The 114,823-nt window shown below is 65.6% G+C and carries 97 protein-coding genes and 4 pseudogenes (2 of these 101 only partly in view); 78 read left to right on the top strand and 23 right to left on the bottom strand.

Translation table 11 applies throughout. From position 1 onward, the window contains the following. The 18 genes and pseudogenes from BMZ19_RS11305 to cheZ form a co-directional block, all read left to right on the top strand. Positions 1–217: the 3' portion of an EscU/YscU/HrcU family type III secretion system export apparatus switch protein gene (locus tag BMZ19_RS11305; RefSeq protein WP_090310938.1), read on the top strand. Its footprint begins 56 nt before the window's first position; 217 of the gene's 273 nt are visible here — the last part of the coding sequence; the start codon falls outside the window, past its left edge; its stop codon occupies positions 215–217. A gap of 369 nt (positions 218–586) precedes the next feature. After that, entirely contained in the window at positions 587–910 is a 324-nt protein-coding gene (gene flhD / locus BMZ19_RS11310; RefSeq protein ID WP_090310939.1) for a flagellar transcriptional regulator FlhD, read from the top strand. Continuing rightward, positions 907–1,521: a flagellar transcriptional regulator FlhC gene (flhC, locus tag BMZ19_RS11315; RefSeq protein ID WP_244517177.1), complete on the top strand. Its 615-nt coding sequence runs from the start codon at positions 907–909 to the stop codon at positions 1,519–1,521. Before flhD ends, flhC begins: the two co-directional genes overlap by 4 nt. A 186-nt stretch (positions 1,522–1,707) precedes the next feature. Beyond that, positions 1,708–2,595 carry a flagellar motor stator protein MotA gene (motA, locus tag BMZ19_RS11320; protein ID WP_090310943.1) on the top strand — a complete coding sequence of 296 codons (888 nt, stop codon included), beginning with the start codon at positions 1,708–1,710 and terminating at the stop codon, positions 2,593–2,595. Beyond that, the gene (motB, locus tag BMZ19_RS11325) at positions 2,592–3,530 is read left to right on the top strand and encodes a flagellar motor protein MotB (RefSeq protein WP_090310946.1); all 939 of its coding nucleotides are present in this window, start codon (positions 2,592–2,594) and stop codon (positions 3,528–3,530) included. The genes motA and motB overlap by 4 nt, the downstream gene beginning before the upstream one ends. Before the next feature lie 8 nt (positions 3,531–3,538). Continuing rightward, complete coding sequence (cheA, locus tag BMZ19_RS11330; protein WP_090310948.1) at positions 3,539–5,647, top strand: chemotaxis protein CheA; 2,109 nt, start codon at positions 3,539–3,541, stop codon at positions 5,645–5,647. Then, positions 5,648–6,142, top strand: coding sequence for a chemotaxis protein CheW (locus BMZ19_RS11335; protein ID WP_090310950.1), 495 nt, complete (start codon positions 5,648–5,650; stop codon positions 6,140–6,142). It abuts the gene before it with no gap. 169 nt (positions 6,143–6,311) lie between these two features. Further along, the gene (locus tag BMZ19_RS11340; RefSeq protein ID WP_090310952.1) at positions 6,312–7,958 is read left to right on the top strand and encodes a methyl-accepting chemotaxis protein; all 1,647 of its coding nucleotides are present in this window, start codon (positions 6,312–6,314) and stop codon (positions 7,956–7,958) included. A gap of 314 nt (positions 7,959–8,272) precedes the next feature. Further along, a pseudogene (locus BMZ19_RS11345) lies at positions 8,273–9,184 on the top strand (methyl-accepting chemotaxis protein); the annotation flags it as partial. A gap of 219 nt (positions 9,185–9,403) precedes the next feature. Continuing rightward, positions 9,404–9,751 (top strand): annotated as a pseudogene (locus BMZ19_RS22895) (PAS domain-containing protein); the annotation flags it as partial. Positions 9,752–10,195: 444 nt separating this feature from the next. Further along, positions 10,196–10,924: pseudogene (locus BMZ19_RS22900) on the top strand (methyl-accepting chemotaxis protein); the annotation flags it as partial. 323 nt (positions 10,925–11,247) lie between these two features. Next, positions 11,248–11,577, top strand: a pseudogene (locus tag BMZ19_RS22950) (PAS domain-containing protein); the annotation flags it as partial. Between the two features lie 174 nt (positions 11,578–11,751). Further along, a complete protein-coding gene (locus tag BMZ19_RS22805) occupies positions 11,752–12,963 on the top strand; it encodes a methyl-accepting chemotaxis protein (protein WP_483153913.1) in 1,212 nt (403 codons plus the stop codon). Positions 12,964–12,994: 31 nt separating this feature from the next. After that, complete coding sequence (locus BMZ19_RS11360) at positions 12,995–13,858, top strand: CheR family methyltransferase (RefSeq protein ID WP_090310957.1); 864 nt, start codon at positions 12,995–12,997, stop codon at positions 13,856–13,858. A 144-nt stretch (positions 13,859–14,002) separates the two neighbouring features. After that, entirely contained in the window at positions 14,003–15,064 is a 1,062-nt protein-coding gene (locus BMZ19_RS11365) for a protein-glutamate methylesterase/protein-glutamine glutaminase (protein WP_090310959.1), read from the top strand. 31 nt (positions 15,065–15,095) lie between these two features. Then, complete coding sequence (locus BMZ19_RS11370; protein WP_090310961.1) at positions 15,096–16,799, top strand: methyl-accepting chemotaxis protein; 1,704 nt, start codon at positions 15,096–15,098, stop codon at positions 16,797–16,799. Positions 16,800–16,914: 115 nt separating this feature from the next. Continuing rightward, on the top strand, positions 16,915–17,304 hold the full coding sequence (cheY, locus tag BMZ19_RS11375) for a chemotaxis response regulator CheY (RefSeq protein WP_090310963.1): 390 nt from the start codon (positions 16,915–16,917) through the stop codon (positions 17,302–17,304). 24 nt (positions 17,305–17,328) lie between these two features. Then, the gene (cheZ, locus tag BMZ19_RS11380) at positions 17,329–18,012 is read left to right on the top strand and encodes a protein phosphatase CheZ (RefSeq protein ID WP_090310966.1); all 684 of its coding nucleotides are present in this window, start codon (positions 17,329–17,331) and stop codon (positions 18,010–18,012) included. A 131-nt stretch (positions 18,013–18,143) separates the two neighbouring features. On the opposite strand, the gene BMZ19_RS11385 is transcribed toward cheZ, so the two are convergent. Then, positions 18,144–20,555 carry a sensor domain-containing diguanylate cyclase gene (locus BMZ19_RS11385; RefSeq protein ID WP_090310968.1) on the bottom strand — a complete coding sequence of 804 codons (2,412 nt, stop codon included), beginning with the start codon at positions 20,553–20,555 and terminating at the stop codon, positions 18,144–18,146. A 306-nt stretch (positions 20,556–20,861) separates the two neighbouring features. On the opposite strand from BMZ19_RS11385, the gene flhB reads away from it, so the two are divergent. From flhB to BMZ19_RS11415, 6 genes are all read left to right on the top strand, one after another. Beyond that, positions 20,862–22,028 (top strand): flagellar biosynthesis protein FlhB, encoded by a 1,167-nt coding sequence (flhB, locus tag BMZ19_RS11390; protein ID WP_090310969.1) that lies wholly within the window; start codon positions 20,862–20,864, stop codon positions 22,026–22,028. Beyond that, positions 22,025–24,109, top strand: a complete 2,085-nt coding sequence (gene flhA / locus BMZ19_RS11395; protein WP_090310971.1) for a flagellar biosynthesis protein FlhA — start codon at positions 22,025–22,027, stop codon at positions 24,107–24,109. Before flhB ends, flhA begins: the two co-directional genes overlap by 4 nt. Next, positions 24,109–26,469: a flagellar biosynthesis GTPase FlhF gene (gene flhF, locus BMZ19_RS11400; RefSeq protein WP_090310972.1), complete on the top strand. Its 2,361-nt coding sequence runs from the start codon at positions 24,109–24,111 to the stop codon at positions 26,467–26,469. The genes flhA and flhF overlap by 1 nt, the downstream gene beginning before the upstream one ends. Further along, a complete protein-coding gene (locus tag BMZ19_RS11405; protein ID WP_090310974.1) occupies positions 26,469–26,984 on the top strand; it encodes a hypothetical protein in 516 nt (171 codons plus the stop codon). Before flhF ends, BMZ19_RS11405 begins: the two co-directional genes overlap by 1 nt. Further along, entirely contained in the window at positions 26,978–27,403 is a 426-nt protein-coding gene (locus BMZ19_RS11410) for a flagellar protein FlhE (protein ID WP_170847745.1), read from the top strand. The genes BMZ19_RS11405 and BMZ19_RS11410 overlap by 7 nt, the downstream gene beginning before the upstream one ends. Before the next feature lie 226 nt (positions 27,404–27,629). Beyond that, a complete protein-coding gene (locus BMZ19_RS11415; RefSeq protein ID WP_090310978.1) occupies positions 27,630–28,325 on the top strand; it encodes an RNA polymerase sigma factor FliA in 696 nt (231 codons plus the stop codon). A gap of 82 nt (positions 28,326–28,407) precedes the next feature. On the opposite strand, the gene BMZ19_RS11420 is transcribed toward BMZ19_RS11415, so the two are convergent. Beyond that, the gene (locus BMZ19_RS11420; RefSeq protein WP_244517178.1) at positions 28,408–29,760 is read right to left on the bottom strand and encodes a sensor domain-containing diguanylate cyclase; all 1,353 of its coding nucleotides are present in this window, start codon (positions 29,758–29,760) and stop codon (positions 28,408–28,410) included. 290 nt (positions 29,761–30,050) lie between these two features. On the opposite strand from BMZ19_RS11420, the gene BMZ19_RS11425 reads away from it, so the two are divergent. From BMZ19_RS11425 to BMZ19_RS11435, 3 genes are read left to right on the top strand one after another with little or no spacing between them, the layout of a single operon-like run. After that, a complete protein-coding gene (locus BMZ19_RS11425) occupies positions 30,051–31,736 on the top strand; it encodes a PilZ domain-containing protein (RefSeq protein WP_090310982.1) in 1,686 nt (561 codons plus the stop codon). Positions 31,737–31,739: 3 nt separating this feature from the next. Beyond that, positions 31,740–34,073 carry a PAS domain-containing hybrid sensor histidine kinase/response regulator gene (locus tag BMZ19_RS11430; RefSeq protein WP_090310985.1) on the top strand — a complete coding sequence of 778 codons (2,334 nt, stop codon included), beginning with the start codon at positions 31,740–31,742 and terminating at the stop codon, positions 34,071–34,073. Then, a complete protein-coding gene (locus BMZ19_RS11435; protein ID WP_090310987.1) occupies positions 34,070–35,092 on the top strand; it encodes a response regulator in 1,023 nt (340 codons plus the stop codon). The genes BMZ19_RS11430 and BMZ19_RS11435 overlap by 4 nt, the downstream gene beginning before the upstream one ends. Here the strand turns inward: BMZ19_RS11435 and BMZ19_RS11440 are convergent. The 5 genes from BMZ19_RS11440 to BMZ19_RS11460 all read right to left on the bottom strand — a co-directional run bounded on the left by BMZ19_RS11440 (position 35,073) and on the right by BMZ19_RS11460 (position 39,988). After that, positions 35,073–35,582, bottom strand: coding sequence for a hypothetical protein (locus BMZ19_RS11440; RefSeq protein WP_090310989.1), 510 nt, complete (start codon positions 35,580–35,582; stop codon positions 35,073–35,075). The two genes, BMZ19_RS11435 and BMZ19_RS11440, sit on opposite strands and share 20 nt — an antisense overlap. A 165-nt stretch (positions 35,583–35,747) precedes the next feature. Continuing rightward, entirely contained in the window at positions 35,748–36,029 is a 282-nt protein-coding gene (locus tag BMZ19_RS11445) for a hypothetical protein (protein ID WP_139214662.1), read from the bottom strand. Continuing rightward, on the bottom strand, positions 36,026–36,229 hold the full coding sequence (locus BMZ19_RS11450; RefSeq protein WP_090310994.1) for a hypothetical protein: 204 nt from the start codon (positions 36,227–36,229) through the stop codon (positions 36,026–36,028). The genes BMZ19_RS11445 and BMZ19_RS11450 overlap by 4 nt, the downstream gene beginning before the upstream one ends. Before the next feature lie 108 nt (positions 36,230–36,337). Then, positions 36,338–37,963, bottom strand: coding sequence for a flagellin N-terminal helical domain-containing protein (locus BMZ19_RS11455; protein WP_090310996.1), 1,626 nt, complete (start codon positions 37,961–37,963; stop codon positions 36,338–36,340). Positions 37,964–38,227: 264 nt separating this feature from the next. Then, on the bottom strand, positions 38,228–39,988 hold the full coding sequence (locus BMZ19_RS11460) for a GGDEF/EAL domain-containing response regulator (RefSeq protein ID WP_090310998.1): 1,761 nt from the start codon (positions 39,986–39,988) through the stop codon (positions 38,228–38,230). Positions 39,989–40,348: 360 nt separating this feature from the next. On the opposite strand from BMZ19_RS11460, the gene BMZ19_RS11465 reads away from it, so the two are divergent. The 3 genes from BMZ19_RS11465 to BMZ19_RS11475 all read left to right on the top strand — a co-directional run bounded on the left by BMZ19_RS11465 (position 40,349) and on the right by BMZ19_RS11475 (position 44,279). Beyond that, positions 40,349–41,158: a motility protein A gene (locus tag BMZ19_RS11465; RefSeq protein ID WP_090311001.1), complete on the top strand. Its 810-nt coding sequence runs from the start codon at positions 40,349–40,351 to the stop codon at positions 41,156–41,158. After that, positions 41,112–42,005, top strand: coding sequence for an OmpA/MotB family protein (locus tag BMZ19_RS11470; protein WP_212633219.1), 894 nt, complete (start codon positions 41,112–41,114; stop codon positions 42,003–42,005). The genes BMZ19_RS11465 and BMZ19_RS11470 overlap by 47 nt, the downstream gene beginning before the upstream one ends. Positions 42,006–42,152: 147 nt before the next feature. After that, positions 42,153–44,279 carry a methyl-accepting chemotaxis protein gene (locus tag BMZ19_RS11475; protein WP_090311003.1) on the top strand — a complete coding sequence of 709 codons (2,127 nt, stop codon included), beginning with the start codon at positions 42,153–42,155 and terminating at the stop codon, positions 44,277–44,279. Positions 44,280–44,323: 44 nt separating this feature from the next. Here BMZ19_RS11475 and BMZ19_RS11480 read toward each other — a convergent pair whose 3' ends face one another. Next, positions 44,324–45,154: an HDOD domain-containing protein gene (locus BMZ19_RS11480; RefSeq protein ID WP_090311005.1), complete on the bottom strand. Its 831-nt coding sequence runs from the start codon at positions 45,152–45,154 to the stop codon at positions 44,324–44,326. Between the two features lie 416 nt (positions 45,155–45,570). Between BMZ19_RS11480 and dusA the strand changes: the two genes are divergently transcribed. From dusA to umuC, 7 genes are all read left to right on the top strand, one after another. After that, a complete protein-coding gene (gene dusA, locus BMZ19_RS11485; protein WP_280142156.1) occupies positions 45,571–46,566 on the top strand; it encodes a tRNA dihydrouridine(20/20a) synthase DusA in 996 nt (331 codons plus the stop codon). A 69-nt stretch (positions 46,567–46,635) separates the two neighbouring features. Next, positions 46,636–47,562, top strand: coding sequence for a transaldolase (tal, locus tag BMZ19_RS11490; protein WP_090311008.1), 927 nt, complete (start codon positions 46,636–46,638; stop codon positions 47,560–47,562). Positions 47,563–47,691: 129 nt separating this feature from the next. Then, positions 47,692–49,560 (top strand): DUF262 domain-containing protein, encoded by a 1,869-nt coding sequence (locus tag BMZ19_RS11495; RefSeq protein ID WP_090311010.1) that lies wholly within the window; start codon positions 47,692–47,694, stop codon positions 49,558–49,560. 10 nt (positions 49,561–49,570) lie between these two features. Then, positions 49,571–49,717, top strand: a complete 147-nt coding sequence (locus tag BMZ19_RS22390; protein ID WP_170847746.1) for a hypothetical protein — start codon at positions 49,571–49,573, stop codon at positions 49,715–49,717. 29 nt (positions 49,718–49,746) lie between these two features. Then, positions 49,747–50,226 (top strand): SixA phosphatase family protein, encoded by a 480-nt coding sequence (locus BMZ19_RS11500; RefSeq protein ID WP_090311012.1) that lies wholly within the window; start codon positions 49,747–49,749, stop codon positions 50,224–50,226. A gap of 111 nt (positions 50,227–50,337) precedes the next feature. Then, entirely contained in the window at positions 50,338–50,769 is a 432-nt protein-coding gene (locus tag BMZ19_RS11505) for a LexA family protein (RefSeq protein ID WP_090311014.1), read from the top strand. Next, positions 50,756–52,066, top strand: coding sequence for a translesion error-prone DNA polymerase V subunit UmuC (gene umuC, locus BMZ19_RS11510; RefSeq protein ID WP_090311016.1), 1,311 nt, complete (start codon positions 50,756–50,758; stop codon positions 52,064–52,066). The genes BMZ19_RS11505 and umuC overlap by 14 nt, the downstream gene beginning before the upstream one ends. Here umuC and BMZ19_RS11515 read toward each other — a convergent pair. Beyond that, positions 52,063–53,280, bottom strand: a complete 1,218-nt coding sequence (locus BMZ19_RS11515; RefSeq protein ID WP_090311018.1) for a hypothetical protein — start codon at positions 53,278–53,280, stop codon at positions 52,063–52,065. The two genes, umuC and BMZ19_RS11515, sit on opposite strands and share 4 nt — an antisense overlap. A 261-nt stretch (positions 53,281–53,541) precedes the next feature. Between BMZ19_RS11515 and BMZ19_RS11520 the strand changes: the two genes are divergently transcribed. Further along, on the top strand, positions 53,542–53,883 hold the full coding sequence (locus tag BMZ19_RS11520) for an FKBP-type peptidyl-prolyl cis-trans isomerase (RefSeq protein ID WP_090311020.1): 342 nt from the start codon (positions 53,542–53,544) through the stop codon (positions 53,881–53,883). Between the two features lie 99 nt (positions 53,884–53,982). Here the strand turns inward: BMZ19_RS11520 and BMZ19_RS11525 are convergent, their stop codons facing one another. After that, complete coding sequence (locus BMZ19_RS11525) at positions 53,983–54,327, bottom strand: hypothetical protein (protein WP_090311021.1); 345 nt, start codon at positions 54,325–54,327, stop codon at positions 53,983–53,985. Positions 54,328–54,507: 180 nt separating this feature from the next. On the opposite strand from BMZ19_RS11525, the gene BMZ19_RS11530 reads away from it, so the two are divergent. Beyond that, positions 54,508–55,233, top strand: coding sequence for a transglutaminase-like cysteine peptidase (locus tag BMZ19_RS11530; protein ID WP_170847747.1), 726 nt, complete (start codon positions 54,508–54,510; stop codon positions 55,231–55,233). Between the two features lie 143 nt (positions 55,234–55,376). On the opposite strand, the gene BMZ19_RS11535 is transcribed toward BMZ19_RS11530, so the two are convergent. Genes BMZ19_RS11535 through uraD form a run of 5 tightly spaced genes read right to left on the bottom strand, consistent with a single transcriptional unit; the run spans position 55,377 to position 59,672 of the window. Then, the gene (locus BMZ19_RS11535; protein ID WP_090311024.1) at positions 55,377–55,877 is read right to left on the bottom strand and encodes an ureidoglycolate lyase; all 501 of its coding nucleotides are present in this window, start codon (positions 55,875–55,877) and stop codon (positions 55,377–55,379) included. Next, complete coding sequence (alc, locus tag BMZ19_RS11540) at positions 55,874–56,908, bottom strand: allantoicase (RefSeq protein WP_090311026.1); 1,035 nt, start codon at positions 56,906–56,908, stop codon at positions 55,874–55,876. The genes BMZ19_RS11535 and alc overlap by 4 nt, the downstream gene beginning before the upstream one ends. Before the next feature lie 17 nt (positions 56,909–56,925). Continuing rightward, positions 56,926–57,864 (bottom strand): allantoinase PuuE, encoded by a 939-nt coding sequence (gene puuE, locus BMZ19_RS11545; protein WP_090311027.1) that lies wholly within the window; start codon positions 57,862–57,864, stop codon positions 56,926–56,928. Positions 57,865–57,894: 30 nt separating this feature from the next. Continuing rightward, positions 57,895–59,097 carry a urate hydroxylase PuuD gene (locus BMZ19_RS11550; protein ID WP_090311029.1) on the bottom strand — a complete coding sequence of 401 codons (1,203 nt, stop codon included), beginning with the start codon at positions 59,095–59,097 and terminating at the stop codon, positions 57,895–57,897. Positions 59,098–59,156: 59 nt separating this feature from the next. After that, positions 59,157–59,672: a 2-oxo-4-hydroxy-4-carboxy-5-ureidoimidazoline decarboxylase gene (uraD, locus tag BMZ19_RS11555; RefSeq protein WP_090311031.1), complete on the bottom strand. Its 516-nt coding sequence runs from the start codon at positions 59,670–59,672 to the stop codon at positions 59,157–59,159. 205 nt (positions 59,673–59,877) lie between these two features. On the opposite strand from uraD, the gene uraH reads away from it, so the two are divergent. Next, complete coding sequence (gene uraH / locus BMZ19_RS11560) at positions 59,878–60,228, top strand: hydroxyisourate hydrolase (protein ID WP_090311033.1); 351 nt, start codon at positions 59,878–59,880, stop codon at positions 60,226–60,228. A 111-nt stretch (positions 60,229–60,339) separates the two neighbouring features. Here the strand turns inward: uraH and BMZ19_RS11565 are convergent, their stop codons facing one another. Beyond that, the gene (locus BMZ19_RS11565; protein WP_090311034.1) at positions 60,340–60,915 is read right to left on the bottom strand and encodes a TetR/AcrR family transcriptional regulator; all 576 of its coding nucleotides are present in this window, start codon (positions 60,913–60,915) and stop codon (positions 60,340–60,342) included. Positions 60,916–61,295: 380 nt separating this feature from the next. Here BMZ19_RS11565 and BMZ19_RS11570 point away from each other — a divergent pair, with 380 nt between their 5' ends. The 24 genes from BMZ19_RS11570 (at position 61,296) to BMZ19_RS11685 (ending at position 86,410) form a co-directional block, all read left to right on the top strand. Then, positions 61,296–61,592, top strand: coding sequence for an extradiol ring-cleavage dioxygenase (locus tag BMZ19_RS11570; RefSeq protein ID WP_090311215.1), 297 nt, complete (start codon positions 61,296–61,298; stop codon positions 61,590–61,592). Between the two features lie 3 nt (positions 61,593–61,595). Next, the gene (locus BMZ19_RS11575) at positions 61,596–62,438 is read left to right on the top strand and encodes a DODA-type extradiol aromatic ring-opening family dioxygenase (protein WP_090311036.1); all 843 of its coding nucleotides are present in this window, start codon (positions 61,596–61,598) and stop codon (positions 62,436–62,438) included. Between the two features lie 142 nt (positions 62,439–62,580). Then, positions 62,581–63,849 carry an aromatic ring-hydroxylating dioxygenase subunit alpha gene (locus tag BMZ19_RS11580; RefSeq protein ID WP_244517180.1) on the top strand — a complete coding sequence of 423 codons (1,269 nt, stop codon included), beginning with the start codon at positions 62,581–62,583 and terminating at the stop codon, positions 63,847–63,849. 10 nt (positions 63,850–63,859) lie between these two features. Further along, positions 63,860–64,381 carry a 3-phenylpropionate/cinnamic acid dioxygenase subunit beta gene (locus tag BMZ19_RS11585; RefSeq protein WP_090311041.1) on the top strand — a complete coding sequence of 174 codons (522 nt, stop codon included), beginning with the start codon at positions 63,860–63,862 and terminating at the stop codon, positions 64,379–64,381. A 325-nt stretch (positions 64,382–64,706) separates the two neighbouring features. Next, positions 64,707–65,522 carry an alpha/beta fold hydrolase gene (locus tag BMZ19_RS11590; protein WP_090311044.1) on the top strand — a complete coding sequence of 272 codons (816 nt, stop codon included), beginning with the start codon at positions 64,707–64,709 and terminating at the stop codon, positions 65,520–65,522. A gap of 6 nt (positions 65,523–65,528) precedes the next feature. After that, the gene (locus BMZ19_RS11595; protein ID WP_090311046.1) at positions 65,529–65,825 is read left to right on the top strand and encodes an extradiol ring-cleavage dioxygenase; all 297 of its coding nucleotides are present in this window, start codon (positions 65,529–65,531) and stop codon (positions 65,823–65,825) included. Between the two features lie 3 nt (positions 65,826–65,828). Then, positions 65,829–66,683 carry a DODA-type extradiol aromatic ring-opening family dioxygenase gene (locus tag BMZ19_RS11600; RefSeq protein ID WP_090311049.1) on the top strand — a complete coding sequence of 285 codons (855 nt, stop codon included), beginning with the start codon at positions 65,829–65,831 and terminating at the stop codon, positions 66,681–66,683. Next, positions 66,680–67,030, top strand: a complete 351-nt coding sequence (locus BMZ19_RS11605) for a non-heme iron oxygenase ferredoxin subunit (RefSeq protein ID WP_090311052.1) — start codon at positions 66,680–66,682, stop codon at positions 67,028–67,030. Before BMZ19_RS11600 ends, BMZ19_RS11605 begins: the two co-directional genes overlap by 4 nt. A 40-nt stretch (positions 67,031–67,070) precedes the next feature. Then, complete coding sequence (locus BMZ19_RS11610; RefSeq protein WP_090311055.1) at positions 67,071–68,414, top strand: aromatic ring-hydroxylating dioxygenase subunit alpha; 1,344 nt, start codon at positions 67,071–67,073, stop codon at positions 68,412–68,414. 13 nt (positions 68,415–68,427) lie between these two features. Further along, entirely contained in the window at positions 68,428–68,955 is a 528-nt protein-coding gene (locus tag BMZ19_RS11615; protein WP_244517181.1) for a 3-phenylpropionate/cinnamic acid dioxygenase subunit beta, read from the top strand. A gap of 12 nt (positions 68,956–68,967) precedes the next feature. Then, positions 68,968–69,780 carry a 3-(cis-5,6-dihydroxycyclohexa-1,3-dien-1-yl)propanoate dehydrogenase gene (gene hcaB / locus BMZ19_RS11620; protein ID WP_090311057.1) on the top strand — a complete coding sequence of 271 codons (813 nt, stop codon included), beginning with the start codon at positions 68,968–68,970 and terminating at the stop codon, positions 69,778–69,780. A gap of 45 nt (positions 69,781–69,825) precedes the next feature. Then, the gene (locus BMZ19_RS11625; protein WP_090311059.1) at positions 69,826–70,800 is read left to right on the top strand and encodes an NAD(P)H-dependent flavin oxidoreductase; all 975 of its coding nucleotides are present in this window, start codon (positions 69,826–69,828) and stop codon (positions 70,798–70,800) included. Positions 70,801–70,835: 35 nt separating this feature from the next. Next, positions 70,836–71,621, top strand: coding sequence for a 2-keto-4-pentenoate hydratase (locus BMZ19_RS11630; protein ID WP_090311060.1), 786 nt, complete (start codon positions 70,836–70,838; stop codon positions 71,619–71,621). A 138-nt stretch (positions 71,622–71,759) separates the two neighbouring features. Further along, the gene (locus BMZ19_RS11635; RefSeq protein ID WP_090311062.1) at positions 71,760–73,631 is read left to right on the top strand and encodes a feruloyl-CoA synthase; all 1,872 of its coding nucleotides are present in this window, start codon (positions 71,760–71,762) and stop codon (positions 73,629–73,631) included. Next, positions 73,628–74,575 (top strand): acetaldehyde dehydrogenase (acetylating), encoded by a 948-nt coding sequence (locus BMZ19_RS11640; protein ID WP_090311064.1) that lies wholly within the window; start codon positions 73,628–73,630, stop codon positions 74,573–74,575. The genes BMZ19_RS11635 and BMZ19_RS11640 overlap by 4 nt, the downstream gene beginning before the upstream one ends. 11 nt (positions 74,576–74,586) lie before the next feature. Next, complete coding sequence (gene dmpG, locus BMZ19_RS11645; RefSeq protein ID WP_090311068.1) at positions 74,587–75,618, top strand: 4-hydroxy-2-oxovalerate aldolase; 1,032 nt, start codon at positions 74,587–74,589, stop codon at positions 75,616–75,618. A gap of 12 nt (positions 75,619–75,630) precedes the next feature. After that, positions 75,631–76,638, top strand: a complete 1,008-nt coding sequence (locus tag BMZ19_RS11650; RefSeq protein WP_090311070.1) for a CDP-6-deoxy-delta-3,4-glucoseen reductase — start codon at positions 75,631–75,633, stop codon at positions 76,636–76,638. A gap of 598 nt (positions 76,639–77,236) precedes the next feature. Then, positions 77,237–78,274 carry a branched-chain amino acid ABC transporter permease gene (locus BMZ19_RS11655; protein ID WP_090311072.1) on the top strand — a complete coding sequence of 346 codons (1,038 nt, stop codon included), beginning with the start codon at positions 77,237–77,239 and terminating at the stop codon, positions 78,272–78,274. After that, the gene (locus BMZ19_RS11660) at positions 78,274–80,052 is read left to right on the top strand and encodes a branched-chain amino acid ABC transporter ATP-binding protein/permease (protein ID WP_090311074.1); all 1,779 of its coding nucleotides are present in this window, start codon (positions 78,274–78,276) and stop codon (positions 80,050–80,052) included. The genes BMZ19_RS11655 and BMZ19_RS11660 overlap by 1 nt, the downstream gene beginning before the upstream one ends. Then, on the top strand, positions 80,049–80,819 hold the full coding sequence (locus BMZ19_RS11665) for an ABC transporter ATP-binding protein (RefSeq protein WP_090311076.1): 771 nt from the start codon (positions 80,049–80,051) through the stop codon (positions 80,817–80,819). Before BMZ19_RS11660 ends, BMZ19_RS11665 begins: the two co-directional genes overlap by 4 nt. A 65-nt stretch (positions 80,820–80,884) precedes the next feature. Further along, positions 80,885–82,021, top strand: a complete 1,137-nt coding sequence (locus tag BMZ19_RS11670) for an ABC transporter substrate-binding protein (RefSeq protein ID WP_090311078.1) — start codon at positions 80,885–80,887, stop codon at positions 82,019–82,021. Positions 82,022–82,122: 101 nt separating this feature from the next. Further along, entirely contained in the window at positions 82,123–83,409 is a 1,287-nt protein-coding gene (locus BMZ19_RS11675) for an OprD family porin (protein WP_090311081.1), read from the top strand. Between the two features lie 124 nt (positions 83,410–83,533). Next, positions 83,534–84,271, top strand: coding sequence for a dienelactone hydrolase family protein (locus BMZ19_RS11680; RefSeq protein WP_090311083.1), 738 nt, complete (start codon positions 83,534–83,536; stop codon positions 84,269–84,271). 138 nt (positions 84,272–84,409) lie between these two features. Next, positions 84,410–86,410, top strand: coding sequence for a DEAD/DEAH box helicase (locus BMZ19_RS11685; RefSeq protein ID WP_090311085.1), 2,001 nt, complete (start codon positions 84,410–84,412; stop codon positions 86,408–86,410). Between the two features lie 52 nt (positions 86,411–86,462). Here the strand turns inward: BMZ19_RS11685 and glgA are convergent, their stop codons facing one another. Genes glgA through glgC form a run of 5 tightly spaced genes read right to left on the bottom strand, consistent with a single transcriptional unit; the run spans position 86,463 to position 95,485 of the window. Further along, positions 86,463–87,932 carry a glycogen synthase GlgA gene (glgA, locus tag BMZ19_RS11690; protein ID WP_090311087.1) on the bottom strand — a complete coding sequence of 490 codons (1,470 nt, stop codon included), beginning with the start codon at positions 87,930–87,932 and terminating at the stop codon, positions 86,463–86,465. Then, on the bottom strand, positions 87,929–90,490 hold the full coding sequence (gene glgP, locus BMZ19_RS11695) for an alpha-glucan family phosphorylase (RefSeq protein ID WP_212633220.1): 2,562 nt from the start codon (positions 90,488–90,490) through the stop codon (positions 87,929–87,931). The genes glgA and glgP overlap by 4 nt, the downstream gene beginning before the upstream one ends. Continuing rightward, positions 90,487–92,466 carry an alpha-amylase/4-alpha-glucanotransferase domain-containing protein gene (locus tag BMZ19_RS11700; RefSeq protein ID WP_090311092.1) on the bottom strand — a complete coding sequence of 660 codons (1,980 nt, stop codon included), beginning with the start codon at positions 92,464–92,466 and terminating at the stop codon, positions 90,487–90,489. Before BMZ19_RS11700 ends, glgP begins: the two co-directional genes overlap by 4 nt. After that, positions 92,463–94,151, bottom strand: coding sequence for a glycoside hydrolase family 57 protein (locus tag BMZ19_RS11705; protein WP_090311094.1), 1,689 nt, complete (start codon positions 94,149–94,151; stop codon positions 92,463–92,465). The genes BMZ19_RS11700 and BMZ19_RS11705 overlap by 4 nt, the downstream gene beginning before the upstream one ends. Positions 94,152–94,156: 5 nt before the next feature. Next, entirely contained in the window at positions 94,157–95,485 is a 1,329-nt protein-coding gene (gene glgC, locus BMZ19_RS11710) for a glucose-1-phosphate adenylyltransferase (RefSeq protein WP_090311096.1), read from the bottom strand. A gap of 75 nt (positions 95,486–95,560) precedes the next feature. Here glgC and glgB point away from each other — a divergent pair, with 75 nt between their 5' ends. After that, positions 95,561–97,432 carry a 1,4-alpha-glucan branching protein GlgB gene (gene glgB, locus BMZ19_RS11715; RefSeq protein WP_090311098.1) on the top strand — a complete coding sequence of 624 codons (1,872 nt, stop codon included), beginning with the start codon at positions 95,561–95,563 and terminating at the stop codon, positions 97,430–97,432. Positions 97,433–97,454: 22 nt separating this feature from the next. On the opposite strand, the gene BMZ19_RS11720 is transcribed toward glgB, so the two are convergent. Further along, positions 97,455–98,363, bottom strand: coding sequence for a LysR family transcriptional regulator (locus tag BMZ19_RS11720; protein ID WP_090311099.1), 909 nt, complete (start codon positions 98,361–98,363; stop codon positions 97,455–97,457). Positions 98,364–98,870: 507 nt separating this feature from the next. Here BMZ19_RS11720 and BMZ19_RS11725 point away from each other — a divergent pair. From BMZ19_RS11725 to BMZ19_RS11750, 6 genes are all read left to right on the top strand, one after another. Next, positions 98,871–100,226, top strand: coding sequence for a DUF1329 domain-containing protein (locus tag BMZ19_RS11725; RefSeq protein ID WP_090311100.1), 1,356 nt, complete (start codon positions 98,871–98,873; stop codon positions 100,224–100,226). A gap of 265 nt (positions 100,227–100,491) precedes the next feature. After that, positions 100,492–102,153: a DUF1302 domain-containing protein gene (locus tag BMZ19_RS11730; RefSeq protein WP_090311102.1), complete on the top strand. Its 1,662-nt coding sequence runs from the start codon at positions 100,492–100,494 to the stop codon at positions 102,151–102,153. Between the two features lie 30 nt (positions 102,154–102,183). Continuing rightward, on the top strand, positions 102,184–103,539 hold the full coding sequence (locus BMZ19_RS11735; protein ID WP_090311104.1) for a DUF1329 domain-containing protein: 1,356 nt from the start codon (positions 102,184–102,186) through the stop codon (positions 103,537–103,539). A gap of 162 nt (positions 103,540–103,701) precedes the next feature. Then, a complete protein-coding gene (locus tag BMZ19_RS11740) occupies positions 103,702–104,847 on the top strand; it encodes a WD40/YVTN/BNR-like repeat-containing protein (RefSeq protein ID WP_090311106.1) in 1,146 nt (381 codons plus the stop codon). Beyond that, positions 104,847–107,270 (top strand): efflux RND transporter permease subunit, encoded by a 2,424-nt coding sequence (locus BMZ19_RS11745; RefSeq protein ID WP_090311108.1) that lies wholly within the window; start codon positions 104,847–104,849, stop codon positions 107,268–107,270. Before BMZ19_RS11740 ends, BMZ19_RS11745 begins: the two co-directional genes overlap by 1 nt. 202 nt (positions 107,271–107,472) lie before the next feature. Beyond that, positions 107,473–109,173, top strand: a complete 1,701-nt coding sequence (locus BMZ19_RS11750; RefSeq protein WP_090311110.1) for a sigma-54-dependent Fis family transcriptional regulator — start codon at positions 107,473–107,475, stop codon at positions 109,171–109,173. Between the two features lie 45 nt (positions 109,174–109,218). Here the strand turns inward: BMZ19_RS11750 and BMZ19_RS11755 are convergent, their stop codons facing one another. After that, positions 109,219–109,629, bottom strand: a complete 411-nt coding sequence (locus tag BMZ19_RS11755; protein ID WP_090311114.1) for a PaaI family thioesterase — start codon at positions 109,627–109,629, stop codon at positions 109,219–109,221. A 546-nt stretch (positions 109,630–110,175) separates the two neighbouring features. Here BMZ19_RS11755 and BMZ19_RS11760 point away from each other — a divergent pair. The 7 genes from BMZ19_RS11760 to BMZ19_RS11790 form a co-directional block, all read left to right on the top strand. Beyond that, complete coding sequence (locus BMZ19_RS11760) at positions 110,176–111,105, top strand: catechol 2,3-dioxygenase (protein WP_090311117.1); 930 nt, start codon at positions 110,176–110,178, stop codon at positions 111,103–111,105. 11 nt (positions 111,106–111,116) lie between these two features. Beyond that, positions 111,117–111,407, top strand: a complete 291-nt coding sequence (locus tag BMZ19_RS11765) for a phenol hydroxylase subunit (RefSeq protein WP_170847748.1) — start codon at positions 111,117–111,119, stop codon at positions 111,405–111,407. 64 nt (positions 111,408–111,471) lie between these two features. Next, the gene (locus BMZ19_RS11770; protein ID WP_090311119.1) at positions 111,472–112,464 is read left to right on the top strand and encodes an aromatic/alkene monooxygenase hydroxylase subunit beta; all 993 of its coding nucleotides are present in this window, start codon (positions 111,472–111,474) and stop codon (positions 112,462–112,464) included. 11 nt (positions 112,465–112,475) lie between these two features. After that, positions 112,476–112,745, top strand: coding sequence for an MmoB/DmpM family protein (locus BMZ19_RS11775; RefSeq protein ID WP_090311120.1), 270 nt, complete (start codon positions 112,476–112,478; stop codon positions 112,743–112,745). Positions 112,746–112,759: 14 nt separating this feature from the next. After that, on the top strand, positions 112,760–114,283 hold the full coding sequence (locus BMZ19_RS11780) for a YHS domain-containing protein (RefSeq protein WP_090311122.1): 1,524 nt from the start codon (positions 112,760–112,762) through the stop codon (positions 114,281–114,283). Positions 114,284–114,372: 89 nt separating this feature from the next. Next, on the top strand, positions 114,373–114,729 hold the full coding sequence (locus BMZ19_RS11785) for a phenol hydroxylase subunit P4 (protein ID WP_090311124.1): 357 nt from the start codon (positions 114,373–114,375) through the stop codon (positions 114,727–114,729). A gap of 14 nt (positions 114,730–114,743) precedes the next feature. Continuing rightward, a protein-coding gene (locus BMZ19_RS11790) for an NADH:ubiquinone reductase (Na(+)-transporting) subunit F (RefSeq protein ID WP_090311125.1) crosses the window boundary here: on the top strand, positions 114,744–114,823 show its 5' portion. 982 nt of this gene lie beyond the right edge of the window; the window shows 80 of its 1,062 coding nt (coding positions 1–80); the start codon lies at positions 114,744–114,746; its stop codon lies off the right edge, out of view.

Below are 114,823 nucleotides of genomic sequence, written 5' to 3' on the forward strand. Positions count from 1 at the left end.
TGATGGCGCGCCGCGCCTGGTGGCCAAGGGCTATGGCGAGGTGGCCGAGCGGATCATCGCCGAGGCGCAGCGCCACGGGGTGCGCATCCACGACTCGCCGGAGTTGGTCGGTTTGCTGATGCAGCTCGACCTCGATGCGCAGATCCCGCCGCAGTTGTATCAGGTCGTGGCCGAGTTGCTCGCCTGGGTGGCGCGGTTGGAGTCGAGCGAGGAGTGACGTCAATTTGTTGATGTAGATCAGGGTCTTGCTGGCTAGGAAGTAAAAAAACCCTGTGTTGTATAGGTTTTTAGTTCGCCAGATTGGCGCCAAATAGTCGTTTTTCGCAGAATTTAGCGCATTATTGCGATTGTGTCGCATTTGTGCAGCTTGGGTGATGGCTTTTTTGTGCTACCTGGTTCACATTTTTGCATGTTAATCTTGCTCGGTGGCGAAACTTTAGCGTCAAGCGAGTGTCGTCCTGCCTGCGCAACATACTCCAAAAATAACTACCGCTGTCGGCGTCACAGACGCTGTCACGGATGTGTATAACTAAAAATCGCTAGGCGGCGTGCAGCCTAGATCTCGCCAGATCTGCAAGGAATATCCATGAGTGTCGATAGTCTGCTGGACGATATCCAGGAGCTGAATCTTTCCTATCTGCTGCTTGCGCAGAAGCTGCTGCGTGAGGATTCGGTGGCGGCGATGTTCCGGCTGAAACTCAATCAGAAAACAGCTGATCTGGTGGCTGCGCTGTCGCCCAAGCAGCTTGTGCAGTTGTCGCGTACTCGTCAGTTGCTGTGCCGCATGGTGCTGGATGACGCCGAGCAGCTGGCGCGCCTGACCCAGGGGCAGCGCGAGCAGGGGCTGGGTCAGATCCATGCTGCCCTGCTGATGTCTGCCGTCGCTCCTGCGGGTGTTTCGGCTGGTTGAACGGGCTTGTCATGACAGAAAAGAGTCTGCTGAATGAAATGCTGCAGGTGCAGCTAGCGATAGATCTGATCGAGCTGGGCGCGCGATTGCAGGTTCTCGAAACGGAAACCGACCTCAGTCGTGGTCGGCTCATCCGTCTGTACAAGGAAGTGCGCGGTGTATCACCGCCGAAAGGAATGCTGCCGTTTTCCACCGACTGGTTCATCACCTGGTTGCCGAACATCCATTCCTCGTTGTTCTACAACATCTACGAGAATCTGCTGAACAGCCACGGCTGCGAACGCATGGAAGCCTTCGTCAAGGCCTATCGCCTCTATCTCGAGCAGATCGGTCTTGCCGATGATGACGAGCTGGTGCTGGGTCTGACGCGCGCCTGGACCCTGGTGCGTTTCTTCGAGAGCGAGATGCTCGAGTTGGTGCGCTGCACCTGCTGCAGTGGCCGTTTTGTGGCTCATGCCCACGCGCCCAAGCGCGGCTATGTCTGTGGCATCTGCCAGCCACCGTCACGCGCCGGCAAGACCCGCAAGCAGCGCGAGGCCAGCCTGGAGGCGGCCGCGAGCGTGGGCGATGCATCCTTCGATGTGGGGCCCATGGCGGTCGGCCACTGCTGACTGCCTGTCCGGGGCGCCTCTCCGCGGCGCCCCGGATGCCTGGCTATGTGCACTCCGGTGCAATCCTCGCTATGCAGCTGGTCAGTACGACTTTCTGCCTGCGGCTGCACAAAAAACCTCAAGTATCACCAGCGCTTGCCGATAGCACTCAGGTCATCTCCTGATCTGAGCCAAGGAAGTGTTGTCGTGCTGATCGTGATCGGATTCGCCGTGGTCCTCATCTCCGTGTTCGGCGGCTACATGCTGTCCGGTGGTAGTCTCGGTCCGCTGTACCAGCCTACCGAGGTGTTGATCATCTGCGGTGCGGCACTGGGCGCATTCCTGGCCGCCAACCACGGCAAGGCGATCAAGGGCACCTTCAAGACTGCCTCCACCCTCAAGCGCAGCCTCAAGTACGACAAGGCGATGTACATGGAGGTGCTGGCCCTGCAGTACAAGCTGCTGGCCAAAGCGCGCCGCGACGGCATGCTGGCCATCGAGCGGGACATCGACAATCCGGCCGAAAGCGCGGTGTTCGCCGAGCACCCTCAGTTGCTCGACGATCCGATGATCATGAATTTCCTCACCGACTACCTGCGCCTGATGATCAGCGGCAACATGAGCGCCCACGAGCTCGACGAGCTGATGCTCCACGAGATCGAGTCGTTCGAGCACGAGGCGCACATGCCGGCCGATGCCCTGACCAAGGTCAGCGACGGCCTGCCGGCCTTCGGCATCGTCGCCGCCGTGATGGGCGTGGTGAAGACCTTGAGCATGGCCGCCGACGCGCCGCCGGATCAGATGGGCATGATGATCGCTCACGCGCTGGTCGGCACCTTCCTCGGCATCCTGCTGGCCTACGGGTTCGTTGCGCCGCTGGCCAGTCGCATCGGTCGCCAAGTGGCCGAGGCGGTGAAGATGCTGCAATGCCTGCGGGTGACCCTGCTGGCCAGCGTCAACGGCTATGCGCCGCAGATTGCCGTGGAGTTCGGGCGCAAGGCGCTGGATACCGTCGAGCGTCCCACGGCGGTCGAGCTTGAAGAGCACGTGCGCAACCAGAAACCGGCGGCGGCCACCAATGCGGAGGCCGCATGAGCGGCGACCGTCCGATCATCATAATCCGCCGCAAGAAGGCAGCGCATGGTCATCATGGCGGTGCATGGAAGATCGCCTTTGCCGACTTCATGACCGCGATGATGGCGTTCTTCCTGGTCATGTGGATTCTTGCCTCTTCCAGCAAGGAGACTCGCGTGGCGATCGGCGAATACTTCAGTACGCCGCTGCTGGTGGCGATGGCCGGCGGCGACAAGTCCAGTGCCAGCGACAGTGCGATCCCTGGTGGCGGCGACGACCCAAGCCATGTCGAGGGCGCCAAGGCGCGCATCGATGTGCGCGAAAGAACCCGTCCGAGCGACGAACAGGCTCGTCTGAAAAACCTGGAAAAGCGCATCGAGTCGGTGATCGAGGCCGATCCGGTGCTGCGCGAACTGCGCGCGCAGATCCGCATGGATCTGACCCCGGAGGGCCTGCGCATCCAGCTGGTGGATACCGAACAGCGGCCGATGTTCGAGGTCGGCAGCGCGCGGGTTGCCCCCTACATGCGCAGCCTGCTGCAGACCATCGCGCCACTGCTCAACGAGCTGCCCAACAGCATCCAGATTGTCGGCCATACCGACAGTCGCCCCTATCCTGGCGGCGCGGCCGGCTATGGCAACTGGGAGCTATCCAGCGAGCGCGCCAATGCCTCGCGCCGCGAGCTGGTCACTGCCGGCCTGGCGCTGGACAAGCTGCTGCGCGTGGCCGGCATGGCCGATCGCATCCCGTTCGACGGCGTCGGTCCGGGTGATCCGATGAACCGGCGCATCGCCGTGATCGTCCTCGACAAGCGCACCGCCGCGGCAATCATGCAGCAGAGCTCTTTTGCCCTCGATCCGGAAGAGGCTGTCGAGACCCTGCCTGCGGCAGCCGAACCTGCTGACGGTGCCTCGCCCGTGTCGCCCGCAATCGAACCCACCCTGAACCCTGAGTGAGTGCCCGCATGGATATCACCGATTTCTACGACACCTTCTTCGAAGAGGCCGCAGAACTGCTGGGCGACATGGAGCGTCACCTGCTGGAGCTGGATATCGAGGCTCCCGACAGTGAGCAGCTCAACGCCATCTTTCGCGCGGCGCACTCGATCAAGGGTGGGGCCGGCACCTTCGGCTTCGATGTGTTGCAGAAGACCACCCACATCTTCGAGAACCTGCTCGATCACCTGCGTCGCGGCGAATTGAAGCTGCGACGCGATATCGTCGACCTCTTTCTGGAAACCAAGGACATGCTGCAAGATCAGCTGGACGCCTACCGCAACAGCGCCGAGCCTGATGCCGAGGCCTTTGCGCGTATCTGTCAAACCCTGCAGCAACTGGCCCTGGAGGAGATCGGTCACTCGGCAGCCGCCCCGGCAGTACCGCCTGCTGCGCCGATGGTCGAGCCCGCACCGCAACCTGTCGTCGCTGCACCCGTCGAGAGCGCAGACACCGGAGAGGCGCGCCTGAGCGTGGCCCTGCTCGGTGTCAGCGAGAAGGACCGGCTGCTGCTGGTCGAGGAACTCAAGCAATTCGGTAGCATCCGCAGTCAGGGCGGCGATGTGCAGCGCTACGAGGTGGAGCTGCTGAGCAGTGAGGACGCCGACGACATCGAAGCGGTGATGTGCTTCATCGTCGAGCCCGAGCAGCTGGAAATCCGCGTGCTTGGCATTGCCGACAGCCCGGTTGCGGCCAGTGCAGCCGCGGAGCCGATCGCGCAGCCGCTGGCGGCAAGCGCTGTCCCGCAAGCCGCGGTTGCCGCCGCTATCCAGGCGGTGGCGACAGCCGCGCCGGCAGTGCCTGCCAGGGCGCCGTCAAGCAACCCGAGCCCGGCCAAGCCGGCTGCAGCGGCCAGTGCCGAAACCAGCAGCCTGCGCGTGCCGGTGGACAAGGTCGACCAGATCATCAACCTGGTCGGCGAGCTGGTCATTACCCAGTCGATGCTCGAGCAGACTGCCGGTCAGCTGGACGGCGCCGTACACAGCGAGCTGATCAACAGCATGAGCCTGCTCAAGCGCAATGCGCGCGACCTGCAGGAAGCGGTGATGTCGATCCGCATGGTGCAGATGGACTACGTGTTCAGCCGCTTCCCGCGTCAGGTGCGCGACTTGGCCGCCAAGCTGGGCAAGGATGTCGAGCTGGTCACCGAGGGCAAGTCCACTGAGCTGGACAAGAGTCTGGTCGAGCGGATCATCGATCCGCTGACCCACCTGGTACGCAACAGCCTCGATCACGGCATCGAATCGCCCGAGCAGCGCGAGGCTGCCGGCAAGTCGCGCACCGGCCGGCTGACCCTGTCCGCCCAGCATCAGGGCGGCAACATCCTGATCGAGGTCAGCGACGACGGTGCCGGTCTCAACCGCGACAAACTGCTGGCCAAGGCACGCAGTCAGGGCCTGGCTGTGACCGACAACATGCCGGACGACGAGGTCTGGCAGCTGATCTTCGCTCCCGGCTTCTCCACCGCCGAGCAGGTCAGCGACGTGTCCGGGCGCGGTGTGGGCATGGACGTGGTACGCCGCAACATCCAGTCCATGGGCGGCCATGTGCAGATCGTCTCGCGCTTCGGCCAGGGTACCCGCATCCGCATCGTCCTGCCGCTGACCCTGGCGATCCTCGACGGCATGTCGGTTCGCGTCGGCAAGGAAATCTTCATCCTGCCGCTCAGTGCGGTGATCGAATCGCTGCAACCGCGCAGCGAGGATCTCTACTCGATGGCCGGTACCGACCTACTGCTCAAGGTGCGCGACGAGTACCTGCCGGTGGTGGCACTGCATCAGGTGATGGATGTGGCCGCTGCGCGCACCGAGCCGACCGAATCGATCAGCGTGATCGTGCAGGGCGAGGGTCGCCGCTATGCGCTGCAGGTGGACGACCTGATCGGCCAGCAGCAGGTGGTGGTGAAGAACCTGGAAACCAACTACCGCCGGGTGCCGGGGATCTCCGCGGCAACCATTCTCGGCGATGGCAGCGTGGCGCTGATTCTCGATGTCGGCGACCTGCAACGCCTCAACCGTAGTCAATCCGCCGCGCGCGACCCGCGCAGCGCCGTTGCTCCCCTTCAGGAGGTTATCTAAATGTCCTTCAGCCATCCGTCCGACAGCACTGCCCTCGAGGCCCAGACCCGCGAATTCCTGGTGTTCTCGCTGGGTGACGAGGAATACGCCATCGACATCCTCAAGGCCCAGGAGATTCGCGGCTACGAGAACGTCACCCGGATCGCCAGTGCGCCGCCGTTCATCAAGGGCGTCACCAACTTGCGCGGCGTGATCGTTCCGATCGTCGACCTGCGCATCAAGTTCAACCTCGACCGCGTCGAGTACGACGGCCAGACCGTGGTCATTGTGGTCAACGTCTCCGGGCGAGTGGTCGGTGTGGTGGTCGACGGGGTGTCCGACGTGCTCAGCCTGACCCCGGAGCAGATCAAGCCGGCGCCGGAGTTCGGCTTGTCGCTGTCCTCCGACTACCTCAGCGGCCTGGCCAGTCTGGAGGATCGCATGCTGGTGCTGGTCGACATCGACCGCATGCTCACCAGCGAGGAAATGGCGCTGGTGGAGAAGACCGCCGCCTGAGTGGTGCGGTGAAGAAAGTGGTTGCCTCCCGTCTGCGATGCCTGTCGCTGTGGCGGGGCAGCCAAAGTTCAACCCCGGATTGCCGATAGAGGAAGTAGCGGTGGGGACGGTTAGTGACCGCTCGTCGGCAAGCCATAAGCGTAAATTATAAATTACGGGGTTTCATGGGATGCGAAATTTGACGACAAGCCAAAAACTGTGGGCAACCCTGATAGCGGCCTGGCTGGCCATGCTGGTGTTGATGTTCTGGAGCGCCTGGCTGACCCGCAGTGTTCTGTTCGAAGAACGCAAGGCCAAGGTGGAGAGCCAGATCGAGATCGCCCGCTCGGTGATCCGTGACGTAGCGGCCCAGGTCCAGCGCGGCGGCATGAGTCTGGAGGGCGGCCAGCTGTATGCCAGCGAACTGATCAAGAGCATGCGCTACGACGACGGCCGCGGCTATTTCTTCGTCTTCGACGACAGCTTTGTCGTCGCCCACCCGACGATCCCGGCCAGTACACCGGTTGAAGACTTCAAGGATGCCGACGGTCGCCAGCTGTTCGTCGAGATGGCCGAGGCGGTCAAGAAGGCCGGCGATCGTGCCTTCGTCGACTACCGTTGGGCGCATTCCAGTGGTGCCGAGTTGGAGAACAAGCGCTCCTACGTGCGCGCTTTCGAACCCTGGGGTTGGTACATCGGCACCGGCACCTACATTGCCGACATCAACCAGATGTTCATGAAACGACTGCTGCAGTCCGGTTTCGGCCTGCTGCTGGTCGGCCTGCCGCTGACCCTGCTGATGGGCTGGGTGATCCGCGACCTGCTGCGGCGCCTGGGCGGCGATCCGCGCTACGCAGTGGCCGTGGCCCGGCAGATTGCCGAGGGCGAGCTGAACCAGGCGCCGATACTGCAGCCGGGCGATACGCAGAGCTTGCTGGCCGAGATGAACCGGATGCGCGAGTCGCTCGCACGCACCATCGGCGACATCAGTCAGAGCGCCCATGAGGTGCAGGACGAGGCCCATGCGATCAGCTCCAGCAATGCCGAGCTGGCCGCGCGCACCGAGCAGCAGGCCGCGGCGCTGGCGGAAACTGCCTCGACCATGGAGCAACTGACCGCCACCGTGCGGCAAAACGCCGAGAGCGCCGACCAGGCTCGCCGTCTGGCCTCCAACTGTGCCGAAAATGCGCGCAAGGGCGGCACGGCCATGGAGCAGGTGGTAGACGCCATGCTGGCGATCCAGTCCAGCGCCAGTCAGATGTCGAGCATCGTCGACACCATCGACTCGATCGCTTTCCAGACCAACATCCTCGCCCTCAACGCCTCGGTCGAGGCGGCGCGGGCCGGCGAGCAGGGTCGCGGGTTTGCCGTCGTGGCTGGCGAGGTACGCAAGCTGGCCAGTCGCTCGGCCTCGGCGGCCCACGAGATCAAGGGGCTGATCGACGGCTCCGGCGGTCAGGTGCGCACCGGCAACGAACGGGTACGCCAGACCGGCGAAGTCATTCGCAGCATGGTGACCGACATGGGTCGCCTCAACACCCTGATCGGCGAGATCTCCTCTGCCTCGGCCGAGCAGAGCAGCGGCATCGAACAGATCAGCGTTGCGGTGGCGCAGATGGATCAGATGACCCAGCGCAACGCCGGCATGGTGCAGGACGGCGCGCATGCCGCGCAGCGTCTGAGCCAGCAGAGCGTGCGCCTGAATCAGCACGTGGTGCGCTTCGTGATCGACGATAGCAGTGGCGGCGAACGTTCACGTGTGCCGGCCAGTGAGCGCGGCAGCGCGTCGTTCGAGCGCCCGGCGCATGCCGAGCAGAGCGAGGCTGCCTGGGTTTGACGGGTTGATGGCGAGGCCTGCCCGCATGCGGCTGGCACCTGGGAAAGGAGAGCAAGGTGAAACTACTGAACAACATGACGGTTCGACTGAGCTGGAATCTGGTACTGGGGCTGTTTGCCGTACTGGTGTGCGTCCTGAGTGTCCTGGGGCTGTACAGCATGGGTTTCGCCGAGCAGACCATCGCGGGGCTCCAGCAGGGTGGCCAGTCGCAGGCTTTCGCCGATTTCGCCCTGGCGGTGCGCTGGGTGATCGCCCTGGTCCTATTGGTGTCGGCGTTGAGTATCGTCGCGGTGGTCTGGGGCGTGAACCGTAACGTGATCCGTCCGCTGCATCGGGTCGTGGCGCATTGCGAGCAGATCGCCTCCGGCAACCTCGCCGAGTCCATCGAATCCGGCAGCACCAACGAGATCGGTCAGTTGTTCACCTCGCTGGCCCATATCCAGCAGCGCCTGGCGGCCACCGTCGGCACCGTGCGCGACAGCAGCCAGCTGATCCACGACGGTGCCCAGGAAATTGCCGAGGGCAACCGCAACTTGTCCTCGCGCACCATCGAGCAGGCCGCCTCACTGGAGGACACTGCCTCGAGCATGGAGCAACTGACCGCCACCGTCGGCCAGAACGCCGACAACGCGCGCCAGGCAAGCCAACTGGCGGCTACCGCCGCACGCGCCGCACAGCGCGGCGGTGAGGTGGTCAACGAGGTGGTCAGCACCATGGGCGAGATCAGCAGCAGCTCGCACAAGGTTGCCGAAATCATCAAGTTGATCGACTCGATCGCCTTCCAGACCAACATCCTTGCCCTCAACGCCTCGGTCGAAGCGGCTCGGGCCGGCGAGCAGGGGCGCGGTTTCGCGGTGGTGGCCGGTGAGGTGCGCAGCCTGGCCAGCCGTAGCGCCGACGCAGCCAAGGACATCCGCACGCTGATCGGCGAGTCGGTGGCGCGGGTCGAGACCGGCAGCAGCCTGGTCGGCCAGGCCGGCAGCGCCATGGAGGAAATCGTCGAGGCGGTGCAGAAGGTCGCCGACATCATGGACGAGATCGCCGCCGCCTCGCAGGAGCAGAGCAACGGCATCGGCCTGGTCAATCGGGCGGTGACGCAGATGGATCAGGTGACCCAGCAGAACGCCGGCCTGGTGCAGGACTCCGCCCGTTCGGCGGGCGAACTGGTAGTCGAGGCCCAGCGCCTGCGCGAGGCGGTGGAGGCGTTCCACATCGCCCATGAGCAGGCACATCGCCCGGCAGCGCGACTGCCGGTAGCCGATTCCTGGGCCAGGCAACAGTACGAGAGTGCCGAGCGTGAAGTGAGCGTGAAGGTTCGTCCTGCCGCGCCGCAAGCCGCAGCCAAACCGTCGAATGCGGATGATGACTGGCAGACGTTCTAACCCGAAAACAGCCTTGACAGCCCCACAAGAATAAAAAGCCTGTCACACCCATGGAGAATCAGTATGCGCAACAACCAGCCGGTCACGCAGCGCGAGTATGAGTTGGCGGATGACACCTTCCTGATTTCGCGTACCGATCTCCAGGGCAGGATCACCTACGCCAACCCGACCTTTATCCGGGTCAGTGGATACTCCTGGGAGGAGTTGCGTGGCGCCAACCACAATCTGGTGCGCCATCCTGACATGCCGCCGGTAGCCTTCGCCAACCTGTGGGAGACCATCAAGGACGGCCATTCCTGGAACGGTCTGGTGATGAACCGGCGCAAGAACGGCGACCATTATTGGGTGCGCGCCAACGTCACGCCGACCATGGAGGATGGTCAGGTGGTCGGCTATACCTCGATTCGCCGCAAGGCCACCCGCAGCGAGGTAGAAACGGCCAGCGAGGCCTACCGGCTGATTCGCGAAGGGCGCGGCAATCAGTTCGGGCTCAATCGCGGCAGCCTGGTGCGCCGCGGTCCGGGTGGCTGGCTGTCACGCCTGCAGACTTCCTCCATGCGCTTTCGCTTCACCGTGATCCAGCTGATTGCCGTGCTGATGGTGGCCGGCAATAGCGTGTCCGGGGTGACCAAGTATCTCGAGGGTGGCGCCGGCCTGGAGATGATGGCGGAAGCGGTGATGGCCGTGCTCGGTGTGCTGTTGCTGGTCATGACCCACCGCGCAGGACGGGTATTGCTGCGTGGTCTCGAGGCATCGGCCGACTACATGGCGCAATTGGCCGCGGGCAATCTCGATGTCCACCTGAGTCACAGCCGGATCAGCGAGATCGGCCTGCTGATGCGCTTTCAGGAGGCCCTGCGCAGAAGCGTGCGCGGTATCTCGATCGACGTGAACAACAGTGTTGCCTCGTTGGCGGTTGCGGTGGAGGACATCTCCCGCGGCAACGAGGAGTTGTCCTCGCGTACCGAGCAGCAGGCCGCCTCGCTGCAGCAGACCGCGGCGAGCATGGAAGAGCTGACCGCCACCGTACAGCAGAACGCCGGCAATGCTCGGCATGCCAGCCAACTGGCCGGCGATGCGTCGAGCACGGTGCGCGAGAGTGGCGAGGTGATGGGGCAGGTTGTCGGCACCATGGGTCAGATCACCGCGACCTCGCGCAAGATGACCGAGATCATCAACGTGATCGATTCGATTGCCTTCCAGACCAACATCCTCGCCCTCAATGCCTCGGTCGAGGCGGCGCGCGCCGGCGAACAGGGTCGAGGCTTTGCCGTGGTGGCCAGCGAGGTGCGCAACCTGGCCAGCCGTTCGGCCGAGGCCTCGAAGGAAATTCGCGAACTGATCGTCAGCTCCTCGCGACAGATCGACGAGGGCGCCCAGTTGGTCCTGCGCGCCGAGCAGAGCATCGAAGGTGTAGTCGCAGCGGTGACCAAGGTCAACGACATCATGGGTGAGATCGCCGCTGCCTCGGACGAGCAGAGCGGCGGCATCGCCCAGGTCAACCAGGCCGTGGCGCAGATGGACGACGTGACCCAGCGCAATGCCGGCTTGGTGCAGCGTGCGGCACAGGCGTCGGCCGATCTCGAAGGTCACCTGGCCGATGCTCTGCGCACCATGGGGGTATTCAAGATGGATGGTCAGCAGGTGGCCTTGGCTCCGGCGCAGCGCTCGGTGTCGGCAACAACTCCACCCCAACCGCACAACAACAAGGCGGCGAAGCGTCCAGACGCTCGTCCGGTCGAGGAGTGGAGTGATTTCTAAGATTTTGATCTAAAGAGAGATTTTCACATGGAAAGTCTTTGCTTGCGATTTACTGCAGACCGCTACGGGGTCTCGCCACCCCGGTCTGTCGATACATAACAACGCCGGCAAGAAGCCGGTCTGCCTGATGTGCGGAGCAAGTCTGTATGCGTAACAACCAGCCGGTAACCCAGCGCGAGTACGAACTGAAGGAAGACGATTTCCTGATTTCGCGTACCGACCTCAAGGGTCGCATCGTGTATGCCAACCCGGCCTTCATCACTGTCAGCGGCTACTCGTGGGAAGAACTGCATGGCGCCAACCACAACCTGGTGCGCCACCCGGACATGCCGCCGGTGGCCTTTGCCAATCTGTGGGAAACCATCCAGCAGGGCCATGCCTGGAACGGCCTGGTGATGAACCGGCGCAAGAGCGGCGATCATTACTGGGTTCTCGCCAACGTCACGCCGACCATCGAGGAGGGACGCGTGGTCGGCTATACCTCGGTGCGCTCGAAGCCGTCTCGAGCCGAGGTCGATGCGGCTACTCTGGCCTACAGGAGCATCCGCGAGGGGCGCGGCAAGCATCTGGGCCTCGACCGCGGTCGCTTGGTCCGCCGTGGGCCGCGCGGCTGGCTGCAACGCCTGCGGCCGGACTCCCTGCGGGCGCGAGTGTGGCTGCTCATGCTCGCCTCGGTGCTCCTGCTGATCGACAACGGCTTCGAACTGGCCGTGGCGCTGATGAGCGGCGCGAGCCTGGGCGTCACCCTCGAAGCCGGCGTCTTGACCCTGATCTGCCTGTCGATGATGGTCATGATGCTGCGCACCTGCGGTAGCCTGCAGCGCTCCCTGCACCGTTCTGTCGACTACATGGCGCAGCTGGCCGCTGGCAACCTGGATGCCCAGCCGGCCCAGGGGCATCTCACCGAGATGGCCGAGCTGATCCGCTTCCAGGGCGCGATTCGCAACAGCGTGACCAGCATCGCTCGCGACGTGAATCAGAGCGTCAACTCGCTGTCGCTCGCGGTGGAGGGGATTAGCCATGGCAACACCGAGCTGTCTGCCCGCACCGAGCAGCAGGCCGCCTCGCTGCAGCAAACCGCGGCGAGCATGGATGAGCTGACCGCCACCGTGCAGCAAAACGCCGGCAATGCCCGACATGCCAGCCAGCTGGCCGGCGATGCATCCGGCACCGTGCGTGAAAGTGGTGAGGTGATGGGGCAGGTGGTCGGCACCATGGGCCAGATCACTGCCACCTCGCGCAAGATGACCGAGATCATCAACGTCATCGATTCGATTGCCTTCCAGACCAACATCCTCGCCCTCAATGCCTCGGTCGAGGCGGCGCGCGCCGGCGATCAGGGCCGCGGCTTTGCCGTGGTGGCCAGCGAGGTGCGCAACCTGGCCAGCCGTTCGGCCGAGGCCTCGAAGGAGATCCGCGGGCTGATCGTCAGCTCCTCGCGACAGATCGACGAGGGTGCTCAACTGGTGCAGCGCGCCGAGCAAAGCATCGAGGGCGTGGTCGCGGCGGTGACCAAGGTCAACGACATCATGGGTGAAATCGCGGCTGCCTCGGATGAGCAGAGCGGTGGCATCGCCCAGGTCAACCAGGCCGTGGCGCAGATGGATGACGTCACCCAGCGCAATGCCGGTCTGGTGCAGACGGCGGCGCGTGCGTCGGCCGATCTCGAAGGTCACCTGGCCGATGCCCTGCGCACCATGGGGGTGTTCCGGCTGCGCAATACGCAGGCAGCTGGGCACTCCACCGCTCCGCGCCGCGAGCGCGGCGTCGAGTTGCGCAGTCCGGCGGCTGCCACTCCAGTATCCAGCAATCCGTCAGCGCGTCGCGAAGCCCGCGCTGTCGAGGAGTGGAGCGAGTTTTGACCACTACAGGGAATAGGTCTGGAGCATACCGATGAACGCCGACGTCGCTGCGGGAATTGCCTTTGGACATGATCTGAACCTGACCGATGCGGATTTTCGCCGCATCTGCCAGCTGATCTACGAACGAGCTGGCATCGTTCTGACCGACAACAAGCGCGAGATGGTCTACAGCCGTCTGGCCAAGCGACTACGCCTGCACGGCATGAGTGATTTCGGTGAGTACCTCGAGCGTCTCGCGCGCCAGCCCGGCGCGCGGGAGTGGGAGGCGTTCACCAATGCGCTGACCACCAACCTGACTGCGTTCTTCCGCGAGGCGCATCACTTCCCGCTGCTGGCCGCCCATGTCGCCGGCCGGCGCGAGCCGGTGCGCGTCTGGTGTGCCGCAGCTTCTACTGGCGAGGAGCCGTACTCGATTGCCATGACCCTGTGCGAGGCACTCGGTCCGCAACTGGCCAGTCAGTCGCGGGTCATCGCCACGGATATCGACACCGATGCCCTGGCCAAGGCCAGGACCGGTGTCTATCCGCTCAAGCAGGTGCTGGAAATGGGCGAGGAGCGGGCGCGCCGCTTCTTCCTGCGCGGCAGTGGCGAGCGCGTCGGCCTGGCGCGGGCACGCCAGGAGTTGATGGGCATGGTCGAGTTTCATCAGCTGAACCTGCATGACGCCCAGTGGAAGATCAGTGGGCCGTTCGACGCGATCTTCTGCCGAAACATCATGATTTATTTCGACAAGCCGAGTCAGGCGAAGATCCTCAAGCACTTCGTCTCCTATCTGAAGCCGGATGGCCTGCTGATCACCGGGCATTCGGAAAGTTTTTCCTATATCAGCGACGACTTCGTGCTGCGCGGGCAGACGGTGTACACCCTGAGCAGCGCTGCCAGGCCTAAAGACTGAAGCGGTGCGGCCGATAAGACCTGATATGCCGATGAAAAATACATCGCGGCTGCCTGCCGAGGGCAGCTTTGCCCTCTCACACATGGCTGGGCGAGGGGAGCAGTCCCCGGGCTGGCCAGTGAACAGAACGCGAAGGAGAGCAGCTTGAGTGTTCCCAAGATCAAGGTCCTGTGTGTCGACGATTCGGCGCTGATACGTGACCTGCTGCGCGAGATCGTCAACTCGCAGCCGGACATGGAGGTGGTGGCGGTGGCCGCCGATCCGCTGGTGGCGCGCGATCTGATCAAGCAGCACAACCCCGACGTGCTGACCCTGGACGTGGAAATGCCGCGTATGGACGGCCTCGACTTCCTTGACCGCCTGATGCGCCTGCGGCCGATGCCGGTACTGATGGTGTCGTCGCTGACCCAGGCCGGCTCGGAAGTCACCCTGCGCGCGCTGGAACTGGGTGCGCTGGATTTCATCGCCAAGCCGCAGATGGGGATCCGCCACGGCATGCTCGACTACAGCGAGCTGATCGCCGACAAGATCCGCGCCGCCGCCCGCTCGCGCCCCCGTCAGGCTGCGCCCTCCAGTGCGCCGCGTCCGGCGGTGCTCACGGCGCCGCTGATCTCCAGCGAGAAGTTGGTGATCATCGGCGCTTCCACCGGCGGCACCGAGGCGATTCGCGCGGTACTCGAGCCGCTGCCGGCCAACAGCCCGGCGATCCTCATCGCCCAGCACATGCCGGGTGGCTTCACCAAGTCTTTCGCCGAGCGGCTGGACCGGTTGTGCAATATCGCCGTCAAGGAGGCCGAGGACGGCGAACGCATCCTGCCGGGGCATGCCTACATCGCCCCGGGCACTGCACACCTCAAGCTGGTACGCAGCGGTGCCAACTATGTCGCCCGCCTGGATGACGGTCCGCCGGTCAACCGTCACCGTCCTTCGGTGGACGTGCTGTTCCGTTCGGCGGCGGAATGTGCCGGGCGCAACGCCATCGGTGCGTTGCTCACCGGCATGGGCAAGGACGGAGCCCGTGGCCTGCTGGAAATGCGCCAGGCCGGCGCCTTTACCTTCGCGCAGGACGAGGCCAGTTGCGTGGTGTTCGGCATGCCGCGCGAGGGTATAGCCCTGGGCGGGGCATGCGAAGTGGTTTCCCTCGACCAGATGGCCGAGCGGATTCTCAAGCAGGTGGCCGCCTCCGGGCGGGCACAGCGTGTTTGAGTCATTCGAAAAAAAATAACAAGGTCCAGCCATGCAGAGTTTTCTCAATCGTATAAGTATCAAGGGTGCCCTCACTGCCACACTGGTGCTGTTTGCCGTATTGCTGGTCGTGATGAGTGCGCTGGGTTACACCGGTGGTGTGAAAGGGCTGACTACCGTTCTGGAGATCGACCGGGTGGCTGTGCGCCAGGTCGACCTGGTCAACCAGGCGAATATCGAGCGCCTGAAGATAATCGTCAGCGCCGATGCCTACAGCGAGGCCCTGCGGGCCAAACGTTTCGCCAGTGAAGGCGACAAGGGCGTCAAGCTGCAGTCGATGCGTGTCAGCTCGGGCAGTGCGCGTGAAATGTACGAGGCATATCGCGAGGTGCCCGAGGGCGCGCCGGAGAAGCCGCTGATCGACGCGTTGGCAGCCGCTTTCGCACCGTTGCTGGATCTTCTCGATCAGCAGATCCAGGCCCTCGAGGAGGGCGATCTGCAAGGCTATGCCAGGCTCAATGAGCAGCAGGCGTCTATGGCCAGCGGCTACGAAGATGCGTTGCGGCTCTATCTCAACCACAATGCTGAGAAGATGGACGGCCTGCTCGCGGACTACGAAGACATGCACCGTATGTTCAGTATGATCGCGCTGGGCCTGCTCGGCGCGGCGCTGGCTATCCTGATCGCGGTGCGCTACGGCCTGCAACGGGTGATCGTCCAGCCGCTGGCGGAGGCCGCCGGCCACCTGCAGCGTCTGGCCAAGGCCGACCTGTCGCAGCCGATCGAGATCCGCTCCCGTAATGAAGTGGGCCAGCTGCTGGCGGCCATGCGCGACATGCAGGAAAGCCTGGCCAGAATCGTGGGCAGCGTGCGGGAAGGCAGCAGCTCGATCCTCGTGGGGGCCCAGCAGATCGCCGGCGGCAACGCCGATCTTTCTTCGCGTACCGAGCAACAGGCGGCCTCGCTGGAGGAAACTGCGGCGAGCATGGAGCAGTTGACTGCCACCGTGAAACAGAATGCCGACAACGCGCGGCAAGCCAGTGCGCTGGCCAACGACGCGTCGAGTACCGCCGGTGAGGGGCGCGAAGTGGTCGGGCGAGTCGTCGAGACCATGCAGCAGATTACCGACAGCTCGCAACAGATCGCCAACATCATCGGAGTGATCGACTCGATCGCTTTCCAGACCAATATCCTGGCACTGAACGCCTCGGTCGAGGCCGCGCGCGCTGGCGACCAGGGGCGCGGTTTTGCCGTGGTGGCTGGCGAAGTGCGCAATCTGGCCGGACGCTGTGCCGAGGCGGCGCGTGAAATCAAGGCGCTGATCGAGGACTCGACGCGCCGAGTGCGAGACGGCTCGCAGCTGGTCGACCAGGCCGGCAAGACCATCGGCGAGGTGGTCGGCGCGGTACGCCGGGTCACTGACATCATCGACGAAATTTCCGCAGCTTCCCAGGAGCAGAGCGCCGGCATCGCCCAGGTCAACACCGCCATCGCGCAGATGGACGAAGTCACCCAGCAGAACGCCGCGCTGGTGCAGGAGGCTTCCGCTGCCTCCGCCTCCCTGGCCGATCAGGCTCACAATCTGGAGGGTGCGGTGGAAGTGTTCCGCCTGTCCGGTGAGACGTCCCGCCAGATGGCTGCGCCGCGCGCCGATGCTGGCGCGCGCGGCCTGTCGCCCCGGCCGCCGCAGGTGCAGGCCGAGGCGCAGCGCAAGCGTCCCGTTGCGGCCGCCGAGGAGCAGTGGGAGTCGTTTTGAGTCGCGGGGCTGCTGCCCTGCAACCGGTTGATAACGAGGGCGCCTGGCACGCCCTCCCTACATGCCCTGCGGGGCTGCCGATCATTTACCTGCCATCCAGATCGAGAGGATACAAATGGCCGACAAGAACATGAGCATGCTGGTTGTGGACGACTTTCCGACCATGCGTCGGATCGTGCGGAGTTTGCTCAAGGAGCTGGGCTTCACCAACGTGGAGGAAGCCGAGGACGGCCAGGATGCCCTCAACAAGCTGCGCTCGGGCAAGTTCGAGTTCGTGGTGTCCGACTGGAACATGCCCAACCTCGATGGTCTGGACATGCTCAAGCAGATCCGTGCCGACGACAACCTCAAGCACCTGCCGGTGCTGATGGTGACCGCTGAGGCGAAGAAGGAAAACATCATCGCGGCGGCTCAGGCCGGAGCCAACGGCTATGTCGTCAAGCCGTTCACTGCGGCGATCCTGGAAGAAAAACTGAACAAGATCTTTGAGAAGCTGGGCAAATAATGAACGCCCCGAGGAGACAGGCTCATGAGCGGTGACGCGAAGCAAGCGGCAAGCAACTGGGACGTTGCCCCGGACGAACTGATTCAGCGCATCGGTCAGCTGACGCGCATGCTGCGTGACAGCATGCGCGAGCTCGGTTTGGACAAGGAGATCGAGAAGGCGGCCGAGGCGATTCCCGACGCCCGCGATCGCCTCACCTATGTGGCGTCGATGACCGAGCAGGCTGCCGAGCGGGCGCTCAACGCCATCGACCGCGCCCAGCCGCTGCAGGATGGCCTGGCGCAGGGTGCCGGCGAACTGGACAAGCGTTGGCAGGCCTGGTTTGAAAACCCCATCGAACTGGATCAGGCGCGCGAGCTGGTCGGCGACACCCGTGCCTATCTGGCCGAAGTGCCGCGTCAGACTCAGGCGACCCAGCGCGAGCTGATGGAAATCCTCATGGCGCAGGATTTCCAGGATCTCACCGGCCAGGTCATCAAGAAGATGAACGAGGTGATCCGCGAGATCGAGCACCAGCTGATCCAGGTACTGATCGAGAGCGTTCCGGAGGGCAGCGAGGCGATCATCCTCAAGCGTCTGGCCGAGAGCGAGTGGGAGCCGGAGAAGCCGAAGAGCCTGCTCAACGGCCCGCAGATCAAGCCGACCGCCGGCGACGCGGTGGTCAATCAGGATCAGGTCGACGATCTGCTCGACCAGCTGGGGTTCTGAAGTCTGGAGTGCCGCACCGGCACTCCCGGTGACTTTCGTCCATATGGCAGGGTGTGCGCCGCCAGGCGTGCGGCGCCCGGAGGGCTTCGCCGGTTCGAGCCGCTGGCCAGCTCACCTGCCGGCCAGTCACCTCAAGAGAGCTGGCTCTCCATGACCTTCGGCAGGAGGCGCCTCGGCGGCGTGGTGGAGTGGAACAGCTGGAAACAGTTCTTGCCAGCGTATTTCGCCCGGTACATGGCCTGGTCGGCCTGCTGCAGCAACTGCTCGGCATCGACGCCTGGCTGTGGATAGAAGGTGGCACCAATGCTGGCGGAAACCTGCAGGGCCACCCCGGTGGCCATGATGGGCTCTGCGACCGCGCGCAGCAGCCGTTCCAGTACGCTCTCGCAGTCCTGGGTGCGCTCCAGCCCCGCCAGTATGGCGACGAATTCGTCGCCCCCGATGCGCGCCAGGGTATCGATCTCGCGCAGGCCTGCCTTCATGCGTTGCGCGACGATGGCCAGGAGTTCGTCGCCGGCGTCGTGGCCATGGCTGTCGTTGACTTCCTTGAAGCCGTCGAGGTCCAGATAGATCACCGCCAGATGCTGGCGGTTCCGGTCTGCCATCGCCATTGCCTGCTGCATGCGGTCGGCGAGCAGCAGACGGTTCGGCAGGCCGGTCAGGGCGTCGTGGTAGGCGATGTGCTCAAGCTGCTTCTGCCGTGCCTTCATCGGCGTGATGTCGTTGAACAGCGCCACGTAGTTCTGTATCGCGCCCGTGTCTTCCTTGACCGCACTGATCGTCAGCAGTGCCACATAGATCTCGCCGCTTTTGTGGCGGTTCCAGGTCTCGCCGGACCAGTGGCCGGTGTCTGCGGCGGCCTGGCGCAGCGTCTGGAAGAATGCCTCGGGTTGGCGTCCGGCATGCAGTAGCCACGCAGGCCGGCCCAAGGCTTCTTGCCGGCTGTAGCCGGTGATCTGGGTGAAGGGTTGGTTGGCGTCGAGAATGAAGCCGGCACTGTCGGTAATGATGATGCCTTCGCGTGCGTGGCTGAACACGCTGGCCGCCAGTTGCAGGCGGACTTCCGTTTCCTTGCGTGCGGTGATGTCCTGGTGCGTACCGGACATCCGCAGGGGCCTGTCGTCGGCGTCCCACTCGAGGACGCGGCCGCGGTCCAGCACCCAGACCCAGCGGCCGTCCTTGTGACGCATGCGGACCTCGCATTCGTAGAGGTCGCTTTCCTGGCGAAAGCCGCGCTCCAGCTCTGCGTCGGAGCGCTTCAGGTCGTCGGGGTGGACGAGTCGTCTCCAGGTGTCGACGCGAATCGGCGACAGGTCGTCGAGCGTATGGCCGACGATTTCCGCCCAGCGCGCGTTGCATATGATGTTGCCGGTTGCAACGTCCCATTCCCAGGTGCCGATGTTGGTGCCCCAGATCACCCCGGCCAGGCGCTCGCTGAGCCCGCGGAACTCGCGCTGGCTCTCGCGCAGCGAGGTGGTCATTTCATCTGCGATCAGGTCGGCCCGGCGTCGGGTGTTGATCAGCGCCCAGGTGAGGCCGCACAACAGCAGGCTGATGATGAAGACGGCGGCGAACTCTGCCCAGGGCGGAGCGAGCCGGGTGCTGGCGTCGAAGCTGCGCAGGGCGCTGTAGCGCAACGTCCAGGTGCGCCCGCCTTCGAGCTGCAGACGAGCGAGCTTGGCGAAGCGCGGCGGTTCATCGCGTCGGTCGGCCGAGCCCCGGCTGTCGTACAGCAGCGTTGCGGCGTCCAGGCGCTCCGCGCTATCGAAGATCTCCAGATCGATGCTCGCCAGCCGATCTTTGAGTATGGCCTCGATCATGTCGCTCATCCGGTAGGGGCTGTAGGTCCAGCCGAGCAGGACCTCGCGGCGCTGCCGGACCGTCCTGGGGAACACGCCCTGCGCATACACCGGGTAGTAGGCGAGGATGCCGGCCTGGATGTCCTGGTCGGTTTCCTGCATCAGAGTGACCTTGCCGGAAAAGGCCACCGCGCCGGTGTCGCGAGCCCGCTCCATGGCGGCGCGGCGGACCGGTTCGGACAACATGTCGTAACCGAAGGCGCGCAGGTTGCGCCCGCTGAAAGGTTCGAGATAGACGATGCTGCTGTAGGACTCCCGCTTACCCGCAGGGGTGACCCGATAGTCCGGGAAGCCCTGGCCGCGGACGGTCTGCTGGTGAGCGTCGAGATTTGCGGCGGGGATGTACTGGCTGTAGCCGACGCCTTGGATGCCCCCGTAGACCTGATCGAGGTTCAGCTGTTCGACATAGCGTTTCCAGCCTGCCCGGGTCACCTCGCCCGATGCCGAGAACAGTCCGGCAGCGCCGTGCAGCGTCTGGGCATAGGCGCTCATGTGCCAGTGGATGGCGGCCGTCATGCCCGTGGTTTCCGCCTCGAAGTGGTCATGCAAGGTCTGCTCGTGGCGCAGGTGCAGTTGGTTGAGGATCAGGCTGAGGCAGGCGATGGCCAGCAGCAGAACCAGCAGGGCGGGCAGGAAGCGCTGGCGAACGGGGTGGGAGACGATTTTATTGTTATCTCTGGTCAATCTTCGGGCGTCCTTTCCGGGGTGAAGCAGGCTGGTATGAGCCAACAGGCTCGACCATGCGGGGTGGAGTCGGCGTCGGTCGCTGAATTTGTGATGGAATTATGGCATCAAGCCATTGATGTTAATAGGAATTATGGATTTTGACGGGTTTCCGTCGGTCCTCTTGGAGTGGTTGTCCGGCGCGCCGATCTCGCCCGCCGCTCGATAAGCCGGCGAATCCTCACGCTGTTTCTCCGATTGGCGGAAGGCGTTCGGCTGCACAATGCCTTTTTGCCCGTATGAGTCGCCGCAGGCGCGCACAAGGCCATGGCTGACGACAGCAGCGATCAGGACGACAAGACAGAAGCGGCGACACCCCGGCGCTTGGAAAAGGCTCGCGAAGACGGGCAGGTCGCCCGTTCCCGCGAATTGAGCACCTTCCTGCTGCTGCTCGGCGGTGTGGGCGGGCTGTGGGCGATGGGCAGTACGCTCTACGCCCAGCTTGGCCTGGTCATGGAGCAGTCGTTCCTGTTCGAGCGCAACGTGGCGTTCGATCCGGCGGTGATGGTCGCCCACTTCACCGGCTTGGCGCAGCACAGCCTGTTCGCCCTGCTGCCGCTGTTCATCCTGCTGCTGCTGATTGCCCTGGTGTCGCCCATGCTGCTGGGGGGCTGGCTACTGTCGGCCAAGTCGCTGGCCCCGCAGTTTTCCCGCCTCAACCCGATCAAGGGACTCGCGCGGCTGTTTTCCACCCACGCGCTGGCCGAGCTGGGCAAGGCGATCGCCAAGTCGCTGCTGGTCGGCGCGGTGGCGGTGCAGTTCATCTCCAGCCATGTCGGCGAGATGATGGCGCTGATGAACCAGCCGCTGTCCCAGGCGCTGGCCAATGCGCTGAGTCTGGCGGCACAGGCCTGCGCCATGATCGTGCTGACCCTGGTGGTGGTGATCGGTATCGACGTGCCCTACCAGCTGTGGAGCCATGCCAAGAAGCTGCGCATGAGCAAGGAAGACCTGCGCCAGGAGCACAAGGAGTCCGAGGGTGATCCGCACGTCAAGGGGCGCATCCGCGCCCAGCAGCAGGCGGTGGCGCGGCGGCGGATGATGAGCAAGGTGCCGACCGCCGACGTGATCGTCACTAACCCGACCCACTATGCCGTGGCGCTGGCCTACGAGGACGGCAGCATGGGCGCGCCCAAGGTGGTGGCCAAGGGCACCGAACTGGTCGCCGCGCGCATCCGCGAGCTGGGCGCCGAGCACGGCGTGCCGATGCTCGAAGCGCCGCCGCTGGCCCGCGCGCTGTACCGCCATGTGGATCTCGACAAGGAGATCCCCGCCGAACTGTATACCGCCGTGGCCGAGGTGCTGGCCTGGGCCTACCGGCTCAAGCGCGTGCGCGAGGAGGGCGGCGAGATGCCGCCGACCCCGCATGACCTGCCGGTCCCGGCCGAACTCGATGAACTCAACCGGCGCGACACGCCCGAGGAATCCCGATGAATGCGCTGACCGTGTGGCTGAACGGTTCCGGCCTGCGCGCCGGTGGACAGGCGCGACTGCTCGCCGGGCCGCTGCTGATCATCCTCATCCTGTCGATGATGATCCTGCCGCTGCCGCCGTTCGCCCTCGACCTGTTCTTCACCTTCAACATCGCCCTGTCGATCATGGTGTTGCTGGTCAGCATGTTCACCCAGAAGCCGCTGGACTTCGCCGCCTTCCCGGCGATCCTGCTGTTCACCACGCTGCTGCGCCTGTCGCTCAACGTCGCCTCGACCCGGGTGGTGCTGATGAACGGCCACGAGGGCGGCGATGCGGCGGGCAAGGTGATCGAAGCCTTCGGCCACTTCCTGGTCGGCGGCAACTTCGCCGTGGGCCTGGCGGTATTCCTGATCCTGGTGATCATCAACTTCATGGTCATCACCAAGGGCGCCGGGCGCATCGCCGAGGTGGGCGCGCGCTTCACCCTCGACTCGATGCCCGGCAAGCAGATGGCCATCGACGCCGACCTCAACGCCGGCCTGATCGGTGAAGACGAGGCGCGCAGCCGGCGCCGCGAGGTTTCCCAGGAAGCCGACTTCTACGGTTCGATGGACGGTGCCAGCAAGTTCGTGCGCGGCGACGCGGTGGCCGGCCTGGTGATCATGGCGGTCAACGTCATCGGCGGCCTGCTGATCGGCATGCTGCAGCACGATCTGGCTTTCGCCCAGGCGGCGGAAACCTATGTGCTGTTGACCATCGGCGACGGCCTGGTGGCGCAGATCCCGGCGCTGGTGATCTCCACCGCGGCCGGCGTCACCGTGTCGCGGGTCAATACCGACGAGGACGTCGGCCAGCAGATGATCGGCCAGCTGTTCCACAACCCGCAGGTACTGTGGCTGGCGGCCGGGGTCATGGGTCTGCTCGGCCTGGTGCCGGGCATGCCCAATCTGGTGTTCCTGCTGTTCACTGCGTTGCTGGGTACCCTGGCCTGGTGGATGGGGCGCCGCAAGGAGGAGCAGCTCCTCGACAAGGTGATCAATCCCGAACTGCCACCGCCGGCCGAGGCGCCGGAAGCCAGCTGGGACGACGTGCAGCTGGTGGATACCCTCGGCCTGGAGGTCGGCCACCGGCTGATCCCACTGGTCGATCAGCGCCAGCACGGCGAGCTGCTCGGGCGGATCAAGAGCGTACGCAAGAAGTTCGCCCAGGAGGTCGGCTTCCTGCCGGCCGTGGTGCATATCCGCGACAACCTCGAGCTGGGCGCCAATACCTACGTGATCCGCCTCAAGGGCGTCGAGGTCGGCCGCGCCGAACTGCAACCGGGCAAGTGGCTGGCCATCGACCCGGGCCAGGTGTCCGGCAAGCTGGAGGGGCAGGCCACCACCGACCCGGCCTTCGGCCTGCCGGCGGTGTGGATCGACCTCGAGCAGCGCGAGCTGGCCCAGGTCTACGGCTACACGGTGGTGGATGCCAGCACCGTGGCGGCCACCCATCTCAACCACCTGCTGCATCGCCATGCCAGCGACATGCTCGGCCGCCAGGAGGTCCAGCAGCTGCTCGACAAGCTCGGCGAGGACAACAAGGCGCTGGTCGAGGAGGTGGTGCCCAAGGCCATCAGTCTCACCACCCTGCAGCGCATCCTGCAGAGCCTGCTGGAGGAGGATGTGTCGATCCGCGACATGCGCACCATCCTCGATACCCTGGCCGAGCATGCCAGCGCGCAGAGCGATGCCCAGGATCTGGTCGCCGTGGTGCGCGTGGCCCTCGGCCGGGCCATCACCCAGCAGTGGTTCGCCGGTCAGGGCGAGCTGCGCGTGATCGGCCTCGACGCCAGCCTCGAGCAGGTGCTGGCCCAGGCCATGAACAACGGCGGCGCGCTGGAACCCGGGCTGGCCGGCAACCTCATGCAGCTGGCCGAAACCGCCCTCAACCGCCAGGAAGCCAACGGCGACGCGCCGGTGCTGGTGGTCCAGCACCGCCTGCGCGCCTTGCTCGCACGCTTCCTGCGCCGGCGCCTGCGTCACCTGGTGGTGATGTCGCTGGCCGAGATTCCCGATGACCGCATGCTGCGCGTGACCAGCCTGATCGGAGGCAATAGTTAATGAGTGTCAGACGTTTTGTCGGAGCCAACAGCCGCGACGCCATGCGCCAAGTGCGTGCGGCGCTGGGCGAGGATGCCCTGATCCTGTCCAACCGGACGATTGCCGAGGGCGTGGAGATCCTCGCCATGGCCGACGACGAGCACCAGCGGCTGGTGCCCGAGCCGGCCGCTGCGGCCCCTGCGCCAACCCTGGCGCCGCGTCCAGCGCAGCCCCAGCAACAACCGGCTGCGGCGACCATGCCCCCCGGCATGCGCCAGCCACCGGCGCTGCCGCCGGCAGGCTTTGCCGCCCAGCGCGCCGCTGCCTACCAGCGCACCCAGGAGGAAGCCGCGCCGCCACCCCCGCAGCCGGCCGCGGTGGACTTCGCGGCGCTGGGCGAGCTGCTGCTCGGCGAGATGCAGGGCATGCGCGAACTGCTCAACCGGCAGATCACCCCGGCCGCCAGCGCGGACAGTGGGGCCGGGCGCCTGCGTCAGGTGCTGCTGCTGGCCGGCTTCGGCGCCCACCTGTGCGACGAGATCCTCGCCGCGCTGCCGGCCGAGCTGCAGCACGCCACGGTCAACGACCCGGCCGCTCGCGCCTGGCTGGAGCGCCAGCTGGCTGCGCGCTTGCCGGTGCCGGCCGACGAGAACGATCTGCTCGACGAGGGCGGCGTGCTGGCGCTGGTCGGCCCCACCGGCGTCGGCAAGACCACCACCACCGCCAAGCTGGCGGCGCGCTACGTGATGCGCCACGGCAGCGGCCAGGTCGCCCTGCTCAGCACCGACAGCTACCGGATCGGTGCCCACGAGCAGTTGCGCATCTATGGCCGCCTGCTCGGCGTCGAGGTGCAGGCGCTGCCCGCCGAGGCCGCACTGGACAGCGTGCTGGCTCAATTGGCCGGCAAGCGCCTGGTGATCATCGACACCATCGGTATGAGCCAGCGCGACCAGCGCCTGATCGGCCAGATCGCCCAGCTCGGCGGTACCGGCCATCCGGTGCGCCTGATGCTGCTGCTCAACGCCGCCAGCCACGGCGACACCCTGGAAGAGGTGGTCGCTACCTACCAGCGTGCCGCCCGCGCCGCCGGTAGCCGCCTGGACGACTGCATCGTCACCAAGAGCGACGAGGCCGCCCGGCTCGGCCCGGTGCTGGATATCCTGATCCGCCACAACCTGCGCCTGCACTACCTGTCCAGCGGCCAGCAGGTGCCCGAGGATCTCCACCCGGCCAGCGCGCCGGCGCTGGTGCGTCAGGCCCTGGCCGCCAGTCAGGACTCGCCGTTCGTGGCTGCGGGTAGCAGCGCGCCGGCAGCCCCCGGCCAGCGCCTGGAAGCCCTGTCGCGCGGCCTGCTCGGCCATGGCCGGGCGATGGCTGCGGCGCTCGACGGCCTGCGCCGCGAGGTCGACGGCTTTGCCCTGCTCGAGGCCGCCTGGCAGCTCGCCGCGTTGCCGCGCAGCCTGCAGGGCGAGCGCCTCGCCGCGCTGCTCGCCGCCAGCCCGCTGTCCGACGCCGGGCTGCTGCTGTGGGGCCGCGCCGGCGCACTGCCGGGGCAGACCTGGCAGATGCCGCTGCTCACCCTCGATGCCCTGGGCCGCCTGCAGGTCCGCCCCTGGCTTGCCCACCAGTTGCCGGCCGGCGCTGCGGCGCGGCTGGAGTGGGCCGGCCAGCAGTGGCCGCAGGCCGATCACCTGCTGCCGGCCAGCCCGGATGCCGCCACCCTGCGCGCCTTGGCGGCGCAGGGCAGCGCCTGGCTGGCGGCGGCCAAGGGCAACAGCCGGGTCGACTACCTCGGCGAACGCTACTCCCTGCAGACTCTGGCCGAGATCGCCATGCCGCAGGCCAGCCTGCACTGCCGCTACCGCAGTCATGCCATGCAGCTCGACCTGGCACTGCTCGACGTCGGCCTCGACGCCGGTCGCGAGCGCGGCCAGCACAGTGGCCCCTGGCCGCTGCAGGCCTGGTTCGGCCAGCTGCACGATATCGACGGCGGTCGTCCGCCACAGCAACGCTTCTGGCTGGCCAGCAGCGCCACGGCGGGCGAGGAGGGTTTGCTCCAGCAGCAGACGTTGCTGCTGCGCCAACTGCAGAGCGACGATCTGGTCAGTCTGACCGGCCGCGCCTGGCTGAGCCTGGAAGGGCTGTTCGATCCGCTGCAGGCCGAGCTGCGCCTGTTCCTCGCCACCGGACTGGCAGCCAGCGCCAGCCATCTGGAGCAGGCCGAGGGCGACTGGGCCATGGACGTGCGCGCTCAGCTGCTCAGCCTGGCCGGCGGTCGTCGCCAGCGCAGCGCCCAGCAGCAGCTGGATGCCCTGCTGCATCTGCTGGCCGCCCGTGACACCCTGCGCCAGGTGGCCGGCAGCGCAGCCGGCGTGTCCTGATGGCGGGAGGCGATCAGGCTGCCGGTCTGCGCCGCTGGGCCGAGCAGTTCGGCCCGGTCGGCGATGTGCAGGTCAGCATGGAGGCGGCGGCACCCACCGAGCGCACCGTGGAGCCGGTCACCCTGCTGGTGATCGGTGTGCCCGGGCTGCCGAGCAACCAGATCCGCCGGGTGCAGGCGACCCTGGCGCGCTGGCAGGCCAACGGCCATCGCTGGGTCGGTGACCTGACGCGCTGGAAGGTGGTGGCGCTGGAGGCGGACAGCCCGCACCTCGCGGTGCTGGCCAGCCAGCAATCGCGCTGGGCGCTGTGGGTCGAGGGCGATGCCGACGGTTTTCGCCGTGTCTACCGCACCCTGCGTCGCCTGCGTGAACAGGGCGGGCCGCAGCGCCTGCTGGTGCTGCATGACGGCATCGCCAGCCATGCCGGCCTGCTGCGCAACCTGCAGCAGGCGGCGGCCGGCTTTCTCGATACCGAATTGCTGCTGTTGCCCGAACAGCCGGAGGGTCCGTGCTGAGGTGCGGCCATGGCCTGGCGGCGCTGCTGGCAGGCGGGTTGCTCGCGGGAGGCGTGCTGGCCAGTGACGATCCGGCTGGCGCAGCGGCGGCGCCGGGCAGCTGGCAGGTCAGGGCGCCGGCCCTGCAGGTCGCGCGCAGCGATCGCAGCACCTGCTCGCAGCCGCTGATACCGCCCGCGCTGGCTCGAGGGCGCCAGCTGGCCAGCCTGGGCTGGCAGTTCAGCTCTCCGCCCGGCGCAGCGCTGCGTGCCTGGCTCTGTCACCCGCAACATTGCACCGCACTGTCCGGCAACCGCGGCCGCACCCGTGCGCTGGCCGGTCTGGATGCCGGCCAGCCGCTGCAACTGTGCTTCCGCCTGACAGCGGCCGGCCCGGCGCAGCGGGTGGCTGATCTGCAGTTGCTGGTCGACTACCGCTGACATGACGCGGGGATGATCCCGGTCAATCCAGGCAGTGCCGCAAAGCGCGGAATAGTCCATGTTGACGCCGACTATTCGGCGCTTGCCGGCCATTCGCCAGCGGTAACAATGCTTGAAGGATTGTCGCGCTCCGCCTCTGAGGCATGCCGGCAAGCCTGCGTCCTGCCATCCCATCCCCCGCCGGGAGGGCAGGACGCCTTGCTTGGATTGGCGCAGAGGCAGACGGATGTACACCGCACAAGGCAAGATCAGACAGCGCGACCTGCTCGAGGAACACCTGCCCCTGGTGCGCCGCCAGGCTTTGAGCCTGCAGGTGCGTCTGCCGGCCAGCGTCGAGCTGGACGACCTGATCCAGGCCGGGATGATCGGCCTGCTGGATGCGCTGAACCGCTACGACGCCAGCCATGGCGCCAGCTTCGCCACCTTTGCCAGTCAGCGCATCCGCGGCGCTATGCTCGACGAGCTGCGCAGTCGCGACTGGGTGCCGCGCAGCGTGCGGCGCAACACCCGTGCGCTGGACGAGGCGATCCGCCGCCTCGAGCAGCACCTTGGTCGTCCGGCGGAGGAGCGCGAGATTGCTGCGGCCCTTGGTGTCGACCTTGCCGAATACCATCACCTGCTGATGGATGCCAACGGCAGCCAACTGGTGGCGCTCGACGACTTGCCTGAGGATGAAGGCGAAAGCCTCTGCGGTGAGCCCCATGCAACGCCACTGGCGGAATTGCTCGAAGGCCGCCGCCGCGCCGATCTGGTCAGGGCCATCGAACACCTACCCGAGCGCGAGAAGCTGCTGCTTGGGCTCTACTACCAGGAAGACCTCAACCTCAAGGAAATCGGCGCGGTGCTGGGCGTCAGCGAGTCGCGGGTCTGCCAGCTGCACAGCCAGGCGGTGGCTCGCCTGCGGGCGGCGCTGGCTGACTGAGTAGGCGGGAGTCCAGAAAACCCGCAGCACCTGGGCTCCCGCCTTCGCGGGAGTGACGGTCGGTGGCTTCTCCAGCGTTTCCCTATGCGCAGCAAACGAGGTTGCGTCCCTCTTTCTTGGCTCGATAGAGGGCCTTGTCTGCCCGATCGATCAGCCCGGCTAGCGTTTCGTCGTGGTTTTGCAGTTGGGCCACGCCAATGGATAGCGTGATCTGCCCAACCTGCGGCTGGTGCTTCTGCGCCACCCGTATGCGAATACGCTCTGCCTGCTTTTGCGCCGCGGGCAGATCGCAGTAAGGCAGCACGATCAGGAATTCCTCGCCACCCCAGCGCGCCACGCTGTCTGTGGTGCGCACGCTGGAGCGCAGCAGGTGTGCGACATCCTTCAGAACCACATCGCCAGCCGGATGCCCCCAGGTGTCGTTGATGGCCTTGAAGTGATCAACGTCGGCCAGCAACACGCAAATACTCGTGCCCCCTTCGCATGCTGCGCGGTAGGCTTTTTCAAGCTGCAACTCGCCGGAGCGTCTGTTCAGCAGGCCGGTCAGGCCGTCCACCGTGGCCTGCTTGCGCAACTCCTTCTCGGCCAGGATGCGTTTGCTGAGGTCCTTGATGATGCTGACGAAGTGGGTCATCACGCCCTTGCCGTCATACACGGGGGTGATGGTTTCCTCGCAGTGAATCAGCTGCCCATTCTTGTGCCGATTGACGACCGTAGCTCGAAACGTCTGCCCGGCCTTGAGGCTACGCCACAGGCGCTGATAGAAAGCGTCATTCTGTTCGCCAGACTTCAGGATGTTGGGCAGGCTTCCCAGGGCCTCGCCGGTGCTGTAGCCCGTGACCAGCTCGAAGCCTTGATTGGCAAACTCGATCTTGCCATCCACATCGGTGATAAAAATCGCGTCCTGCGCTGCATTGAGCGCGTTGGCCAGCAATTGATTCGTGTGCCGTGCCGCCACCAGCTCGCTGACGTCCTGTTGCACCGATACGAAATGGGTGATTTCGCCGCGCTCGTCGCGCATGGGCGATATGTTCCATTCGACGATGTAGGGCGTGCCGTCCTTGCGGTAGTTGACGGTCGAGCCTTTAAAGTGGCGCCCGGCTTGCAAGCACTCGCGCAGCTCTCGGAGTATATCGGGGCTGGTCAGTGGGCCCTGCAGCAGGCGCGGCGTCTGGCCGATCAGCTCTTCCGAGCTGTAGCCGGACATCCTGCAAAACGCCGGATTGGCATAGAGAATCCGGGGTCCATGCGCTCCCTGCTGTGCATCGGTCAGCAACACCGCGTTGAATGACTGCTCAAGTGCCTGCCGGAACATGGAAGGCAGAATTTCTGGCGCGAGGTTTGCCTGCGCGTCCACTGCTGCAGCGGCAGGTTCCTCTGCGATCACCGCGCCCTGACTCTTTGCTCGAGGCAAGAGGCTGTCCGACTTGTTCATTTTTTAAAGTTATCGCTAGAAGTCATGTGCTGGGCTGAGGGCATGGCATGGATCGAACGGAGCCGTTTCCTGTCATGCCTGCAGGATTCGGATCGTCGTGCGCTCCCTCACCGGGTCGACTGCAAATTGTGAACTGCTCCGCAAAGTATCGGCAGGCCCAGGTTGAACTTGAGCCGGTTTTGCGCCCCATCAGGTGGTGGCGAAATGTGCCCGCTCTCTAAAGTCCTCTTCCAGATCGGCCGATATAGAGCGGTTATGCAGCGTTGCGCCGTTGACCAGAAGGGGCTTGGATGGAACAGCAAATCGATGCACCGACCCGGATAGACCACCCCGGTGAGTGCCTGTCCCTGCTCGAAGGGCTCTGTCAGCCTGGCGGCGCCTCGCTGCTGTTCTCGGCGCAGCCGGGACAGCCACATCCGGTGTTGCTCATGGATGTGGAGCATGGCGAGCGGCTGGTGATCGATATCACCGCGGTGCCCGAGTTGGCCGGCCGCATCGAGCGCAACGACCCCTTTCATCTCTGCGGTCAGGTGGATGGCGCCATGCTGCGCACACCCAGCCTGACGGTGCTTGAGCGCCTCGATGTGCCGGAGCGGGTGCAGTTCAGTTGCGCCTACCCGCAGTGGCTGGACCTGCTGCACCGTCGAGGTTCCTTCCGTGCCGAACTGCGCAGCGACATGCTGGTCCAGGTCGAGCTGCATCCGGAAAGCGCCGAGCAGCCGCTGCTCGGGCGGCTGGCGAATCTTTCCCTCGGCGGCTGCCTGGTCGAGCTGCCGGCCAATCAGGCGGTGCGCATCGATGGCCCGCAACAGCTCGACCTGCTGGTACTGAACTTCCCCGGCGGGCAGCGGCTGGCGGTGGGTGCGCGGATCTGCCACATCCGCAACGAGCCGGACTGGCAGAGCCTGCGCTTCGGCTGCGAGTTCGTCGGTATCAATGGAGAACAGGAGCGGCGCCTGTGGCTGTATGTGCGGGAAATCGAGCGGGAAAAGGCGCGCACCAGCCATGACAGCTCGCGCGTGCTGCAGCCCTCGGCCCTGTTTGCTCAGCGCACGCCGTTGGTGCAGAGCCCGCCGATTGCTCGCCATTCGCTGCCAGGCAGCAGCATTGGCCGGCGTCTGGGGCGGGTGGCCGCCTATCTGGATACACAGCTCATTCGCCTGCGCCTGGGCGGCGTCATCGACTCCAAGCAGTTGTCGCAGCACAGCGACCTGCTGCTCGGCCTGCTGGCCGAAGACCGCGACGCCTTGCTGTTCGCGGTGCAGAGCCAGCCTGGCGAGCCGCAACTGGTACAGCATGGCATCGCCATTGCCGTACGTCTGGCCGACCTGGCACAGGCGCGTGGGCTGCCCAGGCAAGCGGTCAAGGCGATTGTCGCCAGCGCACTGGTCCACGACCTTGGCAAGGTCCTGCTGCCCACCGAGCTGCGCCGCGCCAGGCACCTGGATGCCGGCCAGCGGCAGAGTTTCGGTGCCCATGTCGGCCTGCTGCGCGAGCGGCTGGAGGGCTGCAAGTGGCTGGCCGCACCGGTGATGGATGCGGTGATCGGTTCGATCAACGAGCGCCTCGACGGCAGCGGCTACCCGCGCGCCGTGCCGGGCGAGCGCATTGGCGAGCTGGCGCGCATGGCTGCGGTGGTCGACGTGGTGGATGCCATGGGCCGGCCGCGTGCCGACCGCCCGGCCCAGTCTATAGACAGCATCTACCGCCACCTGCTGGGAAGCGCCGGTCAATTCGACCCGCAGTGGAGTCAGAACTACATCCGCCACTTCGGGCTGATTCCGGTCGGCAGTCTGGTGCGCTTCAGCAGCGGCCAGCTGGCCTGGGTGCGTCGGCTGGATCGCGAGGGCCAGGTGACCCAGGTGCAGCTGGCGAGCAGTCACGAGTTTCCCCCGCAGGCTGCCGGTGCGCTGGTCGGCGCTGGCGAGCTGGCCAGCCTGGGGCGCATCGAAGGTGTACTGGTGGTGGAGACCTGAGTGATGACGGATAGCTGGCTCGTCGATCCGATCATCTTCGTGGTGCTGGGCGTTATGGCGCTGGGCTTGCTGGCCGGCCTGCAGGATTGCCTGCGTCATGGCCGGCAGACCCTCAAGTCGTGGGAGGCGGATGGCTTGCTTCCGGCGTCAGGTTCTGTCCATGCCGAACATGCCGGTCAGTTGGCGGCAATCCACCGGGTTATGGCGGTGATCGAGTTCGATCTGCAGGGCAACATCCTCACCGCCAACCAGAACTTTCTCGACCTGTTCGGCTGCAGCCTGGCGGAGATTCGCGGCTGCCATCACCAGATCCTCTGCCCGCCGGGCATCGCCGAAAGCGTGGCCTATCGCGATCTGTGGGAGCGCCTCGGCCGCGGTGAATACGAAACCGGCGAATACCACCGGCTCTCGCTCGACGGCCGCGAGCTGTGGATCCAGGCGTCCTATCACCCGATCTTCGCGGCCGACGGCAAACCCGGCAAGGTGGTCAAGTTCGCCAGCGACATCAGCTTTCATCGCGAGATGGAGGGCGAGTTGCTCAAGGCCAAGGAGCGCGCCGAGCGCGCTGCGGCGGCGAAAAGCGCCTTCCTGGCCAACATGAGCCACGAGATACGCACGCCGATGAACGCCATCATCGGCTTCACCGAGCTGCTGCTGGGCAGTTCGCTGGACGACATGCAGCGCCGACACCTGTACACCGTGCAGTACTCGGCGCGCTCGCTGCTGGGGCTGCTCAACGACATCCTCGACACCGCCAAGCTCGAGCGCGGAGTCATCGAGCTGGAAGAGGTCGACTTCTCGCTGCGCGAACTGGTCGAGCGGACCTGCGCGGTGCTGCGGCCCAACGCCGCGGCCAAGGGCGTGGCGCTGAATGTCGACTACTCCGCGGCGCTGGGTGAATGCTTCCGTGGTGATCCACTGCGCATCCAGCAGGTGCTGCTCAACCTGCTCGGCAACGCCATCAAGTTCACTTGCCAAGGCGAGGTGCGCCTCGAACTGTTGCCTGTCGCCGGGCAGATACACATGGCCGTGCATGACACTGGCATCGGCATCCCGGCCGACCGCCTGGAGAAGATCTTCGAGCCCTTTGCCCAGGCCGACGCCTCCATGAGCCGTCGTTTTGGCGGCACCGGCCTGGGCACCACCATCGCGCGTCAACTGGTGGAGTTGATGGGTGGGCGCATTGAGGTGCAGAGCAGGCCCGGCGAAGGCAGCAGCTTCCGGGTAACCCTGTCGCTGCCCGCCGCGCAGGCGCTGCCGTTGCAACCGGTGCAGCGCCTGCCGCAGTTGCCGTCGCTGCACATTCTGGTGGTCGACGACGTGGCGCAGAACGTCGAGCTGCTGGTGGTCAGCCTCGGTCGCCTCGGTCATCGGGTCAGCGCGGCCTCCGATGGCGCGCAGGCCCTGGCGGCGCTGCAGCGTCAGCGCTTCGATGTGGTGCTGATGGACGTGCAGATGCCCGGCACCGATGGCCTGGCCGCCACGCGTCGGTGGCGCGACCACGAACAGGCCCACGACCTGCCACGCACTCCGCTGATCGCCCTCACCGCCGGCGTCCTCGAGCGTGACCGCGAAGCCGCCCGCGAGGCGGGCATGGATGGCTTCGCCGCCAAGCCGGTGGAGCTGGATCGGCTGCTGGGCGAGATTGTCCGGGTCATCGGAGGCGCGCAGGCGCCTGTGCAGTCAGGGCCTGTGGTTGGGGCGACGACAGAAGTGCCGGTCATCGACTGGCCGCAAGGCGTGGCACTGTGGGGCAGCGAGGCTGCCCTGCTGCGAGGGATCCGGGCCTTCTGCGCTACACAGTCCGCAGTGCTCGAGGAGTTGCAGGTTGTGCTTGCCGGTGGTGTGGATGCCGAGGCGCAGCAATTGCTGCATCGCCTGCGCGGCTCGGCCGGCAACCTCGGCCTGCGGCGCCTCTGTGCCCAGGTCGGCGAGCTGGAGCGGGCACTGCGCAGTGGGCAGCGCGAGGCGCTACTTGGCGCTCCGCAGGCGTTGCGCCATGCCCTGGAACAGCTGCTTCTGCAGTTGCCAGCGCCTGAGGGGGGCGAGGCGTGCCCCGCTGCGGCAGATTGCCGGGCCGCCGTCTGCGCGACTGACACTTGCCCGCTGGTCAAGCTGCGCAGTCCGCTCGAACGCCTTGCAGCCGCCCTGCAGCGTGGCGAGCTGGACGAGCAGGCGCTGTGCGCACTCGCCGGCAGCTTCGACCCGCACCATCACTCCACCGGCATGGCGGCCTTGCAAGCGGCCATCGACGATTTCGATTTCGACCGGGCGCTGCAGCTGCTGCACGAGCTGCAGACCTGGCTAGACATACTGCCTGAGGGCCAGCCAGCGTGACCAGCGACAGCACTGAACGCCGCCAGAAAATCCTCATCGTCGACGACGAGCCGAGCAACCTGCAGGTACTGCGCCACATCCTCCAGGACAGCTACCGGCTGCTATTCGCCCGCGACGGCGACAAGGCCATCGAGCTGGCCTGCCGCGAGCGGCCCGACCTGATCCTGCTCGACGTGATGATGCCGGGCATGACCGGCTACGAGGTGTGCCGGGTGCTCAAGGGCGAGGCGGCGACCCGCGCCATCCCGGTGATCTTCGTCACCGCACTGGCCGATATCGACGACGAGGCCGAGGGCTTCGAGGTCGGCGCGGTGGACTACATCACCAAGCCGGTCAGCCCGCTGATCGTCAAGGCGCGCGTGCGCACCCACCTGTCGCTGGTGCGTGTCGACGACCTGCGTGAAAGCCGCCTGCAGATCGTCCAGCGCCTGGGAATGGCCGCCGAGTACAAGGACAACGAGACCGGCCTGCACGTCATCCGCATGAGCCACTACTCGCGGCTGCTGGCGTTGGCCGCCGGTTTCGGCGAGGACGAGGCCGAAGATCTGCTGCACGCCGCGCCGATGCACGACGTTGGCAAGATTGGCATCCCCGATGCCATCCTGCGCAAGCCTGGCAAGCTGGATGAGACGGAGTGGGATGTGATGCGCGAGCACTCGCGCATCGGCGCGCAGATCATCGGCGAACACAGCGGCGGGCTGCTGCAGATGGCCCACAACATCGCCCTGCATCACCATGAGAAATGGGACGGCAGCGGCTATCCGGCCGGCCTTTCCGGCACCGATATTCCGCTGGAAGCGCGTATCGTGGCGATTGCCGACGTGTTCGACGCCCTGACCAGCGAGCGCCCCTACAAGAAGGCGTGGAGCGTGGAGGAGGCCGTCGCGCTGATCCGCAGCGAAGCCGGCCGCCACTTCGAGCCGCAACTGGTGGAGCTGTTCCTCGACAGCTGCTTGCCGCGGGTGCTCGAAGTTAGGGAGTTGTGGAAGGAGCGCGAGGTCAGCTGCGCATCAACCTGAGCATCTCGGCCTCGGCCTTCCACAGCTTGTCGTACAGAGTGGCGGCGGCCTTGTTGGCGGTAGGGGGCACTTCGCTGGTGATCTTGAAGCGGTGCTCGCGGGTCAGGCCGATGGCTTCGCCGAGCAGTCCCATCACCTCCAGCGGCAGCACCGCGCCGTGGCGGGTCAGGTACTCGCCCAGCGCCGTGTCGATCTTGGCGAAGTCGTAGGCGATCTCGTTGCAGGCCGCTTCCCACGCCATGCCGGGGAAATGGAAGTTCGGCAGGAACTGGCGCAGCAGGGCCACCAGCGCCGAGGCGGCCTCGTACTCCTTGTCGAACAGCAACTCGTTCTTCTTCAGGCGCAGCTCGTGACCGCGATCATGCTCGCGCAGCATTCGCGCGGCCCAGCTGCGGCCGATCCAGCCTGACAACAGCAGGGTGAGCAGGCTGCCGACGCCCAGGGCGGCGAACAGGACGACAGCGATTTCCGTGGTGGCGCGGAGTTCCATGGCAAGGCTCGAAACAGGGGAATGGGATCGATGCGCGCCGGCGAAGGCCTGCCGCGCCAAAAGGTTATCGTCAGAAGGGCGGCGGAACTTTAGGGGGCCGAAGCAAGCAGGTGGATTGAACGGGGATCAAATGGGCTGTCCCCAATTTCCGGGTGTGGCGGCAGCTCAGTGCGTGGCTTTGGGTGGGCATGGCAGAGCAAGCGCGGGGCTATGGGCGACGGCCATCGCTCCCAGATGCCCTTGGCGTTGTTCGATGATCCGCGCCTGCAGCTCGTGCAGGGAAATGTAGTCGGCCTTCATTGCCATGTTGTAGCCGGTGGTTTCGAAACGCTGCATCAGGTGCATGAGCTGGGCGAGGAGGGCATCCAGCTCGGCGATGATGCGCTGGTGATCGGCAGTGCGCATCACGCCGGATGAGGGGTGTTCGGGCGGTGGCCGGTTGCTCACGCGAAGGTGTTGATCTGCGAGCCGATGCTGCCTTCGCTGGCCAGTGCGGGTGTCTGCGCGGCAGGCTGTAGCAGTTGCTGCACGGTAGCAGCTTCGCTCTGTATGGCTTGCTTGAACAGCAGTGCCTGCTTCTCCTGCTCGACCTGGACCTGCTGCATCTGCAGGGCGCTGTTGACGGCGGCGTTGACGGAAATATCCATGGCTGAAACCTCTCGTATGGGAATTCAGGGCAGGAAAAAGGCGCCATAAAGGCGCCTTTCCCTCGATGCCGATACGGCGGAATCGCTTCCGCCGTCCTGTGGCGTCGCTTAACGCAGCAGCGATAGCACGCCCTGCGGCAGCTGGTTGGCCTGGGACAGCACCGAGGTGCCGGCCTGCTGCAGGATCTGTGCGCGGGTCATGTTGGCCACTTCCACCGCGTAGTCGGCATCCTGGATGCGCGAACGGGCGGCGGTCAGGTTGGTCTCGTTGGTGCTCAGGTTGGTGATCGCGGACTCGAAGCGGTTCTGTACGGCACCGAGGTCGGAACGCAGGCTGTCGACCATTTTCAGGGCATCGTCAAGGGTCGCCAGTGGGTCTTCGGTCTTGGTGCCGGCGGTGGTGGCGCTGAGGGTCAGGGTGCCATCTTCCTTTTTGTAAACCGGAGCACCAACGCTGTTGGTTACATTGCCGTTTTCGTGGGCATAGTAAGTGTCAGTGCTGGTCGCGGAGGCAGTCAGGGCTCCTGCGGAGCTGACGTAGGTGTTGCTCGAGACGCCGCCAGCGGCAATCACTGCGCCATCAATAGTACCGCCAGCGGTGGTCACCAGATTTTGAAGTTGAGCTTTGCCGATCTTGGCGCCAGTTACGTCAATGTTGGTGCCGTCGCCAGTGTAGGTGGTGCCATCGGCGGTGATTTTGTCGCCGTTAACGCCGGCAATTGCAGTAGAAACAGCGCTGATGTCAGTTTGAGTCTCGCCACCAGCGTTGTTCTTGGTAAGGTTGCCAGTGGCATCCAGGTAAAGAGCTGCGCCATCGTCGGCCGCAGTGATTTTGCCATTGCTATCGATCAGGATGTCTTGGTCTGTACCACCGATGGTGACGGTTGCAGCCTTGAGTTCGCCGGCTGAGGGGGTCAGTGCAGTTGCTACATCTGCTGCTACTGCATCAGCAACGTCAAACGAGAAGGAATCAGTGCTGGAGTTGTAGGTGTAGGCGCCTGCTGCTGCCTTATTCAGCCCGGTGTCGGTGCCGGCATAAGTCGCAGTGTCAGCGTTTGCAAGCTGACCGAAGACATCGGCAGCGGTTGCAAAAGAGTTGTTGGTGGTTTTGGTGTAGGTGGTGGTGCCGTCGGTGGTGGCGCCTGCAGCGAACCCGGAGAGAACGAGGTCATCTTTGCTGGCAGCGGTATTGGCAATTTCAGCCTTACCATCGACGTTGAAATTGCTCAGGCCCAGGCTTTCCGCATTGATCTTGCCCAAGTTGATCTTGATGGTCTGGCCATCGTTGGCGCCGACCTGGATGGTCAGTGCCTGATCGTCGGCCAGAACCTTGACGCCGTTGAAACTGGTTTCTTCGGAGACGCGGTTGATTTCCGCGAGGCGCTGGCCGATCTCGTTCTGGATCGAGCCCAGGTCGTCCTCGGAGTTGGTGCCGTTTTGCGCCTGCACAGCCAGCTCACGTACGCGCTGCAGGTTATCGTTGATCTGGTTCAGTGCGCCTTCAGCGGTCTGGGCGACCGAGATGCCGTCGTTGGCGTTGCGCTGAGCCTGGGCCAGGCCCTTGACCTGAGCGGTCATGCGGTTGGAAATGGCCTGGCCGGCGGCGTCGTCCTTGGCGCTGTTGATGCGCAGGCCGGAGGACAGACGCTCCATGGCGGTGGTCAGGGAGCTCTTGGAGGAGGTCAGGTTCTTCTGGGCGATCACCGAAGTGACGTTGGTATTGATGACGGACATGCTGATATCCCTTGACTAGCTGAGTTGGTGCCAGTGGCGAGCTGTGCTGCGCGCGTGCTGCGCCTGGCGACAACGGCGCCGTTGGCCGTTACTTCAGATATCGACCGGGGTGCTCGGGGCTTTAGGGTTGATCGAGATTTTTTGTGAATGGGTTGGCATTCTGCGCTGGGCGTGGTGGCTCCGGTCCTCTACTGATGGCGGGCCTGCAGCCGCATCGCCGAGAGGTCGCGCCTCCTACAGATGTGCCGAGGGACGCTTTGTCCTTCAGCTGGCCGCTCTTTCGCGCTGCCTTCCTGCGCAGAACTCGACGAACTGCTCCACCTTGAGCGGCGGCGAGTACCAGTAGCCCTGGGCCAGTTCGCAGCCCATGGCCTGCAGCATCTCTGCCTGTTCGGGTTTTTCCACGCCTTCGGCGACGGTGATGCAGCTGAAGTTGCGGGCCATGTCGATGACGGTTTCGGCCAGCCGGCAGTCCTGGGGATTGGTATCCATGTTGCTGACGAAGGCGCGATCGATCTTGAGAACGGAGACCGGCAGGGTCTTCAGGTAGGCCAGCGATGAGTGGCCGGTGCCGAAGTCGTCGATGGCGACGGATACGCGGTGGCGGGCGAGCAGTTTCAGTTGCGCGCGGGCGAGGTCGACGTTCTGCATCAGTCCGGATTCGGTGATCTCGATTTCCAGCGCGCCGACCGGCAGGCGACTGCGCAGCAGGCGGTTGAGCAGGTTGCGGGCAAAGTCCGGCCGGGTCAGTTGCTGCACCGAGACGTTGACCGCCAGGCGGAAGTCGCTCGCGACCTGTCCAGTGGCGAGCCATTCCTCCAGCTGGCTGATAGCGCGATCTATCACCCAGTCGCCGATGGACAGGATGTCACCGCTGGTTTCGGCCAGAGGGATGAAGTCGATCGGGGATACGAAACCGAGCTGCGGGTGGACCCAGCGCAGCAGGGCCTCGGCGCCAATGACCCGGCCGCTGTGCAGTTCGATCTTCGGCTGGTAGACGAGGAAGAACTCCTGCTGGTCGAGGGCGCTGCGCAGGGCCTCGTGCAGGCGGATGCGCTTCTGCAGGGCGTCCTCGATGCTCGGCTGGTACAGGCGCCAGCCCGAGCTGCTGTCGGGCAGGGCGAGGGCGGCCAGGCGTAGCAGTTGTTCTGCGGACTGGTGCGGCATGCCGGTGTGGCTGATGCCGATGCGCGCGCCGAGATGCACCTTGATCTGGTCGATGGCGAAGGGCTGGGCGATGCAGCGCAGGATGGCCTGGGCCTGTTCGCTGACGGCGCCCTTGGCCAGTGGCTGGCGCGTGATCAGCAGCCACTTGCTGCTGTTCCACACGCCCACCGTGGCCTGTTCGCCGAAGTGGCCGTGCAGGCGGTCGCGCAGGTGCAGGCTGAGCGCCTCGCTTATCGCATAGCCATGCAGGCGGGCGATCTCGTCCATACCCTCCAGGGCGAGGAAGTAGAGCAGCGCCGGCTGGCCCTCCTGCAGCAGGCCATCGAGCTGGGCGAGCAGGGCGCGGCGGTTGGGCAGTTGGGTGACCGGATCCTCGCGGGACAGACGCTGGATGGCGGCGGTGCGCTCTTCCACCAGGTTCTGCAGGAGGATGGCGCGATCGTTGCGCTCCTTGAGCAGGAAGTGCACCTCGAGAGCATTGCGGATGCGCTGCATCACTTCCTGCTGGTCGAACGGCTTGGTGAGGAAGTCGCGGGCGCCGAGGTCGAGGGCCTGCATGCGGGTGTCGCGGTCGGTCTGGGCGGTCAGCACGATGACCGGCGGCGCCTGTTCCGCCCAGCGGGTTTTCAGCCAGCCGAGCACGTCGTGGCCGCTCAGGTGCGGCATGTTGATGTCGAGCAGAATTAGGTCGGGCAGCTTTTCCTCGAGCATGGGCTCGATCCAGCGTGGATCGTTGATGCCGCGGCTGTTGTGGTAGCCGTAATGCTGAAGCAGGGCCAGCAGCAGCTTGACGTTGACCTGGGTGTCGTCGACGACAAGGATGTGGGCGTCCTTGTGAGGTGGTGCGGGCGACGGCATGGGCTCTCCTGCCTGACGGGTTCTGGGGCGCCGGATTCGCTGGGGTGTTGTCGGTCGACGGGATGCGCAGCATGCCCGACCTGACCCTGACCTTCCCCGGGGCATGGGGACGTAATCAACAGTCGCCCCCTTGGGGTATAACGGCCCGGCGCGCGAAAACTTTACGAAGTTTTTCGGTTTTTGTGACGCATGACTCGTTTTTCGAGCGGTGAATCTGGTGATTCGCCTGAAGGCCGGACTGGAGGGCTGCCTGGTTCGCTGGTTCCCCCCTTCAGAAAATCTCCCGGCGGCCGATAGGGCAGGCAGAGGCGCCCGCGGCCGGGCGCATTGCCTGCCCATTGGTCCGCACACGGAGTCCGCATGAATCCCTCCACGCTTATCGGCATTCTCGCCAGCGTCCTCTTGCTGGCGGTGGTGCTGATGTTTTCCGCCGAGGACCCGTCGCTGTTCCTCGATCTGCCGAGCCTGGGCATCGTGCTGGTGGGCACGCTGGCGGCCACCTTCATCAGTTACCCGCTGGGTGAGGTGCTGCGGGTGTTCGGGCTGTTCGCCACGGTGATGCGCAACGAGAAGTTGTATACCCGCGACGATATGGAGGAGCTGGTCAACATCTCGCGGCTGTGGATGTCCGGCAACCTGCGCCAAGTGGAGGAGGCGCTGCAGCATGTACGCAATCCGTTCCTGCGCACCGGGGTGCAGCTGGTGGTGGACAACACGCCGGAGGAGGACATCATCGAGCTGCTGCAGTGGCGCATCTCCCGCCTGCGCGCCCGCGAACATGCCGAAGCGCAGCTGTTCCGGGTGATGGCCAGTTTCGCACCGGCCTTTGGCATGGTCGGTACCTTGGTCGGCCTGGTGAACCTGATGTTCCTGCTCGGCGATGGCGACATGACCGCCATCGGCCGGCAGATGGCGATTGCGCTGATCACCACCTTCTATGGCGTGCTGCTGGCCAACCTGGTGTTCAAGCCGGTGGCGGTGAAGCTGGAGCGGCGCACCGAGCAGCGGGTGGTGGTGATGAACATGGTGGTGCAGGGCATCTCGATGATGTGCAACAAGCGCAGCCCGGGTCTGATGCGCGAGACGCTGAAGTCGTTCATGGCCCAGTACCAGGACGAGATCAATGACGGCGGTGCCGGGGCGCGTGGCCTCGATGGCGGTCGAGCGTGAGGAGCGCGGGGTGATGAGCGAGCAGCCGGCCGAAATCGCCGCAAGCGGCGGCGGCAGCACGACGGCAATACCCGCCAAGCAGGCGCTGCTGCAGCGCCAGCGCGAGCTGGAAAGCGAGCTGGCCCATGCGCGTCAGGCGGCGGGGCGGGCCAAGCGGGGCGTGGGGGCTAGCGAGCCGCTGGCCACCGAGCCGGAGGAAGAGTCATGGCTGATGACCTACCTGGACATGATGACCCTGATGCTGGTGCTGCTGGTGGTGATGCTGGCGTTTGCCGGCAAGGGGGGCGGGCTGGAAGGGATGAAGCAGATGGCCGGCGGTATGTTGTCGAGCCGCGATGGCGTGCTGCCGGCCACCGATGGTCTGCTGCCCGAGTCCGCGCTGCAGGTGCCGACGCCCTTGCCATCCAAGCCGACCACTGACCCACTCAAGGGGCTCAAGCTGGACCAGTTGGGCGATGACATCGACGTGGTGGTCAATGAGAGTACGGTGAGCTTTCGCATCAGCAGCGAGATCCTGTTCAGCTCCGGGCAGGCCGATCTCAGTCTCGCGGGCCTGGCGGTGCTCAGGCGCTTGGTTCCGGTGCTCAACAGTACCAGTCATGTGATCGCGGTGGTGGGGCATACCGATTCGGTGCCGGTGCGCAGTGGTCGTTATCCGTCCAATTGGGAGCTGTCCGGTTCGCGGGCGGGCGGTGTGGTGCGTTATCTGGAGGCCAACGGCGTGCCCAGCAATCGACTGCGAGCGGTGGCCTACGCCGATACCCGGCCGCTGGCGGATAACGCCACGGCAGAGGGGCGGGCCAGTAACCGGCGGGTGGAGCTGATCATGGAAGCGCCTGGCTCGTAATGGTGCATGGGCTTGCGCAATTGCGGTGCGCAAGCCCGTCGATTGTGCATGTCCATGCCGTTGAGTCCCTTGATTTGAATGATGTCGTTTTGATGGCATGCTTATTGCTGTGATGCAGTTATCACTTTGCAGCAGGGAATACTCATCATGTCGTCACTTCAGAGCAAAGGCATGGCGCTGTCGTCCGCCGAGCGGCGCTGGCTGCCGTGGCTGGGGCGAACCGGCAAGCTGGCCATGGGCTGGTCCTGCTGGCTGAATCGTGACTCGCTGCCCGAGGTGGAAAAGATCTTCGAGGGCATCGCGCAGACGCGAGTGCGTCTGTTGCAGAACTGGACCCGCTCCCACTGGACCTGGCTGGCGGAGCTGGCCGATGGGCTGGCGCGCGACTTCACCTGGCTCGACAACCGTCTGCTGGCGGACAAGCTCGGCCAGGCGAGCGACTTCTCCGAGCTGTTCGTGGTGTCGCCGGAGGGCGTGGTGCTGGCCTCCAGCTGGCCGGAGCACTGCAAGGTCGGCGATGTCGATCCCTATGCCCTCGACGCCGGCCTGCGCCAGCCGTTCCTGCATGGGCCGTATGTCGATCCGCTGACCTTCGAGATCGGCCCGTCCAGTTCGCGCTTCCATGATGAAGTGACGCTGATGTTCTATCAGCCGATCCGCCGTGACGACCAGCTGCTCGGCTGCCTGTGCGGGCGGGTGCCCAACGATGTGCTGGGCGACCTGATCCAGCGCGAGGCCGGCCATGTGTACGCCGAGTCCGGTGACAACTACCTGTTCATGGTCGAATCGCGCTTCGATTCGCGCATCCAGCCGGGTACCGCGCTGTCGCGCTCGCGCTTCGAGGACAATACCTTCAGCCTCGGCGACAACCTCAAGAGCGGCGTGCGCACGCGTTGGGGCACGGTGCGGGTGCGGCGGCACACCGAGCTGGAGTTGCGCTTCGTCGATCCGGCCACCGGCGAGCTGCACCCCGGGGTGCGCGAAACCATCCGTAACGGCTCCAACCTGTTCGTTAGCTATCCCGGCTATTCCGACTACCGACACATCCCGGTGGTCGGCAAGGGGGTGACCTTCCAGTTGCCTGGCTCGCCGGATCGCTGGGGGATGATGTGCGAGGCGGATCTGGAGGAGGTCTATCGACGCCGCTCGCTGACCTTCGGGCTGATGCGCACCTTCCTGCTCACGATGGGCAGCTGGTACGCCATCGATTCAGCCCTGCAGAGCTACAGCGGGCTGGAGCAGAGCGTGCTGGACCTGCTCAGCCTGGGCCTGCTGGTGCTGTTCAGCCTGCTGTTTGCCGCCTTCGGCCCACGCAGGTTGGCCCGGCGCATGGGCGAGATGACCGGGGTGATCCGCACCATTGCCGAGGGTGGCGGCAACCTGAGCCAGCGCCTGGACCGCAGCCGCTTGGCGAACGACGAGACCGGCGACATGGGGCGCTGGATCAACAGCTTCATCGACAACCTCGACGGCATCGTCGGCGAGGTGATCAGCGCCTCGCACAGCGTCGGGCAGACCAATGCGCAGATGCTGGTGCACAACAACGAGGCGTGCAGCACCTCGACCTCGGTGGCCGAGGCGATGCGCAGCATGCTGCAGTTGGTGGAGGAGCAGCTCGGCGAGATCCAGCAGGCGTCGATGACCGCCGAGGACATGAAGCACGCCATGGACGCGGTGATCAGCAGCGCCCGTGAGAACACCCAGTCGATCCGCAATGTGGTCGATCGTTCGGCCAGCAGCGTGCAGTCGCTGGACAGCCGCATGGGGCAAATTGGCAACATTGTCGAACTGATCAGCGAGATCACCATCCAGACCAATCTGCTGGCGCTGAATGCCGCAATCGAGGCGGCGCGGGCCGGCACCCATGGCCGTGGCTTCGCCGTGGTGGCGGGGGAGATCCGCACCCTGGCCTCGCGCACCGCCAGCGCCGCCGACGAGATCCGCCACGTGGTCGAGGGGCTGCAGGCGGAAACCCGCGACGCGGTGGCCTTCATGAACCATGGCGTGGAGAACGTCGATGCCAGCCTGCGCCAGGCCGAGCAGGGAGCCTCGGAGAACATGCGCCTGCAGCAGGCGGTGGAGCGCATGTTCGGCCTGATCAAGCAGTTGGATCAGCGCAGCCAGCACTATGGCGTCACGGTGCGCGGAGTCGATGAGGTGTCCCAGGAGATGAGTCAGACCCTGCGGGCGCTGCAGGGCAGCACCTCCAGCGTGCGGCACACTACCAGCAGGTTGCAGCAGTTGGTGGGGCAGTTCGCGGTGACCCAGGGCTGATCGCGGTCAGCCCGGACGGGGAGTCCGGGCTTGTCCCCGGTGCCTCAGCCGGCCATGGCCATGGTCAGGGAGGCGGCGAGGTCGTTGTCTTCCTTGTTGTCCACCTCGGGATCGAGACCGAGCTTGGCGAAGGCGGCGACCTGGCTCCAGTCGACGGCGGCCAGCAGGTGGCTGGTGCCGAGATAGCTCTGCAGCACGGCTACCTGAATCACGTCGGCGTAGTCGACTTCGTCGCTGTCACGGCTGAAGTTGAGGTGCTGGGTGGGAATCGCGGCGATGGACTCGGGAAAATTCCAGCGCTGCAGGATGCGCTCGCCAATCACCGGATGGATCTCGTCGATGACGAAGGCGAGGCTGTGCGGATCCTCCAGCAGGGTGGGGTGGCTTTCCGCATAGGTCAGGATCGGCAGAGCGCCGATCTGGTGGACCAGGCCGGCGAGTGCCGCCTGCTCAGGAGCCAGTCGGGTGTAGTGGCGGCTCAGCACGTAGCTGATGCTGGACACCTCCAGGCTCTTGCTCCAGATTTCGTGCATCTTGCGCTCGATGAGTCGTGATTTGGCTCGAAACAGCTGCTCCATGGCGAGGCCCATGGCAAGCGTGCAGGTGTAGTTGATGCCAAGTCGACTGATCGCCATCTGCAGATCGGTGATCTCGCTGCGGGCCCGCATGAGCGGGCTGTTGGCAACCCGGATCAGGCGCGCGGTCAGCGCGGTGTCGCTGCCGACTTCCTTGGCCAACTCGGCAATGCCGATGTCGGGCTGCTGTGCTGCTTCACGAATGCGCAGGGCGGACTCTGGCAGCGTAGGAAGGACCAGTTGATCGCTGCTGATGGCTTGCAGCAGTTCCTGGCAGACCGTCTCGGCGAGTCGGCTCATGTCTCGATATTTCCTTGTTGATTCAGGTGTTGACGCTCTCGGAGCGAGCGACTCCGGATGTTCGCGGACGGCAGTATTGCCGATCAGGCGGGCAAGTGCGAGCTGTTACCCTAGCCCACGCACCTGTTTGCAGTGTGACTGAAATATGGTCCGGTCAGGGTGAAAGAGCCGTGGCATAGGCAGTACTCTCAAAATTGACAGTCCGCCAGGAGGCTCGGATGGATTGTACTTTCAGTCATGACCCAGCCTCAGACCTGGCCTCCAGCTGATTGACGTTCGACCATCCTGCCGTGAACCCGCAGGAAGCACGCCCGGCGTGCTCCCTACAGCACCTGTATAATGCCGCCCACATGTACCCCATGCGCACTTTGTGTGCACCTCTGATCTGTACGCTTGCTTTTTACGGACTTCCAGATTTGACAAAAATCCTTATAAATCAAGATCTTATTAACAGACGCTTCAGTGTCGCTCCGATGATGGACTGGACCGATCGCCACTGCCGCTTTTTCCTGCGCCTGCTCTCCCGGCACACTTTGCTGTACACCGAGATGGTCACCACCGGCGCGCTGCTGCATGGCGATCGCCAGCGCTTTCTGGCCTACGACCAGAGCGAGCACCCGCTGGCGCTGCAGCTGGGCGGCAGTGTGCCGGCGGAGCTGGCGGCCTGTGCGCGGCTGGCGGAGGAAGCCGGCTACGATGAGGTCAACCTCAACGTCGGTTGCCCCAGCGACCGGGTGCAGCACAACATGATCGGCGCCTGCCTGATGGGCCATCCGGCGCTGGTGGCCGACTGTGTGAAGGCGATGCTGGACGCGGTGAGCATCCCGGTGACGGTCAAGCACCGCATCGGCATCAACGGCCGCGACAGCTACGGCGAGCTGTGCGATTTCGTCGGGCAGGTGGCCGAGGCCGGCTGCCGCAGTTTCACCGTGCATGCGCGGATCGCCATCCTCGAGGGCCTGTCGCCCAAGGCCAACCGCGAGGTGCCGCCGCTGCGCTACGAGGTGGCGGCGCAGCTCAAGCGCGACTTCCCGCAGCTGGAGTTCATCCTCAACGGCGGGATCAAGACCCTCGATGAGTGCAAGACCCACCTGGAGACCTTCGACGGCGTGATGCTGGGCCGCGAGGCCTACCACAACCCCTACCTGCTGGCCCGCGTCGACCAGGAGCTGTTCGGCGTCGAGCGCCCGGTACCGAGCCGCGGCGACGTGCTGCGCGAGCTGCGTCCGTACATCGAGCGGCATCTGGCCGAGGGTGGCGCGATGCACCACATCACCCGCCACATCCTCGGCCTGGCTCAGGGCTTCCCCGGAGCGCGGCGCTTCCGCCAGGTGCTGTCGGTGGATGTGCACAAGACCGACAATCCGCTCGGCGTGCTGGATCAGGCCATCGAGCTGCTCGGCAGTCACTGAAAGGGCATTGAGCAGGGAGGCTCCACTCGGTTAATGTCGGGTGATCTGTAACGACAGGGTTTTTGTCAGATGACTTCCAAGCTGGAGCAACTCAAGCAGTACACCACCGTGGTCGCCGATACCGGCGACTTCGACGCCATTGCGCGCCTGCAGCCGGTGGACGCCACCACCAACCCCTCGCTGCTGCTCAAGGCTGCCGCGCTGCCGCGTTATGCCGGGCTGCTGCAGGCCGCCATCGCCGGCGCCGGGCAGGATCTGGGCCTGGCCTGCGATCGCTTTGCCGTGGCCGTTGGTAGCGAAATCCTGCAGATCATTCCGGGGCGCGTCTCCACCGAGGTGGATTCGCGCCTGTCCTTCGACAGCCAGGCCAGCATCGAGCGAGCCAAGCGACTGATCGGCCTGTACGAAGCGGCTGGCATCGGCCGCGAGCGGGTGCTGATCAAGGTTGCCTCGACCTGGGAAGGTATCCGCGCCGCCGAGCAGCTCGAGCGTGATGGCATCCAGACCAACCTGACCCTGCTGTTTTCCTTTGCCCAGGCGCAGGCCTGCGCCGACGCCGGGGTGTTCCTGATCTCGCCCTTCGTCGGGCGCATCTACGATTGGTACAAGAAGGCTGAAGGCCGCGACTACGTCGGCGCCGAGGATCCGGGCGTGCAGTCGGTGACGCGCATCTACAACTATTACAAGGCCAATGGCTATTCGACCGTGGTGATGGGGGCGAGCTTCCGCAATATCGGCCAGATCGAGCAGCTGGCTGGTTGCGATCGCCTGACCATCAGCCCGGAGCTGATGCAGCAGCTGGCTGCCGATGCGGGCGAACTGCCGCGCCGCCTGAGCCCGGGTGCGACCAGCGAGGCACGCGAAAGCCTCGACGAGCGCAGCTTCCGCTGGCGGATGAATGAGGACGCCATGTCTACCGAGAAGCTGGCCGAGGGCATCCGCCTGTTCGCCCGCGACCAGGAAAAGCTTGAGGCGTTGCTGGCCGCCAAGGTCTGAGTTGTTCCAATGCCCAAAGCCCTCGCCATCCCGGCAGGCAGGTCGAGCAGCGCATGGGCGATGCCTGCCGATGCAGGATGTGTATGATCTGAGCCGCCGATTCTCGAGACTCTCTGCAGGAACCTGGTCATGGAAGCCAATAGCCGTCCCCTGATGCGCATTTTCGAGCCCACAGTGTGCTACCAGATCCCGCTGTTCCAGCGCCCCTATGTCTGGCGGCGCGAGGGCAACTGGCAGCCGCTGTGGGATGACCTCGAGCGTCTGCTCGGCCTGGCGCTGGCCGGCCAGAAACTGCGCCCGCACTTCCTGGGTGCGGTCGTGCTCGAGCAGTTGTACAACGACACAGGCTGGGTGCAGCTCAGGCAGGTCATCGATGGCCAGCAGCGCTTCACCACCCTGCAGTTGCTGCTGATAGCCGTGCGCGATCTGTGCATGAGTCTGGACAGCAAGCGCTACTACGAGCGCTTCGATTCGCTGGTATCCAACCGGGCCGCGCTGGTCGACAGCCCGGAGGAGATCTGCAAGCTGCTGCCGACCAACTTCGACCGCAAGGCCTATGCCCAGGTGCATCGGGCCGGCAGTCCGGAGGTTCTGCTGGCGCAGTTGCAGCGAGAGGGCGAGGTCGTCGATGGGGAGCAGGGCATCGTCGGCGCCTACCTGTACTTTCATGAGCAGCTCGGCGGCTGGTTGCAGCAGCCGGTCGAGGACCGGCCCCGCGTGGAACTGGAGGAGCGGCTCGAGGCGCTCTGGGCGGTGGTGCAGAAGGGCCTGCAGTTCGTGCTGATCGAACTCGGCGAGCACGACGAGGCCCAGGTGATCTTCGAGACCCTGAACGCTCGCGGCACCCAGCTGCTGCCGGCCGACCTGATCAAGAACCTGCTGTTCCGTCGTGCCCAGGCCGAGGGCGAGGACATCGACCGGCTCTATCAGGCGCACTGGGCGGCGTTCGATGGCGAGTTCTGGCGCGAGGAGATCAAGCAGGGCCGCGAAAGCCGGCCGCGCATCGACATCTTCATCCGCCATTTCCTGACGCTGGCCATGCGCCGGGATATCCGCTTCGTGCATATCTTCAACGAGTACAAGAACTACGTGCAGTACACGGATGACTGGCGCTCGTGCCTGATCGGCGAAGCCGCCACTGCCCGCGAGCACATGGCGCTGTTGGGCAGCTATGCCGAGCACTTTCGCGAGTTTTCCAGCCCCGCGCCTGACTCGCGCCTGGCGCGCTTCCTCAACCGTCTGGACGCGGTCGACACCTCGACCATCTATCCGCTCCTGCTGCTGTGCAGCCAGCAACTGCGCCCGCAGCAGGAGGACGAGTTCGAGGCGATCCTGACCGTCATCGAGTCGTTCCTGTTCCGCCGCATGATCTGCGGTCTGACCAGCAAGAACTACAACCGCCCGTTCCTCGACCTGATCCGCCATCTGGAGCGCGAAGGCACCATCAGCGCCCGCGCGGTCGAGCAGTTCCTGCTGGCCAGCGAAGGCGAAAGCGCGCGCTTCCCGACCGATGCCGAACTCAAGCGCGCGATCCTCGACCATCCGCTGTATCAGTGGTGGCCGCAGTACCGCGTGCGTGCCGTGCTGGAAGCCCTCGACGCCGCGCTCGGCAACGGAGTAAGTGCGGCGGGCGAGCAGCCGTCCGCGCTGGCCATCGAGCACATCCTGCCGCAGAAGTGGGACGAGCACTGGCCGGTGCCGAAAGCCCTGCAAAAGAACCCGCAAGGCAAACAGGCCTTCACCGAGCAGCGCGACCGCCTCAAGCACACGCTGGGCAACCTGACGCTGGTCGCCGGCAGCCTGGGTCCGGCGCTGTCCCGCTCGCCGTGGGAAGCGAAGAAGGCTGAGCTGCTCAGGTGCAGCCAGCCGAACCTGAGCCGCGAGCTACATGACGCCGAGGCCTGGTCGGAGCAGGAAATCCTCGCCAGAGGGCAGACCCTGGCCGTGGCCGCCTGCATGCTCTGGCCTTATCCGGCAGCGGAGCAGGAGGTGTCGTGAGCAGCCCGGCTTGATCGCCAGCTCCCGCCGGCGCCTGGCCAACTACCGGGTGCTGCGCCTGGTGCGCTTGTTCGACGCGCTGCCGGTGGATGCGTCGAACAAGGTGGTGGAGGGGGTTGATGGCTGTTGTTGGTTGATTGGCCGTGGTCTAGGGTGAAGCCATCGTGCGCAATAAGGGGAAGTGCCATGAAAGTGCTATTCCTGGTTCGCCACGCCCAGTCGAGTTGGGACGACGTTCAGTTAGCCGACAAGGATCGCCCTCTGACGGATAAGGGCAAAAACGACGCGGCGAAGATGGGCAAACGGCTGGCCGAGCGCGATGTGGCGGTCGAGATGATTCTTTCAAGTCCGGCGAAACGGACGCTGGCAACAGCGAGAGCCATTGCCAAGAGGCTTGGTTTCAAGCGCAAACACATCGTGCAGGATGATCGGCTTTACGCGGGTCAGGCGGACGACCTGCTACAGGTCATCCAAGAGCTTGGCGGCAAGCAGAAATGCGTGATGTTGGTCGGCCATAATCCGGAGCTGTCGGAGCTTGTGAAACGCCTTTCCGGCAAAGGCAGCAATATGCCGACTTGTGCGGTGGCCGAACTCCGGTTTGACACCAAATCGTGGTCGAAAATCGGCAAAAGCAAGCTCGAAAAACTGGTGTCCAACTATTCGTGATGACGGCGTGGCCGTCCGACATCCAGCCGACGGCCCCACTCGTCGTCGCCCCTTGTCAGCGCAGGCATGACGCGAAATACTGTGTGCAAATACAGTATTCGAGGTGCCGCCATGCCTTTCTCCGACGCTATCCTTCTCGCCCCCGGCAGCCAACTCCTGCCGCTGTACGGCTTCCGCGTCCCGGCCGGCTTCCCCAGCCCGGCGCAGGACCATCTGGAGCGGGAGATCTCCCTGGACGAGATTCTCGACATCCGTGCGCCGCACACCTACCTGGTGCGCGCCGCCGGCGACAGCATGCAGGGTGCCGGCATCTTCGACGGCGACCTGATGGTGGTCGATCGTTCGCGCGAGGCGGAGGCGGGCGACATCGTGATCGCTGCGCTGAACAGCGAGCCGCTGGTCAAGCGCCTCGCCAGCGAGGGCCGCCAGGTGGTGCTGCGTGCCGAGAACCCGCGCTATGCGCCGCGCTACATCCTGGAGGGCGACGAGCTGACCATCTGGGGCGTGGTGCGTTTCAGCGTACGCTGCCATGACCCGCGCTGAGCCGGCCTTTGCGCTGATCGACTGCAACTCGTTCTATGCGAGCTGCGAGCGGGTGTTCCGCCCCGACCTGGCACGCACGCCCATCGTGGTGCTGAGCAACAACGACGGCTGCGTGATCGCGCGCAGCGCCGAGGCCAAGCCTTTCGTGAATATGGGCGAACCGTACTTCCAGATCCGCAACACCCTGCGCCGCCACGGCATCGTGGCATTCTCCTCCAACTACGCGCTGTACGGCGACATGAGCCAGCGGGTGATGACCCTGCTCGAGGGCATGCTGCCGGCGCTGGAGGTGTACAGCATCGACGAGGCGTTCGCCGAGCTGACCGGGATACCAGGCAGCCTGGAGGCGCTGGGCCGGCAGATGCGCGCCACAGTGCTGCGCTGCACGGGCATTCCGGTGGGCGTGGGGATCGCCAGCAGCAAGACGCTGGCCAAGCTGGCCAACCACGCGGCCAAGCGCTGGCAGCGGCAGACGGGTGGGGTGGTGGACCTGCGCGACCCGCAGCGCCGCGACAAGCTGCTGCGCGCGGTGGAGGTGGGCGAGGTGTGGGGCATCGGCCGCAAGCTGACCGAGCACCTGGCGGCGATGGGCATCCGCACGGCGTGGGATCTGGCCCAAGCCGATCCCTGGACCATTCGCAAGCGCTTCTCGGTGGTGGTCGAGAAGACCGCCCGTGAGCTGCGCGGCACGGCCTGCCTGGGTCTGGACGACGAGCCGGCAGCGAAGCAGGAGATCTGCTGCAGCCGCATGTTCGGCCAGCGCCTGCACGAGCTGGCGCCGATCCGCGAGGCGGTGGCCACCTACGCCGCCCGGGCCAGCGAGAAGCTGCGCGCCCAGGGTTCGCTGTGCAAGAAGGTGCGGGTGAGCATCCGCACCGGCATGTTCAATCCGGCCGAGCCGAAGTTTGCCAAGGGGGTGGTCTGTGAGCTGCCATATCCGACCGACGATACCCGGCTGATCATCCGCGCCGCGACCGAGGGGCTGGCGCTGGTCTGGCGCGAGGGCTTCGCCTTCAGCAAGGCCGAGGTGCTGCTGCTCGACCTGCGCCGGCGCGGCGAGTACACGCCAGACCTGTTCGCCGCCGAGCAGTCCGCCGCGGCCGAACGGGTGATGGGCGTGATGGATGCGATCAACGCCAGGTGGGGCAGGGGCACGCTGCACCCAGCCAGCGTCCCCACCGCGCCCGACTGGGGCATGCGGAGGGAGCTGATGAGCCAGAGCTACACGACGCAGGTGAGTGAGCTGTGGAGGGTGGGGGCTGGAGCTGCCGGCAGCCAGCAGCAGATCTCTCGCTAGAGAACTACTCCCACCAGCTTCTTCAGCAGCTCCTCGAACGGCATGATGGTCAGCAGCAGCGGCGCCACCGGCAACAGTGTCGCGATCCCCAGCCGGAGGACGACATCGCGGGTGACCGGGGCGAGGCGCATTTCCTGCACCACAGCAAAGCTGTTGCCGAGATCGGCCAGCGACTGGATATCGCCGCTGCCCACCAGCGGCTCATCGGCCGGTGCACTACCGCGCAGCCATTTGCTGTCGAACTCGCGCACGTAGGTCATCGCCAGACCGCCGTATTCGCGCAGGCCGATGCGCTTCGTGCTGGCAAGTTGGCTCGAGAACACGAATAGCGGGGCCAGCACCAGGCACTCGACGAAGATCACCACCAAGGCGATCTCGGCCTTGAACTCGGGCAGCGTGGCGCCGACGTAGAAGATCCGGTTCGCCAGCATCCCGGCCAACAGGGCGCCGTAGGCCAGGGCCAGCGGCATGAAGGCGTAGGCCGAATTGGCCAGAAAGCCCAGGCCACCGACCCGGTCCGGATGGGTGGGCACCAGATTCAGCTCGATGCGCGATACCTGCCAGAGGAAGCGCATCCAGATGCACACCCGGAGGAACCAGCGGAGTATCAGGAACTGGAAGATCGGTACGCTAACGTAGCCGTACCAGATCCCGGCGAGCGACAGTCCGAATCCCGAGTCGGTCGGTACTGTGTACCAAGTGGCGGTGTCGAGGACAGCGGCGCTGCGCCATACCACCAGCACGCCAAACCCGTAGACGAACACGATGAGCAGCACCTCGGCGATCACCGAGTTGCGCAGGCGCATGGCCGAGCCGACCGCGGCCTCGAATCTCGCCCTCGCAGCCTCCGGGACCAACCCGCGGTCGAGGAACTGCCCGACCACAGGACGGATACGCTGGTGGACGATCAGCTCGGCGCCAATCAGCAATGGCATCGCCACCAGGAAGCGGATATGCACATCGAAGTCCATCAGAAAGGGGATGGCCACCCCTCCGTCCAGCAGTTGCCCCTCGAGCGCGGAAAGCAGCAGCAACGGCAGCCAGGCCATCAGGGCAATTACGACGATGCGTTTGCGCACCAACTCGAGGGCGTCGCCGGATAGCTGGGTGCGGCGGAACAGTTGATACAGCGGCCCGCCGAGCACCAGCGAGAAGTCGATCGGCTCGGAGGTGAGCGGTGCAGACTGCGTAGGACGATCGGGTGACGGCTTCATTCCGGCTCCATGGAGTAGTAAGCGGCGTGTGGTAGCGGTCTGCAGGACCACCCTCTGGCGCGGTGGCCACTGCTTCAGGATAGTCGCTCGCCATCAGCCCCGTTGCCGGTCCGGGCCGCCTGCTGGCAGTGCCTCAGGTCGCCAGCGCGCCGCTGCTGCATCTCGAGCGGAAGGCGCGCCGACGGTTGCCAGGCGGCGCAATTCCTGCGAAAAAGCCCGCCCGGCAGCCGTCGGGCGCTGCCGCCAGTAGAGGACACCGCAATGAGCAACGAACTGCAGATCGAGGACATTGTCGTCGGCGAGGGCAAGACCTGCGTCAAGGGCGCACTGATCACCACCCAGTATGTCGGGACGCTGGAGGACGGCACCGTCTTCGACTCCTCATACGACAAGGGCCGGCCGTTCCAGTGCGTGATCGGCACCGGGCGGGTGATCAAGGGTTGGGACCAGGGCCTGATGGGCATGCAGGTCGGCGGCAAGCGCAAGCTGTTCGTCCCCGCCCACCTGGCCTACGGCGAGCGGCAGATCGGCGCGCACATCAAGCCCAACTCCAACCTGGTCTTCGAGATCGAGCTGCTGGAAGTGCTGACGCGGGACGATTGAGGCTTGGCGCTGGAGGGGGGGCCAGGGTTGCAGGACGATATTCAGGTCACCTGCCTTGAGGGCACGTCACTGTACCCTCAAGGCTCGTTGAGCGACAGTTCACTTGCCGTACAGTTCGCGGTCCCGCTGGATAGGGGGCCTGTACATGGATTTCGGGTTGGACATCTTTTCCGACTGCTCGTCAGTCGTGATGCCCACGGCAGTAGGCTGCTCCTTGATCATCTGCACGAAGCGCTCACCGGAGTCCATGCGGTCCCGCTGGTTGGCGAGCGATTGCCGCTGCTGGTGATAATCCATCAGACGATCACTTCCGCTCTCCGCGATCATCAGTTGCTGCGGCTTCTCCTCGGGCCACACCCACTGCCCAGGTTCGGCCTGCACCGAATTCACGGCAGTTCCGACCAGCAGTGCCGCCAGTGCGGCCTTGATTGACATGGCTTTCATGGCGTCATCCTCCACAACGAGTTGACGTTTACTAGACTAGTCCTTTGGGCGTCCGCTTTCGCTCGTGTTCACCTGACGAGCCGACGAACGTGGCTTGCTTCAGGGCGAGTGCTGGGCTAATAGCCCATGTTTGCTGGCTTCGCGACCAGCAACCACTCGTCACTTTCCGAGGAGTGCAGTTTGAGAAGGTCAACTTTCCTGAGTTCGATACTGCAGAGCCGACGCGGCCACCTGCTGGCCGGGTTGCTGTTTGGCAGCGGCCTGCTGCTCGGGCCGGCCAAGGCTTCGGCCCATGCGGCGCAGGCGCACCGCCACGAATCCGCCTCGCTGCAACTGCGGGCATGGCGGGATCTGGTTGCCCATGCGCTGCCACTGAGCGAAGTTGAGCAGCTCGAGGCGGTCAACCAGTTCTTCAATCACCAGGCTCGCTATGTCGAGGACCAGAATCTGTGGGGCCAGTTCGACTACTGGGCCACGCCGCTGGAGCTGCTCGAGCTGGGGGCGGGAGACTGCGAGGATTTCGCCCTGGCCAAGTACTTCACCCTGCGCCTGCTGGGTGTGCCCGAACAGCGCCTGCGCCTGGTCTACAGCACGATGAGCACGACCGGAGAGGCCCACATGGTCCTCGGCTACTGGCCCGATAGCGGCGAGGTGCCGCTGCTGCTGGACAACCTGCGCGAGGAAATCCTGCCGGTAGTCCAGCGCCACGACCTGGCAATGCAGTTTGCCTTCGATGCCGATCACCTGTACCGGTTCGACCACCGCCGCCTGGTCATGGCCGGCGATGCGAAGCTGTTACCCAACTGGCAGGCCTTGCAGACCCGGGTCAAGCGGGAAGTGCGCCAGGTCGCTGCCGGGGGCGAACTTGCCATGACCGGGTCACCGTCAATGGCGCCGCCCGGCTAGCCGGCGGCTGAAAAGCCACCTCGAGGAGCGGGGAAGCCGAACACAAGTCGGGAGGCAGGCGGTGAAGAGCGGCGGGCAGCAACCAGCAGACCAAGCGTGGATCGCGACTGGCCTTTTGTCTGTCCGGTAGGGCTCGCACCCGCTCAACCGGTAATCAATCCGCCAGGAGTCAGCTTCACCTCGTCGCAGTTGTCGCCGGGCCCGCCACGGTCGATGACCAGGAAGTCCGAGACCTCGCCCAGCGCCAGCAGCGGGTGGTGCCAGACGCCCGGGGCGTAGTTGACGCCTTGGTCGCCGCGGGCGAGGAACACGCGCAGGTCCTCGACCTGCGGCGCTGGGCCGGCCGGCGCCACCACCACCAGGTAGGCTCGCCCGGACAGTGGCACGAACGCCTGGCTGGCCAGCGGGTGGCGCTCCATCATCTCCACCTGGAACGGCAACTGGCGCGGCTGACTGCGGAAGATCGAGACGATCGCCCGGCCGCCCGCGCCCGGCTCGATGTTGGCCAGGTCGTGATAGCGCTCGGTGTTGCCGGTGTTGATGGTGAGGTGCTGCGCCGCGTCGCTGGCCTCGATCACCTCGCCAAACGGCGCGAAGGCCGCGCGCTCGAGCGGCATCGGGATGAGCTGCTGCAGCCCGTTCATTGGGCGACCCTGCCCCACAGACGCAGGCGCGATACCCCGCCGTCGGGGAAGATGTTGAAGCGCACGTGGCTGATCGGCCCCAGCGGCAGGACCTGCTCGCCATACTCGTGCACCGCGTCCATCGACAGCGGCTGCTCGGGCAGCAGCGGCGGCCAGAACAGGCTCTGGGTGGTGATCGACTGGTCGGTGCCGCCACCGACGAAGGCCGCCTGCAGCGAGCAGCGGTCCGGGTAGTTGCCCTTGAAGAACGCGGTATCCACCTCGATGCGCTCGACGATGCCGGGGGCGCCCAACTCCAGTACACACCAGTCGTTGCCGGGCTCGCGGCGGCGGCGGGTTTCCCAGCCGTCGCCCATGCTCAGGCCGCGCCCGGGCAGCAGCAGGTTGCTGACCGCGGAGCCGAAGCTGGCGTCGTTCCAGCTGACTGCGCGACCACCGTTGGCCATGGCGAGCAGATCGACCAGGTCATCGCCGGCAGTTTCGAGGCCGCCGACCGGCAGGCCGTAGACGCGCAGGCGGGCGATGCCGCCGTCGGGGAAGATGTTCACGCGCAGGTGGGTCCAGGCTTCGCGGCTGGTCGATTCCAGCAGGTGGTGGCTGTTCGGCCTCAGCGCACTGGGCGGGAGGATCTCGCTCCAGTTCGCCGCCTGCAGGGCGTCGAGCGCGTCGCTGGCGCTGACGCAGGCCTCGATGGACGCCGCCGGCGGGTAGTTGCCGGTGAAGTGGCTGGTGTCGACGTCGAAGCCGCGGATCGTGCCGCGCACGCCAAGGCGGATCAGTGCCCAGTCGTGGCCGGCGTGGCGCTTGCGCCGCGACTCCCAGCCGTCCATCCACTTGCCGTTGTCGTCGTAACGGCCCGGATAGAACACCGCCGGGGCCGGGTCGAGCATGCGCTCGAGCGGGGCGAAGAAGGCGTCGGAGGCGAACAGCGCCTGCGCGCCGAGGCGTGGACTGGCCAGATCGACCGCCTTGGCAGCCCACTCAGGCAGCTGGGCGGGCAGGGCGATGACGGGGGTGCCGGGGAGGGCCATGGCGGAAATCTCCTGGTTCAGCGCTGACAAGGCGGGTAGGGGTGCTGGGTGATCCAGTGGCGGGCGATGTCCACCCGCCGGCAGACCCAGACCCGTTCGTGCTGTTCGATATAGTCGAGAAAGCGCTGCAGGGCACGGAAGCGGCCCGGACGGCCGAGCAGGCGGCAGTGCATGCCGATGCTGAGCATCGCCGGGCGCTCGTCGCCCTCGGCATACAGCACGTCGAAGCTGTCGCGCAGGTAATTGAATAACTCGTCGCCGTGGGAAAAGCCCTGCGGCAGGGCGAAGCGCATGTCGTTGCTGTCCAGGGTGTAGGGCACGATCAGGTGCGGGACCTGGCGGCCGTCGCTGGCGGTCACCTCGGTCCAGAACGGCAGATCGTCGCCGTAGTGGTCCGAGTCGTAGAGGAAGCCGCCGTGATCGACCACCAGGCGGCGGGTGTTCGGCGAGTCGCGGCCGGTGTACCAGCCCAGCGGGCGCACGCCGGTGAGGCGCTGGATGCTGGCCATGGCCTGCTGCAGGTGGGCGCGTTCGACTTCCTCGGCGACGTTCTGGTAGCTGATCCAGCGCCAGCCGTGGCAGGCGATCTCGTGGCCGAGTTCGCCGAAGGCGGCGGTCAGCTCGGGGTGGCGCTCCAGCGCCATGGCCACGCCAAACACGGTCAGCGGCAGGCCGCGGCGCTCGAACTCGCGCAGCAGGCGCCAGACGCCGACCCGCGAGCCGTACTCGTAGATCGACTCCATCGACAGGTGGCGCTCGGCAAAGCTGGCCGGGTTGTACAGCTCGGAGAGGAACTGCTCGCTGCCGGGGTCGCCGTGCAGCACGCAGTTCTCGCCGCCTTCCTCATAGTTGAGCACGAACTGCACGGCGATCCGCGCCCGGCCGGGCCAGTTGGCGAAGGGCGGGTTGCGGCCGTAGCCGATCAGGTCGCGGGGGTAGGGCTGGCCTGCTTGCATGGCTGTACTCGCAGTGGGTTGGATGGGAGATCAGTCGATCGGCGCGCCGTTGGCGATCCAGGCGCCGAGCAGTTCGCGCTCCTGCGCGGTCATCTGGGTGATGTTGCCGAGCGGCATGATCTGGCTGGCCACGGCTTGGGCGTGGATCTTCGGGGCCAGCTGGCGGATTTGCTCGGCGCTGTCGAACATCACCCCAGCCGGGGCGCTGCTGAACAGCGTGCTGCTCGGTTGGGCGGAGTGGCAGGTGCTGCAGCGCGCCTGGATCACCGCGCGCACTGCGGCGAACTGGCTGGTTGCCGTGCCGCTAGCCGGAACGGTGGCGGTTGCCGGCGCTGCGGCTGGTCTGGGGGAGCTGACGAAGGCCAGGCAGAGCAGGCCCAGTGCGGCGGTCGGCAGGGTCCAGGCGAACTTCTGGCTGTGCTGGCGGGTGTTGAAGTAGTGGCGCACCAGCACCGAGAGCGCGGCGATGGCGGCGACGATCAGCCAGTTGTACTGGCTGCCGTAGGTGCTCGGGAAGTGGTTGCTGATCATGATGAACAGCACCGGCAGGGTGAAGTAGTTGTTGTGTCGCGAGCGCAGCAGGCCTCTGGCCGGCAGGCGCGGGTCGGGCTGGGTGCCAGCATGGATGGCTTTCACCAGCGCGCGCTGGGCCGGAATGATGATGCGGAACACGTTGCCGACCATGAGGGTGCCGATCAGTGCGCCGGTATGGATGTAGGCGCCGCGGCCACTGAACGCCTGCGTATAGGCCCAGGCGGCGAACACGATCAGGGCGAACAGCGCCGTGCCGAGCAGGGCGGGTCGCCGGCCCAGCGGCGAGTCGCACAGCCGGTCGTAGACGAACCAGCCGACGAGCAGCGAGCCCAGTCCGATGGACACCGCCGCGGCGGGGGACAGCTCGCTGCCGGAGGCGATCAGGTACAGGCCGGGGTTGAGGTAGAAGACCACGGTGAGCAGGGCCACGCCGGACAGCCAGGTGCTGTAGGCCTCCCACTTGAACCAGTGCAGTTTTTCCGGCATCTGCGGCGGTGCCAGCTTGTACTTCTCGAGGTGGTAGATACCGCCGCCATGGATCGCCCAGAGGTCGCCGGCCAGCCCCTCGCGGGGATTGCTGCGCTCGAGGTTGTTCTCCAGCCAGTTGAAGTAGAAGGAAGCGCCGATCCAGGCGATGCCGACGATCATGTGTATCCAGCGCACGCTCAGGTTCAGCCATTCGGTCAGATGTGCTTCCACGCCAGGTACCCCTTGCCCGCTCTGGGCGGGCCTGTCGTTCGGGTGGTAACGGCGCGCGGTTACAGCGCCTGCAGGCGCAGCAGCGCGATCTTGTTGATTTCCGCCAGGGCTCGGGCGAACTCCTGCTCGGGCGTGTTGTTCAGACGCTGCGCGAATGCCTCGAGGATCTGCTGCCGGCCGCTGCCCTTGACCGCCATGATGAAGGGGAAACCGAAGCGTGCCTTGTAGGCCGCGTTGAGTTCGCTGAAGCGGGCGAACTCCTCGGCGCTGCACGCATCGATGCCGGCGCTGGCCTGTTCCGCGCTGGAGGCGGCGGTCAGTTCGCCGCGCACCGCCGCCTTGCCGGCCAGGTCCGGGTGGGCGTTGATCAGGGCCAGCTGCGCCTCGCGCCCGGCGCTCAGCAGCACGCGCGCCATGCGCCCGTGCAAATGCTCGATGGCGTCGTCCTCGGGGCCGATGCCATGGGCGAAGACGCTTTCGGCAACCCACGGCGAGTGCTCGTAGATGTCGGCGAAGGCGGCGACGAAGGCTTCACGCGACAGGGTCGAGGGCTTGATGCTGGCAAACGCGGTCATTGGCGCGCACCGGTCTACGATTGGTAAGAGGCTGGCCATATACGTTGTGTAGCAAAAACTGGCCCGCTCAGCCGGGTTTTTGCGCGTGTGAGCCTGGTTGCTGCGTGGCGGTCATTGAAAGGTCGGTATTTTCCTGCCGGCAATCGACCACATTTCTCAGCAAGGAGGATGGCGCCGGAGCGCAAGTGCGCTCGCGCTAGGCAAGATGGGCAAATTGACGACACACGTTCTGGATGCAACCCACGGCTGCCCCGGGGCGGGCATCGCGCTGCTGCTGTATCGACTGGACGGCGAACAACGGCGTCTGCTGCGCGAGGTGGCGACCAATGCCGACGGCCGCTGCGACGAGCCGCTGCTGCAGGGCGAGAACCTGGTCGCGGGGGTGTACGAACTGCACTTCCATATCGGCGACTACTACCGCCAGCGCGGCGTCGCCTTGCCCGAACCGGCGTTCCTCGACGTGGTGGTGCTGCGCGTCGGCCTCAGCGACGAAGGCCATTACCACGTGCCGCTGCTGGTGTCGCCGTACAGCTATTCGACCTATCGAGGCAGCTGAAGCCGCCTTTTCCGAGGGTATCCCGGTGCTCTGGCGTCGCTTTGGCGGTGCAGCAGGGGTTCAGGCCGAGGCGCGCAAGCGGAGACGCTTGCCGCGGCCGTTGGTGATCCGCTAGCTGACCACTGCGTGCTCGTTGGCCGGAATCAGAATCTTGCCAATGCGCCGGGTGCGCTCGGCTGGGTCGTCGTTGCTGTGTACCAGCGACAGGCTGAGTTGATAGGCGTAGATCAGGTGCGCGCGGTCGCGGGCTTCCGTCTCGTCGCAGCCGGCCTGCATCAGCAGTCCCTCGATGTAGCTGAGGCGATGGCTGTCGACCTCGTCGATGGCCTGACGTGCCTGCTTGTCGCGGCGGGCCCAGCCGCGGATGCCGATCTCGGTGGCGGCGGCCTCGCGCGCGGTGTTGCCGTGGAACGGCAGTTCCAGCAGGTGCCAGAGCTGTTCGGCCGGCGAGTTGCGGGTGTTGCGCAACTGGAGGATGACGTCTTCGGTGGCCCGGGCACGCCAATCGCTGAGGATGCCCTCGAGCAGTTCGTCGCGACTCTTGAAGTGGTAGTAGAAGCTGCCGCGGGTGATGTTCAGCTCTTTCGCCAGGGTGTCGACCCGCACCGAGTCGATGCCACCCTTGACCAGCATGCGCTGAGCGGCGTGGATCCAGTCTTCGCGGGTAAGCGGGGAGCGTGCAGACATGTTCGTGCTTCTTCTGGTGGAGGGCGCCCGGTGCGCCGGGAAAACAGCTGGCAAGCCTAACCGATTGACTGAAAGCGGGAAATAGCGCGCGCGCTTTCGCCGCAATTGACCGCGTTTTCGCCGGTGAGTTTACCCATATCACGCTTTCCTGTTCGGCCGCATGGCTGCCGCGTCCGGTGTGCCCACTCGTTGTGCTGCTCATGTCGATAATAAAGATACATTGATGTATGTCAATGTTGCAAGTTCGCGCCTGAATGATCCTGCACGCCTGATTTTTCATGGCGTTGGTAGGCGTCGCCTGCCTTGCCTCTGGAATTCTTGTGGATTCATAAGTGTATTCGTTCGGCGGTTCTCTGCGGGCTGCCGGCATGGGAGGGACGATGAGTCGGAACCTGGTGGAAAGGGTGCTGTGGAAGCTCTCGGTGGAGCGCTCGAGCAAGAACCGCTTCAGGGAGGATCCGCGGGTCTTCCTCGCGCAGTTTCGTCTGAGCGAGGAAGAGGTCGAGTGCCTGCTGAGTTTCAAGGTGGGCGCACTGCAGTGCATGGGTGTCAATCCGATGCTGACCATGGGCTTCTGGCAGGAGTTGGCGCCCGACCGCAGCATGCGGCTGTACAAGGAGCGCCTCGGTGCGATCGATCAACAACGCGCAGCCTTCTCGGCTGCTCTTAAGGGGTGAGCCATGGGCAAGGTCGTTGGCGCCTTCTGGGTGCCGCACAACCCGGTGATGTATGTGGCGCCCGAGGCGCCGAATCCGACGCAGCGCGAAGCGGTGCATGCCGCCTATGCCGAATGCGCGCGGCGTCTGGTCGAGCTGGAGCCGACAACGGTGATCATCGTCGGCAACGATCACTACATCCTCTTCGGCACCCAGTGCCTGCCGCGCTACCTGATCGGCACCGGCGACATCGAGGGTGCGTTGGGCTCGCTGCCGGGGCTGGACAAGCTGGTGACGCAGAACAACGAGCAGCTGGCCGGCTTCATTGCCCAGCATGGTTTCGATAACGGTTTCGACTGGGCCGTGGCGCGCTCTTTCAGCGTCGACCACGCGGTCAGCATTCCCCATCACCTGGTGGTCAAGCCGGCGCAGCAGGCGCTGGGCTACGAGCTGCCGTGCATTCCGGTGTACATGGCCTGTGCCGTAGATCCGTTCCTCTCGCTCAAACGCACCGCCGAACTGGGTCGCGAGATCCGCGCCGCGGTAGAGGCGTTCCCTGCGGATGAGCGGGTGGTGGTGATCGGCAGTGGTGGCATCAGCCACTGGGTCGGCACCGCCGAGATGGGCCGGGTCAACGAGGGCTTCGATCGCGAGGTGCTGGCGCATGGCGTGGCCGGCGACCTGGAGGCGCTGTGCGCCTACAGCAACGAGCAAATCATCGGACGTGCCGGCAACGGCGCGATGGAAATCCGCAACCTGATCTGCGCTCTGGCGGCCGTTGAGGGCGGCAAGGGAGAGGTCGTCGGCTACGAGGCCGTCGAGCCGTGGGTGACGGGCATGGGTTTTCTGGCGGTCAAGCCGTCCTGACAGGTCGTACTGAGTTGAAGCGTGTAATGCCGGGCTGCTGTGGTGGCAGCTGCATTTCGAATGAGGAGAGATGATGAAAAAAATAAACCTCTGTGCGATCGAGACCACTCCGCCGTTGGCAGGGCTCGACCGGATCTGCGATATGGAAGCGGGCCGCATGGCCGGCAAGGTGTTCTGGGATGGCGAGATCTACGAGCAGGAGCTGGAGAAGATATTCGCCCGTTGCTGGCTGTTCGTCGCCCACGAGTCGCAGATTCCCAATGCCGGCGACTATGTGGCTACCACCATGGGCGAGGACGAGGTGCTGGTGGTTCGCCAGAAGGACCTGTCGATCAAGGTGCTGATCAACGCCTGTCCGCACCGCGGCAACAAGGTGTGCTTCGCCGAGGCCGGCAACGCCCGCGGTTTCATCTGCAACTATCATGGCTGGGCATTCGGCACCGACGGCGCGCTGCGCGGCATGCACGAATCCGGAGTCTACGAGCAGAGCGGCTTCGACAAGTCGCAGCAGAGCCTGCGCGAGGCGCGTGTCGACAGCTACAAGGGCCTGGTGTTCGCCACCTTCGCCGAGGATGCGCCGAGTCTGGCCGAGTATCTCGGTCCGATGGCCTGGTACCTCGACGTCATCCTCGACAATGACGAGGGCGGCACCGAGTTCGTCGGCGGTTGCATCCGCTCCACTATCGAATGCAACTGGAAGATCGCCGCGGAGAACTTCGTCGGCGACATCCTCCATGCCGGCTGGACCCACGACTCCGCCGCCCAGGCCATGCTCGGCGGGTCGGTGACCAAGGTCAGCGAGTTCCCCGAATCCTGGCAGGTCAACTGGAACGGCCACGGCTACGAATTCACCCGCGACCTGGTCGGCAACGCCGCCGTGCTCGGCGAGAGCGGGGTGAACAAGTACCTGCACCTGCACCGCCCCAAGGCCGAGGAGCGCCTCGGCGAGTTCCGCTCGAAGATGCTGGGCGCGGTGTCCTCGTTCACCGTATTCCCCAACTTCTCCTTCCTGCCCGGGCAGAACACTGTGCGGGTGTGGCAGCCGCGCGGGCCGAACAAGATCGAGCTGTACACCTGGGTGATCGTCAACAAGAACGCCCCGCAGGAGGTAAAGGACATGTGGCGCCGCGGCGCGATGATGACCTTCTCGCCGACCGGCGTGTTCGAGATGGACGACGGCGAGAACTGGGAGTACTGCACCAAGACCAGTCGCGGCAAGGTCACCCGCTACCAGGACCTGTACGTCGGCCTTGGCATGAACACCCGTCTGACCGACACCGACCTGCCGGGCAACGTGTTCAAGGGCCAGCTCAACGAGGCCAACGCCCGCGCCTACTACCAGCGCTGGAAGGACCTGCTGCAGGCCGGCAGCTGGGCAGAAGTTCCCGATCGCAACGGTAAGCTGAGCTGAGGAGTGCGCAATGAGCAATCTTGAACTGGTGAGTGTCGAGGAAGAGCGGGTAGCCAAGGCCTTCCTGCTGCGCGAGGCGCGTCTGCTGGATGACGAGCGCTGGGATGACTGGCTGCTGACCCTCTCCGAGCGCATCCACTACTGGATGCCCGGGATCGAGAACCGCCGCCGCGAGGATGGCAAGGGTGCCTACGTCGAGGAGCACATGGCGCTGTTCGACGACGGCTTCCGCGAACTGCAGCGCCGGGTCAACCGCTTCAAGCAGCCCTCGGCCTGGGCGGAGAACCCGCCGACCCGCAACGTGCACCTGATCGGCAACATCGAGGTGTTCGCTGGCGACGAGCCGGGGCAGTACCGGGTGTTTTCGACCTTTATCAATGTGCGCAGCCGCGGCCTGGACGAGCAGTACCAACTCGCCGGTCGCCGTGAAGACGTGCTGTGCGAGGAGGGCGATGGCCTGAAACTTCTCAAGCGCAAGATCGTCATTCCCAATGCCACCTTGCCGTGCAAGAACATCAATACATTCCTGTAGGTTTATGGCCTCGGACAAGTGGCTGAGTAGCCGGGCTGATGCTGGCGATAGCTCGCGCCTGGCATAGCTCAGGTCGTTCAAAGCCAAGAGCGCCCATGGTCGTAACCATGGGCGCTCTTTGTTTGTGCGGGTTAGACCATCGTCGTAGTCAGGCATGCAAGGATTTACGGGATGGCTTCGGGCTGCCCATGGATGGGGCCTTGCTGCGGCGCTGACCTCCAGTGGCAAGGATACAGTTGTGTTTTCCAAGCTATTGACGCAAGTCAATTTCGCTCCTAGCATACACATACGTATCTGTATCCAAGTACAAGAACCGGAGGCCGTAATGGAAGGCGTAGGCAAGACACTGCTGGCAGCAGGGCACCAGACCAACTACCACGAAGCCGGTGAGGGCGAAGCCCTGTTCCTGCTGCATGGCTCGGGCCCGGGCGTTTCGGGCTGGACCAACTGGTCGAAAACCATTCCGGCCTTCGCCGACCAGTGGCGCGTGATCGTTCCGGACATCGCCGGCTTCGGTTTCACCGAGTTCAAGGACGGCACCAAGTACGACATCAAGCTGTGGGTCAGCCATCTGGTCGGCATCATGGACGCTCTCGACATCCAGAAGGCCTCCTTCGTCGGCAACTCCTTCGGTGGGGCCCTGGCCATCGGCCTGGCAGTGTTCGCCCCCGAGCGCGTCAACAAGCTGGTGCTGCTCGGCACCCCGGCCGGCGAGTTCGTGCAGACCCCGGGCCTGCGTGGCGCCTGGGAATACGAGCCGTCGTTGGAAAACATGGAGCAGCTGATGCAGCTGTTCCCTTACGACAAGTCGCTGATCACCCCGGAGCTGGTGCGGTCCCGCTTCGAAGCCAGCGCACGTCCCGGCGCCCAGGAAGCCCTGCGCAAGCTGATCCCGCAGCCGGCCGCCGAAGGCGAAACCATCGTCAAGGGCTTCCCGGCTGGCGCCCTGGCCAAGATCACCGCGCCGACCCTGGTGGTGCACGGTCGCGAAGATCGCGTGGTGCCGCCGCAGTGCGGCCTGCTCATCGCCAACACCGTGCCGGATGCCGACCTGCACCTGTTCGGCCGCTGCGGCCACTGGGTACAGAGCGAGCAGCCACGCCGCTTCGTCGCGCTGGTCCGCGACTTCCTGAGCGAGTGAGCCGCCATGAGCAGAAACGTACTGGAAAGGGTCTTGTGGCAGCTATCCGTGGAGCGCGCTGCCAAGGAGCGCTTCCGCGCGGATGCCGGCAAGTTCCTCGCTCGCTTTGATCTGAGCGAGGAAGAACGGCAGATGGTTATTGAGTTCGACGTTAGCGCGCTGCAGCGCCTGGGCGTCAACCCGATGCTGACCATGGGCTTCTGGCAGGAGTTGTCCCCCACTCGCGACATGGCTCTGTACAAGGAGCGTCTGGGTGCATCCGATGAACAACGCGCAGCCTTTTCGGCTGCTTTGAAGGGGTAAGTCATGGGCAAGATCGTTGGCGGTTTCTGGATGCCGCATGACCCGGTGATGTTCGTCGCGCCCGACGCGCCGCCGCAGGAGCAGCGCGATAACGTCTGGGGCGCCTACGAGGTCTGCGCCCGGCGCATGGCCGAGCTGGATGCTACCGCGGCGATCATCGTCGGCAATGACCACTACATTCTGTTCGGCACCCAGTGTCTGCCGCGCTACCTGATCGGTAACGGCGACGTGGACGGTCCGATCGAGGCCCTGCCGGGTCTCAAGCGCGGGGTGATCAGTAACCATCAGGCATTGGCCCAGCACATCGTTGCCGAGGGCGAGACGCAGGGTATCGACTGGACCGTGGCGCGCAGCTTCAGCGTCGAGCACTCCTTCGCGATTCCGCACCAGCTCACCGTACAGGCTGCCGAGCGCATGCTCGGGCGCAGCATCCCGACCATCCCGGTGTACCTGGCCTGCGGCGTCGATCCGTACATCTCGTTCAAGCGTGCCGGCGAACTAGGTCGGCAGATCCGCGCCGCCGTCGAGTCGTTCGACGCCGACGAGCGCGTGGTGATCATCGGTAGTGGCGGCATCAGCCACTGGGTCGGCACCGTCGAGTCGGGCCGGGTCAACGAGGAGTTCGACCGCGAGATTCTCGCCCACGGCGTCAACGGCGATCTCGCTGCGCTGTGCGCCTACGACGATGCGGACATTCTCGAGCGCGGCGGCAACGGCGCGATGGAAATCCGCAACTTCGCCTGCGCCATGGCCGCTGTCCCCAATCCCCGTGGCGAGGTGATCGCCTACGAGGCCGTCCCTGCCTGGGTGACCGGCCTCGGTTTCCTGCAACTGTTTTCCCAGGAGAGTGCGCAATGACGACTCGAGTTCTCCTCTGCCAGCGTGACGAGCTGACCCCCGGCTCGCTGAAGAAAGTACCCAACGCCGAAGTGGGCGACATCTGCGTCTACAACCTCGAAGGTCAGTACTACGCCACCGCCGACCTGTGCACTCACGCCACCGCGTCCCTGGCCGAAGGCGACCTGGAGGACGGCCTGATCACCTGCCCGGTGCACTGGGGTCAGTTCGACGTGCGTACCGGCGAGGCGGTGACCTTCCCCTGCGAGAAGCACCTGAGAACCTACCAGATCATCGTCACCGACAAAGAAGTGTTCGCCGACGTGGCGAAAGAGGCCGAAGAAGCGCTGGCCGCCGACCTGGCCTGAACCAGCCCCGTGAATTTCCCGAATGCCTTGTGAGTGCCCCATGGATAACAACCTAATAAAACTGAAGCCCATCGAGGCTTCCCCGGCGCTGCCGAACCTCGACAAACTGTGCGACATGGAAGCCGGGCGCATGTCCGGGAAGATCTTCTGGGATGGCGACATCTACGAGCAGGAACTGGAGAAGATCTTCGCCCGCTGCTGGCTGTTCGTCGCCCACGAATCGCAGATTCCCAAGGCCGGCGACTACATCGCCACCACCATGGGTGAGGACGAGGTGCTGGTGGTTCGCCAGAAGGATGCCTCGATCAAGGTGCTGATCAACGCCTGCCCGCACCGCGGCAACAAGGTGTGTTTCGCCGAGGCCGGTAACGCCCGCGGCTTCATCTGCAACTACCACGGCTGGGCCTTCGGTACCGATGGCGCGCTGCGCGGCATGCACGAGTCGGGTGTCTACGAGGACAGCGCCTTCGACAAGTCGCAGCACGGCCTGCGTGAAGCCCGCGTCGACAGCTATAAGGGCCTGGTGTTCGCCACCTTCGCCGCCGATGCGCCGAGCCTGGCCGAGTATCTCGGTCCGATGGCCTGGTACCTCGACGTGATCCTCGACAATGACGAGGGCGGCACCGAGTTCGCCGGCGGCTGCATCCGCTCGACCATCGAGTGCAACTGGAAGATCGCCGCGGAAAACTTCGTCGGCGACATCCTCCACGCCGGCTGGACCCACGATTCCGCCGCCCGCGCCATGCTCGGCGGCGCGGTGGCCCAGGTCAGCGACTTCCCCGAGTCCTGGTCGGTCAACTGGAACGGGCACGGCTACGAATTCGCCCGCGACCTGGTCGGCAATGCCGCCGTGCTGGGCGAGAGCGCCATTAACAAGTACCTGCACCTGCAGGCGCCGAAGGCTGCCGAGCGCCTGGGCGAGTTCCGCTCGCGCATGCTGGGCGCGGTGTCCTCGTTCACCCTGTTCCCCAACTTTTCCTTCCTGCCGGGGCAGAACACCATGCGCGTGTGGCAGCCGCGCGGCCCCAACAAGATCGAGCTGTACACCTGGGTGATCGTCAACAAGAACGCCCCGCAGGACGTCAAGGACAAGTGGCGCCGCGGCGCGATGATGACCTTCTCGCCGACCGGCGTGTTCGAGATGGACGACGGCGAGAACTGGGAATACTGCACCAAGACCAGTCGCGGCAAGGTCACCCGCTACCAGGACCTGTACGTCGGTCTGGGCATGAACACCCGCCTGGCCGACACCGACCTGCCGGGCAACGTGTTCAAGGGCCAGCTCAACGAGGCCAACTCGCGAGCCTTCTACCAGTACTGGAAGGACCTGCTGAAGGCGCCGAGCTGGGCCGATGTGCCCGACCGCAACGGCCAGCTGCGCTGAGAAGGAGAGAGCGATGACCCTGCCGAATGAACAACTGGTAAGTCTGGAAGAAACTCGCGCAGCCGAGGCCTTCCTCCTGCGCGAAGCGCGCCTGCTCGACAACGAGTGCTGGGAGGACTGGCTCGCCACCCTGTCCGAGGCCGTCCACTACTGGATGCCCGGCATCGAGAACCGCCGCCGCGAGGACAAGCTCGGCACCTACAGCGCCGAGCACATGGCGCTGTTCGACGACGGCCTGCGCGACCTCAAGCGTCGGGTGAACCGTTTCAACCAGCCGTCGGCCTGGGCGGAAAACCCGCCGACCCGCAACGTGCACCTGATCAGCAACATCGAGGTGTTCGCCGGCGACGTTGAGGGCGAATACCGGGTGCACTCCTGCTTCGTCAACATCCGCAGCCGTGGCCTGGACGAGCACTACCAGCTCGCCGGCCGCCGCGAGGACGTGCTGCGCCTGGAGGCCGAGGGCCTCAAGCTGCTCAAGCGCAAGATCCTCATCCCCAACGCGATGTTGCTGTGCAAGAACATCAACACCTTCCTCTGACAGGAGACGGACATGGGCTGGCTTGAAGGGCAGGTGGCGCTGGTTACCGGCGGTACCGGTGGGATCGGCAGCGCCATCGTGCGCCGCTACGTGGAGGAGGGCGCGCGCGTCGGCGTGATGGCGCGCGACCTGGATCAGCTGCAGCAGCTGAAGGACGAGCTGGGCGACGCCATCGTCATCGTGCAGGGCGACGTGTCGCGCTACCAGGACAACCAGCAGGCGGTCGCCGCCACCCTGGAGGCCTTCGGCAAGCTCGACACCTTCGTCGGCAACGCGGCGGTGTTTGACTATTTCACCCGTCTCGACCGCATCGCCCCGGAAGATTTCGAGAGTGCCTTCCAGCGCCTGTTCGCGATCAACGTGCAGGGCTACCTGCTCGGCGCGCGCTGCGCCACCGAGGCGCTGCGCGAGACCCGCGGCAGCATGATCTTCACCCTGTCCAACAGCGCCTTCTACGCGGGCGGCGGCGGCATCCTCTACGTCACCGCCAAGCACGCGCTGGTCGGGATGATTCGCCAGCTGGCCTACGAGCTGGCGCCGGACATCCGCGTCAACGGCGTGGCTCCGGGAGCCACCAACACGCCGATGAAGAGCCTCGACGGCCTCAACAAGCGCAGCGTGCCGCTCAACGAGATTCCCGGTTTCGAGCAGGGCGCCGCCCAGGCGGTGCCGCTGCAGCGCATCGCCGAGCCGCAAGACCATACCGGCCACTACGTGCTGCTGGCCTCGCGCCGCGATTCCGGACTGACCACCGCCAACATCATCCACAGCGATGGTGGCTGGGAGATCCGCAGCGCTGGCGCCCGGCCGCACAGCAAGTCCTGAAGCAACTCCGATTCGCGACCAACAACAATAGCGAGAGGTCCAACCATGAGCAGTCGCGCCGAGCTAAACGCGCAGCAACAGCATGTCCTCAACCTCTTCCGTGACCTGCGGGTTCCGGTACTGGCCGCACCGATGTTCCTGGTTTCCGGCCCACAGCTGCTCACCGCCTGCTGCCGCGCCGGCATCGTCGGCAGCATGCCGGCGGCCAACGCCCGTACCGTCGAGCAGCTCGACCAGTGGCTGGGGCAGATCAGCGACGAACTGGACAGCGCCCGAGCTGCCGGCGAGGTCGTGGCGCCGTGGATGCTCAACCTGATCGTGCATTCCAGCTACGACCGTTTCGATGCCGAGCTGGAGCTGGTGCGCCGCTACCGGCCGCCGGTGGTCTCCACCGCGCTGGGCAGCCCCAAGCGGGTGTTGAGCGAGGTGCATGCCTACGGCGGCGTGGTGCTGGCCGACGTGATCACCCCGGCCATGGCGCGCAAGGCCGCCGATGCCGGTGTCGACGGCCTGATCCTGGTGTGCAACGGCGCTGGCGGGCATACCGGCAACTACAACCCCTTCGCCTTCATCGCCGAGGTGCGCAAGTTCTGGAAAGGCCCGCTGGGCCTGGCCGGGGCCATCTCCAGCGGCCGCGACATCCATGCCGCGCGGGTGCTCGGTGCCGACTTCGTGGTGGTCGGCACCCGCCTGATCGCCGCTCACGAGAGCCTGGTCGAGGACGACTACCGGCAGATGCTGGTGGACAGCTCGATCGACGACCTGGTGGCGACCAAGGCGGTCAGCGGCGTGCTAGCCAACTGGATGAAGCCGTCGCTGGAGCGCGCCGGCATCGATCCTTCCGGCGAGGGCAAGGCCGGCATCGACTTCTCCGGCAACATCGCCAGCGCCAACAAGGCGTGGAAGCACGTCTGGTCGGCCGGCCAGGGCGTCGGCCAGATCGAGCGCCGCTACAGCGTGGCAGAGCTGGTCGACGAGTTGCAGCAGGGCTACCGCGCCAGCCTCGAGCAAGCGCTTTGAACCAACCACTCATCTCCATTCCCGAGGAGTTTCCGGTGACTGACGAATACCGCCTCCAGGCTGCTGCCTCCGTTCTCGCCGAATCGCGCAAGCTCGGCCGCCCGTGCTGCCGGATTTCCGAGCGTTTCGATATCGCCAGCCTGGCCGATGCCTATGCCGTGCAGGAGCTCAACACCCAGGCCGCGCTGGCCCAGGGTCGCCGCCTGGTCGGCCGCAAGATCGGCCTGACCTCGCTCGCCGTTCAGCAGCAACTGGGCGTGAACCAGCCGGACTTCGGCATGCTGTTCGCCGACATGGAATATCGTGATGGCGACACCATAGACAGCAGCCGCCTGATCCAGCCCAAGGCCGAAGGCGAGATCGCCTTCGTGCTCGGCCGCGACCTGCCCAACGCCGACACCACCCTGGGCGAGCTGATCAACGCGGTGGACTTCGTCCTGCCGGCGCTGGAGATCGTCGACTCGGCCATCGAGGACTGGAAAATCACCCTGGTCGACACCGTGGCCGACAACGCCTCCTCGGCGCTGTACGTGCTCGGCAAGACCCCGGTCAAGCTGGATGCCCTGGACCTCAGCCTGGAAGGCATGGTGCTGGAGAAGAACGGTGCCCAGGCGGCCATCGGCGTCGGCGCCGCCTGCCTGGGCAACCCGCTGGATGCCTGCCTGTGGCTGGCGCGCACCATGGCCCAGGTCGGCCGTCCGCTGCAGGCCGGGGACGTGCTGCTGTCCGGCGCCCTCGGCCCGATGGTGCAGGTCGCTTCCGGCGACAGCCTGCGTCTACGCCTAACCCGCCTGGGCGAGGTCGGCTGCCGCTTCGCCTGAGCGGGCAGTACACAGTGGACAGATTCCCCCGCCTGGCGTGAGGCGGGGAGGGCAGGGGCGTCACGGTGCCCCTGCCCGCGACGAACACAACAACAAGCAATGAGCGGCCCGCGTGCCTGGGGCCGATCTCAGGGAGTCATGCCCGTGATCGATTTCTTCACCGATGAAACGCAACTGGCCCCGCCGCGGGTCCTGGTCGAGCCCTGTAGCGAAGAGGGCGGTTTCGTCCTGCGTTCCCCCGATCCCCTGCAGCCCTATGCGCGCTGCGTCGGCGAGTGGCTGGAGCGCTGGGTGGCGGAAACCCCCGAGCGGGTGTTCCTCGCCGAGCGCCGCGACGGCGACTGGTATCGCCTGAGCTACGCCCAGGCCCGCCAGCAGGTCGGTTCGCTGGCGCAGAGCCTGCTGAATCTCGATCTGCCGATAGGCCGGCCGCTGGTCGTGCTGTCGGAAAACGACATCGACCATGCGCTGCTGTCGCTGGCGGCGATGCACGTCGGCATCCCGGTGGCGACCGTGTCGGTGGCCTATTCGCGCAACACCGCCGGTGGTTGCGCCAAGCTCAAGGCAATTCTCGAGTTGCTCCAGCCGGGACTGATCTTCGTCAACGACGGCGATGCCTACTTCGACGCGATCGAGCATGCCCGCCCGCAGTGCCCGGTGATCGCTGCGCGCAACGCCCAGGAAATCGCCGGTGCGCTGCCTCTCGCGCAACTGTACGACTGTCAGGAAACCGCGGCGGTGATGGAGGCCTTCGCCCGGCTCGACGGAGACAGCCACGCCCGCTATCTGCTCACCTCCGGCTCCACCGGAGTGCCCAAGGCCGTGGTCAACACCCAACGCATGCTATGCGCCAACCAGCAGGCTATCGCTCAGTGCTGGCGTTTCCTCGGCCAGCGCGAAATGGTGGTGCTTGACTGGTTGCCCTGGAGCCACACCTTCGGTGCCAACCACAACCTCAACATGATCCTGTGCCACGGCGGCTCGTTGTACATCGACGATGGCCGTCCGATGCCGGGGCAGATCGAGCGGACCCTGGAGAACATCAAGTCGGTACGTCCGACCATGTTCTACAACGTGCCGCGTGGCTACGAGGTGCTGCTGCCCTATCTGGAGCGGGATGAGGAGTTGGCTCGCGCCCTGTTCGAGCGTCTGGACATGCTGTTCTACGCCGCCGCGGCCTTGCCGCAGAACAGCTGGGATCGCCTGAGTGCGGTTGCCGCCCGAGTACGCAGTCAGCCGCTGTTTTTCACCTGCGAGTGGGGTGCCACCGAGACCTCGCCGGTGCTGACCAACGTACATTTTCGCCTCGACAGGCCGGGCAACATTGGCCTGCCGGTACCCGGCATCGAGATCAAGTTCGTTCCCTCCGGCGACAAGCTGGAGATGCGCGTGCGCGGCGAGTCGGTGTTCCGCGAGTACCTGGGCTGTCCTGACCTGAGCGCCAATGCCTTTGATGCCGACGGCTTCTACATGATCGGCGATGCTGGCTACCTGCTCGATCCCGAGCACCCCGAGAAGGGCATCGCCTTCAACGGCCGGGTGACCGAGGACTTCAAGCTGACCACCGGCACCTGGGTGTCGGTCGGCACCCTGCGACCGCGCCTGGTCAGTGCCCTGGCGCCCTATGCCCAGGACTGCGTGATCTGCGGCCACAACCAGGATCTCATCGGCGCGCTGATGTATCCGACGCCGGCACTGCGTGCGCTGGCCGGCGATGCCGGGGCGAGCATGAGCGTCGACGAGTTGGCCCAGCAGCCGGCCGTTCGTCTGGCCCTGTGCGCCGGCCTGATGGCGCTGGCCAAGGATTTCCCGGCCTCCTCCCAGCATGCCGTGCGCCTGCTGATCCTCGATTCGCCGCCCAGCCTGGCGGCCGGTGAAATCACCGACAAGGGCTACATCAACCAGCGTCTGGCCCTGAGCCTGCGCGCCGTCCAGGTCGAACGCCTGTATGCCGAAGCGCTCGATCCGGCCGTCATCCTTCTCGGCGAGGCCCACGGAGAATCCGTATGAGTTCCAGCAAGAAACTGAAAGTCGCCATCATCGGCTCCGGCAACATCGGCACCGATCTGATGATCAAGATCCTCCGTAACGGCCAGCACCTGGAAATGGGTGCCATGGTTGGCATCGACCCGGCCTCCGACGGCCTGGCCCGTGCCGCGCGCATGGGCGTCGCCACCACCCATGAAGGTGTCGAAGGCCTGACCCGCATGGACGTGTTCAAGGACATCGACTTCGTCTTCGACGCCACCAGCGCCGGCGCGCACGTCAAGAACGACGCCTTCCTGCGCTCGCTCAAGCCAAACATCCGCCTGATCGACCTGACCCCGGCGGCCATCGGCCCGTACTGCGTACCGGTGGTCAACCTCGAAGAGCACCTGGATGCGCTGAACGTCAACATGGTCACCTGCGGCGGCCAGGCCACCATCCCGATGGTCGCCGCCGTATCCCGCGTCGCCAAGGTCCACTACGCCGAGATCGTCGCCTCGATCGCCTCGAAATCCGCCGGCCCGGGCACCCGCGCCAACATCGACGAGTTCACCGAAACCACCACCAAAGCCATCGAAGTGATCGGCGGCGCCGCCAAGGGCAAGGCGATCATCGTCATGAACCCGGCCGAGCCGCCGCTGAAGAATAATAAACTGTCCGAGCTGGTCGACCAGGCCAAGGTGGAAGCCTCCGTCGAGGAAATGGCCCAGGCCGTGCAGGCCTACGTGCCGGGCTACCGCCTGAAGCAGAAGGTGCAGTTCGACGTCATTCCGGAAGATGCGCCGCTGACCATCCCCGGCCACGGCAAGTTCTCCGGCCTGAAGACCTCGGTGTTCCTCGAAGTCGAAGGCGCCGCCCACTACCTGCCGGCCTACGCCGGCAACCTCGACATCATGACCTCCGCCGCGCTGGCTACCGCCGAGCGCATGGCGCTGTCGATCCTGAACAACGCCATGAACAACGGCTGAGGAGATCCGCCATGACCTTCGACCCGAGCAAGAAGCTGTACATCTCCGACGTGACCCTGCGCGACGGCAGCCACGCCGTGCGCCACCAGTACTCGATCCAGAACGTGCAGGACATCGCCCGCGCCTTGGACGACGCCCGCGTCGATTCCATCGAGGTGACCCACGGCGACGGCCTGCAGGGTTCCTCGTTCAACTACGGCTTCGGCGCCCACACCGACCTGGAGTGGATCGAGGCCGCCGCCGAGGTGATCCAGCACGCGAAGATCACCGTGCTGCTGCTGCCTGGCATCGGCACGGTGCACGACCTCAAGGCCGCTTTTGAGGCCGGTGCTCGCTCGGTGCGCATCGCCACCCACTGCACCGAAGCGGACGTCTCGAAGCAGCACATCGAGTACGCCCGCGAGCTGGGCATGGACACCGTCGGCTTCCTGATGATGAGCCACATGATCCCGGCCGAGCAGCTCGCCGCCCAGGGCAAGCTGATGGAAAGCTACGGCGCGCAGTGCATCTACATGGCCGACTCCGGCGGCGCGATGAACATGAACGACATCCGCGACCGCATGCGCGCCTTCAAGGCCGTGCTCAATGCCGAGACCCAGACCGGTATGCACGCCCACCACAACCTCAGCCTCGGCGTGGCCAACTCGATCACCGCGGTGGAAGAGGGCTGCGACCGCATCGACGCCAGCCTGGCCGGCATGGGCGCCGGCGCCGGCAACGCGCCGCTGGAAGTGTTCATCGCCGCCGCCGAGCGCATGGGCTGGAACCACGGCACCGACCTCTATCGCCTGATGGATGCCGCCGACGACCTGGTGCGCCCGCTGCAGGACCGTCCGGTGCGCGTCGACCGCGAGACCCTCGGTCTCGGCTACGCCGGCGTCTATTCGAGCTTCCTGCGCCACGCCGAAGTGGCCGCCGAGAAGTACGGTCTGAAGACCCTGGACATCCTCGTCGAACTGGGCAAGCGCCGCATGGTCGGCGGCCAGGAAGACATGATCGTCGACGTCGCGCTGGATCTGCTGGCGGCCGGTAAGAACCGCTGAGAGGGGCAAGTGATGACATTTCAGGTAGATATCCAGCCTTCAGGGCAGAAGTTCGCCCTCGAGGCCGACAAGACCATCCTCGACGGCGCGCTGGCCGATGGCCTGATGCTCAAGCACAGCTGCCGCGAGGGTACCTGCGGCAGTTGCAAGTGCAAGGTCGCCAGCGGCAGCGTAGATCACGCCGACAGCCCGCTGGAGGTGCTCAGCGAAGCCGAGCGTGCCGAGGGCATGGTGCTGACCTGCCGCGCCAGGGCCACCTCCGACTTGGTCATCGACGCGCCGGAAGTCGGCGAGTTGCGCGGCATCTGCGTGCAGGAAACCGCCGCCCGCGTCGGCGCCATCGACAAGGTCAGCGACGACGTCGCCGTGGTTCGCCTGATGCTGCCGCCGAGTGGCCCCGAGTTCCGCTACTACCCGGGCCAGTACATCGACGTGCAGCTCAAGGACGGCACCCGCCGCAGCTACTCGATGGCCACCAGCGTGCCGGTCGACAACCAGCTGGAACTGCACATCCGCCACATGCCGGGCGGCAAGTTCAGCGGTCATGTGTTCGAGGCCATGAAGCCGCGCGAGATGGTACGGGTCAGCGGTCCCTACGGCTCCTTCTACCTGCGCGACAGCGAGCGGCCGATGGTCTTCCTCGCCAGCGGCACTGGCTTCGCGCCGATCAAGGCGCTGCTGGAGCAACTCAGGGAGCAGGGCGCCAACACACGCCCGGTGCACCTGTATTGGGGCGGTCGCCGGCGCAAGGACCTCTACCAGCACAATGAACTGCTGGCGATGGCGGCCGAACTGTCCTGGCTGGAATACATACCCGTATTGTCAGAGCCAAGTAATGAGTGTGACTGGCAGGGCGCCACCGGCTTCGTGCATCTGCAGGTGCTGGCCGATTTCGTCTCGCTGGAGAACTTCGAGGTTTACGCCTGCGGCGCGCCGGTGATGGTCGATTCCGCCCGTCGCGATTTCGTCGCCCAGCGCCAGCTGGCGGAAGAGCGCTTCTTCGCCGACGCCTTCGTCTGAATCTGCTCTGAATCTGCATCGGGGCACTGCTGTCTCTGTGGACTCATCGGGGCCGCAGAGTCAGTAGTACAGGGGCTTTCCCTTCTGGTGCAGGGGGTGGGCGTGCCTCGTGAATTGCCCTTGTTGGTGCTCCTGAAGCCTCGCGATGCGGCGGGGTAGGGGTTTATGCCAGGCTGGCCGCAGCCTGGCTTTTTTATGGGCGCTGGTTGGCTGCGCATGCTGGATCAGTGCGTGCCGAGTGGGTCGTCCATTAGTCTGAATTGAACCTATTAATTGTTAATTCGCGTTTGACAAGGCAGCTGTCGCTGGGCAGTATTCAAATACACATACGGATGTGTATTCTCGAGATGAGAAGCCGTTCTTCGCATGTCCGATGCCGAGCCTTTGATGCTTCCCCGCAAGTTGCCCGGCAAATAAAAAAAATAACATCGATGGAGAAACACATGCCTCTGCATGACCAATCGCCGGCCCTGTGCGCGCCGCGCAATCGCCCCCGCTCCCCGCAATGCCTGCACCCTCGTCGCCTGCTGTCGCACTGCCATGCCTTGGCCGTGTCACCGGCCGACTGTCCAGCCGCTTCCATTCGCTGAGGTTTCCCATGGACTTTGCAATCCTGACCTTTCTGGCGCAGGACGGGCTGACTACGGGCGCAATTTATGCGCTGATCGCGTTGGCCATCGTTCTGGTGTTCGCGGTAACGCGGGTGATCCTGGTCTGCCAGGGCGACTTCGTCGCCTTCAGTGCGCTGACCCTGGCCACCCTGCAGGCCGGGGAGGTGCCCGGCACCCTCTGGCTGCTGCTCGGCGGTGCCGCACTGGTGTGCGCCAAGGACATCGTGACGGCCGTGCGTCGCCGCCATGCCGCGCGGATTCCGCTGCACCTGCTGACCCACCTGAGCCTGCCGCTGCTACTCTGGGCGCTGCTCGGCAATCTCGATCTGGCTAACCTGCACGGCGCACTCAAGGTGCTGCTGACCCTGGCCATCGTCATTCCGCTGGGGCCGATCTTCTACCGGCTGGTCTACCAACCGGCAGCCCAGGCCAGCGTGCTGCTGTTGCTGATCCTGTCGGTGGCGCTGCACAGCATGCTGGTCGGTCTCGGCTTGTGGCTGTTCGGCGCCGAGGGCTTCCGCACCCTGCCGTTCACCGACAGCAGCTTCATGCTGGGTGACGCCATGATCGGCGGGCAGAACCTGCTGGTGATCGGTATCGCCCTGTTGCTGATCGTCGCGCTGTACCTGTTCTTCGGTCACAGCCTGTACGGCAAGGCCCTGCGCGCCACCGCCTTCAACCGCAACGGCGCGCAATTGGTGGGCATCCCCACCGAACTGGCCGGCAGCAGCGCGTTCTTCCTCGCCGCGCTGATCGGCGCCTGCTCCGGCATTTTGATCGGTCCGATCACCACCCTGTACTACGACTCCGGCTTCCTGATCAGCCTCAAAGGCTTCGTCGCCGCGATCATCGGCGGTCTGGCCAGCTATCCGCTGGCCGCCGGGGGCGCCTTCCTGGTCGGCCTGATCGAGAGCTTCGCCTCCTTCTGGGCCTCGGCCTACAAGGAAGTCATCGTTTTCACCCTGGTGATTCCGGTCCTGCTCTGGCTGTCGCTGACCACCCATCACGTCGAGGAGGAGCACTGATGAAGCGCACGCTGTTGACCCCGCTGGCGCTGGTCGCCGGCCTCGCCCTGGTGGCACCGCAGGTGCTGCCGGAATACTACGTGACCCTGGCCAACTACATCGGCCTGTACAGCCTGGTCGCCCTGGGCATGGTGCTGCTCACCGGCATCGGCGGGCTGACCTCGTTCGGCCAGGCCGCCTTCGTCGGCATCGGCGCCTACGCCACCGCGGTGCTCAGCACCTCGTACGGCCTGTCGCCCTGGCTCGGCCTGCTCGCCGGTCTGCTGATCACCGGCGGTATCGCCCTGCTGCTGGGCGTGCTGACCCTGCGCCTGTCGGGCCACTACCTGCCGATCGGCACCCTGGCCTGGGGCCTGAGCCTCTTCTACCTGTTCGGCAATCTGCCGAACCTCGGCGGCTTCGGCGGCATCAGCAACCTGCCGAACATCGCCCTGTTCGGTTGGACCATCGACAGCAGCGCCGATTTCAGCCTGGCGATCTGGGCGCTGGTCGCCGCGGCTATCTGGCTGATCGGCAACCTGCTGGATAGCCGCGAGGGCCGGGCGATCCGCGCGCTCAAGGGCGGCACGGTGATGGCTGAGGCGATGGGCGTGAACACCGCCCGTTCCAAGCTGGCGATCTTCGTCGTCGCCGCGCTGCTGGCGGCACTGTCCGGCTGGCTGTACGCGCACCTGCAGCGCTTCGTCAACCCGACGCCGTTCTCGATCACCATGGGTATCGAGTACCTGTTCATGATCGTCCTCGGCGGCGCGGCCAGCCTGGGCGGCGCGTTGTTCGGTGCGGCCCTGGTCACCGTCCTCAAGCAGTGGCTGCAGGACCTGCTACCGCATGTCTTCGGCCAGGGCGGCAACTTCGAGACCATCTTCTTCGGCGCGTTGATCATCCTCTGCTTGCAGTACGCCCGCGACGGCCTGTGGCCGCTGCTGGCTGCCCGCCTCCCGCAGCGCCGGCGTGCAGCGGCTGAGCTGGAGGTGCCGGTCGAGGCCGCCGCGCTGCCGCGCCGCGAGGCGCTGCCGGCCAACCAGCCGCTGCTGCAGGCTGAGGGTCTGGTCAAGCGCTTCGGCGGTCTGGTGGCCAACAACAACATGGGGCTGACTGTGAACAGTGGCGAGATCACCGCGCTGATCGGCCCCAACGGCGCCGGCAAGTCGACCCTGTTCAACCTGCTCACCGGTCTGCTGCCGCTGACCAGCGGCGAGATCCGCTTCCGCGGCGAGCGCATCGATGGCCTGTCGTCGCGGCGCATCGCCCGCCTCGGGGTCAGCCGCACCTTCCAGCATGTGCGCCTGCTGCCGCAGATGAGCGTGCTGGAGAACGTCGCCCTCGGCGCACACATGCGCGGCGAATCCGGCCTGCTATGCGCCAGCCTGCACCTGGAGCGCGAGGAGGAGGCCCGCCTGCTCGCCGAGGCAGCGCGGCAGATCGAGCGCGTCGGCCTCAAGGAACACCTGTTCGACGCCGCCGGCAGCCTGCCGCTGGGCAAGCAACGCATCGTCGAGATCGCCCGCGCACTGTCTTCCGACCCCTACCTGCTGTTGCTCGACGAGCCCGCCGCCGGCCTGCGCCACCTGGAGAAGCAGGCGCTGGCCGAGCTGCTCGGCAAGCTGCGCGAGGAGGGCATGGGCGTGCTGCTGGTCGAGCACGACATGGACTTCGTGATGGGCATGGCTGACCAGGTGGTGGTCATGGAATTCGGCCAGAAGCTGGCCGAAGGCCTGCCGCAGCAGATTCAGGACGATCCGGCGGTGCTGGCCGCCTACCTCGGAGGTGTGGAATGAGCGCGAACAACCCGCTGCTGAACGTCGAGCGACTGTCGGTCTGCTACGGCAAGGTCGAGGCGGTGCGCCAGGTCAGCCTGGCCATCGGCGAGGGCCAGATCGTCAGCGTCATCGGACCCAACGGTGCCGGCAAGACCACCCTGCTCGGTGCCCTGATGGGCCTGCTGCCGGCCGAGGGCGAGGTCGCCTACCTGGGCAAGACCCTACAGCGCCACCACGGCGTGGCCCAGCGGGTCGGGCAGGGCCTCAACCTGGTGCCGGAAAGCCGCGAGCTGTTCAGTCCGATGAGCGTCGAGGACAACCTGCTGCTTGGGGCCTTCAGCCGTCACCGCCAGGGCCATCGCGATCACGGCCTGACCCTCGCCGAGGTGTTCGACCTGTTCCCGCGCCTCAAGGAGCGCCGCCGCCAGGCCGCCGGCACCATGTCCGGCGGCGAGCGGCAGATGCTCGCCATGGGCCGCGCGCTGATGGCCAAGCCCAAGCTGCTGATGCTCGACGAGCCGAGCCTGGGCCTGGCGCCGCGGGTGATCGGCGAGATCTTCAGGATCATCACCGAGCTGCGCGCCACCGGCGTGTCGATCCTGCTGGTCGAGCAGAACGCCCGCGCCGCCCTGAAATGCTCGGACTACGGCTACGTGCTGGAAAACGGCGAGGTGGCCCTGCAGGGCCCGGCGGCCGAGCTGGCCGACGACCCCAAGGTTATCGAGACCTATCTGGGCCGCAAGTCCGCGGCGCCGGCACCCGCCGCGGCTGCACTGGCGGGTTGAGAGCCCAACGGATTCACCCGCAACACAACGCGTCACCAAAACAACAACAACGCCTGGAGGCATCCATGAAACGTTTGACCGCACTGTTGCTTGCCCCGCTGCTCAGCGCCACGGCCTATGCCGACATCAACGTGGGCATCTCGTTGTCCACCACCGGTCCGGGGGCCTCTCTGGGCATTCCGGAACGCAATACCGTGAGGATGCTTCCGGCGGAAATTGCCGGCGAGAAGGTCAACTACATCGTCCTCGACGACGCCACCGACAGCACCGCCGCGGCGAAGAACGCGCGCAAGCTGGTCGGCGAGAACAAGGTCGACCTGATGATCGGCTCCACCACGGTGCCGACCTCCAGCGCCATGGCGCAGATCGCCCGGGAAAACGGCACGCCGCTGATCGTCCTCGCCCCGCTGGCGCCGCAAGGCGAGGAGAAGGCCTGGGTGTTCACCATCCCGCAGACCAACGAGCTGATGGCCGACGCGCTGGTCGAGCACATGCAGGCGCAGCAGGTGAAGACCCTCGGTTTCATCGGCTACAGCGATGCCTGGGGCGACGACTGGTACAAGGTGCTGGGCGAGCAGGGCCCTGCCGCCGGCATCCAGCTGACCAGCAACGAGCGTTTCAACCGCACCGACGCCTCGGTCAGCGGCCAGGTGCTCAAGGTGCTCGCCAGCCGTCCGGACGCGGTGCTGATCGGCGCTACCGGCACCCCAGCCGCGCTGCCGCACACCGAACTGCGCCGACTCGGCTACAAGGGCGCCATCTACCACACCCACGGCGCCGCCAACCAGGCGTTCCTGCGTATCGGCGGCAAGGCGTTGGAAGGCGCCATCCTGCCGGTCGGCCCGGTGGTGATCTGGGACAAGCTGCCTGCCGAGCATCCGTCCAAGGCGCTGGCCGCCGAGTACGCGCAGAACTACGAGAAGGTCAACGGTCCCAATAGCCTGTCGCCGTTCGGCGCCTACCTGTACGACGCCGCCCAGCTGCTCAAGGCCGCAGCCCCGCAGGCACTGGCCAAGGCCAAGCCGGGCAGTGCCGAGTTCCGCAGCGCGCTGCGCGAGGCGATGGAGAACGCCAAGGGCGTGGTGGGTACCCACGGCGTCTACAACCTGTCGGCCGACGACCATTTCGGCCATGACCAGCGTGGCCGCACCCTGGTGACCGTGCAGGACCAGAAGTGGGTACTGCTCGACAGCGCCCAGTAAGCCAGCCCAATCCTTATTCCGAACGCCGACCCGGAGGACGCAAGACCTCCGGGAAAGGCACTCCCTTGCCCGCAGATTCATAACAACAAAAAGGAATCTCCATGACCTGCATCCATGCAAAGCATGGCGCCGCCCTGGCCGCCGCATTCACGTTGTCCGCCCTGGCCGGCGCGGTACAGGCTGCCGGCTTCTTCGAGGACAGCCATGCCTCTCTGAAGCTCAACAATTTCTACTTCGACCGCGACTACAAGGGCACCAGCAACATTTCCGCACGCAGGGAATGGGCGCAGGGTTTCACCCTCAAGTACATCTCGGGCTTCACCGAGGGGCCGCTGGGCTTCGGTCTGGACGCCCAGGGCATGCTGGGCATCAAGCTGGATTCCGAGTCTGACCGCACCGGCACCGGGCTGCTGCCGGTCAGCCGCACCACCGGCGAGTCGGCCGACGAGTACTCGGAGCTGGGCCTGACCGCCAAGCTCCGCTACTCGAAGACCGAACTGAACGCCGGCACCCTGTCGCCGTTCCTGCCGGTGCTGTTCAGTAGCCCGGCGCGCCTGCTACTGCAGACCTTCCGCGGCGCCCAGCTACGCTCCCAGGACGTGGACAACCTGACCCTGCATGCCGGCTGGCTGGATCGCGTGAACCTGCGCGATTCCACCGACTACCAGCCATTTACCGTGGCGGCACCCAACGGGCGCTTCAACGGCAGGGCCGAGTCCGACCGCTTCGTCTTTGCCGGCGGCGACTACAACCTGACCCCGGCCCTGACCTTGCGCTACTACTACGCCGAACTGGACGAGATCTACGAGCAGAACTTCGCCGGCCTGATCCACCAGGCCGCACTGGGCCCGGGCAAGCTGAAGACCGACATCCGCTACTTCCACAGCGACGAGAGCGGGCAGGCCAAGGCCGGGGCGGTGGACAACCAGAACATCGGCGCCTTCCTCACCTACAGCCTCGGTGCCCACAGCCTGGGTGCGGGCTACATGCAGCTCAGCGGCGAGACCGCCATGCCGTACATCAACGGCTCCGAGCCGCTGGTGAACAGCGAGGGCGCGCTCAGTTCCGAGTTCATCAACCCGGACGAGCGGACCTGGCAGGTGCGCTACGACTACGACTTCGCCGGTCTCGGCATTCCCGGCCTGCGCGGCATGGTGCGTTATCTGAAGGGCAGCAACATCGAGCTGGCCCCCGCCTTGGGTGGCAAGGGACTGAGCGAGAGCGAGCGCGATCTGGAATTGTCCTACGTGGTGCAGTCCGGCACCTTCAAGGGCGTTGCCTTTCGCGTGCGCAATGCGCGCTACCGCAATGACTTCGCACCGACCGCCGCGTTCCGCGACGACAACGAGACGCGGGTGAACATCGACTACACCTTGGCACTCTGGTAAGGCGTCTGGTCATGCCTGCCGGTTTCACCACCGGTGGGCTTGACCGCTCCTGTGGAGACACATATGTATGTTGGTGAGGCTTTCCGCTACAGTGCGCCTGCCAACGGATTCGAGAGACCCATTCATGCCTGCATCGACCAACGTGTCCGCCAGCGCGGTACGGACGCGCGAACTCAGCTACCGCTCCGCCAGCAGCGACGTCAGCCTGGCCGGTTACCACGCCAGCCCCGAAGGCGACCAGCTGCGTCCTGGCGTGCTGGTGGTCCATGAGTGGTGGGGACTGAACGACTATGCCCGGCAGCGCGCCCGCGAACTGGCTGCGCTGGGTTACAGCGCGCTGGCCATCGACATGTACGGCGACGGGCGCAGCGCGACCGACCCGCAGCAGGCCGGCCAACTGATGCACGCGGCGCTGGCCGACCCGGCGTTGCTGCGCGAGCGCTTCCTGGCCGGTCTGGCGCTGCTGCGCCAGCTGCCCGGCACCGACGCGGAGCGCCTGGCGGCGATTGGCTACTGCTTCGGTGGCCGCGTGGTGCTGGACATGGCCCGCCAGGGCGAGCCGCTGGCTGGCGTGGTCAGCTTCCACGGCCTGCTCGGCACGGCCACCCCGGCCACGCCCGGTTCGGTCAAGGCGAAGATCCTGGTGGCCCATGGCGATGCCGACAGCTTCGTCAGCGCCGAGGGGGTCGCCCGCTTCGAGGCGGAGATGCAGGCCGCACAGGCCGACTGCCGCGTCTGCCACTATCCCGATGCTCCCCATGGCTTCACCAACAGCGCCTCGCCGGGCTACCAGCAGGAGGCCGACCAACGCTCTTGGCTGGATATGCAGCAGTTCCTGCGCGATCTTTGGCCACGGTCATGAATAGTGCTTGATTGATGGCGTGTCACACCTGTCCGGCTGGCGCGCGCCTACCAGTGCCGCTCCACTCGCGCCTGCCGGCTTTCTCCCGAAAAACACTTATCATGCCGGTGACATAAGGAACTGGGTGGTAATGGCCGAATGCTGTCTGCCGTAAAGCGTTATAAACTGCTCCTCTCCGCGGCCTTGGCGCGCTATTTCCCGCGCACAACCGCGTACCTGCGCGCCGAGGGTGAAGCGGCCCTGCGCCACCCCAGGCCCGGGGCGCGGGCGAACAAGGTTGTCGCTGCCTCCGGAAAGGCCAGGGCGGCCAGTGCGAAGAAGCCGGCCAGACCCCGTGCCCAGTCCGCCCAGCCTGCTCCCGTCAAGCCCACCCAGCCTGCCAAGCGGGCCAGCGAGGGTATCTACGGACCGGCGCAGATGGCGGTCGACGCCCCGCAGGTCCAGGCCATGCGCGAGCGCGTCGGCCAGGCGGTGCAGGCCGGGGTGATCAGCCCGCCATCGGACGAGCAGTGGGCGATGATCCTCAGCAGCCATCCGGTCACCCGGGTATTTGCCGGGGCTGGCTCAGGCAAGTCGACCACTCTGGTGCTGCGCGTGGTGTTCATGCTCTGCCACATGGGCATCCCGCCCGAGCGCCTGACGGTGATTTCCTTCACCAATGCCTCCTGCGCGCAGCTGCGCGAGCAACTGATCAAGGTGCTGAGCTTCTGGCAGTACCCTTTCGACGCCGGCATGGCCCGGCAGTGCGTGCGCACCTTCCATTCGGCCATGGCGGTATTGGCCAAGGAGCTGCTGAGCAACCCGCAATGGTTCGAGCAGCTGGACGAGCGCAACGCCTCGGCCACCGAGCTGGACAATCCGCTGGCCGCCGCGCGTCTCAAGCCTGCCCAGCAGCGCCTGCTCAAGCAGGCCTACCAGCAGTGCTACGCCGAGGAGGCGGGCTTTCGCGAACGGGTGCACAGCCTGCTGGGCCTGCCGCCGCCACCGGCCAGCGACGGCGAAGGCAAGCGCAGCAAAGTCCCAAGGGCACCTCTGGACGGCTTCAAGCTGGCCGGGGAGTTCACCCCGGCGCCGCTGTTCGAGGTCTTCCATGCCCAGGCGGGCTTCATGGAAAGCATCGGCATCCGTATCGACCAGATACAGACGCAGACGCTGGACTGCCCGGCTGGGGAAAGGGTGTTCGTCGAGGCCCTGGCACTGTTCTGGAAGTACTTCGAGACCAGCCTGCACGAGCAGGGGCTGCTGACCTTCAACGGCGCCTTCCAGCAGCTGACCCAGATACTGTCTTCCACGGGCAAGGGAGTCCCGGCCCAGGCGCTGGCGCCGTTCGGTCATCTGCTGATCGACGAGTTCCAGGATATCTCCCCGCAGATCGTCCAGTGGCTGCAGGCGCTGCACCGCGCCCTGGCGCGCCAGGGCCAGGCGGTCAGCCTGATGGCGATCGGCGACGACTGGCAGTCAATCTATGGCTGGCGCGGCAGCTCCCCCGAGCTGTTCATGGACTTCGACAAGTACTTCCCGGGCAAGGGCAAGGCGAAGAACAGCGCGGTGCTGATGCTGGCGACCAACTACCGTTCCATCGAGCCAGTGATCCGCGATGGCGAGGCGGTGCTCGCCGGCGTGGCGTTCAAGCAGGACAAGGCCAGCCAGGCCTGCAAGGCCGTGCAACCGGGCGACCATGGCGTCAAGCTGGTCACCCGCTTCGACGTGAAGGCGCGCCTGCCGGAGCTACTCAAGGAGATTCAGGCCCAGTGCGCGCACGTCGCCGACCGTCCGGGTGCCGACCGTACCGCCGTGCTGGTGCTCAGTCGGCGCAACGAGCCCTTGCAGCGCATCCAGGCCGAGCTGGACAGGAAGCTGCCGGTCAAGGCCTACACCATCCACCGTGCCAAGGGCCTGCAGGCCGAAGTGGCGATCATCGTCGACGACTGTGCGCCGCCGGAACGGCACCCGCTGCGCAATGCGCTGTACGCCCATTCGGGATTCTTCCGCAACAGCTACGACCAGGCGATGCAGGACGAGAGTTTGCGCCTGGCCTACGTGGCGATTACCCGGGGCGTCAGCCGGGTGTTCTGGTTCACCCAGCGGACCCAGGGGGCGACCCAGATACTGGCGGCGCGAGGCAGCCGCCGCAGTTGAGCTTCGACGTGGCAGGTCGCGTCGCGGCGGGCGAGTGGACCTGCCGGGGCGTTCAGCCGGTTGTCGCCCTGGGTGCGGCGATGGCCTGGCGATAAAGCGCGATGTACTCGTGCGCGGCATGTTTCCAGGAGAAATCCTGCTGCATGCCGTTTTGCTGGATGCGTTGCCACAGCTGCCGGTCCCGCCAGGTGCGGCAGACCCGCTGCATCGCCGACCAGAGTGCTGGCGCCGTGGCGCTTTCGAGGAGGAAGCCGTTGGCCGTGCGGCTGACCAGGCTTGCCTCGCCGACATCGACGACGGTATCGGCCAGCCCGCCGGTGGCGGTCACCACCGGCGGTGTGCCGTAGTGCAGGCTGTACATCTGGTTGAGGCCGCAGGGTTCGAAACGCGAGGGCATCAGGAAACTGTCGGCGCCGGCCTCGATGCGATGCGCCAGCGCTTCGTCGAAGCCGAGCTTCACCGCGATGCGCCGCGGATGGCGGTCGGCCAGGGCGGCAAAGCCGGCTTCCAGCTCCGCGTCGCCGCTGCCGAGCACCACCAGTTGCGCTGGCAGTGCGGCCAGGTCGTCGGCGATGGCGAGCAGCAGATCGAGGCCCTTCTGGTGCGTCAGGCGGCTGACCACGCCGAACAGTGGCTGCGTGGCGCTGACTTCGAGGCCCATTGCCTGCTGCAGTGCCGCCTTGTTGCGCGCCTTGCCGGCCAACTGCTGCGAGGAGTAGGGGTGCGCCAGGTTGGGGTCGGTGGCAGGGTTCCAAATGTCGGTATCGATGCCGTTGAGGATCCCGTGCAGGGCTGCGGCCCGGTAGCGCAGCAGCGGCGCGAGGCCGTAGCCGAACTGCTCGTCCTGGATTTCCCGCGCATAGGTCGGGCTGACCGTGGAGATCTGCGAGGCGAACTGCAGGCCGGCTTTCAGGAAGCACAGCTGGCCGTGATACTCCGCCGCGTCGAAGCGCCAGGCGTGTTCGGGCAGGCCAAGGTCGGCCAGGTATGCGTGGGCGAAGCAGCCCTGGAAGGCGATGTTGTGCACGGTGGCGACGCTGGCGGCGCCGCCCTGGTAGTGGAGGTAGGCCGCGGCCAGGGCAGTTTGCCAGTCGTTGCTGTGCACCACATCGGCCTGCCAGCCGATGGGCGAACGTTCCTGGCCGAGCAGTGCCGCGACGCGCGACAGCAGGCCGAAGCGCACCGGGTTGTCGTGGCGGTCGTCGCCATAGCTGTCGAGATAGGGGTTGCCCGGATTGGCGTAGAGTGGCGGGCAGTCGAGCAGCAGCAGCGGCAGCCCGTCTGCTTCGGCAGTGAGCAGGCGGGCCGGCGGCAGGGCCGGGGCCAGCGCGGGCAATTCGGCGAGCGGCCGGGCATCGGGAAACGCCGCCTGCAGCGCCGGGTAATGGGGCAACAAGACGCGGATGTCCTGTCCGGCCTGGCGCAGCGCGGCGGGCAGCGCGGCGGAAACATCGCCCAGGCCGCCGGTCTTGACCCAGGGCGCCATCTCGGAGGAGGCGAACAGAATCTTCAGCTTGCTCATAACCACACCATAAGGCCCAGTTCGAAGCGGTGGATCAGCGCCGGGTGGCAGGGGTACATGCGGATGCGGTACTCCAGTTTGCCGCACAGCTCCGGCGTCAGGTCGAGGGCATAGATCCGCTCGGCGCTGGCCGTGACGCCGCTGGCGGTCAGCGGGTAGTAGAGGATGTCGGCGCTGTGGTGCTCGGGGCGGTCGACCAGCAGCTCGACGACGACATCCTCGGGGGCCAGGCCATCGAGCTGCACGGCGACCTCGATGCGCAGCGAGGTGCCGAACGGCAGGCGCTGCTCGGGGGTCGCCAGCGAGTGCAGGCTGACCCGCGGCCAGGCCGCGCGGACCTTGGCCTTCCACTCGGCGACGCTGCGGGCCACGGCGAAGCCGTCGGCGGCGAAGCGGCGGCCGTGCTCGGCAGCCGGGGCGTAGAGCCGCTGCACGTACTCGTTGACCATGCGGATCATATTGAAGCGCGGCGTGATGGTGGCAATCGAGCGCTTGGCCATCGCCACCCACTCCGGCGAATAGCCCATCGGGCCGGTACGGTAGTAGGTCGGGATGACCTGGTCCTGGAGGATTTCGTACAGCGTGCGCGCCTCTTCGGCGTCGCGCTGGGCCTCGTCGAGGTGGCCGGGAGCCGGTTTGATCGCCCAGCCGTTGGGCACCTCGCCGCTGTCGTCGTAACCCTCGCCCCACCAGCCATCGAGCATGGACAGGTTGAGGGCACCGTTCATGGCCGCCTTCATCCCCGAGGTGCCGGAGGCTTCCAGCGGGTAGATCGGGTTGTTGAGCCAGACGTCGACGCCGGCCACCAGGGTGCGCGACAGGTGCAGGTCGTAGCCCTCGATGAGCAGGATGCGCCCCTCGAACTCCGGCTGGCTGGCCAGCTGCGCGATCCTGCGGATGATCTCCTGTCCCGGCTGGTCGGCCGGGTGTGCCTTGCCGGCGAACAGGAACAGCACCGGGCGGTCAGGATCGCCGATGATTTCGCGCAGCCATTGCGGATCATGGAAGAGCAGCGCGGCACGCTTGTAGGTGGCGAAGCGGCGGGCGAAGCCGATGATCAGCAGGTTGGGGTTGCACGGATCGACGAGCTTCAGCAGGCGGTCGAGGTGGGTGGGCGAGCCCTGGTTGCGCAGGTGCTGCTCGCGGATGCGGCTGCGCACCAGCTGCAGCAGCATCGACTTGAGCTGCTGGCGGATGCCCCAGAAGGTGGTGTCCGGAATCTGCCGGATGCCATCCCAGTTGCCGGGGTCGACTTGCCGCTCCTGCCAGCCGATGCCGAGGTAGCGCTCGAAGGTTTCCAGCCATTCCGGCGCCAGGAAGGTCGGCAGATGCACGCCGTTGGTCACGTAGTTCATCGGGTTTTCCGCAGGGTCGATCTGTGGCCACAGGTGGGCGAGGATGCTGGCCGAGACGTTGCCGTGGATGCGTGAGACCCCGTTGTGCTGGCGGGAGGTGCGCACCGCCAGCGCCGTCATGTTGAACTCCGTCGAGCCGGGCTCGGCACCCAGCGCCAGCACCTGTTCGGGGGAGACGCCGACGTTCTTGCACCAGTGCTCGGCGTAGCGCCGCATCATCTCCTCGCTGAAATGGTCGTGGCCGGCAGGAACGGCGGTGTGGGTGGTGAACACCACGTTGGCGGCGGCGGCTTCGAGCGCGGCCTCGTAGGGCAGCCCCTCGCTGATCAGGCTGCGCACGCGCTCGACGATCAGGAAGGCGGCATGGCCTTCGTTGATGTGCCAGACGGTCGGCTTGAGGCCGAGCGCCGCCAGGGCGCGGGCGCCGCCGACGCCGAGGAGGATTTCCTGTTCGATGCGGGTGGTCTTGTCGCCGCCGTACAGGCGGTGGGTGATCTCGCGGTCCTGCGCGGAATTCTGCTCGAGCCAGGTGTCGAGCAGGATGATGCGCACATGGCCCACGCGCACCTCCCAGACCTTGGCGAACACCCGGCGATCCGGCAGGTTGATATGAACCAGCAGTTCCTGACCGCTGGCGTCGAGCACCGGAGATACTGGCAGGTCGTCGAAGTCCGAGTCGTGGTAGGAGGCCTGCTGGCGTCCTTCGGCATCCAGTTTCTGGTGGAAATAGCCTTCCCGGTAGAACAGGCCGACGCCGACGAAGGGCAGTCCCATGTCGCTGGCCGCCTTGCAATGGTCGCCAGCGAGAATGCCGAGGCCGCCGGAATAGATCGGCAGGCTCTCGTGCAGGCCGAATTCGGCGCAGAAATAGGCGATCAGGTCGTCTTCCTGGAAGGGCTTGCCGGGTACGTGCCCCATGTATGGCCGTTCGTGATAGCTGTCGTAGCTCGCGAGGACGCGATCGAGGGCACCGAGGAAGATCGGGTTTTCCGCGTTGGCTTCCAGGCACTTCTGGTCGGCGCGCTTCAGAAAGGCCTTGGGGTTGTGGTTGGTCAGGTTCCACAGCGAGGGCGAGAGACTGGCGAACAGGCCGCGGGTCGGCCGGTCCCAGCTGTACCAGAGGTTGTTGGCCAGCTCGTGCATGCGCTCCAGTTGCTGGGGAATCCGCGGGTTGACTTCGAGCTTGTAGACAGTACCTGTCATGATTTTCCTGGCGCCATGCTGAGATGGATGGAAAGGGTGCAGTCGTTGTCCGGGATGGTCCAGAGAAGCCCGATCTCGACCGCCTGCATGATCTTTTCAAAGCCGGCTTCGGATTGCGACACGGTGTGATGCGGCCGTGCGCGGATCTCCAGCGGATGGGAGCAGCCCAGCTGCAGCGCAGCGTCGAGCAGGCCGTCCTCCAGGCTCAGTCGGCAGCACTCCGGCAGGTGCAGCGGCTGGCCGAAGCCGCCGGGAATGCTGCCATCCTCCAGCACATAGCGGCCGAGAAAGCCGTCGCAGCTGGGCATGGCGAGATTGATCGTGGTGGCGAAGCGCTGGCCGGCCAGCTGGCGCAGGTGCCAGCTGACAGTCAGCGTGCCCTCGCTCAGCGCGTAGCGCTTGGCCAGGCCGGCGCGCTGGAAGCTCAGCGGATCGCTGGCCCTCTGCACATAGTCGGTCAGCGTCGTGCCCTCCAGCGCATCCAGCCACGACACCCGCGGCTGCGCATCGGGGACGATGTCGGCCGCCGTGATGGGCTGCTTGCAGCGGACGATGTCGTGGGCCGAGGCGATGCCCTCGCCTTGGTGCTGGCTGGGGCTGCCGCCGATCCGTTCGTGGTACTGCTCGTGGTAGCGGCGCAGCGTGTCGGCGAAGTTGTGCCGCAGCGGGTAGCTGCTCAGCTCGTGGGCGGCGCCCAGGCCGTCGTCGCGCAGCACCAGTTGCAGCACCGGCGTGTGGGCGAAGGTCTCGATCCGGCCGTCCAGATCGAGGTCGCACCGCGCCAGCGGCGGGCGCGGGGAGAGGGCGTCGAGTCCGGCCTCGAGGGCGATCAGGTTGTGCCAGACCGCACGGCGCAGGTGGGGCAGGTAGAGGCCGCCGAACAGGCCGTGCCAGTAGGCATCGTTGGCCTGGGCGCGGTACAGCGCGGCGACCAGTTCTGGCGGCGGCGCGGCGATTTCGCCCAGGCGCGCGGACAGCCCGAGCATGCGCTTGTGCATCCAGTTGGCTTCGGCATAGCGCGACAGGAAGTTGCGCCAGATTCCGCCACGGATGAACGGCCGCTGCTGGTCGAGATTCCCGGCGGCCTTGGCGTTGGCCAGCAACTGCGCATAGACCGCGGCGGCAGGCATCGGCAGCGGCCACTGGTTCATTTCGCTGTAGGAGGTGGTCGGCAGATAGACCACGCCGCGGCTGGCCTGCCGGGCGTGGAAGTCGGCGTAGGTGGCCGTGCGGATCCGGGCGCTGGTCAGCACGCCCTCGATCATCGCCCGCAGCCAGCCGCGGGTGTACACCCAGTCGTGGGTTTCCGGCCAGATGCCGAATTTCTCGATGTCGTCGAAATAGATGGCGGCTTGCTGGCCGTGCTCGGCCTGATGCTCCAGATGGGCGATGACCTCGGCGGTCGGGGAGAAGGGCAGCCGGTAGCGCAGGGCCTCCGAGATCGGGAACAGGTCGAGGCGCACACCGCCTTCCTCGGTGCTGAAGTAGCCATCCAGTTCGTCGCCACGCTTGCCGGTACACAGGAAGTGGTAGTCGTCGACCATGACGTAGCGGATGCCAGTGTCCGCCAGCGCCGGGATCACGGTGGATTCCCAGACCCGCTCGGTCAGCCAGGCGCCCTGCGGCGGCACGCCGGTCCAGGCCGTCAGTTTGGCATTGAGGGTGGCCAACTGGCCGACCCGGTCGCGCGGCGGGATGGCGGCGAGGACCGGTTCGCTATCGCCGGAGCTGAACAGCTCGACCTGGCCGCGCTGGACCATCGCGGCGAGCAGCGCCATGTCGGCAGGGAAGCGTTCGCGCAGCCAGTCGAGCAGCCAGCCGGAAACATGCATCGCGAAACGGAAGCCGGGATAGTCGAACAGGGTCTCCAGGAACGGCTTGTAGCAGCGCAGATGCGCCTCTTCGATGACCTCCGGGAAATTGCCGACGGGCTGGTGGGCATGCACGCCGAACAGCAGGGTGACGGCGTGGGTCATGGTCCGCCCTCGGGCGCTTCGGGTATTTCGGGCGCCACGGCACGGCGCATCGTGCCGGCGCTGTCGGATGCGCCGCCGTGGCTGATTGGGTGTTCCAGACTGGCCGGAACCGGCAGCTCGAGCAGGCGATAGAGTGCCTTGAGGTTGTCGCGAAACAGCAGGTCGAAGCTGGCGACCGAGTGTGGCGAGTTGTAGTCGCCCAGCCACCAGAACCAGTCCGAACTTTCGCAGCCGGACAGGCACTGCAGGACCTGCGCCCGCCGCTCGGCGCTCAGCCGGCCGCTGTCGAGGACGCGGTCGGTGCACTGCTTGGCCGTGCACAGCAGCTCCCAGGCGCGGTTCTTGTCGGGACTGCCGATCCAGGTCGACAGCGTGCCGAACACCCAGCTGCCGGCCGTCAGGCGTGGCAGGCGGACGCGACGGTCGCGGTGCGCGGCGGCCGCCTGGCTCAGGGTGACGGTGCGGATGGTGTCGCTCTGCTCCAGCGCCGTGTAGAGGTTGCTGAAGAAATACCAGCCGTTGTACGGGTAATACTCCCAGGCGTTTTCGCCATCGAGAAACACCGGGATCAGGTTGCGCGGATCCTGCTCGTGGAGGGCATTGGCCTCGTGCATGAAGTGCTCGGCGGCATCGCGCCCGTGCCACTTCGCGTACTCGAAGCCGATCTGATCGGAGAGTGACTCGTTGCGGAAAAACAGCGTGATATCGGCGGGCGTGCCTTCAGGTGCCTGCCAGGGAACGCCGACGTCCGCGGCATCGCCCGCCGAGTGCCTGAGCACGCCTTGACCGCTGGCGGTCCAGACGAAACCGGCCTCGGCAATCTGCTTGAGGAAGGCGGTGGAGAGCGCACCTTCGGCGGGCCACAGTCCACTCGGCGGCTTGCCGAAGCGGCGCTGATGGCTGCTGCGCCCGGCGTCGAGCTGGGCCGCGACCCGCGAGCGGCCTCCCGGGTAGTCGGGCGAGGAGGGTAGCGAACACTCCGGCATGGCCTCGCGGGCGACGTGGAAGTCGAGCAGCAGGGGGGCCAGGGGATGGTGCGAGGGCGTGCAGCTGAGTTCGATCTGCCCGGACTCGGCCAGCGCCCGGTAGCGTGGGATCAGATCGCCGAGGATGCGGGTCACTTCGCCGAGCAGCGCCTGGCGGTCCTGTTGGTCGAACTCGCTGCCCTTGGCCATCAGCTCGGGGATCACGCCGCCCGCACGACGCAGGGTTTCGCCGCTCCAGGCCAGCAGATACCAGGTGGCGAGGTCGGTGAAGTAGTGGTCGGCGAGATAGTGCAGGGCATCGCCGTCCTGTTCGCGCAGCAGATTCGCCAGGTCGCGCAGACGTCGGTAGGGGGCGAAGGGCTCCAGCATGGTCGGGGCGTTGCAGTGAAAGGCGTTGTCGAGCAGCCAGGCCCGGTCGGCCTCGCTCAGGGCTTGCGACGACGGCGCGTCGAGGATGCGCAGCAGGGTGTCGCGCCACTGGCGGTTGTGCAGCTGAGCGCAGTAGTCCTCGATCTGCTCGAGCAGCACCGGGACGAAATTGACCGTGCAGTGCACGCCCGGGTGCCGCTCGAGGTGGCCGGCCATGTCGGTGTAATCCTTGAGCGCGTGCAGCAGCACCCAGGGCAGGACGAACTGGCCGGTCTCGGGATGCCGGTAGTCGGGCTGATGCATGTGCCAGAGCAGGGCGAGATCGGCCATGGCGGCTACGGGCGCCAGGCCGAACCCTGGCCGAGCATCGTGGCGGTGACCAGGGTGACGCCGCGCGGACTGACGTAGAAGCGCTTGCGGTCTTCTTCCGGGTCTACGCCGATGACCATGCCTTCGGGAATCCGGCACTGGCGGTCGATCACGCAGCGCTTGAGTACCGCATGCCGGCCGATTTCGACATTGGGAAGAATGACCGAGTCCTCGACCTTGGCCCAGCTGTGGACCTTGACGCCGGAGAACAGCATCGAATTGGTGACCGTGGCGCCGGAAATGATGCAGCCACTGGAAATCAGCGAGTCCATCGCTACGCCGCGGCGATCGTTGTCGTTGAACACGAACTTGGCCGGCGGCAGCTGTTTCTGATGGGTCCAGATCGGCCAGTGCGTGTCGTAGAGATCGAGTTCGGGCGTGACCTTGGTCATGTCCATGTTCGCTTCCCAGTAGGCATCGATGGTCCCCACGTCCCGCCAGTAGGGTTTCTCCGCGTTTCGGCCGACGCAGGAGTCGGCGAAGCGGTGGGCGAACACCCGGTGGCGCGCCACGATGTGGGGAATGATGTCCTTGCCGAAGTCGCGGCTGGAGCCGGGGGTGTGGGCGTCGCGCTCCAGCTGCTCGATGAGGAAGCGGGTATTGAAGATGTAGATGCCCATCGACGCCAGGGCGCGCTCGGGATTGCCGGGAATGCTCGGTGGGACCTGCGGCTTTTCGACGAACTCCACCACGCGGTCCTCGTCGTCGACGGCCATCACGCCGAACTCGCGGGCATCGGCAATCGGCACGTCGATGCAGGCCACCGTCATGTCGGCGCGCTGGCGGGCATGGGCGGCCAGCATGCGCCCATAGTCCATCTTGTAGATGTGGTCGCCGGCGACGATCAGCACGTGCTCGGGGTTGCAGCGGTGGATGAAGTTCAGGTTCTGGTAAACCGCATCGGCGGTGCCCTGGTACCACTGGGTTTCGTCGATCTGCTGCTGGGCGGGAAGGAGCTGGATGTACTCGTCGAAGCGGCCATCGAGGAAACTCCAGCCGCGCTGGATGTGGCGGATCAGGCTGTGGGCCTTGTACTGGGTGGCGACGCCGATCTTGCGGATGCCGGAGTTGACGCAGTTGGAGAGGGTGAAGTCGATGATGCGGAACTTGCCGGCAAAGTGCACCGCGGGTTTGGTGCGGAACTCGGTCAGCTGCTGGAGTCGACTGCCACGGCCGCCGGCCAGGATGATGGCGAAGGTGTTGCGGGTCAGTTGGCTGATGAAGCGTGTGCCGGTCTGGGTCCTGTCGCCAGGCGCGGCATCCGTCTGATGCAGGCCGTCGCGGATTTGAGGCATAGTGGTTTCCATTCGCTCCCTCTTCTTCTTGTTGTTGTTCCGATCCGTTGGTGGGGCTTCTCCTAAAGGCTGAAAATGACATTAGCCCACGCTCAATATTTGTTCAACGAAGGTCGCAACGTGCAGGCCTACCACTTTCTCGGCGCGCACCCGCAGCTCGAGGGGACGGCTTTCCGGGTCTGGGCACCGAATGCCGCGCAGGTCTCGGTGGTCGGCGATTTCAACGGCTGGCAGGGCGGTGTGCACGTCATGCACAGTCTGGGGCGCGGCGGCGTGTGGGAGGCGTTGGTACCCGAAGCCGGCCCTGGCAGCCTCTATCGTTTCGAGATCACCAACCGCGACAGCGGCGCGGTGCTGACCAAGAGCGATCCCTACGCCCGCGGTTTCGAACTGCGTCCGGGATCAGCGGCCTACGTGGTCGCGCCCTCGCAATACCGCTGGGGCGATGCGCAATGGCTGCAGCAGCGGGCCAGCTGGGACTGGCAGCACGCGCCGCTGAATATCTACGAGGTGCATGCCGGCTCGTGGATGCGCCATGCCGACGGCAGGCCCTACCTGTGGCGCGAGCTGGCCGAGCGGCTGATTCCCTACGCGGTGGCCCAGGGCTACACCCATATCGAGCTGCTGCCGATCACCGAGCACCCGCTCGACGAGTCCTGGGGCTACCAGGCCACCGGCTACTTTGCGCCGACCTCGCGCTACGGCTCGCCGGACGACCTGCGCGCCTTCATCGACGCCTGCCACGCGGCCGGTCTGGGCGTGCTGCTCGACTGGGTGCCTGGGCATTTTCCGCAGGACGACTGGGCGCTGGCCCGTTTCGACGGCACCGCACTGTACGAGCACGAAGACCCGCGTCTGGGCCTGCACGCCGACTGGGGCACGCACATCTTCAACTACGGCCGCCACGAGGTGCGCAGCTTCCTGCTGTCGTCGGCGCATTGGTGGCTGGCGGAGTTCCACTTCGATGGTCTGCGCGTCGACGCCGTGGCCTCGATGCTCTATCTCGACTACTCGCGCGAGCCGGGGCAGTGGCTGCCCAACCGCCATGGCGGGCGGGAAAACCTCGAGGCCATCGACTTCCTGCGCGAACTGAACACCATGGTGCACGGCGAATTCCCCGGCGCGCTGACCATTGCCGAAGAGTCCACCGCCTGGCCGCAGGTATCGCGCCCCACCTACGTCGGCGGCCTGGGCTTCTCGATGAAGTGGAACATGGGCTGGATGAACGACAGCCTGCGCTACTTCCAGCGCGATCCGCTGTTCCGGCGCTGGCACCACGACGAAGTCACCTTCGGTCAGGTCTACGCCTACAGCGAAAACTTCGTCCTGCCGCTGTCCCATGACGAGGTGGTGCACGGCAAGGGCTCGCTGAGCGGCAAGATGCCGGGCGACGCCTGGCAGCGCTTCGCCAACCTGCGCCTGTTGCTGGCCTGGCAGGCCTTCACGCCGGGCAAGAAGCTGATGTTCATGGGCGGCGAGTTCGGCCAGAGCCGCGAATGGTCGGAGGGCCGCGAGCTCGACTGGGAGCTGCTCGCCGAACCTGCGCACGCCGGCGTGCAGCGGCTGGCTGGCGACCTCAATCGCCTCTATCGGGATCTGCCCGCGCTGCACAGCCAGGACTTTGCCCGCGAGGGCTTCGAGTGGATCGACTGCCACGACAGCGAACACTCGGTGCTGTCCTGGTTGCGCTGGGGTCGCGATGGCAGCTTCGTGGTGGTGGCGGTCAACTTCACCCCGACGCCGCTGACCGGCTACCGCCTCGGCGTGCCGCACCCCGGGCGCTACGTTGAAGTGCTGAACAGCGACTCGACTCACTACGGTGGCAGCGACCTCGGCAATGGCGGCGCCATCGAGGCCGCCCTGGGCGAGTGGATGCGTCGTCCAGCCAACCTCGCCATCACCCTGCCACCGCTGGCTGTCGTGCTGTTGCGTCCCGTGACGGCGTGAGCGACACGCCAGGCTGACCTGCTCAGGCGTCGCTGCCACCGATCTGCTTGCGGTAGGCGCGGACGACCTCCAGGAAGGCGGCCAGAATCGGCGAGCGATCCTCAGCGCGAAAGACACAGCTCAAATCGATCCGGGCGTTCTCGGGCAGGCCGCTGATTGGCCGGTACACCACCCCCGGCAGCGCCAGCACCGACGTCGACTCAGACACCAGGCAGGCACCGAAGCCGCTGGCCACCAGGGCGATGGCCGAGACCACGTCGCCGACCTCCTGGGAAATCTGCGGGACGAAGCCGACCTGCTGGCAGAGGCCGATGACCCGGTCGATGAAGCTGGGGCGGCTGCCGGTGGGGAACACGACCAGCGGGTGCTCGGCGAGCGAGGCGAAGGGCACCACGGTCTGCTCGGCGAGCGGATGGCTCGCGCTGATCGCCAGCAGCAGCGACTCGGTGGTGACCAGCTCGGTAGCGAGGTCCGGCAAGGGCGTGATCACGCGGTTGAAACCCACGTTGATGCGCCGCTGGCGCAGGGCTTCGATCTGCTCGCTCTTGTTCATGCTGTGCAGGACGATCTTGACCTCGGGGTAGGCCGCGCGGAATTCGGCCAGCACCTTCGGGATGATGTCGAGGATCGCCGAACCGAAGATGCCGACGTCGAGGCGGCCGAGCTTGCCTTGTCCGGCGCGCTGGGTGCGTTCGGTGGCCTGCTCGACCACCGCGCGGATGTTGCGCGCCTCCTCGAGCAGCAGCTCGCCGGCCGGGGTCAGCTCCATGCCGCGCGGGGTGCGGGTGAACAGCTGCACCCCCAGTTCCTCCTCGAGCTGCTGGATCTGCCGGGTCAGCGGCGGTTGCGAGATGTGCAGTCGGGCAGCGGCGCGACCGATGTTCTGCTCTTCGGCAACGGCGATGAAATACCGGAGATGACGTAGTTCCATGCTGGTAACCCTGCAGGAGGAAACTGGCCGCTTGATACCTTTTGGGTACCAGGGAAAGTTTTCAATGGTATTGGACGGTAGAGCATGTGGGCAATAGATTTCCAGCCCACTCCATGCCTGACACTATGACGTGGAGTTTGTGGTCGCAGGTAAATACCGGTAAACAACAAAAACAACAACAGCGATATTCGCATCAAGGGCACGGCGAAATCTGCCCGTAGTGACGAGCCTGAATTGCAGACGAGGTTTTCCGCTTATTGGAGCTTTGAATAAGTAGTCATTTCCGCGCAGGCGGAAATCCACAAGCCAGGCAGCACCCGGGCTCCCGTATTCGCGGGAGCGAAGGTGAGTGGTTTTATTCGGATTTCCCCCAGGCACAGCTATTTCGCCACGGACGAAATAGCTGTGCCTGAGTTTGCCTTCAGGAAACAACTTCTGGTCTCGAGCTGATAACACCTCGGCTTGAGGTCGCTTGCATGCCGAATATCGCCAGCCAAGGACAACACCATGTACAGGAACGCGGGACTTTGGGTGGCGCTGACCAGCGCCCTGGTGGGCATGCACGCTGCGCATGCGGCGGTGAGCGTCGAGGAAGCCGCCAAGCTGGGCAATGGCACGCTGACTCCGCTGGGCGCGGAGATGGCCGGCAACGCGGATGGCTCGATTCCGTCCTGGACGGGCGGGGCCACCAGCCAGCCGCCCGGCAACCGCTTGGGCGATATCCCGACGCAGCTGTTCGCCCCTGAAAAGCCCTTGTTTCAGGTGAACGCCGGTAACGTGGCACAGCATGCCAGCCTGTTGTCAGAGGGCACCCGGGCCTTGCTGGCCAAGTATCCCGACAGTTTCCGCCTCGAGGTCTACCCCAGCCACCGCACCGCAGCCGCGCCGCAGGCGGTTTACGACAATGTGGCCAAGAACGCGTTGCGCTGCAGCATCCGCGAGGGCTGGGACACCATCAAGGGCTGCATCGGCGGCATTCCCTTTCCGATTCCCAGGCAAGGCGTCGAGGTGATGTGGAATCACCTGCTGCGCGTCGAGGCGCCTTCGATCGAATATCGTTTCCGCAATATCGTCGGCAGTGCCGATGGCAGCCACACGCTGGCCACCCGCAACGAAATCGCCTTCCAGTATCCGCCGTATTATCAGGGGGCCAGGCCCGAAGACTGGTCCGGCGAATATGCCATGTTTCGCTATCTCACCATCGAGCCACCATTCAAGTCCGGTGAGTCGCTGGTGGCTCGTGACAGTATCAATGGCAAGTATCCGCGCCAAGCCTGGCAATATATGGTCGGTCAGCGCCGGGTTCGGCGTGCGCCGACCGTCTCATACGATACGCCGGACTTCGTTTCATCCGGGGCCAACTATTTCGACGAGGTGCAGGGATTCTTCGGTGCCCTGGATCGTTACGAGTGGAAACTGATCGGCAAGCGGGAAATGCTGATTCCCTACAACACCAATGCCCTGCTCGGGGTGTCGGCCAGCGAGGCGCTGGACAAGCATCACCTCAATCCCGACCACCTGCGCTGGGAGCGCCACCGGGTCTGGGAAGTGGAGGCGACCCTGGCCGAGGGGCGGCGCCATGCGGTGCCCAAGCGTCGCTACTACATCGACGAGGACACCTGGTCGATCGCCCTGGTGGATGGCTACGACAAGCAGGGCACCCTGTGGCGCACCACCCAGACGATTCCCTACGTGGTGCCGGCAATCCCTGCGACCCTGCTGCGCACTGCGGTGGTATTCAACCTGCAGGCCGACACCATGAGTGTGGTGCAGATGCTCAACGAAGAAGACTTCAAGGTGGTGCCGCCCAAGCCGGAGAGCTATTTCACCGGCGCCGCGGTGGCCGCCGAAGGCGTGCGCTGATCCAGCCAATCCCGCCATTCCAGGAGCCTGCCAGGTCACGCGCTATCGGCGCGCGGCCGGCTTTTCAGTGCGGCTCGCCGGGTGCGCCTACGTCGATACTCTAAAGGTATCAAGGCGGCCTAATTTTAGTATTGGACGGTAAGCCTCGCGGGCCATAGTTTTTGAACTGTCTCCGCAGGCAGCGGGGCGAGCGCCGAGGGACGCAAGGGGCTCGCAAGAAGCGAACGAAACTCACAAAAACAAAAACGATTTCGAGGATGAAGACATGGGCAATAGCGCCAGTCTGCCGAAGTTCCACCTGAAGAAGCTGTTTTTCGCCGTAGCCGGCGCGATTGCGGGCCTGTCGGCCACTACTCCGGCGTTCGCCTTCCAGATCGACTCCGGCAATCCCGATGTGCGCATGTCGTGGGACAACACCGTCAAGTACAGCGCCGCCTGGCGCGTGAAGGATGCCGACTCCGACATCGCCGACAACTCCATCGGCCCGCAGGCCAACACCAACGACGGCGATCTCAACTTCGACAAAGGGCTGATCTCCAACCGCCTCGACCTGCTCTCCGAGTTCGACCTGCGCTACAAGCGCAACTACGGCCTGCGCCTCAGCGGTGCAGCCTGGTACGACGACGTCTACAACCAGTCCAACGACAATCCCGGGGCGCTGGGGGGCGCACTGGTGAACTCCCGTACCGTCGACTTCGACGAGTTCACCGACGACACCGAGAAGCTGCACGGGCGCAAGGCCGAGCTGCTGGACGCCTTCGTCTATGGCAGCTTCACTCCGGCGGACATGAACCTCAACACCAAGGCCGGCCGCTTCACCCAGCTGTACGGCGAGAGCCTGTTCTTCGGCTCCAACGGTATCGCTGCGGCGCAGACCTCGCTGGACCTGATCAAGGCGCTGTCGGTGCCCAACTCGCAGTTCAAGGAAATCCTCCGCCCGGTAGGCCAGGTGTCCGGCCAGCTGCAGATCAACTCCGACGTGTCGATCGGCGCCTACTACCAGCTGGAATGGCGCAAGAGCCGTCTGCCGGCGGCCGGTAGCTACTTCAGCTTCGCCGACTTCGTCGACGAGGGTGGCGAGGCCATCTTCGCGCCGGTTCCCGGCGGCATCGCCTTCCGTGACGACGATATCGAGGCCCGCGACTCGGGGCAGGGTGGCGTGCAGCTGAAGTTCAAGGCCGGCGATACCGAGTACGGCATCTATGCCGCCCAGTATCACGACAAGATGCCGCAGTTCTACCTGTACCCGGACACCAGTCGCTACGAGATGGTGTATGCCGAGGACATCCGCACCGTCGGCTTCAGCTTCAGCACCCTGGTCGGCGAAACCAACGTCGCCGGCGAACTGTCGTTCCGCGACGACATGCCGCTGGTGGCCAGCGGCAACACGGTGATCGTTCCGGCCAGCTTCGGTGCCGACGGTGGTGACGATGCCGCCTTCCCGAAAGGCCGCACCATGCACGTCAACCTGTCGGCGATCAGCGTGCTGGCGGCCACCCCGTTCTGGGACGGCGCCTCGTTCATCGGCGAGTTCGCCTTCAACCGCCGCCTGAGCGTCACCGACAACAAGGACCAGCTCGATCCCGAGGCTACCCGCGACGCCAGCGCCCTGCAGTTCATCTTCACCCCCGAGTACTTCCAGGTGGCCCCCGGCCTCGACCTGCAGATGCCGATCGGCGTGAGCTACGGCCTGTCCGGGCGCTCCTCGGTGAACGGTGCACTGTTCCCCGCCAACCACGGCGGCAACATCAGCGTCGGCCTCAAGGCCGAATACCAGAAGACATGGCAGGCCAGCCTGGGCTTCACCCACTACTACGGGCCGGATGGCTCGGTCATCAAGTACGACACCTCCGTACCGGAGCTTTCCTACAACAACTTCCACGGTGACCGCGACTTCGTCTCGCTGTCCGTGCAACGCACCTTCTGAGTTCTTATCCCCTGAGTCGAGGATTATAAAATGCACAAGAAAACGGCTTTGTGGGCAGCTCTGGCTGCCGTGCTGATGGGCGCACAGGGCGTGCAGGCTGCGGTAAGTCCGGAGGAGGCCGCCGCACTCGGCAAGACCCTGAATCCGCTGGGTGGCGAGATGGCCGCCAACCAGGACGGCAGCATTCCGGCCTGGACAGGCAAGCAGGGCGTGTCCGCTTCCAGCGCCAAGGTCGGCGACATCCCGGTACAACCGTTCCCGGGTGAGAAGGCAGTCGCGCAGATCACCGCGCAGAACATGGCGCAGTACGTCGACAAGCTCTCCGAAGGTACCCAGGCGCTGCTGAAGAAATACCCGGACAGCTTCCGCGTCGACGTCTACCCGACCCACCGCACCGGTGCGGCACCACAGTTCGTGTACGACAACACGGCGAAGAACGCCACCCAGTGCCAGACCAAGGACGACGGCAAGTCGCTGCAGGGCTGCTACGGCGGCATCCCGTTCCCGATCCCCAAGGCGGGCATCGAAGTGGTCTGGAACCACCTGCTGCGGGTCGAGAACGAAGCCACCGATGTGACCAACTTCAAGAACATCGTCCTCACTGCCGATGGTTCGCGCACCCTGGCGACCCAGAACGACCAGTCCAACCAGTATCCCTACTACTACAAGGACGGTACTGCGGATAAGTGGAGCGGCGAGTACTTCCTCATGCGCTTCGCCACCACCGCCCCGCCGTTCAAGGCCGGTGAGTCGCTGGTGTTCCGCGACAGCATCGACGTCAAGCAGTCGCGTCAGGCCTGGCAGTACCTGGTCGGCCAGCGCCGCGTGCGCCGTGCTCCGACCGTGGCCTACGACACCCCGGACTTCGTCGCTTCGGGTGCCAACTACTTCGACGAGGTGATGGGCCTGATGGGGCATATCGACCGCTTCGACTGGAAACTGGTCGGCAAGCGCGAGATGTACGTGCCCTACAACGCCAACGAGGTGGTCACCGCCAAGCTGGACGAGGCCTACGGCCAGCACCACCTCAATCCGGACAAGGTGCGCTGGGAGCTGCACCGCGTCTGGGAAGTGGAAGCGACCGTGGCTGGTGGCAAGCGTCACGCCGTGGCCAAGCGCAAGTTCTACTTCGACGAGGACTCCTGGATGGTCCTGCTGATGGACGGCTACGACAGCGAGGGCAAGCTGTGGCGCACCACCCAGATCACCCCGTTCGTGCTGCCTTCCACGCCGATGCTGGCGCTCAAGCCGGCGCACATCTTCAACCTGCAGGCCAACACCATGAGCACCACCCAGTCGCTCAACGAGGCGGTCTACAAGGTTGATGAGCGCAAGCCAGAGACGCACTACACCGGTGATGCGGTCGCCGCCGAAGGCGTGCGCTGAGCCGCCGATCCAGGTAGCAGTCCCGGCACCTTCGCCCCACGCGGGGTGCCGGAGTTTCCTCTCATGACTTTCCCATCCCGCAGAGGCCGTGCTGGGCGCCCCAGCTAGGCGCCCCCGCTTGACGGCGCTGCGGAGGAGGGGAGTCGGATTCGAGTACGCATCATGCACGCGCTAAGTCCGCTCAACCGGCGCACGGCCCTGGCCGCCGCCATACTCTCCCTGGCCTGCCTGGCAGGTCCCTCCCACGCCGCAGGCGGCTCTACGGTGCCTGACCTGCTCGACCTCCCCGCGCGGGAAAGCGCGCGGGCGCAACACAGTCTGCAACTGGCAGTCGCTCGCGCCGGCAACCGGCTGGTGGCGGTGGGCGAGCGCGGCGCGGTGCTGATTTCCGACGACGCCGGGAACTCCTGGCGCCAGGCCAGGAGCGTGCCGGTGAGCGTGGCGCTGACCGATGTGCACTTTGTCTCGGCAACCCATGGCTGGGCAGTGGGCCACAGCGGTGTGGTGCTGCACAGCGCCGACGGCGGCGAGACCTGGCAGCGCCAGCTTGATGGCAACCAGGCGGCCGTGGTGGTTCGCGATGATGCCAAGCGCCGCGCCGAAGCCGGCGAGGAGGGCGCCGCCGCCGCACTGCGCAGCGCCGAATACCTGGTCACCGACGGTCCGGACAAGCCGTTCCTTGGCGTGCGCTTCGTCGATGAGCTGCATGGCTACGTGGTCGGCGCCTACGGCCTGGCCCTGCACACCGCCGACGGCGGCAAGAGCTGGCAGTCGCTGGTCGGGCGGGTGCCCAATCCACGCGGCAAGCACCTCTATCAGGTGCAGGTCGATGGCAGCACGCTGCTGATCGCTGGCGAGCAGGGTGCGCTGTTCCGCTCCAGCGACGCTGGCGCCAGTTTCACCGAGATTCGCACCCCCTACAGTGGCACCTTCTTCGGCGCGCTCGAGCTCGACGGCGATGCGCTGCTGGCCTTCGGCCTGCGCGGCAACGCCTGGCGCAGCGAGGATGGCGGCGCCAACTGGCAACAGGTCAAGCTCGGCCAGCCGGTGACGGTGAGCGCCGGGCGGCGCCTGCAGGATGGTTCCGTGTTGCTCGCCGACGAGAGCGGCCGCCTGCTGCGCAGTACCGACGGTGCACGCAGCTTCGTTGCCCTGGCGGTGCAGCCGGGCACCGGTCTGACCGGCATCGCCGAAGCCGCCGACGGCGCGCTGATCCTGTCCAGCGCGCGCGGGCTGTCCCGCGTCGAGCCGGATGCTCTGGCTTCCGGGGAGCGCGTTTCCGGGATCAATGTTTCGGGAGTCAAATGATGAGTCACGTCCAGTCCCTTCCCACCGATGCGGTGATCAGCGATCTGAAGGAGTTCGATCAGCGCTCCGGGATCCTCGCCGAGCGGCTGCTGTTCAACAACCGCCTGGCGATCGTGGTCATCTGCCTGTTCACCACCCTGGTGCTGGGTTACCAGGCGCTCGGGCTGTCGCTCAACGCGGCATTCGAGAAGATGATCCCCACCGGCCATCCGTACATCGCCAACTTCCTGGAGAACCGCAAGCAGTTGGCCGGTATGGGCAATACCCTGCGTATCGCCGTCGAGGCGAAAGAGGGCACCATCTTCGACGCCGAGTACCTCGACACCGTGCGCAAGCTCAGCGACGAGGTGTTCCTGCTGCCCGGCGTCGACCGCCCGTACATGAAGTCGCTGTGGGCGCCGGCGGTGCGCTGGACCGGCGTGACCGAAGACGGCCTGGACGGCGGCCCGGTGATCCCCGACGACTACGATGGCTCGGCGCAGAGCCTCGAGCAGGTGCGCATCAACGTCGAGCGTTCCGGCGAGATCGGTCAGCTGGTGGCGGGCAACTACCAGTCGAGCATCGTGCTGGTGCCGCTGCAGGAACGCATCGCCGAGACCGGCGAGCGCATCGACTACCACGCGCTGTCGCAGCGCATCGAGCAGCTGCGCGCCAAGTACGAGTCGGACAAGGTCGCCATCCACGTCACCGGCTTCGCCAAGGTGGTCGGCGACCTGATCGACGGCCTGCGCCAGGTGTTGGTGTTCTTCGCCGCTGCCATCGTCATCTGCACCGCCGTACTCTACTGGTACACCCGCTGCCTGCGCAGCACCCTGCTGGTGGTGCTGTGCTCGATGATCGCTGTGGTCTGGCTGCTCGGCCTGCTGCCGACGCTCGGCTACGAACTGGACCCGTACTCGGTGCTGGTGCCCTTCCTGGTGTTCGCCATCGGCATGAGCCATGGCGCGCAGAAGATGAACGGCATCATGCAGGACATCGGCCGCGGCACCCACCGCCTGGTGGCGGCGCGCTACACCTTCCGCCGCCTGTTCCTCGCCGGCATGACCGCACTGCTGGCCGATGCCGTGGGCTTCGCGGTGCTGATGGTGATCGACATCCAGGTGATCCAGGATCTGGCCATCACCGCCAGCATCGGCGTGGCCGTGCTGATCTTCACCAACCTGGTGCTGCTGCCGATCCTGCTGTCCTACACCGGCGTCAGCCCGGTGGCCGCCCAGCGCAGTCTCAAGGCCGAGCTGATGGAGGCTAATGACGCCGAGCACAAGAAGCACCCGTTCTGGGCCTTCCTCGACCTGTTCACCCGCACGCCGTGGGCCGGCCTGGCCGTGGGCCTCGGCCTGGTGCTGGGCGCCATCGGCCTGACCATCAGCTTCCAGCTGAAGATCGGCGACACCGACCCGGGCGCCCCCGAGCTGCGTGCCGACTCGCGCTACAACCAGGACAACGCCTTCATGGTCGCCAACTACGCGGCGAGCAGCGACGTCTACATCGTCATGGTCAAGACCCCGCAATACGCCTGCGCCCACTACAGCACCCTGCGTGCGGTGGATGCGCTGGAGCGCGAGCTGCAGCAGTTGCCGGGCGTCGAGGCGACCAGCTCGCTGGCCGGGCTGGCCAAGGTGGCCAACGCCGGGATGAACGAGGGCAGCCTCAAGTGGTACGAGATGCCGCGCTCGCAGGACATGCTCAACGCGATCATCACCCGCGCCCCGCGCGAGATGTTCAACCAGAACTGCGACCTGCTGACCGTCTACGCCTACCTCAAGGACCACAAGGCCGACACCCTGACCAGCGTGGTCAACACCGTGGAAACCTTTGCCGCGCAGTACGGCAGCGACGACATCCGCTTCCTCAACGCCGCCGGCAACGCCGGCATCGAGGCCGCCACCAACATCGTGGTGAAGAAGGCCAACGTGCAGATGCTGTTCCTGGTCTACGCTGCGGTGATCGTGCTGGCCTTCATCACCTTCCGCTCGTGGCGGGCGGTGGTCTGCGCGGTGGTCCCGCTGATGATCACCTCGGTGCTCTGCGAGGCGCTGATGGTCTGGCTGAACATCGGCGTCAAGGTCGCCACTCTGCCGGTGATCGCCCTCGGCGTCGGCATCGGCGTGGACTACGCGCTGTACGTGATGACGGTGACCCTGGCGCGGTTGAAGGAGGGCATGAGTCTGTCCGAGGCCTACTACAAGGCGCTGATCTTCACCGGCAAGGTGGTGGTGCTGACCGGCATTACCCTGGGCATCGCGGTGGCCACCTGGGTCTGGTCGCCGATCAAGTTCCAGGCCGACATGGGCATCCTGCTCGCCTTCATGTTCGTGTGGAACATGCTCGGCGCGCTGATCCTGCTGCCGGCGCTCGCCCACTTCCTCCTGCGGCCGAGCCAGGTTGAGGCCCAGCCGCAGGCGCAGGCCGTGGCGGTCTGACCAAGCTCTAATGGCGTACAGGCGGCCCGTAGCGTAAGTTACAGGCCGCCTTTCCCGTTTCCTGACGGGACCATCAAGATAAAGCCGGCCAAGAGCCGGGCAGGCTCAGAGGAGGAGGGCGCAGTCGCCTTCCTTTCTCTGGCGGGGCTGCCCTCCGCCATGCCATGCCCGACCATTCGCGAGCCGGTGGGGGATGACAGACATGGCTGTACAACGCTCGCTCGAGCGCTTCAACCTGCGCTCGAGACTGCGCTTCGATATCGACGCCGGGCAGATCTGGCTGGACGAGAGCCGCATGCTGCTGCTCCACGCCAAGGCCCTCGGCGCCCTGCGCCGCGAACTGTATGACTCGCTCGGCGCCAAGCGGGCCCACGGCCTGCTGTTCCGCATGGGCTTCGCCGCCGGGCAGGAGGACGCCGAGCGCGCCTCCAAGCTGCTCGGCGAGGGCGACAACTACGACGTGTTCCAGATCGGCCCCGAGCTGCACGCCTTCGAGGGCCTGGTCAAATCGACCATCACCGAGGCGCAGATCGACTGGGAGCAGGGCACCTTCTTCGGCGAGGTGGTCTGCGAGAACTCCTGGGAGGCCGAGTCCCACCTGCAGCAGTACGGCATCGGCGAGGAAACGGCCTGCTGGACGCTGTCCGGCTATGCCTCGGGCTACGTGACCCGCTTCTTCCGCCGCTTCATCGTGTTCCGCGAGACCCAGTGCACCTGCCGCGGCGACCACCAGTGCGTGATGGTCGGCAAGCCGGTCGAGGCCTGGGGCGACGATGCCTACCTGGAATACTGTCGCCCGGCGGAGATGGACACCGCCTACCAGGAGCTGGCGCAGGAACTCTGGCAGCTGCGCGGCCGCCAGCGCGAGCAGATGCCGAGCGGCAAGCTGGTCGGTGGCTCGCCGGCGTTTCGCACCGCCTTCGACCTGCTGAGCAAGGCCGCCCGCAGCCCGATCACCGTGCTGCTGCTCGGCGAGACCGGCGTGGGCAAGGAAGTGTTCGCCCAGTGGCTGCACGAGAACAGCGACCGCGCCAAGCAGCCGTTCGTGGCGGTCAACTGCGCGGCGATCCCCAACGACCTGATCGAGTCCGAACTGTTCGGCGTGCAGAAGGGCGCCTTCACCGGCGCGCAGCAGTCGCGCCCCGGCCGCTTCGAGCGCGCCGATGGCGGCACGCTGTTCCTCGACGAGTTGGGCGATCTGTCGCCCTCTGCCCAGGTCAAGCTGCTGCGCGTACTGCAGACCGGCGAGGTCGAACGCCTCGGCGACGACAAGACCCGCAAGGTCAACGTGCGCCTGGTGGCGGCGACCAACGTCAACCTGCAGCAGGCGATTGCCGATGGGCGCTTCCGCGCCGACCTCTACTACCGTCTGGCCACCTACCCGGTGGCGATCCCGCCGCTGCGCGAGCGCAAGGCGGACATCCCGATCCTGGTCAGCTCACTGCTGGAGAAGTACGCGCCGACCTACAACAAGACCCTGAACGGCGTGACCGACCGCGCGATGCAGGCGCTGATGGCCTACAACTGGCCGGGCAACGTGCGCGAGCTGGAAAACCTGGTCGAGCGCGCCGTGCTGCTGGTGCCCTCCGGCGGGCAGATCGAGCTGGAGCACCTGTTCGCCGGCAGCGTGCCGGCCGCGCCGCAAGGGGTGGCCGTCGACCGCCAAGGCCAGGTGGGCAATGCCGAGGAAGCGCGTCGCGAGCAGCTCTACGACACCCTGCTCGACGACCATTTCGACCTGCAGGCCCACGAGAACCGCCTGCTCCAACTGGCCGTACGCCGCGCCAACGGCAACCTGACCCACGCCGCCCGCCTGCTCGGCATCACCCGCCGGCAGCTGGCGTATCGGTTGAAGCAGGCCAATGGCGAGGCGGGAGCGTGTGCACAGGAAGTCAGCGGCTGACAGGGGGTGGACGCGCCTTCCCGGGGCCGGGAAGGCACCAGACCATCATCCCTGGCGCGGCGGAATCGCGTAGGTGCCGACCACATGCGCCACGGCGTCGGTGGAGCCTTCCGAATACAGGTAGACCTCGCCGACTACCAGCGACTTGCCGACCTTGATCAGCTTGCAGACGCCGACGATGCTCCGGTCCCCCGCTGGCTTGCGCAGGAAGTTGGCGGTCAGGTTGGTGGTCACCGCCATCGGCACCATGCCGATCTCGCCCAGCAGCGCCACGTACAGCGCGACATCGGCGATGCTCATCAGCACCGGGCCGGAGACAGTGCCGCCGGGGCGCAATTCGTCGTGACCGACCGGATGCCAGACCGTGGCGCTGCCATCGCCGACCTTTTCCACGATGCACTTGGTCTGCGGGAACTCGGCGGCGATGAATGCGGCGATTTCTTCTTTGCTGGCCATGAAAATCCTCCCTGAAAAATGATTGGAAACCGAAGCTACTACAGGGAGAGAGGCGCGACCAGCGCCCGCTCGAGGCGGCCTGCATGTCGACTCCTGTAGGGACTTCCCGGGTGACCAAAACGAACAGTGAGCGCTGATGGCCCCCGCCAGCCGCGGCGGATGCTGCAAATGTCGACTCGCCACTGGCCAGGATGCCGCTCGCTGCCCCTCGGAGTCGACGGTTTCCCCTCCCGCGCAGCTTGCTTCCGTCCCTTTTCTATCGCGCGTACCGCCAGTGCCGAGCCGACCGCCTTCAGTCGCCCGCTTTTTTTGCACTGCACCTTTACGTTTTTGTAAGGCACCAGGGGCCTGCGGACCAAAGCGTCATGCACAGTGCCGGCCAGGAATCCCGTTATTTCCTGATAAATCCTTTAAAAACAATTACTTAAATAAGTTGGCACCGTCCCTGCAATGTAACAAGCGTCCATAGCAAGACCGCCTGCCCGGACTCCCCCACGAACCGGACAGGCAACCAAACCGCATCAAGCCAAATAATGGAGACAACAAATGGCGATGACAGGTGTGCTGCGGCCGGGCCATGCCCAGGTTCGCGTGCTGAATCTCGAAGAAAGCGTCCGCTTCTACCGGGACGTGCTGGGCCTGGTGGAAACCGGGCGCGATGCGCAGGGCCGCGTCTACTTCAAGTGCTGGGACGAGCGCGATCACAACAGCTACGTGATCCGCGAGGCGGACAGCGCCGGTCTCGACTTCTTCGGCTTCAAGGTGCTCGACAAGGCCACCCTCGAGCAACTGGATGCCGACCTGCAGGCCTACGGCCTGACCACCACCCGCATCCCGGCCGGCGACATGCTGGAAACCGGCGAGCGCGTGCGCTTCGAACTGCCCTCCGGCCACCTGATCGAGCTGTACGCCGAGAAGACCATCGTCGGCAACGGCGCCGGCCTGGTCAATCCGGCGCCCTGGACCCAGGCGCGCGAGCATGGCATCGGTCCGGTGCGCCTCGATCACACCCTGCTGTACGGGCCGAACATCGCCGAAGTGCAGAAGATCTTCACCGAGGTGCTGGGCTTCTACCTGGTCGAGCGCGTGCTCACTCCCGATGGCCAGGGCAACGCCGCCATCTGGCTGTCCTGCTCGCACAAGGTCCACGACATCGCCTTCGCCGAATACCCCGAGCCGGGCAAGCTGCACCACTGCTCGTTCCTGATGGAGAGCTGGGAGCAGGTGCTGCGTGCCGGCGACATCATGTCGATGAACGAGGTCAACGTCGACATCGGCCCGACCCGCCACGGCGTCACCCGCGGCTGCACCATCTACGCCTGGGACCCCTCCGGCAACCGCTTCGAGACCTTCATGGGCGGCTACCAGCCGTATCCGGACTACGAGCCGATCACCTGGACCTTCGACAACTTCGGCCAGGGCCTCGACTACCCGCAGCGCAAGCTGCACGAAACCTTCCTCACCGTCGTGACCTGAGGAGACCGGCCATGACTCGTCCCGACCAGTTGGTGGAAATGGTGCCGGCCACGCTCGATACCCGCAAACGCTGGGTGCGAGTGACCGGAGAACGCGCCGGCGGCTTCATCGAGTTCGACTTCGCCATCGGCGAGCCCGAGCTGATCGTCGAGATGATCCTCAGCCCCGAAGCCTTCGCCGAGTTCTGCGCGCAGAACCAGGTGGAATTGCTGCCGCCGCGGGAGCCGGACAGCGGGGCGGACGAGCCGAGCGACTGGGACTGGCGCCTCGCCGACGCCACCCAGACCCGCTTCAAGCAGTAGAACGAACCAACAGAACAACAAGAACCGGCGCTGCGTACCGCGCAGCGCCTGCAGGAGAGAATCCATGCAAATCGATCTTCGCACGGTCAGCATCCAGCCGCTGCGCAACACCTTCGACCACCTGGTCCGCCGCTTCGGCGACAAGCCGGCTTCGCGCTACCAGGAGGGCAGCTACGACATCCAGGCCGCCGAGAACCTGCACTACCGGCCGACCTGGGACCCGGAGCAGGAGCTGTACGACACCAGCATCACCAAGATCGTCATGCAGGACTGGTACGCCCTCAAGGACCCGCGCCAGTTCTACTACAGCACCTACACCCTGGCCCGCGCCCGCCAGCAGGACAGCATGGAGGCCAACTTCAGCTTCGTCGAAAGCCGCGGGCTGACCGACCTGCTGCCGGCCGACCTGCGCCAGATCGCCCTCGACCTGCTGGTGCCGCTGCGCCACGCCGCCTGGGGCGCCAACCAGAACAACACTTTCATCTGCGGCTACGGCTACGGCACCACCTTCACCCAGCCGTGCATCTACCACGCCATGGACAACCTGGGCATCGCCCAGTACCTGTCGCGCCTGGGCCTGCTGCTCGGCGGCACCGAAGCGCTGGACGCCGGCAAGGCCGCCTGGCTCGACGGCGAGGCCTGGCAGCCGCTGCGCCGCTACGTCGAGGACTGCCTGGCGCTGCGCGATCCGTTCGAGCTGTTCGTCGCCCAGAACGTCGCCCTCGACGGCCTGCTCTATCCGCTGGTCTACGAGCGCATCGTCGATGAGCACCTGGCCGGCCGCGGTGGCTCGTCGGTGGCCATGCTCACCCAGTTCATGACCGACTGGTTCGACGAAACCAGGAAGTGGGTGGACGCCGTGCTCAAGGTCGCCGCCGGCGAGTCCGAGCACAACCGTGCCCAGTTGCAGGAGTGGATCAACGCCTGGAAGTGCCGCGCGGCTTCCGCCGTGCTGCCGGTGGTCGAGCAGGTGTTCGGCGCCGAAGCCGACGACCTGGTCAGCGAACAAGTGGCCGCCTTCAAGGCGCGCATCGAAAAAACCGGCATCGCGCTCTGAGAGGCTCACCCATGTCCACCGTATTCATTGCCCTGCAAGCCAACGAAGAAACCCGCCCGATCATCGAAGCGATCGAGCTCGACAACCCCCAGGCGGTGGTCAACCGCGAACCGGCGATGGTCAAGATCAACGCTCCCGGCCGGCTGGTGATCCGCAAGGACACCATCGAAGAGCAGCTCGGCCGCAGCTATGACCTGCAGGAGCTGCAGATCAACCTGATCACGCTGTCCGGCAACGTCGACGAAGACGAAGACACCCTGACCCTGACCTGGAACGAGTGAGCGAGGACTCCGCCATGGACATGAAAACCGCCAACAAGAAGCTGAGCCTGAAAGACAAGTACAAGCTGTTCACCCGCGATCTCGGCTGGGAGCCCACCTACCGCACCAAGGAGGAAGTGTTCCCCTACGTGCAGTACGAAGGCATCAAGATTCACGACTGGGACAAGTGGGAAGACCCCTTCCGCCTGACCATGGACTCCTACTGGAAGTACCAGGCCGAGAAGGAGCGCAAGTTCTACGCCATCATCGACGCCCACGCGCAGAACAACGGCCACCTGCACATCACCGACGCCCGCTACCTGTCGGCGCTGAAGGTGTTCCTGCAGGCCATCAGCCCCGGCGAGTACGCCGCCCACAAGGGCTTCGCCCGCGTCGGCCGCGAGTTCCCCGGCGTCGGCACCCAGGTCGCCTGCCAGATGCAGGCCATCGACGAGATCCGCCACGCGCAGACGCAGATCCACGCGCTGTCCAACTACAACAAGTTCTACAACGGCTTCCACGGCTTCGCCGAGCACCGCGACCGCATCTGGTACACCTCGGTGGCCCGTTCGTTCTTCGACGACGCCATGGCTGCCGGCCCGTTCGAGTTCATGATCGCCATCGGCTTCAGCTTCGAGTACGTGCTGACCAACCTGCTGTTCGTGCCGTTCATGTCCGGCGCCGCCTACAACGGCGACATGGCCACCGTCACCTTCGGCTTCTCGGCGCAGTCCGACGAGGCGCGGCACATGACCCTCGGCCTCGAGTGCATCAAGTTCATGCTCGAGCAGGATCCGGACAACCTGCCGATTGTCCAGGCCTGGATCGACAAGTGGTTCTGGCGCGGCATCCGCGTGCTCAGCCTGGTCAGCACCATGATGGACTACATGCTGCCCAAGCGCGTGATGTCCTGGCGCGAGGCCTGGAACATCTACGGCATCGAGAACGGCAGCGCACTGTTCAAGGACCTGGCCCGCTACGGCATCCGTGCGCCCAAGGGCTGGGACCACGCGGAAGAGGCCATAGACCACATGTCCCACCAGCTCATGCTGGGTCTGTACCAGTGGAAGTTCGGCACCTCCTTCCACGTCTGGATCCCGTCCGACGAGGACATGGACTGGCTGTCGAAGAAGTACCCGACCACCTTCGACAAGTACTACCGCCCGCGCTGGGAGCACATCAAGAAGCACGAGGCCGCCACCGGCGCGCCGTTCAACAACTTCGGCCTGCCCAAGTTGTGCCAGTGCTGCCAGCTGCCGACCCTGTTCACCGAACCGGGCGACCCGACCCTGATCTGCCACCGCGAGTCGGTGTACCAGGGTGAGCGCTACCACTTCTGCTCCGACGGCTGCAAAGACATCTTCGACAACGAGCCGGAGAAGTACATCCAGGCCTGGCTGCCGATGCCGGGGCTGATGCAGGACCCGCTCAACGGCGACCTGGCCGGCTGGATGGACTGGGTGTTCCTCAAGAACGGCGAGGACAACGGCGACTACGCCACCTCCCAGGACAAGCACAACTTCGAACTGTGGCGCAGCATGGCCAGCTCCAACCAGTAACTGCTTTGCTCCCTCTCCCTCGAGGGAGAGGGCCGGGGAGAGAGTGATGCTCTTTCCCCTCTCCCAGAACAACAAGAAGGAATACGAACATGACCGTAGTCGCCCGCAAAGAGTACGTCGCCGTCCCCCGCGACCGCGTCGAGAATTTCAACGGCAAGCAACTGGTGTTCATCAGCTGGGACCACCACCTGCTGCTCTCTGCCCCCATCATGTTCTGCCTGCTGCCGCAGGCCACTTTCGGCGAGCTGATCGAAAGCCATCTGCTGCCGCTGCTGCAGGCCGACCCGGACACCGCCGCCCTCGACTGGAGCAAGGTCGAGTGGCTCAAGGAAGGCCAGCCCTGGGTGCCGGACTTCGAGGCCAGCCTCGCCGCCAACGGCATCGGCCACAAGGAACAACTGCGCATGCACACGCCGGGCCTGAACACCGTGTGTGCAGTGAACTGAGAGGAGGGCGCGCCATGAGCTACGAACTGACCATCGAGCCGCTGGGCCAGACCATCGAGATCGAGGAAGGCCAGACCATCCTCGACGCCGCGCT

The organism is Pseudomonas linyingensis (assembly GCF_900109175.1).
Taxonomy (GTDB): domain Bacteria; phylum Pseudomonadota; class Gammaproteobacteria; order Pseudomonadales; family Pseudomonadaceae; genus Geopseudomonas; species Geopseudomonas linyingensis.

What these genes read in the sequence shown, in the direction of transcription:
- BMZ19_RS11430 (WP_090310985.1), top strand. Translation starts at nt 31,740, where the DNA reads ATGACGGATAGCTGGCTCGTCGATCCGATCATCTTCGTGGTGCTGGGC.
- tal (WP_090311008.1), top strand. Translation starts at nt 46,636, where the DNA reads ATGACTTCCAAGCTGGAGCAACTCAAGCAGTACACCACCGTGGTCGCC.
- BMZ19_RS11515 (WP_090311018.1), bottom strand. Translation starts at nt 53,280, where the DNA reads ATGAAGCCGTCACCCGATCGTCCTACGCAGTCTGCACCGCTCACCTCC.
- BMZ19_RS11480 (WP_090311005.1), bottom strand. Translation starts at nt 45,154, where the DNA reads ATGAGCCGACTCGCCGAGACGGTCTGCCAGGAACTGCTGCAAGCCATC.
- BMZ19_RS11700 (WP_090311092.1), bottom strand. Translation starts at nt 92,466, where the DNA reads ATGACCCACGCCGTCACCCTGCTGTTCGGCGTGCATGCCCACCAGCCC.
- BMZ19_RS11370 (WP_090310961.1), top strand. Translation starts at nt 15,096, where the DNA reads ATGCAGAGTTTTCTCAATCGTATAAGTATCAAGGGTGCCCTCACTGCC.
- BMZ19_RS11780 (WP_090311122.1), top strand. Translation starts at nt 112,760, where the DNA reads ATGGACATGAAAACCGCCAACAAGAAGCTGAGCCTGAAAGACAAGTAC.
- cheZ (WP_090310966.1), top strand. Translation starts at nt 17,329, where the DNA reads ATGAGCGGTGACGCGAAGCAAGCGGCAAGCAACTGGGACGTTGCCCCG.
- BMZ19_RS11495 (WP_090311010.1), top strand. Translation starts at nt 47,692, where the DNA reads ATGGAAGCCAATAGCCGTCCCCTGATGCGCATTTTCGAGCCCACAGTG.
- BMZ19_RS11725 (WP_090311100.1), top strand. Translation starts at nt 98,871, where the DNA reads ATGTACAGGAACGCGGGACTTTGGGTGGCGCTGACCAGCGCCCTGGTG.
- BMZ19_RS11420 (WP_244517178.1), bottom strand. Translation starts at nt 29,760, where the DNA reads ATGAACAAGTCGGACAGCCTCTTGCCTCGAGCAAAGAGTCAGGGCGCG.
- BMZ19_RS11625 (WP_090311059.1), top strand. Translation starts at nt 69,826, where the DNA reads ATGAGCAGTCGCGCCGAGCTAAACGCGCAGCAACAGCATGTCCTCAAC.
- uraD (WP_090311031.1), bottom strand. Translation starts at nt 59,672, where the DNA reads ATGACCGCGTTTGCCAGCATCAAGCCCTCGACCCTGTCGCGTGAAGCC.
- BMZ19_RS11610 (WP_090311055.1), top strand. Translation starts at nt 67,071, where the DNA reads ATGGATAACAACCTAATAAAACTGAAGCCCATCGAGGCTTCCCCGGCG.
- BMZ19_RS11580 (WP_244517180.1), top strand. Translation starts at nt 62,581, where the DNA reads ATGGAAGCGGGCCGCATGGCCGGCAAGGTGTTCTGGGATGGCGAGATC.
- BMZ19_RS11650 (WP_090311070.1), top strand. Translation starts at nt 75,631, where the DNA reads ATGACATTTCAGGTAGATATCCAGCCTTCAGGGCAGAAGTTCGCCCTC.
- BMZ19_RS11735 (WP_090311104.1), top strand. Translation starts at nt 102,184, where the DNA reads ATGCACAAGAAAACGGCTTTGTGGGCAGCTCTGGCTGCCGTGCTGATG.
- BMZ19_RS11655 (WP_090311072.1), top strand. Translation starts at nt 77,237, where the DNA reads ATGGACTTTGCAATCCTGACCTTTCTGGCGCAGGACGGGCTGACTACG.
- BMZ19_RS11720 (WP_090311099.1), bottom strand. Translation starts at nt 98,363, where the DNA reads ATGGAACTACGTCATCTCCGGTATTTCATCGCCGTTGCCGAAGAGCAG.
- uraH (WP_090311033.1), top strand. Translation starts at nt 59,878, where the DNA reads ATGGGCAAATTGACGACACACGTTCTGGATGCAACCCACGGCTGCCCC.
- glgC (WP_090311096.1), bottom strand. Translation starts at nt 95,485, where the DNA reads ATGCCTCAAATCCGCGACGGCCTGCATCAGACGGATGCCGCGCCTGGC.
- BMZ19_RS11640 (WP_090311064.1), top strand. Translation starts at nt 73,628, where the DNA reads ATGAGTTCCAGCAAGAAACTGAAAGTCGCCATCATCGGCTCCGGCAAC.
- BMZ19_RS11730 (WP_090311102.1), top strand. Translation starts at nt 100,492, where the DNA reads ATGGGCAATAGCGCCAGTCTGCCGAAGTTCCACCTGAAGAAGCTGTTT.
- BMZ19_RS11415 (WP_090310978.1), top strand. Translation starts at nt 27,630, where the DNA reads ATGTACACCGCACAAGGCAAGATCAGACAGCGCGACCTGCTCGAGGAA.
- BMZ19_RS11785 (WP_090311124.1), top strand. Translation starts at nt 114,373, where the DNA reads ATGACCGTAGTCGCCCGCAAAGAGTACGTCGCCGTCCCCCGCGACCGC.
- BMZ19_RS11535 (WP_090311024.1), bottom strand. Translation starts at nt 55,877, where the DNA reads ATGAACGGGCTGCAGCAGCTCATCCCGATGCCGCTCGAGCGCGCGGCC.
- BMZ19_RS11705 (WP_090311094.1), bottom strand. Translation starts at nt 94,151, where the DNA reads ATGGCCGATCTCGCCCTGCTCTGGCACATGCATCAGCCCGACTACCGG.
- BMZ19_RS11525 (WP_090311021.1), bottom strand. Translation starts at nt 54,327, where the DNA reads ATGAAAGCCATGTCAATCAAGGCCGCACTGGCGGCACTGCTGGTCGGA.
- flhF (WP_090310972.1), top strand. Translation starts at nt 24,109, where the DNA reads ATGAGTGTCAGACGTTTTGTCGGAGCCAACAGCCGCGACGCCATGCGC.
- BMZ19_RS11685 (WP_090311085.1), top strand. Translation starts at nt 84,410, where the DNA reads ATGCTGTCTGCCGTAAAGCGTTATAAACTGCTCCTCTCCGCGGCCTTG.
- BMZ19_RS11680 (WP_090311083.1), top strand. Translation starts at nt 83,534, where the DNA reads ATGCCTGCATCGACCAACGTGTCCGCCAGCGCGGTACGGACGCGCGAA.
- BMZ19_RS11455 (WP_090310996.1), bottom strand. Translation starts at nt 37,963, where the DNA reads ATGTCCGTCATCAATACCAACGTCACTTCGGTGATCGCCCAGAAGAAC.
- BMZ19_RS11740 (WP_090311106.1), top strand. Translation starts at nt 103,702, where the DNA reads ATGCACGCGCTAAGTCCGCTCAACCGGCGCACGGCCCTGGCCGCCGCC.
- BMZ19_RS11770 (WP_090311119.1), top strand. Translation starts at nt 111,472, where the DNA reads ATGCAAATCGATCTTCGCACGGTCAGCATCCAGCCGCTGCGCAACACC.
- BMZ19_RS11605 (WP_090311052.1), top strand. Translation starts at nt 66,680, where the DNA reads ATGACGACTCGAGTTCTCCTCTGCCAGCGTGACGAGCTGACCCCCGGC.
- cheA (WP_090310948.1), top strand. Translation starts at nt 3,539, where the DNA reads ATGGATATCACCGATTTCTACGACACCTTCTTCGAAGAGGCCGCAGAA.
- BMZ19_RS11755 (WP_090311114.1), bottom strand. Translation starts at nt 109,629, where the DNA reads ATGGCCAGCAAAGAAGAAATCGCCGCATTCATCGCCGCCGAGTTCCCG.
- BMZ19_RS11405 (WP_090310974.1), top strand. Translation starts at nt 26,469, where the DNA reads ATGGCGGGAGGCGATCAGGCTGCCGGTCTGCGCCGCTGGGCCGAGCAG.
- BMZ19_RS11745 (WP_090311108.1), top strand. Translation starts at nt 104,847, where the DNA reads ATGAGTCACGTCCAGTCCCTTCCCACCGATGCGGTGATCAGCGATCTG.
- BMZ19_RS11460 (WP_090310998.1), bottom strand. Translation starts at nt 39,988, where the DNA reads ATGCCGTCGCCCGCACCACCTCACAAGGACGCCCACATCCTTGTCGTC.
- BMZ19_RS11775 (WP_090311120.1), top strand. Translation starts at nt 112,476, where the DNA reads ATGTCCACCGTATTCATTGCCCTGCAAGCCAACGAAGAAACCCGCCCG.
- flhA (WP_090310971.1), top strand. Translation starts at nt 22,025, where the DNA reads ATGAATGCGCTGACCGTGTGGCTGAACGGTTCCGGCCTGCGCGCCGGT.
- alc (WP_090311026.1), bottom strand. Translation starts at nt 56,908, where the DNA reads ATGGCCCTCCCCGGCACCCCCGTCATCGCCCTGCCCGCCCAGCTGCCT.
- glgP (WP_212633220.1), bottom strand. Translation starts at nt 90,490, where the DNA reads ATGACAGGTACTGTCTACAAGCTCGAAGTCAACCCGCGGATTCCCCAG.
- BMZ19_RS11465 (WP_090311001.1), top strand. Translation starts at nt 40,349, where the DNA reads ATGAATCCCTCCACGCTTATCGGCATTCTCGCCAGCGTCCTCTTGCTG.
- BMZ19_RS11590 (WP_090311044.1), top strand. Translation starts at nt 64,707, where the DNA reads ATGGAAGGCGTAGGCAAGACACTGCTGGCAGCAGGGCACCAGACCAAC.
- BMZ19_RS11340 (WP_090310952.1), top strand. Translation starts at nt 6,312, where the DNA reads ATGCGAAATTTGACGACAAGCCAAAAACTGTGGGCAACCCTGATAGCG.
- BMZ19_RS11675 (WP_090311081.1), top strand. Translation starts at nt 82,123, where the DNA reads ATGACCTGCATCCATGCAAAGCATGGCGCCGCCCTGGCCGCCGCATTC.
- BMZ19_RS11585 (WP_090311041.1), top strand. Translation starts at nt 63,860, where the DNA reads ATGAGCAATCTTGAACTGGTGAGTGTCGAGGAAGAGCGGGTAGCCAAG.
- glgB (WP_090311098.1), top strand. Translation starts at nt 95,561, where the DNA reads ATGACATTAGCCCACGCTCAATATTTGTTCAACGAAGGTCGCAACGTG.
- BMZ19_RS11595 (WP_090311046.1), top strand. Translation starts at nt 65,529, where the DNA reads ATGAGCAGAAACGTACTGGAAAGGGTCTTGTGGCAGCTATCCGTGGAG.
- BMZ19_RS11475 (WP_090311003.1), top strand. Translation starts at nt 42,153, where the DNA reads ATGTCGTCACTTCAGAGCAAAGGCATGGCGCTGTCGTCCGCCGAGCGG.
- BMZ19_RS11670 (WP_090311078.1), top strand. Translation starts at nt 80,885, where the DNA reads ATGAAACGTTTGACCGCACTGTTGCTTGCCCCGCTGCTCAGCGCCACG.
- BMZ19_RS11660 (WP_090311074.1), top strand. Translation starts at nt 78,274, where the DNA reads ATGAAGCGCACGCTGTTGACCCCGCTGGCGCTGGTCGCCGGCCTCGCC.
- BMZ19_RS11500 (WP_090311012.1), top strand. Translation starts at nt 49,747, where the DNA reads ATGAAAGTGCTATTCCTGGTTCGCCACGCCCAGTCGAGTTGGGACGAC.
- flhD (WP_090310939.1), top strand. Translation starts at nt 587, where the DNA reads ATGAGTGTCGATAGTCTGCTGGACGATATCCAGGAGCTGAATCTTTCC.
- BMZ19_RS11520 (WP_090311020.1), top strand. Translation starts at nt 53,542, where the DNA reads ATGAGCAACGAACTGCAGATCGAGGACATTGTCGTCGGCGAGGGCAAG.
- BMZ19_RS11635 (WP_090311062.1), top strand. Translation starts at nt 71,760, where the DNA reads ATGCCCGTGATCGATTTCTTCACCGATGAAACGCAACTGGCCCCGCCG.
- glgA (WP_090311087.1), bottom strand. Translation starts at nt 87,932, where the DNA reads ATGAGCAAGCTGAAGATTCTGTTCGCCTCCTCCGAGATGGCGCCCTGG.
- BMZ19_RS11425 (WP_090310982.1), top strand. Translation starts at nt 30,051, where the DNA reads ATGGAACAGCAAATCGATGCACCGACCCGGATAGACCACCCCGGTGAG.
- motB (WP_090310946.1), top strand. Translation starts at nt 2,592, where the DNA reads ATGAGCGGCGACCGTCCGATCATCATAATCCGCCGCAAGAAGGCAGCG.
- BMZ19_RS11360 (WP_090310957.1), top strand. Translation starts at nt 12,995, where the DNA reads ATGAACGCCGACGTCGCTGCGGGAATTGCCTTTGGACATGATCTGAAC.
- puuE (WP_090311027.1), bottom strand. Translation starts at nt 57,864, where the DNA reads ATGCAAGCAGGCCAGCCCTACCCCCGCGACCTGATCGGCTACGGCCGC.
- hcaB (WP_090311057.1), top strand. Translation starts at nt 68,968, where the DNA reads ATGGGCTGGCTTGAAGGGCAGGTGGCGCTGGTTACCGGCGGTACCGGT.
- cheY (WP_090310963.1), top strand. Translation starts at nt 16,915, where the DNA reads ATGGCCGACAAGAACATGAGCATGCTGGTTGTGGACGACTTTCCGACC.
- BMZ19_RS11750 (WP_090311110.1), top strand. Translation starts at nt 107,473, where the DNA reads ATGGCTGTACAACGCTCGCTCGAGCGCTTCAACCTGCGCTCGAGACTG.
- BMZ19_RS11765 (WP_170847748.1), top strand. Translation starts at nt 111,117, where the DNA reads ATGACTCGTCCCGACCAGTTGGTGGAAATGGTGCCGGCCACGCTCGAT.
- flhB (WP_090310969.1), top strand. Translation starts at nt 20,862, where the DNA reads ATGGCTGACGACAGCAGCGATCAGGACGACAAGACAGAAGCGGCGACA.
- BMZ19_RS11615 (WP_244517181.1), top strand. Translation starts at nt 68,428, where the DNA reads ATGACCCTGCCGAATGAACAACTGGTAAGTCTGGAAGAAACTCGCGCA.
- BMZ19_RS11565 (WP_090311034.1), bottom strand. Translation starts at nt 60,915, where the DNA reads ATGTCTGCACGCTCCCCGCTTACCCGCGAAGACTGGATCCACGCCGCT.
- BMZ19_RS11570 (WP_090311215.1), top strand. Translation starts at nt 61,296, where the DNA reads ATGAGTCGGAACCTGGTGGAAAGGGTGCTGTGGAAGCTCTCGGTGGAG.
- BMZ19_RS11335 (WP_090310950.1), top strand. Translation starts at nt 5,648, where the DNA reads ATGTCCTTCAGCCATCCGTCCGACAGCACTGCCCTCGAGGCCCAGACC.
- BMZ19_RS11575 (WP_090311036.1), top strand. Translation starts at nt 61,596, where the DNA reads ATGGGCAAGGTCGTTGGCGCCTTCTGGGTGCCGCACAACCCGGTGATG.
- BMZ19_RS11450 (WP_090310994.1), bottom strand. Translation starts at nt 36,229, where the DNA reads ATGGATATTTCCGTCAACGCCGCCGTCAACAGCGCCCTGCAGATGCAG.
- BMZ19_RS11470 (WP_212633219.1), top strand. Translation starts at nt 41,112, where the DNA reads ATGACGGCGGTGCCGGGGCGCGTGGCCTCGATGGCGGTCGAGCGTGAG.
- BMZ19_RS11600 (WP_090311049.1), top strand. Translation starts at nt 65,829, where the DNA reads ATGGGCAAGATCGTTGGCGGTTTCTGGATGCCGCATGACCCGGTGATG.
- BMZ19_RS11760 (WP_090311117.1), top strand. Translation starts at nt 110,176, where the DNA reads ATGGCGATGACAGGTGTGCTGCGGCCGGGCCATGCCCAGGTTCGCGTG.
- BMZ19_RS11440 (WP_090310989.1), bottom strand. Translation starts at nt 35,582, where the DNA reads ATGGAACTCCGCGCCACCACGGAAATCGCTGTCGTCCTGTTCGCCGCC.
- umuC (WP_090311016.1), top strand. Translation starts at nt 50,756, where the DNA reads ATGACCCGCGCTGAGCCGGCCTTTGCGCTGATCGACTGCAACTCGTTC.
- BMZ19_RS11505 (WP_090311014.1), top strand. Translation starts at nt 50,338, where the DNA reads ATGCCTTTCTCCGACGCTATCCTTCTCGCCCCCGGCAGCCAACTCCTG.
- BMZ19_RS11665 (WP_090311076.1), top strand. Translation starts at nt 80,049, where the DNA reads ATGAGCGCGAACAACCCGCTGCTGAACGTCGAGCGACTGTCGGTCTGC.
- dmpG (WP_090311068.1), top strand. Translation starts at nt 74,587, where the DNA reads ATGACCTTCGACCCGAGCAAGAAGCTGTACATCTCCGACGTGACCCTG.